Here is a 115,343-nt window from a genome sequence, read left to right as displayed (position 1 = left end):
AAGATGCCATATAATTTTCCTTTCAAAAAAAGCTGAACTAAAATAGTTCAACTTTTTATATTTATAATATTAGATTATCGATTATGGTTGCATTCTGTTGATCAATCTTGGGAATGGAATAGCTTCACGAATGTGATCTAACTTACAAATCCAAGCGATTGTACGTTCAAATCCCATACCAAATCCAGAATGAGGAACACCACCGAATCTACGCAAGTCAAGGTACCATTGGTAATCTTCTAAATTAAGACCTGCTTCTTCAATTTGTTGTTTCAAAATTTCGTAGTTACCTTCACGTTCAGAACCACCAAAAATTTCACCATATCCTTCAGGTGCAATTACATCAGCACATAAGTATTCTTTAGGATTATCAGGATTCTTCTTCATGTAGAAAGGCTTAATTGTAGTTGGGTAGTTAACGATGAAGACTGGACGATCAAATTGTTCTGAAATATATCCTTCGTCAGGTGCACCAAAGTCGTCACCCCATTTAATATCACGACCGGCTTCTTGAAGCATTTTAATAGCATCATCGTATGAAAGACGAGTAAAGTTACCTTCAGTAGTTGGACGTAATTTTTCAGGATCTCTACCTAAGATCTTTAATTCATATTCATTATTTTCAAGGACTTGTTTAACCATGTAAGACAAGTATCTTTCTTGGATATCTAAAGATTCGTCTTGGTGCATCCATGCCATTTCTGGTTCCATCATCCAGAACTCTGTCATATGACGACGGCCCTTAGATTCTTCTGCTCTAAATGTTGGTCCAAAAGTAAAGATTTTTCCGTAAGCCATCGCACCAGCTTCACCATACAATTGACCAGATTGTGACAAGTAAGCATCATTGTTGAAGTATTCAACGTGGAATAATTGAGTAGTGCCTTCTGGAGCAGAGTGCATAAAGATAGGAGCATCAAACTTAATGAATCCTTCTTTTTCGAAGAAATCAATAGTTGCTTTAAACATAGTATTTCTAATTTGCATAATAGCAAATGGACGCTTAGATCTTAACCATAAATGACGATTATCAAGTAAGAAATCAACACCATGTTCCTTATTACCAATTGGGTAACCTTCGTTGTTAGAAACAATTTCTAAATCTGAAATTTGAATTTCATAGCCAAAGTGTGAGCGCTTATCTTCGTGAACAGTACCAGTGATGTAAAAACTAGCTTCTTGACGCAAAGATTTAGCTGCTTCAAAAACTTCTTCAGAAACATCATTCTTACGAATAACCCCTTGGAAAAATGCTGTTCCATCACGTAATTGTAAGAAGATAATCTTACCACTTGATCGTTTATCAGTTAACCAAACATGCATTTTAACTTCTTGGTCTACATGTTTAGAAGAATCTTTAATTGAGATTAATTCTGTCATTACTTACCAACCTTTTTAATTAAATTTAACTTTATTATACTAAAAAATCACTCTTTAGTTTAACAAATTTATAAATTGTCCGCATAGACTACTTCTTTTCCATTTCTAAAATCATAAAGAACATAGCCATAATTACCATTTTTCTTTTTATATGTTACTTCCCAAACTGGCATCCCCTTATACCAACCTAGCTGGCATTTAGGATTATTGTGTTCAGGATGTTCATCATTAAAAGTCTTTAAAATCTGCTCTTCACTTTTACCTTTATTTGCTTGATAAAGGTAAGCTTTTTTACTTTTTGGAAGATAAATGAAGTAATACTTTTTACCCTTCTTACTCATTCCTTCTAAACTATTACTCTCAACGCTACGACTTAAATGGTAGTTCTTGGTAACTGTAGTAATTGGGGTCTTTTCAAGGGCAACCTTATTAGTTTCTTTAACTGTATCACTTGCTGGCTTAGTTGCAATATAAAACACAATACAAAGACATAGATAAATTGCTGCCAAAACCCCAACCACAATTCCAGTGATTTTAAGTCCTTTTTTTACATATTTATTCATTCTGCTTACTATTCCTTAAAACATTTAGTAGTTGTTGCTTGCTAACTTTTTTAGCACTCACAGGTAGTCCTGATAAAAAATGTTCGCCATAAGATTTATTCCAAACTCGTTGATCTAAAACTACAAAGACTCCATGATCACGCTCATTTCTGATCAGGCGACCACATCCCTGCCTAAATCTTAAAATTGCTCGTGGTAGTGTATCAACTTCAAAAATTTTATCAGCTCCAACCTGCTTTTTTAAACATTCTGTTCGTAATTTTACTTCGGGTTGATCTGGTGACTCAAAAGGTAAACGAGTAACAATCGCAAGATCTACCCCATTATGTTTAAAGTCAATTCCTTCCCAAAAACTATTTGCTCCAAGTAAAATGGCTTTTTCAGCAATTCCGAAACGTTTAGCAATTTTTTCATTAGAACCAGTTAAGCCTTGAGCTAAAATTTCGTAGTCCTTTAAAGCATTACTGTTTTCACTTAGTCTACTAAAAACATCGCGGATAACATCTAAATTAGTAAATAAAACTAACACATGCTTATAGTCTTTAATTTGAGTAAGTAAAGTACTAATAAATGTTTCATATTCCGGACTGTTTGGATCCTCCGGCGCATTATTATCTGAAAGTGCATATACTTTTAAATGCTTTTCAACTTTGAAAGAAGGTTTTGCTCGATAAGTGAGTGTCTTTTTAGGATCTAAATATAGTTTTTTAATAGTGTATGAGAAGTCGTCTTGTTCTGCTAAAGTAGCTGAAATAAATAGTTTTTTATCAAAGTAATGATATAACTGTTTAACTTCTTCTTCAGGATCAAGTGTTAACCAAGTTAAATTAGTTGATAGTGGGTCATCTTCATTGCTTATTTCTAAAACAAATCCTTCATGATCTAACTTTTTAGGGTCGCTTAATTGATCAAGTAAAAGATAGTTTTGTTCTGAGTAATAATCTAACTGATCTATTTCTTCTTGAAGATCTCTTATTAAAACATCGTCGCTCGTTAAAAGATTTTTTTGTTGATGATATAGCAAAAATAGAAGTTGATTAGTCTCTTGGCGCACAATTTCAATATTGTCTTGCATAAGATTTAACAAATGCTTGAAATGCTTAATACTGTTAAACAAATCTTGTCCCTGAAATCCGAGACTAATAGCATTTTGGCGCTTCTCTTCCCAACTGGTAGCAAATTTTCGATTATCGTAAAGAGCTTCTTGAATCTTATTAATAGAATGGATTAAATCATTCGTATCTTTTTCAAGTTTATCTAGGATTAATTTGAATTCTAAATTATTACCAAAACGTGCCTTAGCACTATCTTCTGCATAAAAAAGCAGGTTACGCAAATGACTACACATTCCCCAGAAACTTTCAAATTGGAGTGAATCGTTTCGTGAACTTGCTACATTTTCAACAAAACGATGCGCCTCATCAACAACTAGGAAAGGATTCTGGCCCCAAATTGAGTCCATATAGTGATTAGCTAAATAGGCATGATTAGTAATTAAAATATCAGCTTGTTCTTGTCTACTACGTGCTAAATTCCAGAAATCATACTCGGCAAAAGCTGTTCCAATTCTCGCATCTCCGGGATGTTCAATTGCCGCAAAAAGAGGAGCCTGATAGTTAGTTAACTGGAGCTCATCTAAATCACCTGTTTCTGTTTCAGTAAGCCAGATCAAAATCCCCATTTGTAAAATTAAAGTTTGCTGAATCGGATTATCAGTCTGATAAAGAGAATTATAAAATCCATCTAAATCTAAATAATGGCTGCTTGACTTAACAATTTGGGCATCTAAATCTAAATGAGTAACTCGCAAAAGTTGCGGAATTTCCTGCTTTAGAATTTGCTCCTGTAAAACCTTAGTGGGTGTTGCTACGACTAATTTTCTACCTGAATATAGCTCGTATGCATAAGCCATTAAGTAACTAAAGGTTTTTCCGCTTCCATTTGGTGCTTCAACAACTAATGAGTTATCTGAGTCACTATAAACAAAGTCGTGTAGTCTATTAATTAGACTAACTTGTCCCCGTCTAAAGCGGAGATTCTTTTTAAATAATTCTTTCTTTTCTTCATCGCTTTGAGGAAATGAGCCAGGACTTGCTACATCATTACGACGTGAAGCTACATTTTGCTTTTTCAGGATTAAATGTTTTACCTGAATCAAATCTTTAGGCAATGGTCTCTTAGTCTGCCGAGCAACTTGACCAATTTCATAAAAAATATAGTCAGTATCGCGTAGCAATCCTTTTGATAAGGAAGTCAAAGTATTGAGAGTTGCCTGAGGAAGATTTTCCAGTTTCTTAATTGCTTTTAGTAGTAATTTTGCTGTTACTAGTGCATCTGAATCAGCTCGGTGCGGATTTAAGTGTTTAATTCTCAAACGAGCTGTTAAATCTCGTAATTTATAAGATGGAAAAGTTGGAAAAGCAATTTGTGCTAATTCCACCGTATCAACTGCTTTTCCAGTTAGTGGCTCTAAGCCCGCATTTACAAGCTCATAGTTTAAAAACGGAAGATCAAAATTTACATTATGTGCAACAAAAATTGTATTTTCTAAGATTTTTCGTATCTTTGATGCATAGTAACTAAAATCATGAGCCTTAGCAACGTCTTCATTACTAATATGAGTTAAATTTTCAACAGCTTGAGGGATTTCACGATGAGGATTGATTAAGAATGAATATGTTTTTACTACCTTACGCTTTTTGATGATTGCACAACCAAATTGAATAATATGATCGCCTTGATTGCGCTGGGTGCCTGTAGTTTCAAGATCGACGACCGCAAAAACATCATCTGTAAAGGCTTTTTTCATAATAATCTCCCTTCTATTCTGTTTCTAGTCTACTGGGACCACTTTCCTTGCGTCAAGCAAAATTAAATATTTTCCAATTACCTTTTTATTTCCCGATATTTCATTTAATGCTTGTTCATATAAACGTAGTTGCCCAGTATATTTTTGCTTAATTTCGTCTATAGCTTGTTCTTCATGAGTTTTGTCAACAAAATCAGTTTTATAGTCAAATAAAATTAAACCTTCGTCTGTTTCAAAATATCCATCAATTGTTCCGTGAACTAAAATTTTGGCTGCTGAGTCAGAAAAATCGTTAAACAGTTCACTAGCATTCACTAAGCTTGAAAATTGACTTTCTCTATGTAATTTTTCTGGTTTTTGCCAAAATTCTGACGCAAATTCACTCATCACAAACCAATTTAAGGCCTCTATTGATAAATGTGGCACCATCAATGGGTTTAATTTACCTAATTCTACAAGTTCTTCAATTTCTTGTTCTAAATTTAACTCAGTTTTATCACTCTGATAATCATAATATTGTAAAACTAAGTGCATGGCTGTTCCGATCTCTGCTCCAGTAAATTTCTGTTTTTCTAAAAATACGGGAGTTTCATCAATCGGTTGTAGATATCGATTGCTTGAAGAAATAAGACGTGAATTTTCAAGTTCAGTATCCATAGGATCATTAAATACTTTTTTTATCTCAGAAACAGACTGATAGGCTGTAGTCTTAGTGGCATCCGAAAATGGATATTCAAAATTATAAAGGCTTTTGACTACATCATTCATTTTAGAACTTAATTTTTGAGTGTTTTCTTTTTGTTCAATATTTTCTTCTGAAATTGACTGCACAGCAAACTTTAAGTAATAGATCTTATCTTGCTCTTCTAAAGCTAAGGTCATGTCTTCAATTGTTTGATCAAATTCATGCTTTTGTTCTAACTTAGGTCCTAAGAAATCTAGTGGAGATTGGGCGTTGATTTTTCTTATTAAGGGAAGAATATTCGTTTTTTGATCAATTTCACTCTCCCACTTTTTCTGCTTAGTCTCCATATCGCTTACACTAGCCACTAAGATAAGCTTTTGTTGAGCACGTGTTAAACCAACATATAAAATTCTAGCTTCTTCTTCAAGCATTTGTTGTCTTTTTTCAACATCGGCTAAAGATTTAACTAGAGAATCAATTCGATAATCTTTTTCTTTAATTGTTAATCCAAGTCCGTCTTTACTAATTGTAAAATTACCACTTAAGTCACGTGTCTGATACTTGTGGCCTAGCCCCATGACAAACACTACTGGAAATTCCAAACCTTTAGAAGCATGGATAGTCATTAGTTTTACAGCATTATCAGCCTTATCACTTAAAAGTGGTTGTGCTAAATCCTTTTGATTTTTCCGCATGCGTTCGATAAAACTAATAAATTGATATAGACCTTTAAAGCCGGCACTTTCATAAGAAGTGGCTCTCTCATATAGAGATTCTAGGTTTACTCTACGCTGTTGGCCATTAGGCAAGCCAGTCACAATTTCTAACAGATGAGTTCTTTCATAAATGCTCCAAATCAACTCAGAAATTCGATGAGTTGCCGCAAATGATCGTAAAGATTCTAATTGTTGAAGGAAGTTTTTACATTTTTGACCAAGATCTGAATTGACTGAAGCAAAACTAGTTAAAGCATTATAAAAATTACCAGACCTGGTTTTGACCCTAATTTGTGCTAGTTCAGGTTCTTTAAAGTTAAAAAGCGGTGAACGCAAAACTGCTACTAAAGGTATGTCCTGTTGTGGATTATCAATTAATCTCAAGTAATTCATAATCATTACTAATTCAAATGTTTGAAAATAGTTCTGAGCATCAGTTACAAATAAAGGTAAATCTGCCTTTGCAAATTCTTGCATTACCTGTAAGTTGTCACTTCTAGTACGCGTAATAATCGCAATATCAGAATATTCTAGCGGGCGTTTAAGCTGTGTTTTCCGGTCCCAAACTTGAAAATTCTCTTCTTTAAGTTGCTTAATTCTAGCAATAACCATTTGAATTTCACTGAAGTCCATTTCGTCTCCAAAATTTTCTTCAAGCGAAGCTTGCGTTTGTTTTTTATCCGTGAAAATATATTCATTTGCAGTAGGCAAGTCAGTAGGATAATAACTTGCGCCAAATTGTAATTGTCCTTCTTTTTTGTAATCAATTCCACCAAAATTTGCAGTTAAAATTGGATTGAATAAAGAGTTTACTGTCTTAGTAACTCTTTTGGTTGACCTAAAATTATCTGATAAGATAATTTTTTCACTGTCATCATTCTGCCCATAAGCATGATATTTGCTTAAAAACAAGTCAGGACGTGCTTGTCTAAAACCATAAATAGATTGTTTTATATCTCCAACCATGAATAGGTTATTTTGCCCCTTCTTTTTGATGGCTGCAATGATATTTTCCTGCAAAGCGTTAACATCTTGGTACTCATCAATTAGGATTTCATTGAATTTTTCTTGATAGTATTCTTGGGCAATATGAGCATTCGAAGTATCGGTTGTAAGAATGCTGAAAGCAAATTGTTCCATATCACTATAGTCAATTAAATTCTGTTCTCGTTTTAATTGACCAAATCTCTTAATTAGCTTTTTCTCAGCATCAACAATGGTTTTAACTAATTTTTCTGATTTTTTGAGAATGCTTACCTGTTCTTTTTCTTCTACTACAAAAAAGTTAGCAAAGATCTTCTTAAGTTGATCATTTAAATCAGATTTTAGCTTTTGACTTTCTTGGTAAGTTTCAAGACTTTCCTCTGACCACTTTTTAGACTTACGAATGTTCTTTTCAAACTTACAATTCATTAGACTAGCTCGAATTTCATTATAAGAATGATCATCTTCCAAAGTATTTAAGAATTGCTCTAAACGACTGGTAAAGATATCATAGTTTTCTTTAACCTTCACTAAATCTGGATTTTCCATTTGAGGATTTTCAAAGAGCTGTCTTATTTCAGTTTGTAGATCCTTTATCTCTTTTACTAAAAGTGGCTTAATATGACTCTGCCACAAATCAGATCCAATTAAATCATCTTGAATTTGATAAGAATTAGGCAGATTATTGAGAAATTTTTCATAATTAGGCTCAGTAACTGCAGTATTGTACAACTGCAATAAAAGATTTCGCGCTCCTTCAGCATCCCTATCACCAGAAAAATTATCATAGAAATCCTGAAATCTTTGATCATTGTTTTCAAGATACTCAATTTCTATTTCATGTAGGGCACGCTCTTTTAATAGTTCAGCTTGAGTTTCATCAGTTAAAACACTAAATTGTGGATCAAGATCAATTACATAATAAAAACGCCTAATTATATCTAAACAAAAAGAATCGATTGTAGATATATTTGCAGTATCAACATCTAATAATTGGCTACGAAGAAATTGGTTATTAGGCTCTTTCTCAATTTGATCGCTTATTTTTTGCTTGATTCGTTCCTTCATTTCACGAGCAGCAGCTTTAGTAAAAGTGATAATCAAAAGGGATGAAACTGGTGTACCAGATAAAATACGTTTCAAAACACGTTCAACTAGTACTGTAGTCTTTCCTGAACCAGCGGATGCTGAAACTAGGATATCTTTCCCATAATCGTTAATTGCTTGATTTTGTTCCTTAGTAAATTGCGTCAACTATTCTTCACCATCCAAGTCTAATTTTTCTTTTATTAGGTTCAAAAGCGTCTTTTTATCAATGGATTTAATCTTATGATAGTTATTTTCTTTAAGCATTGCATCAAAGAAGAAGATGTCTTTAAAGTCAGAATAAGTAAGGGATGTTTGTTGACCATAAGAGTAAGGATCTAGCTCAATCTTTCCTGATAAAATCTCATTACCAGCATTTTTTATCAAATATGAGTTATAAGCTAATAACAAGTCTAGTTGATCCGGTGTAAAACTCTGATTTTGTGGCCAACTAATATCGCCGTTTACCTTTCGCTTAACACTAGTATATAGATCAGAGACAGCACGATCTTTTTCCATTCCAGGTTCTATTAGATCAAGCATTTCTTCATCTGCAATTAAGATTCCGTTATACATTAACTTCTTAGTACTTTCTTTAGCTAAATCTTTAATTTGATAATTGCTTAAGATCATTTTTTCACTGCTCAAACGTTCAAGACTACTAGTAATATTTTGGTAAAATGCGCCTAAAACATCTAAATCCTTACCTTGAGCAAAAAACTTATTATTATTTTTCAAAACTTCTAAGTAGGAAATCATCTGCATTGAAATTCCGTTTGCAAATAAACCTAGGTCAAATTTTTTTGCGGATGACTTATAATCAATCACTTCACCTAAAATTCGATCGTTTACTTGGGCTAAATCAACTCTATCCATCTTTCCACGAAGATCTACAATCTTCTTTTTATTATTATCATCTTTCCAGCTATATGAGAGACCACTCACCTTTTGATTTTTACCAAAACTTAATTCAGAATATTGTGGTCTGAACGTAGTCTTATTTACATTGCTATGCCAATAATGAGCCACATTAGCTGTAGTTTGGTCTAACTTATGGAATAGGTATTTATTGAATGGATCATTTAAAAGCTGACGGTATCTGCCCTTTTCTTTTAATTCTTCTCTTACTTCAATTAAAAGCTCGCCTAACTTCTCCTCTGTTAAATCAGCAAAATTTAACTTCTTTTCTTTAATCCTTTTAACTAGATAATCAAAAGTTTCATGGTAGTAGTTTCCTGCTTGAATTACATCAAGTTCATTTTCAAAGCGTTTCTTCAAATGTAAGCCGTAATTTAGGAAGTATTCAAAAGAATTTTGATAATACGTTTCTAGTTGTGAAACAGAAGTTTCAATTCGATCGCCATATAGCTGTTGTGCTAGCTCAGGCGGAAGATCTTGAGGTATATTCTTAAAGCCGCTCCCTTCAAGCACATTTTGCGCTATGTCACCAATTTTTTCTTCCGTCATATCTAGCAGAGAGTCTACATCAGTAGCTGCTTTATTCTTTAAGTAAGTTAGGTAACCTAGACTCGCTTCTGGATTAGTTATAAAAGTTAAAACATCTCCATTATTCTGAGGTAAATCATGTTGTGAAAATTCATCAGCATGGGTTAACTTTAATAACTGCTTATAAAAAATTGAAGGTTCTAATTGTTCATTTGCAGTATTAATTACTGGATAAGAAATATAAATCTTATCACTAGCTAAACTTAAAGCATTTCCAAATTGATAATTTTGATCTAAGTTATTGATCTTTTGCTGATCTTCCAAGTATCCACTAGATTCATTTCCTTCATTTAATTGCTCTAAGTTTTCAGAGCTAAAGAAACCTGGTATTTTTTCAATTTGGGGTAAATTACTGCTAGTCGCACCAATAATGAAAACTTGTTTATATCCTTGGCCTTGTACCATACCGAATTCAGAAATGTTAACTGCATCAAGAGTAGACGGAATTTGCGAGAAATTAGCCTCGCTAAAGCCGCTGATTAACAAATCAAAAAATTGATCTAAAGAAAATTTATTTGCTACTAGTAAGTAGTCCTTTAATAAGTCAGTTAAAGTTGACCAAACTTGTTCTGGTTGCTGAGCTAACTGTAAATCACCTGCATCATTAGCTTCTTTGCGCCAACTTTCTAAACGTTTCGCAATGTGATTTTTAATTAAAAAATTCCAAAAAACTGTTACTCCAGCTTGCGGATCCTCTTCTTTATCAAGTTGTTCAAAGAAGTTAGTTAAAGCATCAATAAAGTGCTTTCGTAGTCGATCAAGATCTTCTACTTCTTTCTCAGATTTATCTAAAGCAATTACCTCTGCATCTACAAAATTCTTTAGTGACTTAGTCCATAGTTTTCCTTTGATACCATGGGCTAAGACAAAATTTTCAAGTAGGTCAACATCATTTTGATAGTGTGCAGAATTTTTGTACCAGCCAGGGATGAATAACTGCGTCTTCATTAAAGCAACTACATTATCCGTTTGAAAACCACGCTTAAAAATTTGCTGCAAATTTTCAACAGCAACTACTAGGGGATGGTATTTCATTTCTTTTTGTAAATCATTGAAGAAAGGGATCTGGTTTTGCCTTAAAATTGGGGTTAAATATGTTTCATACTCACTTAGATTTGGTGCTAAAACTAGAAAATCCTGGTAGCGATAGTTATTTAAGGCTACTTGCTGATAAATTGTACGCGCAACAAAATAGGCTTCTGCATACCGCGAGTCTGCCTTGACTGGCTGCAAAAACTTACTTAAACGTTCATCAAATCCACTTGTTTTTGTCCAAACCCCATTTAGTAAAGAACTAGGATTAGTTTGAGTAAGTGGATATTCTTGAGTTTGATAGTCTAATTGTTGGTTTTGCCAAAAATGCTCTAATTGGCCAATTGTACGTTGCACTACGTAGTCATAGTCACCTGGTTCAGCATTATTATCAATTTTGCCAATTTTTGTCTTAAAAGCTAAAGTTGTATTTTTTGCCTTTTTTGAAATTAAACGGACTGATGTTAATTCTTGTAAAGAAAAATGTGAAAAATCAGAAAAATAAAATTCCATCGTACTCAAGTTATTGCTTTTTGCTAAGAACTCATTGAGCAATAATTGCATTTCATCTTTGGTAGCAAATTTCTCTGACAAACGTTCAATAAACTCATCATAAATAATTCTTAAGTCATGAATTTTATAGCTGGTCTCTTCATTCAATTTCTTTTCATCAATATTGTCTAACTCAATATTGCCGGCTCGTACAGATAAAATTGCTTCATACATTTGCCTTAAGGCACCGGATGTAACTTGAGTTTGATTCTGAAATAGTTTTAATTCATCTTGATGATCCTTAACAATTTGCTCTAGTAGCATGACACTAGCGGCATCATCTAGAATTTGTGGTAGTTTAATTGCCTCATCTCTCAAAAAGTACCAAGCTAGTCGTGAAAAAGAAAGAATGTGCAATTTATTTACTGCAACTTGTTTTTTATTTGTTAAAACAGAGAGCTTGCTAAGTGCGCGTACTTCTGTGGTAAACTTAATATGGTTTGGCACGATAATAAAAATATCGTGTCTTTTATCTTGGTAGTATGCCTTAACAGCTTGATCAATTATTTCATTTTGCAAGTTGTCTACTTGTCTACCAGTAATTACATTAATCATAAGTCTCTAGTCTCCTTAGCAAATATTTTAGCATATGAGACAAGGCAATTAGACTTAATGAAATTTATAATATAGGAAAGATAATTGTGAATAAAAAAATAGAAGTCAAAGCACATGGAAAAGTGATTCTTATTGGTGAGCATTCTGTAGTTTATGGCTATGACGCCCTCGCTCTTCCAATCCAGGCCTTAAATATCATCACAACTGTGGAAGAAACTGATGGTCCTACTTGGATGGATACAACTCAGTATCATGGTGCTTTTTTTGATGCGCCTGATGAATATGGTGGTATTAAATATATTGTAAAAAACTTACTTGAAAGAGTAAAAAACGCTCCTAATCTTAAAATTACTTATACTGGTGAAATTCCTATGGAACGTGGTTTTGGATCAAGTGCTGTTGTAGCTTTAGGGACTACCAAAGCTGTCTCACAATTTTTAGGATTGACTCTCTCTGAAGATGAAATTATGGAAATTACCAATCATGCAGAAATGATTAATCATGGAAAAGCTTCCGGCCTTGACGCTGCTACCGTAAATTCCGATTACTTAGTTTTCTTCAATAAACAAGACGGACCAAAACAACTTTCTCAAAAATTAGGTGCTACCTTATTAATTATGGATACGGGTGAACTTGGAAATACCAAGGTCGCAGTTCAATCAGTTAAAAAGCAAATGGATGAAAGTGATCTTAAAAAGGAACAAATTGCACGCCTTGGAGAATTAGCTACCGCAACACGACAAAATTGGTTTAATCAAAATACAGAAGAGATCGGAAAGATTTTTAATGAAGCCGAAGACATCCTTGCCTCCTTTAAGCTGTCAACTGAAAGAATCGATAATATTTGTAAAATTGCCAATGAAAATGGTGCCTTAGGAGCTAAATTATCTGGTGGTGGCTTAGGGGGCATTGTAATTGCACTATGTCCTAATCAAGAAGTTGCTCAAAAGATTGCTGAAAAAGCAAATGCTAATTTTGATAATTATTGGATTGAGGAAATTTAATGAAGAAAACTGCTCGTGCCCACACTAATATCGCCTTAATTAAATATTGGGGAAAAGCTGATCAAGCTTTAAAGACACCGTTAATGTCTAGTCTTTCAATGACACTCGATGCCTTTTATACTGACACTACACTTGAACATGATCCTTCATTAACTGAAGATACCTTTATTTTAAATGATCAAAAACAATCATTAGAAAACAGCAAGCGAGTTTTTAGTTATATTCATTTATTGCAAGAAAAATTTGGCGTTACTGATCATTTTACAATTCGGTCTACTAACTATGTTCCTACTTCTGCTGGTCTTGCTTCCTCAGCATCAGCTTTTGCAGCTCTTGCAACAAGCTTTGCTGCCAGTTATGGATTAGATCTTTCTAAAAAGGAGCTTTCAAGACTTGCACGACTTGGGTCAGGCTCAGCTACTAGATCAGTTTATGGCGGCTTTGTTGAATGGCAAAAGGGATTTGACGATGAGAGTTCTTATGCAGTACCAATTGATGAAAATCCTGATCTTGATCTTTCTCTACTAGCAATCGAAGTTAATACAAAGCAGAAAAAAATTTCTTCAACAAAAGGAATGCAGTTAGCTCAAACCTCTCCTTTTTATCAGCCTTGGTTAGCGAGAAATAAACAAGAAATTGCTGAAATTAAGCAAGCTATCCAAAATAATGACTTTACTAGAATTGGTGAACTTAGTGAACTAAGTGCCAACGAAATGCATGCTTGTAATTTAACCGCTAAAGAACCATTTACTTATTTTGAACCGGAAACAATTAAAATTATTAAATTAGTTGAAAATTTAAGAAAAAATGGCATCGAATGCTACTATACAATCGATGCTGGTCCAAACGTAAAAATTCTCTGCACCTTAAGAAATAGAAAAGATATTATTTCAGCTGTTCAGAAAACCTTGACTAATGTTAAAATAGTCGTTGCGAGTTTCGGCCCAGGCGTTACTCTGCTTTAGGAATTTGAAAATAAAAAGATTAGAGGAATATTCGTTGATTACAGAACAAGCACCAGGAAAGTTGTATATTGCGGGAGAGTATGCAGTTCTTGAGCAAAACTGCCCTGCCATTTTAGTTGCAGTAAATGAATTTGTACGTGTTTCAATTGCAAAAAGTACAGGTACAAGTGGGTTAATTCATTCTAAACAGTATTCTCAAGATTCAATTCACTGGATCCGTAAAGGTAACCAAATGGTTATTGATAATCGTGATAATCCGTTTGAATACATTTTATCTGCTATTAACTTTACAGAACGTTTTTGTCTTGAACAAAAAGTTCCAATGTCTTTATATGATCTACATGTTAATTCAGATCTTGATTCAGCCGATGGTAAGAAATACGGTCTTGGCTCTTCAGCTGCTGTAACAGTTGCTACAGTGAAGGCTATCCTTAATTTCTATGGATTACACTGTACAAAAGATCTTATTTTTAAACTTTCTGCTATTTCCCACTACAGCGTTCAAGGTAATGGATCTGCTGGTGATATTGCAGCAAGTGTTTATGGTGGTTGGCTGGCTTATCAAACTTTTGATAAAGCATGGCTCAAGAAAGAATTAGCTACTAAATCTCTTAGCGAAGTTTTAAACGAAGCTTGGCCTGGCCTTAAGATTCAATTATTAACTCCTCCCGAAGGACTAAACTTGGTAATCGGCTGGAGTCAAAAACCTGCCTCAACCTCTCAATTAGTTGATAAGACTAATGCAAAGAAAAAGTTTATTAAGACTCAATATGATACTTTTTTAGATGAATCACGGAAATGTGTTCTTGATATGATTAGAGGATTTAATGAAAAAAATATTTCTTTAATTCAAAAACAAATTCGTTTAAATCGGCAGTTATTAAAAGATTTTGCTTCTCTTAACCATATTGCTATCGAAATTCCACGCTTAACTAAATTAATCAACATTGCCGAACAATTTAATGGTGCTGCTAAAACTTCTGGTGCAGGAAACGGCGATTGTGGTATTGTGATTGCAGATGAAAAAACTGATATCGAAGAAATGAAAAATAATTGGCGTAAAAATGGAATTATGCCATTGAACTTTCTAGTTCACTCAATTGCTTAGTGGGAAAAATTATGTCACAAAGATCTCAAAGAAAAGAAGAACATCTAGCATTAGCTAAGATGTTTTTTAATAGTAATAAAGATAATGATTTTAATCATGTTCATTTAATCCGCCCTGCTCTTCCAGAAAGCGGAGTAAATACAGATAGTATTTTAACTGAAATGTTTGGTCATACTATCAGTGCCCCATTTTTTATTAATGCAATGACTGGCGGCTCGGATACTTCCTATACCATCAATCAACGTTTAGCTAAGGCGGCTGCTGCAGAAAATATTCCAATGGCTTTAGGATCCGCCAGCATTCTTGAAAAAGAAATTGATCAAATAAAGAGCTTTGAAGTTGCACGTCAAGAAAATCCTGATGGATTAATTTTTGCAAATGTTAATCCAACTACTGATCCAAAAGTAGCTCAAAAGATTGTTGACGCTTTAGATGCAAATGCATTACAGATTCACCTTAATAGTGTTCAAGAAGCTGTAATGCCTGAAGGCGATCGAGATTTTCATTGGATAGATAATCTAAAAGAAATTAGAGATACAGTTGATGTGCCAATTATTATTAAAGAAGTTGGAATGGGAATTGATCCTGAATCTCTTCGTACCCTTTTAATCAATGATTTTTCAATTATCGATTTAGGTGGAAGCGGCGGAACTAATTTTGCCCAAATTGAAAATGAAAGACGAAAGACTCAAAAATTAAATTTTTTAGAAGATATAGGTCTTTCTACTGTCAAAACGCTACTTGCAGCACGTACTATCCCCGTCAATAAGACTATTATTGCGGCTGGTGGTATTACAAATGCACTTGATATTTTTAAGTCTTTAGTTTTAGGAGCACAGTATGTTGGTATAGCAAACTATTTCTTGCAGTTTGCTAGTCAAGATTCTGAGACTTTAATTGCTGCTATTCAAAACTTAAAATATGAATTAAAACTTTTAACTGCTCTATTTGGTTTAGATCATATTTCTAAAGTCGATGAAGTTAAATATTATTTGGATACTGATCTTTACAATTTCACTCGACAACTCTATAATTAGTGCTATTTCTTTGGATGGCTGCTTACAGCAGCCATCCTTTTTATTTTTTATGATACTAATGTTAAAGTAACAATTTTATTAATTTAAATATAAAAGTTAAAAAGTTCATTAAATCAAATTTTGATCTATACCAAAAGTCAATTTAATGAACTTCATTCCCCTAAATATCAAAAGTCAATTGATATTGGTTTTATTCTTTTATCAAATGAATTTCGCGGTCAAATAATTCATGCATTTCTTCAGTAAAATTATGGGCAATAAATACAATTGTCGCTTTACTTTTTAATAATTTGTCTAAAATTTCCACTTTGATCAATCGCACTCGTCCCCTCATCGATTAAAATAATATCACTCTCATGAACTTGAGCCCTTGCTAAAACAATTTTCTGCCTCTGTCCTCCAGAGATGTTTAATTTATCAAGATCCAGTTTTTTATTAATGCCCTCATCAAATTTTTGCAGATCAGAAGATAAATCTACTTCTTCTACTGACCTTTCAACTTTATTATCGAGCTTATTGTTAAACATAGTAATATTTTCTTTAATGGAGGCTGGGAATATAACCGGATCTTGCGGTAAGTATCCAATTGTTTTCAAATCTGGATTAATTTCATTTCCATCCTTATCTTCAAAAATAATCTTTCCAGCACTAGGTGCTAATTCTCCCAATATCAATTTAAATAGAGTTGATTTACCAGTACCAGAATCTCCTGTTAAGAGAATCTTTTCACCCTGATTAATCTGAATATCCGGATAACTTAGTTTTTCGCCATTTGGAAAATCGAGTCTTAATGATTCTGTTTTAATTACAGTAGGCTTATTTGTTTTTTGCTTATCTGAAACTTGAACTTTTTCCGCTGCTTCATTTACTTCTACAATTAGACTCTTTACTCCCTTCATTTCTCCCCTAGCCTGAGAGATTTCATTAATTGCTTGATTTAAATAAAATCTGAAATTTCCCACTATTAATAGAGTACTCATTTGTACTAAGCCATTTTTGACTAAAAATCCAGTCAAAACAAATATGATCAACCCAAACAATGCAGAAGCTATCCCGTTAATCGCATTAAGTAATTTAGTATAAGTAGTTTGCTTAACAGTTGCGTCTTCAAGTTTTTTACTAGCATTTTGAGTGACAGAAAATAGCTTTGCACCAGCTGCAAATTGTCTTAATTGATCTAAACCGCGTAGCCAGTCGTTTAAAGTATCTAAATATATTTCATTGCTAGTCGAAATAAGTTTATTAGCTTTTTGGAGTGGTTTTTCAATCAATTTTGGCAAAGCTAGAGAAATGGCTACAATTATACAAATTGTAATTAAGAGAACCCAACTTAACATAATTAAATATATGATAATTGCAATAAGTTGAACAACTCCAAAAATTAGATTTAGAAGAGAGCCATAGTAATTATCATTAATTAATTCTAAATCATTAGTTAATCTATTTTGAATTTTTGAAACCGGATGATCTCTATCATCATGGAAATAATGATCTACTATCTTTTCTCTTACACTATTATTTAAATCTTGTGTTTGAGCAAGAAGTAGATATTGGGTCAAACTAAATAATGCATAAAACATTATACACACAGTTAAACTAATAGCTGAAATTATCAAAAAATTTGGTAAATTTCTTGAAAGAATAATATTCGTCTCTATTTGAACTAAGGCCGTCATCGTAATTGTTAAAAGAGGAGAAAGAATAGCTAAAATTGAAAATAGAAAAAAACGTGCCCTATTAATTCGAATAAAATTTCTTAAATTCATTATTCCTCTTCCCCTTTCTTAGCTAACTTTATTTCTTGATCAAACTTAGCTCTTAATTCTGGTGTAAAATTATGGGCAATCATTAAAATTGTCTGATCAGTTTTTAGCAACGCAGTAATAATCTCTTCAGTAGCTTTTTGATCAATTGCACTAGTTACTTCATCCATCAATACAAATGGCTGATTATAAATTTCACTTCTAGCTAATACAATTTTCTGACGTTGTCCTCCTGATAAATTATTTTTCTTTAGATTAACTACTGTATCAATTCCAGAAGGCATTTTATCTAAATCACTTTTTAATTCGACATTCTTAACAACATTCATTAATTGTTTTTCTGTTCTTTTAACAAACATCGTTATATTATCTTTAATTGAAATCGGAAAAACTATTGGATCTTGCGGTAAATAACCCAGGCTAGCATTGGTTATGGGTTGACTTTCCTTATCAAAATAAGTAATCTTACCACATTTAGTCTCAATTTTTCCCAATAATGCTTTAAATAAGGTGGACTTACCTGTTCCCGAATCTCCAATTAAAAGTACTTTTTCACCAGGTTTAATAGTGAAATTTGGATAAGTGATAGTTTCTCCTTCGTTGTATGTCACTTTCAAATTTTCAACCGATACACCATAAGCAGCTGTCTTTACAGCCCGCTTTTCTTTTTTGCGTAAAGTTAAAATTTCCTCTCTTAATGTTTTAGTTGATTTAACTAAAGTAATTGAATGGGTAATTTCCCAAACTGCTGAAAAGATAGCTGATCCAAATGCACCCGCTACAGCGAATTCTCCAAAAGAAATCACATGATTTAAGAATAAAATTCCTGCAAAAAATGATATTCCTATTTGGGCTAAGGCATTTCCGAAACCATTGAATAAGTAAGAAGTAGTTTGGTACCGATAGTTTTTCTTATTTGCTTTCGTATAATCTTCACTCGCCTTATGTAGCTGTCTTCTCAATCTCTCATATGCACTAAAGCGTCTTAACTCTTGCAGTCCACCAAACCAATGTTCAATCGTATTTAGCAACTTTTCATTTTTATAATTTACGTTCTTAGTTGCCTGAGCTGTTTTCTTTTCCATAATTTTAGGTAGAAGAAAATTAATTCCTAGTAATATCGCACTAACTAAAATTAAGCTCCAGTTCATAGTAAATAACAAAATAACTGCGATTAAAATTTCAAGAGTTCCACTCAAAATTGATACCCATGGAGTAGCAAAGTTGGTAGTTAATAGTTTAAGAGTTGCTGTTAATTGATTTTGCATTTTGGAAGTTTTTTCAACTTCTGAAGAAGCATAGTAATATTCGATAATTTCTTCTCTAATTTTATGAACATAGTCTTGGGTTTGTCTTGTGAAAGCAATTGTAGCAATTGGTAATAAAACTGCCGTTCCTATTTCCATCCCAGCCTGAACAAAAGTCCAAAAAAGATATCCATTTAAGTTACCTTTAAGAATATTGTTTAATGAATCTTTAAAAAGATATTCTCCCATTGAACCCGCAACTGCATATAAAATATACGAACAAAAAACCAATATTGAACGGGGAAGATTAATTTTAACCAACTCTTTAAACGTCATTATTTGCCCCTCCTATTTTTATTTTTTATTAATTATACTAATGTTTTTTTAATTTACAATCATATTTTTATAAGCGGACAAATTTATGACCTAAGTGGCATACTTTCGGACTTAACGAGTATGCTATACTTATTTTATCTATGATAAATCGAGGTGATTACTAAGTGTCTATTCTAAATAACTTAGGATTAAGCTTAAAACTGAATTATTTTCTTTCAGTTATTAAGCTATATTTAATAAATATCCCCAAATTTGATGAAAGTTTGGGGTTTGTTAACTAAAATCTAGCTATCTTTTCCCTAAACTTTCATGTACTCAATAAATTTAAGTATTAAAAAGGAACGGGAAAATGACTAACAAAAATAACTATAATATTATAAACCTCTTAATTGGCCGGATCGGAACAAATGTTGCTGACTCACTTTTCTATATGGCAATATTGTGGTACTTTAAAACCCATCTTAATTCACCAATGCTTCTTTCAGTGATATTCATAGCTGAATCTAGCATTGATATGTTTTCGTTTACTTTAGGACCTATAATTGATCGTATAGACATCAAAAAAGCATTAAAATTAGTGACAATTATTCAAGCAATGCTTGAGTATAATCATTATTCCGCTATTTAATAATCAAAAATTACACTTTTTAGGAATTACATTTTTGATAGTAGTTTATGTTTTGTCAACTATTGGATCAACACTAATCTATCCTGCGGAAGACAAAATACTGCCCAATATAGTAGAAAAGAAAGAATTACCTAAAGTTAATGAGATCTTTCAAATGTCTTATCAAACTTTAGACTTATTCCTCAATGCTGGAGCAACCATTCTAATTACCTTTTTATCTATAAAAAATACAATTATTATTTCAGCATTAGTATTTGCATTTGCACTTTTGTTCTACATGCGTTTACACTTTAAACTTCCAAATGCCTCTTTACCTGAAGGTAATACTACCTATTTCAAAGATTTAGTGAGTGGTTGGCAAGCATTACGTACTAATAAAAATATTTTAATTTTAATCTTGCCTTTTGCTCTAACCAACTTATTTTATGGAATATCATCTGTTGGTTTGCCCTACTTTGCAACCAAATACTTAAATAATAGTGCAATTAGCTATGGAAGTTTAGAACTTGCTTCTTCAATTGAAGGATTGCTAGGTAGCCTTATCGTACAGCGGCTTTACGTGAAAGACAGTCAACTAAGACTATTAATTGTCACTTGCTTAATGCTTTCTGGATTAGCAATTGTTTTAGAAGTAATAACTGCCCCAATATGGCCTATTTTAATTCTAATATTTGCCCTATGTAGTACTTTCTGGATTAGCATTATGAACATTAATTTTAAGGTTCTAGTTCAAGAAAGTTTTTCTTCTAATTTATTAGGACGAATTATCACGATTAACAGCAGCATTGTTAATTGCATGATTCCGATTGGATCATTTTTAGGAGGATTTATTGTTAAAAACTATGGTGCTCGGCCAGCCATTATTCTTGAAGGGCTGGCTCAGCTAGCGACAGCTGTCTTCTATCTAATAATGTTTTTAAAAAGAAAAAGAGCATAAATGCTCTAATTTTAGGAGTTTTCTAATGAGTAATAAAAAAGTAAAAATTAATAATGCTGAAATAAAAACAAGAGTAGTTTTCTATCGTCCAAGTCAATGATTAATTTTAATTTAGAAAAGAGATTTTTATGGCGCAAGATTTGATTACTACAGTTACAACAAAAAATGATTTCAAACAGGCATTTAACAGTGCTCATCTTAATGCCTCCGACACAGTTATTGTCCACACATCATTAAGCAAGTTCTACTATGTTCCCGGTGGTCCTGAAACCGTCATTCTGGCACTTAAGGAGACAATAAGTAAAGGAACAATTATGATGCCTTCAGAAGTTTCGACAAATTGTGATCCAGCAACGTGGGAGTACCCTCCAGTTCGTTCTGATCTAATTCAAACGATTAGAGATAATATGCCACCCTATGATCCAATAACTTCAGCTACTGAGGGACTCGGAATAACACCTGAATATTTTAGAACTTTGACCGATGTAGTGAGAAGCACTCATCCTTATTTACCCATTGCAATTTGGGGTAAAAATAAAGTTCAAATAGCTCAAACACAACCATTAAATCTTCCATACGGCATTAATAGTCCCTTAGATTATCTCTATAAAAATAATGGTAAAATAGTTTTTCTAGGAACAGACTATGAAACTTGTACTGCTCTTCACTATGCCGAATCAACAATTAATCGTCCAACTGAAACCTGGTCAGCTGCTATTGGTCTTGATGACCAAGGTAAAACTACTTGGACTGAATATCAAAACGTTGATCTAGATTCTTATGACGATTTTAATGAGCTCGGATTAGCTTTCGAAAAGAAATATCCGGAGCACTTTAACCAGGTCAGCTTGAACAACAGTTTTATCAAGGTAATTGAAATGAGACCTTTAGTTGACTTTGCTAAAGACTGGTTTAAAAAGAAAGATAATAATAGATAACAAAAAAGTAGGAATAAATCCTACTTTTTTCTATATATTCGTTATACCATAACTGTCATTGTAGCCGCTCCGATAATGATAGCTAAACCAATTAAGGTAACTACCATTTCTTTCTTAGTCTTCCTTTCATGCAAGAACCAGATTCCAGTTAGAGTTGCTAATACTACAGATGTTTGTGACAAAATAAATCCAGTTGCTAAACCATTCATATTTGGTTGAGCTGAAATTAAATATGTCAATGCAGCAAATGCAAAGAAAAATCCAGATATAATTTGTTTGTAAGAAACACCTTGAGCTAAAGCGCTTCTTTGACTTGGTTCTTTAACTTTTAAGTAAACTGCATAACAAATAGCAACTAAGCACATTCCAATAGCTTGTGGTAAAAATGCTTTGGATCCATCAATTTTAGCAGCTTGAGGTGCTGCAGAATATGCCCAATATCCAATTTCACCAATTAATAAAATGATTACTGCTTTTCTCAACTTAGCACTATTCTCATCAGTTTTGTGTTCGCTCCAGGTTGTCATCCAAGCACCTAAAATGATCAGAGCTAATGCAAGAAAACCTACTAACTTATCACTCGTACTTGGCCAATCCCCTAAAGCAAATACTCCCCATAAAGAAGTACCTAACAACTGAAAGGCAGTTGTAATGGGCATTGCGCGTGAGGATCCAACCAAAGTAAAAGAATGAAAAGTAAGAATCTGAGCACTAGCCCAGCCTATTCCAGAGATAATTGACCAGATTAAGGCAGCACCGCTAGGTAACGCTATCCCTTGAACCAAACTATAGATTAAAGCAAAGATAAAGGTACCAAAGGTAGTACCAATAATTTGATTTACTGGCTTACCGCCAATTTTTGAAGCAATTGTCGGAAATAAACCCCAGCCAAGTAAAGGCCCCAATCCAATTAATAAAGCTATTCCATTCATACACTAAACTTTCCTTAAAATATAAAAACAATTGTAGTTTACAGATGCAATTATTTTTTCAGCTAAATATTTACTTTAAAAAACTACTCCACTTTCCAAAATCACATTAGAGTATGGAGTTTCTTCACCAGTTCTAATAAATGCTTTAGAAGACTTTAAATCCTTCTTTAATTCTAAATGTGGAATAAATTCAATCTTGACATTTGGAACTGCCTTTTTAAGAGCTTCTAATTGCTTCGGATTTTCAGTTTTAATTTCTTCGGCAACATACATCTTTTGAACTTCTAACTCTTTCAAGACTTCTTCTAAAACATCAATAAATGATGGCAATCCTGGACGCACAGACAAGTCAATCTTTTCAGTTTCAGCCGGAACTGGAGTGCCAGCATCTCCAACTCCTAACCAATCCATGTGACCCATGTCAGCAATTACCCTTGAAATATTAGAATTCATTACACCAGTTTTTTTCATAGTCATTAATCCTTTTCTTAAAACACATTTACTACCATTCTAATATATCTTTTTAAGATTAGAACTTTTAAAGCGGCTAATATATTAAATTTGATTTTGAAATATAAACAGCAAAAAGAAAAAAGAGAAGATAGTTTCAGATAGTAATGAGGTTAACCCTCCCGGTTGGATTTATGGCCAACTCTGGGGGGGAATTTCAGTTAATTATCAGCTTTTTTTGTTATTTGGTCCTTATTTTAACTCTGATATCATCTTTACCAACCTGATTCCTATTATACCGAATTATCTATTTCCTTCTAAGTCCATCTAGAAAAATGTTATTATGGTAGTTGTTAATTTTAATTGCTGTATTGAAACAATATGCTATTGATTTATTACAGAAACTTTTGAATACGAATTCCCTGCTTTAAAGTAGTATTTTTTCTGAAAGGGGCGCTTTTATTAGTGACAAATATTATTAATGGACGTCAAATTGCCAAACAACTTAATCAAGAAACCAAAACCAGAGTTGATAAATTAAAAGAAGAAGGGATAATTCCAGGAATTGCGGTTATTCTTGTAGGAGATAATCCGGCTAGTGTAATTTATACGCGTAATAAACAGAGAACTGCCGAAAAGTTGGGAATGAAATCTATCTTGAAAAAATTTCCAAAAGATGTCAGTCAAGCTGAAGTTTTACAAGCAATTCATCACTACAATGACGATCCAACTATTCATGCAATTTTAATTCAGCTTCCTTTACCTAAGCATCTCAATCAAACCGAACTAATTGAAGCAATTTCTCCTGAAAAAGATGTTGACGGTTTTGATTCAAAAAATGTTGGTAAACTTTATAACAATGAGGATGGACACTATCCTGTTTCTTGTACCGCGCGCGGAATTATGACTTTGCTTCATTCTTATTTAGATAGAATTGAAGGAAAAAACGTAACAATCATTGGACGCAGCATTTTAGTAAGTCGTCCTCTGCAATCGCTTCTCATCAATGAAAATGCGACAGTAACAATGGTAAGCTTACATACATATGATATCGATTATTACACTAAACATGCTGATATTTTAGTTGTGGCTGCTGGCAAAGCTAATTTGATTAAAAAAGATCAGGTTAAACCAGGTGCAACTGTGATTGATGTAGGAATTAATCGGATGGCAAATCATCACTTAGTCGGGGATGTCGATTTTAATAGTGTCAAAGAAGTAGCTGAAAATATTACCCCAGTTCCTGGTGGAGTAGGTCCAATGACTATCGCAACTTTAATGCAGCAAACCGTAGATTTAGCTGAATGGAATAAATAGAAAAAGGTATTAAGTAATATCAAAATAACTACTTAATACCTTTTTCTATTACTTTCTCTACCTTTTCAAAAACTTTCCATATAATTGCTCTAAGAATATCCTAGCTGATTATTTTTTGAGATAGGGACAATAATTAGAATGATCTATTCGGTAATCTTTATTTTCAATTGTCCACTCATGCAAACATGCATCCCCAGTCCCAAATTTAATCTTTGCATCTATTGGTAACTTTAATAATGCATGATATAGTTGGGTAATTGTTCCACCATGAGTAACAATTACAATGGTATTATCTGATAAATTTTGACTTAATATCTCTGATAAAACACTCTCTACTCGCATTCTAAATTCGAGTTTACTTTCTTGCTTGTACAATGCTTTGTGGATAGGAACTTCAACCGCAGGATATTTTTGATAGGCTTCCTCATATGGTAAGCCAGCCCGGAGACCATTATTGAATTCTTTCAAATTATCCCTTCCAATAGCTGAAAGGCCAGTTAATTCTTCAAGATAATGTGCAGTTTCACGAGCTCTTTTTAATGTACTAGTGTAAATTTTATCTATATTATAGTGATCAACAATCCATTTACCAGTTTTTAAAGCTTGCTTATTTCCACGTTCAGTTAAACTGAAATCAGCCCATCCTTCACATACTTTTAAAATATCTGCTTTACTTTCACCATGTCTAACAATTAGTAATTTCATTATTCTACCTTTTCAAAAACTTCACATACCATTGGTGCCTGAGGATAAAACGCTTTACCTGCTTCTCGATATTCCCAATCAAAAAAATCATCATGGGCTCGACGCCAATATTCATAACTTCGATCACCCTCACCTTCATGGTAGGCGTGTTCTTTAGAAATTAAATCATAAGGTATAATTTCCACTACCTTATCTTGAATAACACAAACAGGTTCTTCTTTACTATTCAAAACAATACTCCACTCATCTACTTGAGGTATTTTTTCATTTTTATCATAAAGTTCATAGGCAGATGTAGTAGCAGTTTTTATGCCTCGATTTACCAACTCAGCCAATTCGTCTGCATCTTCAGCAGTTGCTCCAAAAGCCCATGCTTCTACCGGAGTATCACATTCTAAGTTATGGCTTTGACAAAAATCTTGCCAAAATTGTTTCAATTGTTTATTCATCTTTACCTAATTTCGTTAAAACTTTAGATCCAATCTCTAGCCCCGCACTGTGAGATTCATACCCCCAGTCACGTTCATCATAGTTTTCTATATCAGCCAATGTATCAGCAGTAAATAAAATTTGAGCGAAATACACTTTTCTGAATTGCGCACAAGCTGCTAAAGATGCACATTCCATTTCAACAGTTGCTGCACCTAACTGACGAAAATGTGCAACTTTCTTGGGCGTTTCTCTGAAGAAGCCATCAGTTGTCCAAGTAGTAATTTCATCATACTTAAGATTTAAAGTAGCTAAGGCATCTTCTACCTGCTTTAAGAAATTCTGATTCAAATCGATAAATTGACCTGGCTCCATATAATGAAAAGATGTTCCTTCATCACGAATTGCACGTTTGACTAGTAACATCTCATTTTCTGGTAAATCAGTTAACGCGCCCGCATTACCAACAGTTAAAACTTGGTTCACGCCATAACTAATCAACCAATCAAGTAATTGGACAGAAGCAGGTCCTCCAAGCGGTGCTTGACATAAAGTAAAGTATTTACCATTTAATTCAACTTCATAAATCTTTGGACTAAAAGAAACTGACTCAAATTCACCTATAGTGCGGTGAAGATGCTGATCTAAAAATGCATCAATTTCATTCTTAGGAACAAAGGCATAAAGCAAGCGTGAGTGAAAATGAAATGGTTCTTGATCATGATCTGGTTCAATTACCGCATGATGATTTGGATCAAAATCTAAAATAAATGGTTGTTCTTTCATAAGCTTCTCCTACTCCTTTAAAGTCTTACAGATTGAATTTCTATTTAAAATTGTTCAATTTACTTAACACTTGACTACCCACTTCTAATCCAATTCCATATGACTTACGTCCCCAACCACGACGGTCGTAGTTTTCCATTTTTGCTAATGAATCTCCAGTAAACAAAATTTGAGCAAAATCTACTTTTCTAAATTGCGCACATGCTGCTAAAGCCGCACACTCCATTTCGACAGTATCGGCTCCTAATTGACGAAATTGAGCAACTTTCTTTGGCGTTTCTCTGAAGAAACCATCTGTCGTCCAGGTGATGATTTCATTGTATTTATAGCCTAATTCTGAAATTGCTCTTTCAACTTGAGACAAGTATGCAGGTTCTAGTTCTACAAACTGACTAGGTTTTAAGTAATAAAATGAAGTTCCCTCTCCTCGAATTGCTTTTGTAGGTACAAGCATTGTATTTTCGGGCAAATCATTTAATGCACCAGCATTTCCAACCGCTAAAATTTGTTTAACTCCATAGTTAATTAACCAATCAAGTAACTTTGTGGCCGCAGGCGCTCCTAATGGAGCTTGGCATAAAGTGAAATATTCGTTTTCAATTTTGACCTCATAAATTTTAGGTCTAAACGAAATAGTGCGGAAACTTCCTAGAGTGCGATGAGGATGTCGATCTAAAAAAGAATCAATTTCTTCTTTAGGAACAAAGGCGTAAAGTAACTTCGGATGAAAGTGAAATGGTAAGTCTTCAAAATCTGGTTCAAGCACGGCATGATGATTCCCATCAAAATCTAGAATAAATGGTTGTCCTGTCTCTTCTTTCATACCTACTCCTCCTACAATTTTTGTAATATCTCAAAGCAAATTTCTAATCCACGCCGATGTGAATCGGTTCCACCATCCCGTGGATCATAGTCCTCTTCATTAGCTAAAGTATCAGCTGTAAATAAAATTTGCGCAAATTCAACTTTTCTAAATTGTGCACATGCTGCTAGTGCTGAACACTCCATCTCTACTACAGATGCCCCTAACTCACGGAATTGCCTTACTTTTTTCGATGTTTCTCTGAAAAAGGCATCTGTTGTCCATGTCGTCACTTGCTCGTATTGATAGTCTAGATCAGTTATTGCCTTTTTTACCTGACTTAAAAATTCGGTGTTCAAGTCGACTGTTAAACTATCTTCTAAATAATGGAAAGAAGTTCCTTCATCTCTAATTGCCTTAATCGGAATAAACATTTCATTTTCTGGTAAATCTACAAGCGTACCAGCATTTCCAAATGCTAAAACTTTTTTGACACCATATGCAATTAACCAATCGAGTAATTGTGTGGCTGCTGGTGCTCCTAAAGGAGCTTGACATAAAGTAAAGTATTCTCCATTACTTTCAATTTCATAAATATCTGGTTGAAAGGAAATTGTATCATATGAACCTAACACTTTATGGGGAACTTGTTCTAAAAAATTATCAATATCTTCTTTAGGGACAAATGCAAATAATAATTTAGAATGAAATTTAAACGGTTGTTTTTCATAATCGGGTTCAATAACGGCTTCTGGATCTTTATCTATTTGTAAAATACATCGCTCTTCTTTCATACATACTCCTATTCAAAAAATGGATAATCTCGTTTATAGTAATGCTCAATAAAATTTAAGTGCTGCTTATTAAAAATATCCGGCAAATTATCTGTCGAAAAATATTTCAACTCTAATGTTTCTAAATCTGGTTTCTTATTCATTTTGCCTACTAGCTCTACCAAGAATTCAATTACGACAGCTTGGGCTACATCCCCATTAGGATAATGCTGGATAAAATCTGTCGAAATTCCTAGCAAAGATTTAACTTTCACTTTCAATCCTGTTTCTTCTAAAAATTCACGCACACATGTCTCTTGAGCAGATTCTCCAAATTCCATTGCTCCTCCTGGCAGACCCCATGACTTAAAATCCGACCTTTTCTGCAACAAAATTTCATCTTGATCGTTGACTAAAACTCCACCAGCAAAATTTAAAATTAGTGGTTCGTGGCCTACCTTTTTACGCAAGTTTTTAATGTAATCTTGTTCCATCTATTTCTTCTCAATCGTGTCTAACATTGTCTCTCCAATATGTCTGAAAGCCAGATCCTCAATTTTTTCAGTATAGTTAAAAATGCCCACTGCAGTAGTAAAAATCAAATATTGTTTTGTTAAGTCAGATAAGTGATAATTAGGATTCTTACTTGAATATCCCGCCAGAAATGATTGAATCAATTCTTCATTCAAATCAAAATCTTGGTAAAACAATTTTATAAAATCTTGATATACTGGCCCTAAACGTGCTTTTTCAAAGTCAATAAGTGCTAGCTTACTATCAACATATTTATAGTTTCTGATGCCCACATCACCATGCAAGACAAATTTTGAATGTTGAGATAATTCAAACTTAATTTTATTTTCATAAGGTAGAAATTTACTAGTAAGTTTCTTCAATCTTCTTTTGTATGAACTTTCTTTAAAAGAATCTATTTCAGCTACGTAATCATCAAACTGTCCATTAACAAGCTTAATTCTTATAAATGGTTTCACCTTTAAATGATATTCTCCTAATACTTGTCCCATCTCAAAAACTAGATTCGAATCAATCTTTTCTCCTATATCTTTTGGTGAGCAATCTTTTAACACTAAAACAAACGTATTATTAAGCAAAAAACCGCCTAAAACTCGATCATTTAACTGATTTGTAACCATCTTTTCAGTGTAATAACCTTGCTCTTTTGCAAATTGTTTTACAAAAATCGATTGCCGATATAAATTACTATAGCCAACAAAAGTGCTGTTAAGTGATTCATGATTAATTTCGTGCAAGTCAGATTTCAACCGCCTATTTAATTGATTAATGATTGTTGACATAGCCAATATCCTTCATAATCGTTTCAATTTCTGCCTTAAAGTTGTTTGGCTAGAAAACTTAGTTTCAGAAATAAAATTGATATAATCTTTTTCTTTCCACCACGAACGCATTTGCTTTTCTCCAAAAGAACTAATATGACGCTGCTTATGGCGTATTAGGGTTTCCTCAAAAGAAATATCAAAATAATATGCAAAAATTTCCTTACCAAATAGCTCCTCTGCTTGTCTAAACAAAGGAAGATACCACTCTGCATTCAAAATGCCTTCAAGGATCACATAATCACAATTTTGACAACCATAATGAAGTAAATCCTCAAATAATGGTAACCCTAACGTGTTTTTTCCATCTTTAACGCGGAGCATATCTCGTCTAACTATATCTTGTGAAATCAGTAAAGTATTACGCGGCAACCATTGATGACTTTCTTTTGCCAGAGTGGTCTTACCACTACCGGAATTACCTCTAATGATAATTAATTTAGACATTCTTATCTCACCTCTTTCATTTGTTGTCAATTTAAGCATTGTGTAATACAATGGTATTACATGAAAGGAGATGTTTTTATGGATAATATGGTTACTCGTAATAGCACTGCTTCAACTCGTGTTTCTAAAAATGTAAAAGAAAAAGCAATAAGAAATTTAGCAAAACGAGGAATTACTCTTTCTGAATTTTTAAGATTTGCTGTTGGAAAAGCAGCAGATGATGATATAGAACTCATTAATTTTCTAGATTCACCTGAAGCTTTAAAAGCAAAAAAAGAAGTAGAAACTGGAAATATTGAAAAAATTGGCACTTTAGACGATCTAGATAATTGGATGGATCGTTTATGAAAAATATTAGAATTTATATATCTCCGACCTATAAAAAAGAATTAAAGAAATTAAAGAGAAAAAATTATCCAGTTGAATTAATTAGTATCTGCCTAAAGGCTATTTTAGAAAATGACACCTCAAAGTTAAGGAAAATGAAGCACCATCAACTAAAGGGAAAATGGAAAGGTTATAACGAATTTCATCCTTCTCGCATTGGTAACTTTAACAATTCTACCTATGACCAATGGATTGTTGTATATTCGTTAAATCATAATGAATTAATTTTAACTTTGGTTACAACAGGAGATCATAAAATTTTAGATAAACATGCTCCATCCAAAATTTAAATATACATATTAAGAGACAACGATCACTCGATTATGCCTGATCGTCTTTTTTTATTTTGCACTTAACTCTTTCTTCTGCTTTATCAACGGAATTATTAATAAAACAATGCTAAAGTAAGCTGCTGATACAAAAAACATTACTTTTAAATTCCCAGCCAACTTCATAATTGCGTTACTTACAAATAGAGAAAGACTGACTAAAATTTCAGCAATAAATGAAACTGTCGAAAGCATAGTAGATTTGTTGCTTTCTCCATAAATTGCTTCATTACTAGTAGCAGAAATCTGTCCTGACATCATCCCAATTAGTAATTCAATTAATAGAAAAAGTGTCAACAACAAATATTTATTTTCTATAATTCCACTCAGAACAAACACCAAAATCATGCACACTGTATTTAATATCGTAATACTTCTTGAACTAGCAAATGTTGATATCCTATTAAATATAAGCGACCCTAAAATAAGTGCACACATAAATAAGGTATAGACAAGAGATAAGTTAAAGCCTAATTTTTCAACGTAGATAATCGACCAATATATTAGAATAAACTGCGTCCCACAATCATATCCAACATTCAGCAACAACAATATCCAGAAATTTCTTTTTTTAAAGAAATTAGCGATATTTTTAATACTATTATTTTTCCGCTTATGTGATGCCTTATTATCCGAAAAAGATAAAAACTGTATCATGAAAAAAATAAACGCAGGATATAATCCTAAGCCAATCAATGCAAACCAAACTGGTGCAGTATCTGTAATTGCAAAGAGCCCGGTGCCAATATTTCCACCTATTAAGGTGGCTAAATTTAGGATGATAACTTGCATCCCCATTAATTTGCTATTCGGAGAAAGATGATTTTGCTCTTGCAAGTCAGTTATATAGGCAATGAGTGTCCCAGAATTAAATGCAAGTCCAATTCCATATAAGAGTTCTGCTAAAGAAAAGAATAAAAAGTTTCTAAACAGAATTAGGATTAAAAAACTACTCGCAATAACTATTGAAGATAAAGATAGAACTTTTAGCCTTCCAATTCTATCTGCTAAATATCCAGCTGGTAGCAACCCCAGCATGATACCAATATTTTGAAAGGATTTTATTGAACTAATATTAGCATTCGGGATACCATTTTTAGCATAGAATAATGAAAATATTCCTGACATTGATGATCGGAATAGTGTAAACACTGCCGTAAAAGTTAAAAATAAAACTGCAATTTTAAAGCTTATACTTTTTGATTTCATAATCATCAACCCCTTTATTTTTTACTGCTACATAAACTTCCTTCTACTCAAAATTTGCTTGCCAATATGGATCATGATATGCCTTAAAGCACATTTCTACCTGTTCACGTGATCCCTTATCTTCACTCAACTCGGGTAAATCATCCAACGCAAAATAACCACTTGCAATAGTTTCATCGTTCTCTTTAAAGCTTCCACCAGCTGGCTTACATAAGAAAAATACTGTACTAATTCCATAAGGATACATTCCTTTATAGTGCTTATTGCTATCGTGAATCGCAATTAATCTTTCAACTGTAATATCAATGCCAGCCTCTTCTTTGATTTCTTTAATCACATTTTCCTTAACTGATAGATTTACCTCACACCAGCCACCGGGAATTGACCATAGGCCATCGCTTTCTTGAACTAGCAGCATTTTATCATCTTTAAAAATAGCGGCCCGAGTTGCAATCTTAGGAGTTTGATAACCTACTTCATTACAAAATAGATTTTTTACCTTCTCAATTGGCAAACCTGCCTTCTCAGTCATCATTTCAGCCGAAATATCGCGGATTTCTTGATACCTCTCAAGATCAAAACTATCTTTTCCATATGTTAATCCAGCTTGCGCTAAACTTTGAAGACGAATAGCCCAATCAACAAGTTTATCTGTCATTATTTTCACCACCTAAATCGAGTACTAACACAATTTCTTCCTCATCTTTTTCTCCGTTCGGAACAAACCCAGCTTCTTTGTATAATTTCTCCGCCCATTCGTTTCCAGGTACATAGGACAAATATATTTTTTTAGCTTCGCCTAGAGGCTTTGCTCTTATATAATCAATAAGTTTATTTAGTGCTTTTTTGCCCAATCCTTTTCCTTGATATCTTTGGTCAATCATAAATCGCCAGATACAATAATTATTACGAGCTACTTTTGGTGCTCCGTCCCAATTGAATACATTAAAGTTAATCATAATAAAACCAACTAATATATCTTTTTCATACACAGCAAAAGTTTCAACTCGTTCATTTTCATTCTGGGTAGCATAAGCTTCTAATAAACTAACTGTATTAGTCGCAACATATGTCTTTTGATTTGCTTTAACTTGAAGATTGACAACATCCCATAAATTTTTGTTTGTTATCTTCTTAAATTCCATACCTGTTCCTCCTGATTTTACTCGTTCTTTAATACAAAGACTTTATGATCATTTTTATCATCTTTCACATACTGAAATCCTGCACGCTGGGCCACATGTTGACTAGCTAAATTATCTTGAGCCGTTCGTAAAATTAAAAATTCTAAATTCAGCTGTTTAAAAGCATACTCTACTAAAAACTCAACCGATTTAGTCATAATTCCTAAATGCTGCGCATCCCCAGAAAGCCAATAACCTACTTCACCTGATCTTTGATTCAATTCGTGCAAATCAATCATTCCACTAGGGACACCATCAACTAAGATAACTAAATTGAATGCTCCCCCAGCAACCATCTTTTCTTGAAACATTTTAATTGATGCAGCTTCATCTTTAGCAGACTTAATTTTTTCAGCCCACTTTAAATATTTAGAAAATTCAACAAAATTCTTTTGAAGTTGATCAAACAGAGAAGCGGCTTGCCAGACTTCTGGTAAAACTAATTCAATTTTCTTATTTCCAGTTGAAAAATTATGTAAAACAAATGCAATATGTTTCATATCCGCAGCTCCTCTTCTCTTAACGGTTAAACTACATTAAATTTTACTTAAATTCATTTAATATTTCAAGAGTAAAATCATAATAATTATTCATAAAAAAAATAAGCAGAGATCCACTAACTAATCTCTGCTTATCGTAATAATATACTTTTATTTTATTAAAAACTCACTAACTAATTTTAATACTTCAGGTCTATTTTTTCCGTTAAACATGTGACCCTCATCTGGAATTAAATGGAGCTCACTTTTAGGCAAAAGTGTATGGAATTTTCTTGAGGCATTAGGTGACACAACTTTATCTGCTAAGCCATGAATCAATAAAACTTCCCTATTATAATGTTCTGCTGTTTGATAAATCGGTAATAATTGAGCAGTTCTAAAGTAAGCTCCGCCCACTTCAAAACCACCAACATTGACAGTTTCAGGGATATGCATTGGATCATAAGTACTGTCCTGACAAACTCCATCTAAAGCATCAGATTTAAGAGTTGCTGCAGGAGCGAGTAAAGCCAATTTTTCAATAACATCTCGATAATATCCAGCCAGCATTGACGCTACTACTCCACCTTGCGAGTGTCCCACTAAATAGATATGTTTTGCCTTAACAGTATTACGAACATAATCCAATATTTTTATTCCATCTAGGATTTCGCTGTAGACAGTCATATCTTCAAATTTACCATCACTTTTTCCGCACCCATCAAAGTCAAACCGAATTGTTGGAAGGCCTTGATCATTTAAGTAGTGAGAGAGAGCATACAAAATCTTACTGTCATCATAACCCAAATCACCTTTAAAACCATGCATTAAAATAGCAATCGTATCATTTTCAATCTTATCGGTTCCTTCAAGTAAACCATGTAAGTTTAGACCATCACGTTTAATTGTAATCTCCATTTTCTTCACCTCAAGTTAATTATAGTTTATAACTTAGGTTCAGCGTAATTACTAGCGATTAAATAGACGAGAAATAAAACCTTTTTTCTTATTTTCTTGCTCTTTTTGCTCAGTTAACTTTTCAACTATTATCTTATTCTGTTCAACTTGAGCTTTAAGTAAAGCAGTCATATTATCTTGCTGCTTTTCATCTTTATGCATTCGTTCATAGTGCTTTCTAATTAATGGCTCACCAATGAACTTATCAAACTTGTCAATATCAAGACGCATTCCATTACCGTATTGCTCAATTGCAATACCGCCTTCTCGTGGGAACATATTAAAGTAATTATCTAGAGTTTGATTAATATTCTCATATCCATTAGCTTTAAAATCATTAAAAATAGCTTTTGAAACATGGAAATACTTATCATCTCCATCAGTAAACGCAATATGTTCATAATGATCATCAAGAATTAACATTTTCCATGTAATACGGTTGCGATCAATTTTATAATCGTAGTTAGCTCCTAAAATATTCTTTAGGCGATCATAATAGCCATATTTCTTCAACAGATTTCCTAAGATTTCTTTCGTTAAGCTCAAATAATCTTCGATTAGATTTGCCTCTTCTTCACCTGTAAGATGTACTAAACGCTTATTGAGTTCGGAAACTACATAGCGATAAATATGGTCATTATTATCATTAATTAACATATTATAGTTAATTTCTTGTTGATTTGATGGAAGCCATGGAGCTTCAAAGGATAAGTAATATACACGCTTGGTAATTTCTTCAAGATTGTTAATTTCTTTACTACCCGCATTATGATTCATGGCAAAGATATTAATATTATGAATTCCTTTAATAGTATTAGACCATTGTTTAATTGCATTAAGAGCCACTTTACTATGTAAAAAATTACTATTTAATTCATCGACAATCATCGGAGAAATAAAACGTTGAGAATGCAAATAATTGTCTAAAAATCTAACTGCTTTATCGGTTCTAGCACCATTACCATCATTAATTTCAGTGTATTGTAAACTATGGGACTTGTCTCCAGTAAACTTTTTAAAATAATCTCGTACCAATAAAGTCTTCCCAGTAGTGCCTCTTCCAATTAATACCATCGAAAGAGGAATCTGATCAGCACTTTTTGAAAAATTAGATTTACGATAAATTTCACGAATTTTCCAAATCATTGGAGCAGTCATCAGATAAATAAATGCAGAGAGTGCCTGGTGACTTTCATCTTTTACCTTATTCAATTTAAAGCTTTCAATAATTCTAACAAAAGTACGAACATCATCCTCACTAACTATGTCCGAATTAACTTCAAGCGAATGAAATAAATTAGTGTTTGTATCTTCAACAATAATATTATTATCTTTATAAGCCCAAACTGGTTTAGGATATAGAGTGCTAGCTTTTATTACACGGTTTTGAGATGCATCACTAAAGTCTTGATAGACAATTTTTTTAACTTCTTCACGGACCTTTTCTTCATTTCTTCGTTTATTACCCTTTTCCGTAAAAAGTTGCTTAGCTACTTTTTGAACAGTCTCAGGATGGAGCTCATAAGTTTCTTCTTTTCTAGCCACATCCTTAGTAAGCTTTACAATATCCTTCGGATTTACTTCAACAATATTTTGTTGAACTTTATCTACTACTTCATCTGCAATAATTGCAGTAATTTGCTTTTTAGTTTTACCATATAGATTATTGATAATTTTTCTATCTAAGTATTCAACACTATCTTCTTCGAAATTCTTCTTAAAAAGCTTTTGATGCTCTTCATAGATTTTTAAATCCTGTAAATCATTCTTTTTACCTTCATACATCCAAAGCATTTCATGATTTTGCTTTAAAGCTTTTTTAGTAAGATTCATTGAACCATTGAAGATAATAAAATCAGTTTCATTTTCAATAATGAAATATTTACTATGAAAAAGTTTATCCTTAGTGAATCTTAAATTTAAAGTTTGATTTTCAATTCGATCTAAAAAGTCCGAATCTCGGCTTAAAGACAATAGCTGCTTTACTTTATTAGAGACATTTAATAATTGATCTAAATTCTTACCAATTTTCTGATCTTCCATCCCTAAAATTAGATCAATCTGTTTAAAGCGTGGCAAAAGTTCTTTCTCTATTATTTTAAAACTTCCAACAAAACTAACTCCTTTAAAAGAGTCATATCCTTCGACCAACTTAAAGAAATCTGGTTGTTTAAGCATTACATTGTTCTTTAAATCATAAAGTGTTAGCATATTTATCCCCTTTCTTTTTATTTTTTCGTACATATGTTCGCATTATTTACATAGAAATTATATCATAGTTTTTAAGATGAAAAAATAAACTAAGAATACCTTTTCTTAGTTTATTTTTATCTTTAATTTGTTTTTCCAAAAATTAATAAAAAATAGCCACTGTAGTTACAACACCGATTATCATAATTAATCCAAAAGTAGTTAATTTACTGAATTTTCTTGTTAATAAAAAGTAAGCTAATATTATTTGAACCAGCTCTGCACTAATCTGAATTATATTAAGATGGACTCGTATACTAAATATCCAACAAATAGTCACGATCGCAACTATTGCGATACCATACCATTTTAAAGCGATATTTTGAAACCAATCTTGAAAAACAAAATATACGGTGGCCAATAAATAAGGGACAAGCATATGCACTCCTAATTCCATTCCTCTTCCTCCTTTTGTAAGGTCGCTTCTGTCTAATGACTGTTAAGTTAAAAACTATGATCGAAAATCATATATTACTTTATAAAAATGTTTTTCTAAAACTTACTTTTCCTCTAAATAAAGCTCACGTAAACGATCTCTTAATCCAAGTGTCACATCCAACACATTTTTCACATATGCATCCATGTTTAGATACTGCTCGTCGATTGTAAGTAATACCGTATCAAAAAAGGAATCAGAAGCAGAACTCAAGATTCGCATATTACTCCTAAAGGTAAGGTTTTCACCTGCATTTTCAAACTTTTTATCACGTTCTGCTCGATAAGAAGAAAGAATGGAATTAGACGCTAAGTAATCTTGACGAATTACTTCTAACTCAACACCTAAAATATATAAAACGAATAAAACTACAAAACCAGTACGATCTTTTCCTTCGGTACAATGAAAAATAGTTGCTCCATCCTCTTTTTCGGCTAGAATAGTTAAAACTTGGCGAACTGTATTTTGATCATGCGCTTTAACAACATGGCTGCTATAATGATCACACATCATTTTAAAAGCAGCATGGGGATCATGATGATATAGATCATATTCTCGTGATAAATCTTGAATCCCGCCTAAAGTACCTTCTTCTTCAGAAAGAGGCAAGGAAATATTTTTAACACCTTCAATTTGCGGATCGGGATGGTCTTTACTTTCACTCTTTGATCGCAAATCAATGATTGTTGTTAAACCGTAATTTTTTAAAAACTGAATATCCTCATCAGACATACGGGTAAGTGCTCCCGTTCTAATTAGCCGGTGTGTTTTTATCTTTCTTCCATCTAATCCCACTATTCCACCCAAATCTCGGGAATTAAGAATACTATTAACCGGCAATAAGGTTGTTGTCATGAATTATCCTCATTAATTACCTTCTCTATTTCTGGAGCGATTAAACTTTGCTGAACTTTCATATCTACTGCATAATAGGTTGAATCAATACATTCATCCCAATACTCAATATGTTTCTTATCTATATAACTTTCTGATTCTTCAACCTTCTGACCATTCTCGCCTTGGACAGAATACCAGTAAAAATATGTATAACCATCTTCATTCTTTTCACTAAAGACAGTCTCAACATACATTTTTTCAGCAGCCATTGTTTTAACTGTATCGACGTGATGCTCATTTAAGAAATTCATCCACTCCTGAGCTTTTTCCTCTTTACCTTTCTTAATCCGAAAGCGAGTTAATTCAATTTGTGTCATTTTCTATCCTTCAATCTTTTTTCCATCAATATATTTTCGCCTTTTATTAATTTCCATCTTTTTAAGAATATCTTCGCCAAGATCGCTTCCTACCATTTCGGAAATTCCTAAAAGAAAAATTGCAACATCTGCCAATTCTTCATTGATGTTCTCCGGATCATCCTTTAGCCATGCCTGAAAAAGTTCATTTACTTCTCCGTATAATGAAAGAAGTTCAAACTTAATATCAGTAGTATTAAAATTATGGTTTTTCTTATTTTCAAGGATAGCTTTTTGTAATTTTTTAGTGTCAATAAGCATTTTTAATCCTTCTTGCTAAAATGTTCTTCAATATAGTCCTTAACGCTTACATTTAATAAAGATAAGCTATTTAATTTTACGTAGACATTTTCTAAAAGAGACTTTACATTATTAAATCGATAAAATTCTATCAGATCTGGTGCATAAGGATTAAAATCAAAACTTTTTATCCAACTAATAAAATCCTCATTAGAAATTTTTTGATTTTTAAAAGCTTCTATAAAAACATCTGATAATCGATACTCTTCTCCATCAATAAAGCGTCTATCTACCCTATTTAACATTTTGTAAGTTGATGATAGAAAGAGATGTGCTATTTCAGAATCAAAGTTATCGCTCTTCATTCCATCCGCAATTGCATCAGAACAATGAGCAACTGCATGAAACCAACCATACTTTTTAGAGAATCCCTTAAAATCAGATTCTTTAGACAAATAAACTAGTAAGTTTTTGAACAATTCTTTCTCTTCAGAATCGGTTAAAATTTTGAAGTATTCTGATTCTGAGTCATTAGTGACTTTAATGATTAAATCCCAAAATAAACAAGTAAAGGATCTGGTCAGTGTAGGAATTCCTGTTTCATCAATTTTATAAAATAAAGTATTCTTTGTTTTGATTTTCTCTATCATAAAATGTGCTTGATCTAATGAAAAATTTTCTTCTAAAAATCCTTTTCCAAGACTATTGCACACTAGAGAATCCCTAATTAAACTGTCCGGATCCCCAATATGATTAAGCATCCAGTTTATTTCTTCATTTGTGTATATAGGCGTAGACTCAGGTAACTTATCTTTCAGTTCTTGTATCTTCATAAGCCTTCTCTGTATTATTATCGATCTATTTTATCTAATTCAATCTTCAACTTTTGCTTTAGTTCTTCAAGCTCTTTATCATTCAATACATTCTCTGCACTATACATTTTTTCTCGTGGATACCACCATACTGGTCCCTTGCCATGGTAGCCGTATTCTCCTAAATCTCCGCTTACTCTTGGAAACAAATGCCAATGCAAATGAGAATCACCGTTTCCCAGCAATTCATAATTCATTTTTTCACATTCAAAAGCTTTTGAGACTGCTTCACCGACTAACGACATTTCTTCTAAGAAAGCTTGCCTTTCAGTCAAATCTAACTCATATAGTTCATTTTTATGTTTTTTATAAAGAAAAAGCGTGTAGCCCTTAAAATGTTGATTATCACCCAATACCACATAACCTGTTTTTAACTCTTTCACAAAGAATTTATTCTCATTATTTTTAATCATTTCAATTCGTTCACAAATTAGACACATAGATTTTTCCCATTCCTTGTTTTTAAACTTCTTCAAAAGTCGTAATTTTTAAAAATACGCAGAGCTTGTAATGCTAACTTTAATCGAGGAATGTAGCCCTGCCAACTATAGTCATTTCTTCCTTGATTATATTTATACTCAAAAATTAAAAATGAAACAGAAACATACTTTAGTTCAATATTTTGTTGGTTACATATCAACGGCCATTCTACGTCCGTTAGTATTTCTTTTGAATTTTGAATAATAGTTTTTCCAATTTTACTATTGAATACACAACATCCAGCTAAAATATCAAGATGACTAATTTTCAAAATATCGGCTGCTACTTTATTAGTAATCTGTTCCGTTTCTGTCCAAGTATCTGGATATGTTAAAAAAGTAGCACAATCTCGACCAATTATTTGATATTCATTTTCTACTTCCAAGTTGTCAATAAAAGTGATGAATTCATCTCTTCTATTTAAAATAGCAGTAATTATTTTATCAAAATCACAATACAGATAGGTACAGTCTTCTTTTTTATGAGCTAATGCAAAAGCTAATACTTTTCTTCTTGCATCAGCTGCTCCATGAGCTGGTATAGTTATAAAATTAATGTTATTTTCTTTAAAACTATCTCGGATATTTTCTGAAGTAACTGTACTTACACTTAAATAAATATTATCAAAGCATTTTTTTAGATGATTGATTACATTAATAAGTTCACTATTCATAATATTTGGATGATGAACAGTAGATATCAAAATTTTTCGCATAATATTTATCTCAATTCCATCGTATCTTGTGAAAAAACGACAGGAAATTCATCTGACCACTTTTCAGTAATGGTATTTACTCTTTCAAAACCAAATTTCCTGTATAAAGCTTTTGCTCGTTCATTATCAGTAAATACTTCTAATCTAACGGGTCTCTCTAACTCAGTTAAGACTTTTTCAATTAACTCAGTCGCAATTCCCTTATTTTGGTGAGTTGGGTCAACATAAATAAAATTCAAATTACCTGGCCGAAAACCAATAAATCCAGCTAATACACCGTCCTCAAACGCTACATAAATTTTACAAGACAAAAAATAATCTAAATATGGTGCATCCCGTAATGGTAGAAAAACCTCCTCCAAATCTTCACTCTGAAGTTCTTGTTTTCTTGCTCTATCCATTACTAAGCACAACTCATTAAAATATTTTTGTTCATAAGATTTGATCTCTAGACTCATTTTTAACCTAATTCTATTTACATTAATTATTTTTTTATTTATTATTAATCTACCATAATTTTATATTTTTACAATAGTAAACTGGAGCTGATTAAATGAAAAATAAAATAAAGTACATCCTTGCAGCCATTATTTCAATAGTCGGTATTGGCATATTAATTTTTGTCTCATATTTACAGATACAAGATCACGCTTCTACTAGATCTATTATCTGGTCCATAATCGAAATTATCCTTTTGCTCAGTGCTGCTTTTTATTACTTTAGAAGTGCAATTAAAAATACCAGCGATGATAAACATAATGAAGAAGATTCTAAGTTAAAAATAATTGAAACAAATTCAAAAGCAAAAGCAAAATCACTAGACTTTATCAGCAATCTAAGTTTTTGGTGTGGTATGCTATTAATGATTTATGCCTCACATCAATTAAAAGATGCCCCTCAATTTTCGTATATACTTTTTGCTATTTCAGGCACTTTAACAATAATTTGGCTAATTACCTTAGTAACTCAACTTTTTTATATTGTTAAATACGGGAGAAAATTAGATGACACAGAAAAATAAATTATTAACTTTATCTTCCTTAAAGGATTTGATTATCGAGTTGGGCAAAATAGTAATAATCTTTCTGGAGGTCAAATTCAGAGAATTGAGATTGCTCGAGCTATTTTAGCTAAAAGACCAATTTTACTTGCTGATGAAGCAACCAGTGCGTTAGATAATAAACTTTCATTGCCAATTCATAAAACACTTCTAACTAATCCTAACTTTGCAGTAATTGAAGTAGCCCATAAAATTTCTGATCAAGAAAAGAAACTTTTCGATAAAATTATTGATCTAAGTAAATAAAATATAGTAAAAAGGTACAGCCACTATATATAGCATCACTGTACCTTTTTAGCATATTTTCACTTATTTTCTAACCACTTTATAACGATTGCCTCTATCTTCTACTTGTTCTTTATCAGCGGGATAACCAATTGGCACGAGTACAGTAGTTTCATAACCTTCATCCATTCCCAATTCTTTTTGGAGTTCAGGAAACTTATTTAGTGCAAATACTCCACCCATTACATAAACTGATCCTAAACCTAAATCTGCTGCTTCTACCATTATATTCTCAGCAGCTACAGAAGCATCCCTTTCACCAAAATGGCTGTCCTTTTTAGTATTAATCATAAATATTAACGGTGCATTATAACAAGAATTGTTTGTACTATTTTCTATCTTTTTAAGTAGTTCTGGTTTTGTAATGACGCTAAGTTCCATGACGTCTGTTTGGTGCATAGCACAAGGTGAAGCTTGAAAAGCATCAATTAGCCTTTGAATTTTTTCTTCTTCTACTTTTTCATCAGTATATTTTCGAATTGCTTTTCTTTCAAAAATTGCGTTCATGATGTTCTCCTTTCAAGGTGAAACTATTTACCATCTATATAAGTTTATTTTACTCTCTCATAGAGAAATTGTAATAAAAGATCATTAATTGAATCTTTTGATAGTTATTTTTTCTTCTTCTACCTATCTTTGTTAGAATGACGGTGAAAGCAATATTTTCAAAGAAAGGACGATAGTTATGGATATTGAAAAAGAGGTATCTAAACCAATCTTTAAAGCTACTTTATTAGCAATTTCTCTCTTCATTATGATGCCCTCTGTTATTTCTCCTGCCCTTCCCTTAATGGAAAAAGCCTTTCCTAATATTCCTCGTGTTATAGTGGAATTACTGACCACTATTCCTAATTTTGGAGAAATATTTGGTCTTTTAATAAATCCCTTTCTAGTTAAAAAAATTGGCAGAAAAAAGGTAATTTTAATTGGATTAGCTCTAGTTGGAATCTGCGGAACTTTACCAGTAATTGTTAATAGTTTTTGGCTAATATTTATTCTCCGGATCTTGCTTGGATTTGGTATCGGGATTTATAACTCCTTAGCCGTAAGTTTAATTATGATGATTTATGAAAATCATAAAACTGACCTCAATCGCCTATTAGGTTTCCAAAACATTATGAACGATGTTGGCTACATCGCTTCTGCCTTTATTATTTGTTATCTAGTAACATTATCTTGGCACGCAGTTTTCTGGGTATACATTCTTGCCATTCCCGTATTTTTTATGTTTGAACACTTTATTAAAGTTCCTAAGAAAACTAAGCATTCTTCTGGAAAACATTTTTCCCTTTCTAATATAAAGCAAACTTTTAATTCAAACATTCTTTATCTCAGTATCCTTACACTTTTGATTTATATTTTCTACATGGCTCTTGCTTACAAACTTCCTAGTTTTATCGTAGATTTTCATTTAGGAAATGAAAGTATGGCTTCGTTAATGCTAGCAGTAATTGCTATTACTGGTATTCCACGTGGCATCGCATTTAATTGGCTTTATACTAAACTGCACCAGTGGGTATGGGTTTTATGTATGGTTTTAAATGCGCTTGGATTTTATTTAATCAGTAGTGCAAGAAATACCTATGTGCTAGTAGTGGGATGTATTGTACTTGGAGCAGGTTTTGGAATTGTGATGCCATACATCTTTAAGGCTATCTCCTTAAGTGTTCCTGACCAATTAAGTAATCTTGCTACTACGTTATGCTTAATTATGATGGACATTGGTGCTGTAATTTCTCCATTTGTTATTTCAATCATTGCTAAGAATTCAGATAAAGCTCTACTTTCTTCAGCTATCTTCTTTGGAATCATAACCTTAATTGAAGTTACTAGAAATATGTACGCCAATCTAAAGCATAAGCATTAAATACTTTAATATTAATCTAAAAAATGCTGCTAAATCTTAGGAAAATATATCCTGTTTTAACAGCATTTTCTTTTGTTGTATTACTATTGAATTATATTAATTTATCGCATCGATAAGTTTTGTCTCGGCATTAAACTCATACTTATATCCACTAATTTTTACAAGCGGAAAGCCAGATCCTCTTTGTCCCATTATTAGTCCAGATGCAGCAGCTAGCATGTCGCAAATAGTTTCCACATTATTCTTTTTTCTAAATGTTGTCCTCCGTAATCCATTAATTCCATACAAGCCAACCGCTACTTGAGTAGCCCCAACTTTATCAATTCGTCCATCACTATCCGTAATAATTATCGCTACTTTGGCGCCAAGCTGCTGCTGTATTCTTACACCAATATTTCGTGCTATTTTATCACAGTTATGTGGTAATGATAGAACAATATCATCTTTGTACTTATCAACTCCACCACTAGTTAAAAATAAGCCATTTGGCAAGAAAGCTCCAATAAAATTATTCTCTATTCGTAGTTTTTTACCAGTTGGATCTTGTGTTTGATCAATAATTACCTGAATTAATCGAGGATCTTTTCTAGGCAACTTTTTATGAATATTTTTAGCTAAATTAGAAGGTATTATTGTATTTAAATTTATAAAATTACCTTCTGCTTTCGAAAGAAGCTTAGACGCAATACAAAGAATGTCTCCATCTTTAATTGAAAATTTTTCGTTTTTGATTGTATCAACTATTATTTGCGAAATATCACATTTTGATGTAATTTTTGGAAAATTACTTAATTGTTCAATTGTTATCATTAGCTATCTTCTCATAAAAATATTTAATAAATCTAAATTTTGTGCTATATTTAGCCTAATACTTCTTTTATTTTAGTAAAGGATTAAGAATAAAATGACCAGTAAAATCTTAAAAATTAATTCAAACACTTATCAACTATTTGAAAATAACAAGAATGTTGGCACAATCTCTACTTATACCAATGATTATCATAATCAAAATTGCTATCTCAAATTTAATCTTTTTGTATATCCAACATACTCTCCCTTTTCTTTAATCATGCAAGATAAAAAGAAGCCACTACAAGTTATGCTTGATTCAACTGAAAAGTCTTTAATCAATTTTTTAACTAAAAATGGCTTTCAATTAAAAAGACGGTGTTTTTCATTAACTGTTAAAAAAGATAATATGAAATTGCTTCCTGAAGAAAAAATAACTATTCAAAAATTCGATATGCACAATAATAAATATTTAGACTGTTGTGATTTTCTATACCAATATTATAAAAATAGTCATAAAGTTGTGTCACCACTAACTACCTCAAAAGATCAGTTTATTAAAGAAGTTCCTACTAAAACAGGATATTATCATCTTAATGAAAATTTTCAAATTGAAAATATTATTTTTACTGAAAATAATGAGATTGCTTATATTTGTTCTACGAATCCAAAAACATGTCCTAAGTTCATTCAAAGCGTGCTATTAGATATGTTCAGTTCTTTCGAAAGCATATTTTTTGAAGCAGACGATACTGATTGGGCAGCAATGGACTTACTTCATCAATTTGATGTAGATGTAACTCAAAGTTACAATACATATATTTTGAACATATGATACCAAGCTTTCTCTATTTTTTATTACTTCACTATATTGTCTCCAGTGACTGCCTCTAAAATTAAAAGGCTCCCGTCTCTTTCACTCCCAACCTCACCATTATTTTTATCTTGCCCAAAAAGCTTGTTTTTTCCTAATGTAGTGCTCAACTCACAACGATCAACTTGTGCACCTTGAACTAAGTTATCTCCGGTGGAAGTTTTAACTTCTAAAGATTGAATAATGTGACCATCTTTCATCTTGAAGTCTCCAGCAGCTAATTTTATTTTTCCTTTCCCTAATCCTACTCCTTTCAAAGTAAGGTCGCCGGCTTGTAGATTTGCCTTAAAATTATCAATTCTTTCTTCTTTCACTGTCAAGTCCCCACTAATAAATGTCGCATTAACATTATTGGTAGTTACTTGACTTATTTTTCCATCTCCAGCTACTAAATTAACTTGCAGCGCTTCTAAACTTTTATCCTTGGGGACGATCACAACTACTTCATTCATATCCTCATTACTGATTACAAGCTTGACATGTTCTTTTTTTAAAATATGGATATGATGATCATTATCTTCCTTCTCTATTTGTTTAATTTTTAAAGTTCCTTTTTCAAAACTTAAATTTGGCTTTTCATCTTCATAACCTTTAAATCTAACTTCAAACTTAGATCCCGATTCCAACCTAAAATTCAGTGTTGTAAAATCAACTATTACTGAATTAAATTCTTTTTGACTTAATACTTCGTCAATCTTTTTTGCACTTTCTTCTCTTTTTGTAAAAAACATATCTATTCCTCTATTCTTTAACTAAATGAATTTCACGATCAAATAACTCACGCATCTCTTGATTAAAATTATGTGCTATAAAAATAATTGTCTCTTTTCCCTTAACTAAATTCTTTAAAATATTCATGGTTGCCTTTTGATCTATCGCACTAGTTCCTTCATCAATCAAAATTATGTCACTTCCATATACTTTAGCCCGGGCTAGAACAATTTTTTGTCTCTGACCGCCCGAAATATTTAGTTTATCTAGATTTAATTGATGCTCTAATCCTTCCTTGAATTTAGAAATATCATTAGCGAAATTAACTTCTTTGATTATAGGCTCTACTTGAGAATTTAATTTTGAATTAAACATAGTAATGTTTTCTTCAATCGTTCCAGGAAATAGATTTGGATCTTGTGGAATATAGCCAATCTTCGACATATCAGGATCAATTTCTTTTCCATCTTTATCTTTAAAAATAATTGATCCTTGTGTCGGTTTTATTGAACCTAAGATCAATTTAAACAAGGTAGATTTCCCAGCTCCGGAATCTCCAGTTAACAAAATTTTTTCTCCAGATTTTATTTGAATATCAGGAAAACTTAACTTCTCACCATTTGGAAAAGCTAAAGCTAAATTCTCAGTAGAAATTAGAGCTGGCTTTTTCTTCTGAATATTTGAATTATTCTGTAGTGGTGCAGAATCACTGCTAATTTGGTCCATTAGTTCTTCAGAAGATTTCATAAAACTCAATGCTTGGATCATTTGTTGCAAGCCAATGGAAATATTAGCTGCAAAATTTTGTACTGACATGATTGCACCAAAGAGTACTTGTCCTTGAGTGATCATATATCCAGTCAGAGAAAGAAGGATCAATTGTCCTATTGAGTTACATAATCCATTTATTACAATTAGTTCTTGCTGGGTACCAGTTTGATGAACATGCGCTTTTTCAATCTTATTAGCTGCGTGACTCTGAACTTGAAATAGCTTTGCACCGGCAAAATATCTACGTAATTCTTCAACTCCAGAAAACCATTTTTCCAACACATCTAAATAATGTTTATTTTGAACAGAAACATTGGTTGTCGCCTTTTCCATCTTTTTCTGAACAAGTTTAGGAATATAGTAAGATGCAATATCAATCAAAATACTTACAACAAAAATTTGCCAATGAATTGTGAGTAAGGCAACTAAAGCACCAACAAACATTGTTCCATAAAAAGGAACGATAATGTACCAATCAAAATAATTTTCTCTTACCATCTCAAGATCGTTAGTCATTCGATTTTGAGCCGCAGCTATTTTGTGATACTTATTGTCCTTAAAGTAATGACTAGCAAGATTATTACGAATTTTTTTATTATATTCCTCTTCTTGAATGCGAGTAACAAACTGAATGTAATAAATTAAGCCTTGGGCTGCTAAATATAAGACTCCGATAGCAAGACTTGTCCATAACACTCCCATCCAGTTTTTATTCTTGATGAAAGTTAACCAATACATTTGGACATATCCTGCACCAATTGCGCCCAATCCAGAAATAATGGATAAAAAATTGATATAAATAAATCTAAGGTAGTTTGTCTTGATAAATCCCTTAAAGCTCATCCCTAATCACCTCCATTTTTCAAGCTGATTTTCCGATCAAACAGGTTCTCTAGCTCATTATTAAAATTATGGGCAATCATGATAATAGTAGTTTCCTGATTAAGTAAATTTTCCAAAATTTTCTTTGTTGCCTTACTGTCAATTGCACTTGTTCCCTCATCAATAAAGAGCCATTTTGATCCGGCTAAAATTGCTCTTGCCAAAACGATTTTTTGCTTCTGTCCTCCTGATAGATTTCCTTCATCCAAATTAATTTCATGCTTTAAACCAGCTGGGATTTTTTTAAGATCATTTTCAAACTCAACTTGTTTAACTACTCTTTTTACTTTCTCATCAAGCTTTGAATTGAACATTGTCATATTATTTTCAATAGTATCAGGAAAAAGAGTATTATCTTGTGCTACATATCCAAGTTCATCCCGATTGAGTTTAATTTCTTTACCATTCTTATCTTCAAAAATCACTTTGCCACTAGTTGGTGATAATTTACCTAAGATCAGCTTAAATAAAGTCGATTTTCCACTACCACTATCGCCTATTACTAAAACTTTTTCACCACTTTTAATAGTTAAATCTGGATAAGAAATAAGTTCACCATTCTTAAATTGATGCTGTAGCCCCTTTATCTGTAATTTAGCTACGTTTTCATCTTGATGCTCATTTTGTAAAGGTGTGCTCGCGCCTTCTAAGGAGGTTATCTCTTCATTTAACTTCTTTGATGATTTAATTAAGTTCCATTGCGCAGTCCCATTCATAACTGTTGAACAAAATTGAATTGTTGTAATAACGGCACCAAAGACTATTTGCCCATTAAAGTATAAATATGCAGCCAGAATCATCAAGATTATCTGTCCACCTATATTAACAATAGAGGTAGCTAAGTCGGCAATAGCAATAGTTGCACCTTGGTGAATAGCCGCCTTTTTATAAGCATCAGCTGCTTGATTCATGGAGTCAGAATAAATTCTAAAACTACTATATCTTCTTAATTCATCTAAGCCATTAATCCAGTTTGAAATCGCTTTTAAAAGTTTTTCATTTCTTTTAATGACTTCAATCGTGGCATTTGAACTCATATTTTCAAATGCCTTTGGCAACAAAAGTGAAACTAAAGTTAGGATAAGCGTTAATAAAACTAAGCTCCAATTGTAAGAAAATAACACTACTATTGAAAAAATAACCATTAACCCATATAAGAAGGCAGCTTTAATTGGCTTTAAATAGTTTCTAGTTAATTGATCCAAGTTAGCAGCTAAATTATTTTGAACTGATGCTGTATCATCAATTTGCTTCTTAAACAAATATAAGCTAATCTTTTTTCTTATTTGATGTAAGTAACCTTGACTCTGTTTACTGTACAAGTAGTCCGAACCCGAACCCAATAATAACCGGCAAATATCACAGAGCCTTGATAAAGCAATAAAGATTACAAAGCCTAAAAAATTCAAATTCTTTAAATTATTAAATGCCGGTGTCATCAAATATTGAGAAAGGGTATCTATTACAGCAGCAAATATTATCATTAAAAAAATTAGAATAAAGCGACTTTTATTTATTCTAAATATTCCGCTTAGCTTCATCCTTAACCTCTCCCTTTAATTTTTTATTTATATTTTAATATTACTGCGCAGATTTTAATTTACAAGCTATTTTTATTAAGTGGTCAAAAAGATAAACTAAGATGCAAAATTATACAAGTTAAGCGGCATAGATCGCCAAGTACGTGCATTTTTACTGAAAAAAACTATAGTAGTATTTTTTATATTTACATAAAGTTATTGCTTAAAAGTTACTATCGATACAACAAAAATGATTAAATAATCTTTCATTTTTACTTAAAGTATTAGATAATATCATTAAATTCAATTAATGGAGGCTATAGGGATGACGTATGTTTTTATAGGAGTAATTTTTTTACTAATTATTATCTATTTTTTATGTGGTTTGCGAATCGTACCGCAAAATTATGTCGGTTTAGTCGAAACGTTAGGTAAATACTCTAGGACGGTTAAAGCGGGTTTAGTTTTTATTTGGCCAATTTTTCAAAGCTTGAGAAAGGTAAGCTTAGCTTTGCAGCCTTTAGAAATTTCTAAATATCGTATTATCACTAAGGATAATGCTGAAATCACAACCAGCCTAACCTTAAACTATCTTGTCACTGATGCATACAAGTATTTTTACAACAATACTGACTCCGTTGAATCGATGGTGCAATTAATTCGTGGTCATTTACGTGATATTATCGGACGAATGGAATTGAATGAAGCATTGGGTTCAACTAGTGAAATCAATGCCCAACTATCAAAAGCAATTGGCGATTTAACTGATATTTATGGAATTCAAGTAGTTCGTGTTAATGTGGATGAATTGCTTCCTAGCCCAGAAATTCAAAAGGCCATGGATAAGCAGTTAACTGCTGACCGTGAAAAAACTGCCGCTATTGCTCGTGCGGAAGGTGAAGCTAGAAATATTGAATTAACTACTAAAGCTAAGAATGATGCATTGGTTGCCACTGCTAAAGCAAATGCCGAAGCTGTAAAAACTCAAGCAGATGCAGATGCTTATCGAATTGATAAATTACAACAAGCTCTTGATAAAGCCGGCGATGGTTATTTCAGAAATCAAAGCCTAGATAGTTTTAACCAACTAGCACAAGGACCTAACAATTTAGTTGTATTAGATAAAGATGAAATCACTGATTTAGGTAAAATCCCAGCTGCTAAAAAGATTTGGGATCAAAGTGAAAATTAATACGAACACTAAAAAACTTCTACCATTAAAAAGTAGAAGTTTTTTTGCTCTATTCTAAATTGCTGTCCATTTTTTGTGAAAGAACTGCTACTGAACGGCTATTAGATCTAACAATATAAACTATTTCATCATCATTAACTTGGTCTAAGTATTTCGTTAGATTTGCTCTAAAATCACTTTGAGTTAATACCAATGTCATGAATTTTCCTCCTTAGTATGCATATTATAGCTAATTCATCAGCAATATCGGGTCTACAACCTTTAAAAATTAAGTAAACGAACTATATTTTCTGTAGTTCTAGCCACATTACTTGGTCCATTTTTCAAAGCAGTTGAAAGATCACACGCTCCGGGAATAATTCCAAAAATTGCAGTGAAGCCTTCACTATATAAACTATCAATTCCTTCCCCTAGATAGCCTGCTAATGAGATAACTGGCTTATGATACTTTTTACCTAATTTAGCAACTCCATATGGTGTTTTTCCAAATTTGGTTTGAAAATCTGTGCCACCTTCTCCGGTAAAGACATAGTCAGCATCACTAATTTTTTCTTCTAGTTTGGTTACTTCAATTGCAAGATCTACTCCTCGCCTCATTTCACAAGTAGTGAAAGCCATTAAACCAGCTCCTAAACCACCTGCCGCTCCAGCGCCTGACACTGAGGCAACATCTTTATTCAAATCACGCTTAACAATTTTAGCGTAGTGCTGTAAATTATTTTCAAGTTTTTCAACCATTTCTGGTGTGGCACCTTTTTGCAGTCCAAAAACTCTTGATGCACCCTCTTTACCAATTAATGGATTAGTAACATCACTTGCTAAAATTATTTTTACATCTTGCAATCTTGAATCTAAGTTAGAAATATCAATTTTGTCTAGTTTATCTAAATTTCCGCCACCAAAAGGAATTTGATGATTGTTTTGATCAAGTAGTTTTGCTCCTAAAGTTTGAGCCATGCCGCTACCGCCATCATTAGTGCTGCTGCCGCCTAATCCAATAATAATTTCTTTAACGTTGTGATCTAAGGCATCCCTAATCAATTCACCAGTACCAAAAGTAGTGGTTATCATTGGATTACGCTTCTTCTTTTCTACTATTTCTAAGCCACTCGCCTTAGCCATTTCAATTACAGCAGTTGTCCCATTACCTAGAATTCCATAATATGCACTTATCTTATTTCCAAGCGGACCTGTAACTTCAACTATAACTCTTTGACCCTGTGTCGCATCTACTAAAGAATCAACTGTTCCTTCTCCACCATCTGCCATAGGTACTTTGATTACTTCGGCGTCTTTATCAACAATTTTTATTCCCTTTTCCATCGCATCACAGACCTCTTTAGCTGTCATGCTTTCCTTAAATGAATCAGGAGCTACTACATATTTTGTCATTATTAAGTCCTCTATTTTTATTCTCTATGTTCATTCTATTATTTTTCACTGTATAATACACTTAAAGAATAATACATTATGTTTTAACTATAAGCGTAAAAAAATGAAAATCGGACTTATTCAAGGAACCTCACAAAAAGAAAAAACAAGATATTGGAGCATTACATCAAACAAGCCATCTCACCTGACGATGAATTAATCAATTTTGGAATTTATCAAGACAGGACTACTACTTTATCTTATGTACAAATTTCACTAGCAATTGCTTTATTGATTAATAGTAGAGCGCTTGATTTTGTTGTTACTGGTTGTAGTTCAGGACAAGGAATGATGCTTGCATGTAATACATTTTCAAATATTCAATGCGGCTACATCCCTACCCCACAAGACGCCTATCTATTTAGTCATATTAATGACGGTAATGTTGTTTCTTTTCCTCTAGGCCTAAACTGGGGCTGGAGCGGTGAAATTAATTTTTCAGAAACTATGAAGACCCTTTTTACTAAACCTTGGGGTAAAGGATATCCTACTGGGGAAGCAAAACATAAAATAAAAAATACTAAAGAAGTAAAAGACCCTAACCAGCTAACTAAAAAAGCTATGCTTTCTTTTCTTCCTGATTTAAATCCTGAACTCCTTATTCCAGTTCTTAATTATGATCCTGTTTTTGATTTTATTGTAAAAAATGGAACAGATCACGAATTAATTGATACACTTAGAAAAATCAAAGTTGAACGTAATAAATAAGACTTCTGCCCTAGACAAAGGCGGAAGTCTTATTTTCATACGGATAAACATGCCTAGAATCTGATTGAAACTCTTTCACAGAAATTATCTTATTTGCTTCATCAAATTTAATAATTGATACACCATCAAACTCACTAATTCTACTCTTATAATTACATTTAAAATACCATTCAACAAAAGCTATCTCATTATCAATCCAAATATTCTTAATTGGCCATTCCAACACTTGTCCATTCTTATTCCAATCTTTATACCAAGCTATAATTTCAGCTTTATTCCTATAAATTGGACCATAACATTCACTATAGCTAGCATTTTTACTAAAAGTATCCTCAAAATCTTTAAAGTTTGGAACAATCCACGAGTTAAAATATCTTTTTATTACTTGCTCTTTACTCTTCACTGTCATGCCCTTCTATTTTTCAAAGGATTATAGAAAAAGGCAGAAATAAATTTCCACCTTTAAAATCGAAGTATTATCTTTATTCGAATTTCAAAACTTCGTCAACTGGATATCTAACTGACTTCAGTTCTTCTACATTTTTATCTGGTTTTCCAATAGCAATCCCCATTACTGGAACATACTGCTCTGGATCAAGTCCCATTACACTTGCAGCTTTCTTTGCATCATAACCAGCCATTGCATTTGTTTCATATCCATGTGCTCTAGCAATTAGCATCAACTGCATTGCAGCAAGTGAAGAATCAACCATTGCATCAGCCGTAAGCATTGTTTTATCGGCATGCTCATATAATGGTAAAAATGTATTATAAACTTTATCTAGTTCTTCTTTTGAGATTCTCTTTTCTGCATACATTTGATCCCATAATGCACGGTACTTCTTAAAGGCTAAAGTGTTACCAAAAATCTGAATAACTGCACTTGAGGTGTCAATTTGTGGATTATTAAATGGCATGTAAAATTCATGTAATTTCTTCTTACCTTCATCAGTATCCACTACTACAAATTGCCATGCTTGTAAATTACATGCAGAAGGCGCAGTAGTTGCTTCTTTAACTATTTCTCTCAATTCAGCCCGCGAAATTTTCACGCCTTTATCAAAATGCCGCACCGAATGACGATTAAGTAATACATCTCCAAAATCATTGTTTTTAAATTGTGCCATATAGTTTATCCTCCTATGTTTATTAGCGCTTACATTGAGTATTATAGTATAAAATTTATGGCATAGAAAAACAGAGAGATTATAATTTATAACCTCTCTGTTTTGTATTACCAAATAGTAATTCTATCTTCAGGATCTAGCCACATTCCATCTTCTGGAGTTACATTATAAGCTTTGTAAAACTCATCTTGATTTTGAACAGGAATATTAACTCTTGTTGGTTGCGGTGCATGTACGTCTGATTGAACTTCTGCTGTAATTGATTCTGGACGTTGTTTTTGCATCCAGCTCTTCGCATAAGTTTCAAAGAGATCTCTCATCTCCCCGCCTTCTGCTTTATTAGCAGCAATTGCACAAGAAAGACCACTTAAATCGGCAATGTTTTCAGAAACAACTTGCTTACCATTTAACTTAGCTGGTCCATACTGTAAGCCATCGAAAATATCGGCAACGGCCTTAGTACGTTTATTAAACTCAGCAAAGTCTTCTTTAGTCCACCAGTTCTTCATATTACCCTTTTCATCAAATTGGGCCCCATTATTATCAAAAGCATGAGAAACTTCGTGACCAATAGTTGCTCCAATTCCACCATAGTTAGCTGCACGAGATTGTTTTGCATCATAAAATGGCGCTTGCAAAATTCCAGCTGGGAAAGTTAAATCATTCTTTTGTGGGTCATAGCAAGCATTGTTTAGATTACCGGGCATTGCCCAAACGCTTCGATCAGGAACTTGATTTAGCTTTTGCAAGTTGTCTTTAATCTTTTCTTGATTAATAAGAGCTTGATTCTCATATAGACTCTTATTTAGATCAACTACTAGTCGGTCAAAAACGGCCTGATTCTTTTCTGGATAACCAATTTTGAGTTTTAAGGCTTGCAATTTAACAATAGCTTGTTTCTTAGTTGATTCGGAAAGCCAGTCATTATCTTGAATTCTTTGTTCGTATACTTTTAGCATATTCTTAATCATGCTAATTACATCATTTTTAGCATCATCGCCAAAATAAGCTTTACCGTAATAAATCCCAACAACTTCATCAAAAGCCGCATTTGCTAAACGATATGCATGCTTATCTTGTGCTGGCATTTCAGGCACCCCATAAACAGCTTGTCTAAATGGAAAAGCTGCTTCTCTAAAGTCTTGAGATAAGTAATTAGCTCCCCCATTAATAAACTTAACAATCATCCAGCTCTTGATTTCGTCAAATTCACTATTATTTAAAAATTCATTGATATGATCAAAATAACGTGGCTCTGCTTCAATTACTTGATCAGGTAATTCAGGTAAAAGCTGTTTTAAGAAAGCATTGATGTCGAAATTTTCAAATTTAGCTTCAAAATCTGCCAATTTAACTGGATTATAGACAGCTGCATAGTCAGCCCATTCTTCAGTCGACTTTAAAACTTTGGCAAGTTTTTTATCAAATTCAATACCCTTACTTGCCCAAGTCTTTGCTTGTTCTTCCTCTACTCCAGCCATTACAAGTAACTTAACTGTTTGCTTTTCCAAAGTAGAAAGCAATTTTTCAGCATCATCACTTTGATATGCAGTAGTATCTGGCAAAAATGTACCTGGTCCTTCTGCATATAAGGCATTATGATCAGTATCCTTCATATCTTCCATTACAAAAATATTGAATGGTAAGTCATATCCTTTTGCAAACAAGTCAGCAGCTTGTTTATTAAATTCTTCAAAGCTATTTAATGATGTTAATTTTTCTAAATCAGCTTTGATTGGCTCTGCCTGTTCTTTATTTCTTTTATCAAAATCAATTGCTAATTTATAAAGATTAATTGCTTTTGCAAAATTTGGTATAGTAGGAATCTCCTTTTTCCCGTCAGCAAATTTGGCAAAATCCTTCATCAATTGATCTTCGATTCGCATATCTAAAATCAAGTTAATTCCGGTTGAAGTTCTGTCAGCTGGAATTTTTGCTTTTGAAAGCCATTCTGAGTTAACTGCCAAGTAAAGATTATCTTGTGGTCTAGTATTAATATCAGGCTTAGTTAAATCACCTGCACCACCGCGAACGCTAAAGTATTTTCTCATTTAATTACCTTCCATTTAATCGTAATATTAATTAAATGATATCATGATTAAATTAAATTTAAAATATCGTCCTAAATAAAACCGTACGTATCTCTCCGTACGGTTTATTTTTTAATCTACTGATTTCAATGCTTCTAGCATATTAACTTCTTTAATCTTACGATTTACGAAAATTGCCATAATACCTGTAATGACTAAGGGAATTAAAGCTGACAATAAATAATTACTAAACAAAATTCCAGGTCTAAACATTGCATTTAGGGGAGCTAAATTGTCAATAATAAAGCCGTGTAGCCAATTACCAATTAAAAATCCAATTAAAATACCAAAAATTGATAAAATAATCGTCTCTCGATAAATATATAAGCTGGCCTCATTATTGTAAAAACCTAATACTTTTAAGGTTGCAATTTCTCTCATTCGCTCTTCTAAATTGGTTGTCGTTAAAGTAAAAATCACCACCACTGCTAATAGTGCAGCTAGCCCAATCAATAGAAATATTACTTTATTCATACTTTGGATCAAACTATCGATAATTTGTTGATTATTAGTATTTAAATTAATTGCACTAACTGCTCCAGTTTTCATCAAAGAATTCGCAAAGGAATTAGTTTGTTTTTTATTATTTAACTCAATTAATTGGGCATTTGAATTTACTTTTTTATTAAAGTACTTTTGATAAACATTCGAATTCATTAGGACATAGTGTCCCATATACATTTCACAGATATTACTAATAGGTAATTTTACTTTTTTGCCATTAGTAGTTACTAAACTTAACTCATCCCCAATACTTAAATTCAGTAACTTAGCCAATTTTTCTGAAATAACTATTCCCCGACTATTTAAGTTGATTTTTTGACCAGAGGATCTATTTCTCAAACTAATATATTTGCTAATCTGACTACTTTTTTCTGGAACAATTATCGAAAGATCCTGATTAGTACCGGCAATTTTTTTCGAGACATTTTCAAAATATACCGGCAAATATTTATTTACCTGACTAGAGGAAAGCTTTTGATTTAATTTAGTGCTTTGTTCGCTAGACAGAGAATTTTTATCAATCGCAATTAGATCATACTTAATAATCTCACTATATTGTTTTTGTCCAATACCCGCTAGTGAATCACGAATCCCAAATCCCATCATTAATAAGCCAGTGCATCCCGCAATACCTAGAATAGTCATAATCATTTTTACTTTATAGCGAAAAATATTTCTCAAAGTAACTTTATAATTAAAACTTAAATGTTGCCAAAAAGGTTTAATTTTTTCTAGTAAAATCTGCGAACCATTTTTCGGCAGCTTAGGTAACAATAATTCACTTGTCTTGGCCCACAAAACAATAAACAATTGAATTACCGCAGCCCCCGTAGTACAGAGAATAGAAATTAAGAAGGTTAAGAATAAGTATTTCCATGAAAAACCGCTCTGAAAATTCGTTAATGTCAGGTTTGCTGTATAGGCATTAAAAATTATTCGTGGCAGAATCCAGTACCCACCTATTGCTCCAATGAATACACCTGTTAAAGCAGCAGTTAAGCTGTAGATAACAAATTTTAGACTTGTATCTAATTTACTGTAACCCAAGGCTCTTAAGACACCAATATTTTGTCGTTCTTCATCAATAAAACGAGTCATCGTTGAAAAACTCACTAAAGCTGCTACTGCAAATAGAAAGACTGGAAATATATTAGTGATTAATTCAATTTTTTCTGAATTAGACTGATAAGTATCGTATCCTGAATCATTTTTACGATCATTAACATAATATGAAATGCTGCCTAACTGCTTAATTTCTTGCTCCTGTTCATTCAGTTTCTTTTGCTGCTTTTCTAGCCTTGCTTTTTCACGGCTCATATCTAAGCCGTTATTTTCAGCTAACTGAATCTGCTCTTTAGCCTGCCTAATTTGTTTCTGGGCGTCCTTAAAATTATTATCAACTTCTGTTTTTTTCAACTTACTATTCTGCGCCAAAGAATTAGTAAGTCTTTCTTTTTTATTATCGATAAATTTTTGATAAGTACTAGAATACGGATCTAGCTCTTTAGTTTTATTGAATCGAATTCGGGCAATACTATAACTTTGAGCCTTAAAAGCACTTTTCTTAACTATAGCAACTCCGGAAAGTTGACCAGTTCCAACATTAGTCTGCCCAAGATTACTTTTATCGGTATATTCACTTGGCCGTATAAAGCCAACAATCTTAAACCTACTATTTTTTAGATTAGAATGTTCATTTAAAGTAATCCATTCCCCGATATGATATTTATCTCTAAGCAAATAGCTAATGGCAATTTGATTATCTTTCTTCGGAAGGTTCCCACTAATTAATTGACTAGTAGAAATATTTTTACTCTCTGATAAAACACGCAGACTAGTCTTTGAATTATTGATAGTTGTATCCTGTAAATATCCAAAATCAAGAGTAGCTTTTTTTGCCTGTTTCTTAATAGTTTGTGTATCGTTTTTGTCCAGTCCATAATTTGAGCTAACTGTTAAATCTGCTAAATTTACATCTTGATAATAAGTCTGAGCAGTATTTCTCATATCTGGACCAGCCATTTTTAGTCCAATAAAAGCAAAAGCACTAACTGCCATTAGCAGTAGAATTCCGATGAAGCGGCCCCATGAATGATTAAGCGAGCTGAGAGCATCCTTCCATAAAATTCTTCTGTTCATCTCACTCACCTACCATTCAATTTGGGCAATATCTTGCGGAGAAGAATTATTTTCAATTTGCTTTACTTTTCCATCTTGAATTCTAATTATTTTATCAGCAATTGGGGCTAAAGCTGCATTATGAGTAACAATAACCACAGTAGAATTTTTCTTTAAACTTCGATCTTGTAAAATCTTCAGTACTTTTTTACCGGTCTGATAGTCTAAAGCCCCCGTTGGTTCATCGCAAAGTAATAGCGATGGATTTTTAGCAATGGCACGGGCTATTGCTACTCTTTGCTGCTCACCACCAGATAACTGTGACGGAAAATTGTTAATCCGCTTTTCAAGTCCCACTTCTTTCAAAGCAACTTCGGCATCAATTGGATTAGTAACCAATTCATTTGCAAGTTCAACATTTTCTTTCGCTGTTAAGTTAGGAATTAAGTTATAAAATTGAAAGACAAATCCAATTTCATTTCTACGATACTTAGTTAATTCCTTAGCCGAATATTTAGCAATGTTATTACCATTAATAATAACTTCACCTTCAGTAACGTTTTCCATGCCGCCTAAGATATTTAATAATGTTGATTTCCCTGCTCCTGAAGAACCTAAAATAATTACTAGCTCACCTTGCTTAATATCAAAACTAATATTCTTATTTGCCCAGACGACTGTACTACCTGAACCATATTTTTTCGAGCAATTCTTCAATTCAATAAAAGCCATTTTTTCATCCCCTATGTTTAATCTCTTCTAAGTATATTTTATGAAAAATTGACTATTTATATTAATAAAAAGCTCCTTCTTCAATGAAAAAAAGGTGCTTTTAATGCCGAAAAACTACTACAAATATTTGCCACCCTCTTTAATCGAAAGAGGTGCCATTTTAGAACTATGGTCTTTAATAAATTTTCTTACCCACTCAGGATTAGTTTTAGAATAATCACGTAATGCCCAACCAATTGCCTTATTAATAAAAAATTCCGAACTATTTAGGTTATTTTCTAGAATTTTTTCTAATAATTCAATATTCATCTTATCTTTACGTAAAAGTTGGTGCTCTATTGCTACCCTTCTTACCCAAAAATCATTATCTTTTGACCAGGCAAGCATTAGCTCATTCACTCTTTCATCTCTTAAGCCAATTTTACCAATTGGTTTTATCAAACTATCAATTGTATCCCACCATCGCTTTGACTTTACATAATAAAAAATATGGTCAATATCTTCAAAAGTTAAATACTTTTCTAGTGAAATTAAATAGTCACAAACAAAATATTGGGCTTCTCGATGCGAATCAGACCAAGCTTGATCAAGAAACTTCCAATCAATTTTTTTATTTTTCTTCTCTGCTTTGATTAGATCATGGTAACTCTTACGTCTTTCGGGTGACTTTAAACCATAAAATTTAAATTTATTTCGTAAATACTTTTCCATTTGTTTTGCTAAATCTGGATTACTGTTTTCAATTAAATTTTGTTTTAATTCTTGATACTTATCTATTTCTTTCACTTCAGTTTCCTTACTTGTTAAAATACATGTAGTAATTACTAGAGGGAGAATAATCATGAAAATTTTAATTGTTATCGATGATTATTTCAATAAAAGCAATGGCATGTCAATCTCAACGCAGCGCTTTGTTCGCGAATTTAAAAAAATGGATCAAGATGTTCGTATCCTTTCTTCCATTGCAGGCGGAGAACCAGATTATCCTCTTCCAATAATGACCATCCCAGTTTTTAAAAATATTATTGCCAAAGAAGGATTTCATTTTGCTAAACCTAAAAAAGAAATAATTAAAGAGGCTATTAGATGGGCAGATTTAGTCCACTTGAAAGATCCTTTTCCTGTTTGCTGGAGCGCCCAAACAGATGAGAAAGCCAATTACAGGTACTTTTCATCTTTATCCTGAAAATCTGACTGCTTCAGTACCGATTTTAGACCATGGTAGCATCAATTCTGCTTTTATGAGATTATTTCGTGATACTACTTTTAATTACTGTAGCTATTTACAATGTCCCACTACTAAGGTCGAACAACGTTTAAAAAAATATAACTTCAAATCCAAGTTAATAGTTATTTCTAATGGCATTAGTGACTATTATTTACAGAGTAATCAACGAACAACAACGACTGATCCCTTTACAATCCTTTCAATCGGTCGTTTTTTAAATGAAAAAGATCAAAAGACCTTAATTAAAGCTATCGGACGTAGTAAATACAAAGATAGAATCAAATTAATTTTAGCTGGCAAAGGACCCTTAAAGAATGAATATATCTCCCTTTGCCAAAGACTAAAGATTAATGCTCAGCTTGGCTTTTATTCTAGAAATGACTTAAAACAGATCATGGATCAATCCAATATTGTTGTTCATTGTGCTAACGTGGAAGTTGAAGGGATGGCTTGCATGGAAGCTTTTGCGACTGGTTATGTACCCATAATTGCCCAAAGTCCTCTCTCTTCTACCAGTTCATATGCTTTAAGTCCTAACAATCTTTTTCCAGCTGGTAGCAGCGAAATTTTAGCTCAAAGAATTGATTATTGGATTAATCATCCTAAAGATTTAAAAATGATGAGTGCAAATTACCAAAATTATGCTAAATCTCTTACAGTTCAATTTTCTGCTAAAAAGCTCCTAACAATGATGAAAAACGCTCAAAAAAATTATCTTTCAAACTAATATTCAAACATAAAAATATGTGTTATTCTTATGTTAAATCTTTCACAAAAAGGAGGAAACTTTTTTAATGTCCATCAAGAAGTTAGAAAATAGCAGCGATCATGCAATGGTAGCTGAAGAAGTTAAAATTTTGACCAACTTACTTAACGAAAGTACACGTCAATTAAGTGGGGATGTGATTTTTAATAAAATTCAAGATTTAATTAAGATCTCTGCCCAAAAAGACTACGATGCTCTTGAAAAGCAAATTGCTAGCCTTACTAATCAAGAAATGATTGTCGTTGCACGTTATTTTGCAACTTTACCTTTATTAGTTAATATTTCTGAAGATGTAGAGTTAGCTAGTGAAGTTAACTTACTCAATAATACGGATCAAGACTATCTTGGTAAACTTGAAGATACGATTGACTTAGTTTCTCAAAAAGAAAATGCCAGTGAAATTCTTAAGCATGTTAATGTAGTTCCAGTTTTAACTGCTCACCCTACTCAAGTTCAAAGAAAAACTGTCCTTGAATTAACCGATCAAATCCATGGTCTATTACGTAGTTACCGTGAAGTTAAAAACGGAACTATTAACCAAGCTGAATGGACTGAAAAACTCCGCGCTTACATTGAGATTTTAATGCAAACCGATATTATTCGTAGCCATAAACTACAGGTTTCTAATGAAATTACAAACGTTTTAGCATACTATCCTAAGGCTTTGATTCCGGCTATTACTAAATTTACAGCTCGCTATCAAGAATTAGCTAAAAAACATAATTTAAATCTAGCTGGTGCCACCCCAATTACCATGGGAATGTGGATCGGAGGCGATCGTGATGGGAATCCATACGTTACTGCCGAAACATTAAAGTTGAGTGCCACTTTACAAAGCCAGGTAATTTTTGAATATTATATTAAACAGCTAAACAAGCTCTACCGCACGATTTCAATGTCTACTTCTTATATGAAGCCTTCATCCGCTGTTGAAAAATTATCAGCGCTCTCAAATGATGATTCACCGTTTAGAACTAATGAACCATATCGTCGTGCTTTCTATTATATTGAGAGCCGTTTACTTCATACTGAATATACTCTTTTAGGCACAGCTGATAAAAATAGTTTTGTTAAAAAACGCGATTTGGAAAACTTAGACAAAATTCCTGTTTACAAGAATCCACAAGATTTTAAAGCTGATTTAATTACAATTAAAGAATCGCTTGAAGAAGATCATGACCAAGCTGTAGTTAGAAGTTTCTTTACTGAGCTATTAGAAGCAATTGATATCTTTGGTTTCCATTTGGCAACAATTGATATGCGTCAAGATTCTAGTGTAAACGAAGCTTGTGTTGCTGAATTGCTAAAGAGTGCCGGAATTTGTGATGATTATAGTGACTTACCAGAAAAAGATAAGGTTAAAGTTTTACTTAATGAGTTAAACAATGATCCACGTAATCTTCACGCTAACAATAAGCCAAAATCTGAATTGCTCCAAAAGGAATTAAAGATCTACAAGACTGCTCGTCAACTCAAGGATTGTATTGGTGAAGATGTAATTAAACAACACATTATTTCTCATACTGAAAGTGTCTCTGATCTTCTTGAACAAGCAATCATGCTTAAAGAATACGATCTTTTAAATAATCAAGGTGCTCGCATTCAAGTTGTGCCATTATTTGAAACAGTTGAAGATTTGGAAAACTCTCGTGAAATTATGAAAGAATTTCTAAATCTCGACATTGTTAAAAAGTGGCTTTCTTCTCAAAATAATTACCAAGAAATTATGCTAGGTTACTCTGACTCAAATAAAGATGGTGGTTACTTAGCTTCTTGCTGGAATCTCTATAAAGCTCAGAAAGACTTAACTGCAATGGGCAAGAAATTGGGTGTTAACATTACCTTCATGCACGGCCGTGGTGGAACTGTTGGACGTGGTGGTGGTCCTTCTTATGAAGCTATTACTGCTCAACCTTTTGGCTCAATTAATGACCGTATTCGAATGACTGAACAAGGTGAGATCATTCAAAACAAGTATGGTAATCAAGATACTGCTTACTACAATTTGGAAATGCTGGCCTCAGCTACTATCGATCGTATTGTTTCTAAACAAATTGTAAGTGAAGATGATATTGGCGGATTCCGTTCCTCAATGGATGAAATTGTTTTAGACAGTAATAAAGTTTACCGTAAGCTTGTTTTTGAAACACCAGCTTTTCTTGACTACTTCTTGCAAGCTACACCAATTAAGCAAATTTCCAACTTAAATATTGGTTCTCGTCCAGCGGCAAGAAAGAAGATTACTGATTTTTCAGGCTTAAGAGCTATTCCTTGGGTATTTTCATGGTCACAAAGTCGAATTATGTTCCCTGGTTGGTATGGTGTTGGTTCTGCCTTCAAGCACTTCATTGATGCCAATCCTAATAACCTCCACACCTTACAAAAGATGTATCAAGGTTGGCCTTTCTTCCACTCCCTTCTCTCCAATGTTGATATGGTTCTTTCCAAATCTAACATGGATATTGCCAAACAATATGCGGACCTATGTGAAGATGAAGATACTAAAAAAGTCTTTGATACTATCTATCAAGAATGGAAACTTACTAAAGAAGTAATCCTTCAAATTGAAGGTAACAAAGAATTACTTGCAGATAACCCAAGTTTAAAGATGAGCTTAAATTACCGGATGCCATACTTCAATATTCTTAACTACATTCAAATTGAAATGATTAAACGAGACCGCGTCGATGAGATTGCCGGCGTTTATGAAAGTATTTTACCGATTACCATTAATGGGGTAACCTCTGGCTTACGTAATTCGGGATAGTTTTAATTTTTAAGGACAAAATATGAAAAAAGCACTATTAATTATTGACTACACTAATGATTTCATTGCAGACAATGGTTCTCTTACCTGTGGAAAGCCAGCTCAAGCCTTAGAAGATTATTTAATCGAATTAGCAAATAAATTTTATGATAATGGAGACTATGTAATTTTTCCAACTGATGGACATACCGGTGATACATTTAGTCCGGAATATAAGCTCTTCCCACCACATAATATTGTTGGTACACCAGGACAAGAGTTATACGGTAAGTTAAAAGATTGGTATGAAGCTCACAAGTCTAGTGACCGAGTATATAAATTTAACAAAAATCGCTATTCTTCTTTCCAAAATACTAATCTTGATAACTACTTACGCGAACGTAAAATTAACGACCTATGGTTAACGGGAGTATGTACAGACATTTGTGTTCTTCATACGGCTATGACTGCCTATAATTTAAACTATGATTTAACTATTCCAAGTAAAGGTGTTACTACCTTTACTGAACATGGTCAAGAATGGGCCTTAGATCATTTTAAAAATGCCTTAGGCGCAAAAGTAATAGAATAATAGAGCAAAAAAAACTGTATCATCTGATTTTTCAGAATGATACAGTTTTTTTCTACTTTAATTTAATTAACTCGATACTATCAATACCATCGATTTCTTTAACATTAACTGCTACTTGTTCGCTCAAGGCTGTTGGAATGTTCTTTCCAACAAAATCTGCCTTAATTGGTAACTCTCGATGTCCTCGGTCCACCAAAACTGCAACTGCAATTGACTTTGGACGTCCAGTTGCAATCAAAGCATCCATCGCAGCCCGAATAGTTCTTCCGGTATAAAGGACATCGTCTACTAATACAACATGTTTATTAGTAATATTCAAATTTTCTGGTTCTAAATTTGAAATCTTTTCTTGATTAATATCAACTCTACGATCATCTCGATAAGAGGTTATATCTAGTTCGCCTACTGGAATAATCTTCTTTTCAATTTCTTCAAGTCGATCCCCAATTCTACGTGCCAGATAAACCCCACGAGTTTTGATTCCAACTAAAACCAGCTCATCTACGCCCTTATACCTTTCAATAATTTCATATGTAATCCTCACAATAGCTCGCTGCATTGCAGGCTTATCCCAAATTTCTTTTACCATTGTCTCTTTTCCTCAATCAGGGAGCATTACTATTTTAAAGCGTCTGTTGCAAATGATCTATTTTCAAGAGATGTTAAAAGTGCGTCAGCTGTGTCCAGTGCTGTCAATAATGGAACATTCTGTTGAATAGCCATTTGTCTGATAATAAAGCCGTCAGAATTCTTCTCAATATCATGCCCCATCGTATTAATCACTAAGTCAATTCTTCCCTCTCTTAATTCATTTAAGATATTGTCATCTGCATTTTCGTTTTCATGAACTTTAGTTACAAGATCAACATGTAACCCATTATTCTTTAAAAAGTCCGCTGTACCCTTAGTAGCAAAAATCCGATAACCAATTCTTGTAAATCTCTTTGCAATTGGAAGAATCTTTTCTTTATCCTTGTCTTCAATTGTTAACAAAACATTTCCATTTTCAGGTAACTGCATTTTAGCTCCAGCAAAAGCCTTATAAAGAGCTTTCGCAAAAGTATGGTCGCTTCCCATTACTTCACCTGTTGATTTCATTTCTGGCCCAAGATATGAGTCTACATCAGCTAACTTGCTAAAACTAAAAACGGGAGCCTTAACACTAATTATTTCTGGTTCAGGTGCTAGACCATCACTGTAGCCCTGCTGCGCTAGGCTTTCGCCCATAATTACCCGGGTGGCAACTTGTGCCATTTCAATTCCAGTTATCTTACTTAAAAATGGAACTGTTCTACTTGCACGAGGATTTACTTCAATTACATAAACTTCACCATTTCTCACAATAAATTGAATGTTCATAATTCCCACACAATTCAAAGTAAGAGCAAGCTTACGCGTAACATCCATAATCTTATCTTTAACTTCATCCGTAAAGTTCTGTGGTGGGTAAACCGCCATTGAATCTCCAGAGTGAACACCAGCATGTTCAATGTGTTCCATAATTCCGGGTAGTAAAACATCCTGTCCATCACAAATTGCATCGACATCACACTCACGACCGTCTAAATAGTCATCTACTAAAATTGGATGATCAGCTGCAATGTCTACGTGATCATGCAAGTATTCTTCAAGCTCGCCCTTGTTATATACAATTTCCATTGCCTTTCCACCCAGCACATAACTTGGACGAACTAAAACCGGATACCCTAACTCTTCAGCTGCTTTAATAACTCCTTCATGTGTTGTTGCAGTTAAGCCCTTTGGTTGATTTAATTTAAGTTTCTTAATTATCTGATCGAATAGTTCACGATCTTCTGCACGGTTAAGATCTTTAACACTGGTTCCCAAGATTTTAATCCCATGATCTTGTAATCCAGCAGCTAAATTAATTGAAGTTTGTCCTCCAAACTGGACAATTACACCTTCGGGCTTTTCCAAATCACAAACATTCAATACATCTTCTAAGGTTAATGGTTCAAAATATAATTTATCAGAAATTGAAAAGTCCGTTGAAACAGTTTCTGGGTTCGAATTAATAACGATTGCTTCATAGCCCATCTTTTGAAGTGCTTTTACACAGTGAACAGTTGCATAATCAAACTCGACACCCTGTCCAATTCTAATTGGACCAGAACCAATAACAATTACTGATTTTTTACCAGACTTATGTGATTCATTTTCACCATCATAAGTTGAGTAAAAGTATGGCGTCTTTGATTCAAACTCTGCTGCGCAAGTATCAACCATCTTGTAGACTGGAATGATCCCATTATTTTTCCGCAAGTCTCTAATCTGATCAATACTTTCATTCCATAAAGTAGCAATGGTTGCATCACTAAAACCATATTTCTTAGCTAAACGTAAAGTTTCAAGATTATCTTTATTTTCTTGGATATTTTTCTCCATCTCTACCATGTGACTAACAATATCTAAGAAATAAAAGTTGATCTTGGTTAATTCATGAACATCTTCAAGACTATAACCTCTGCGAAAGGCTTCTGCCAAATAAAAGAGTCGATCATCTTGTGCTTTAACTAGCTTTTGTTCTATCTCTTCATCACTTGCATGATGAGCTGCTTTAGAATAGAGATCTTTTTCGTCAATTTCAAGAGACCTTACCGCTTTTTGCATTGCCTCTTCAGCTGTTCGGCCAATTGCCATTACTTCACCAGTAGCCTTCATTTGGGTACTTAAAGTGCGGTCGGCCTTAGAAAACTTATCAAATGGCCAGCGAGGAATTTTGCAGACGACATAATCTAAAGCTGGTTCAAATTCAGCATACGTTGTTCCAGTTACCGGATTTTTAATCTCATCTAATGTCATACCAATTGCAATTTTTGCAGCCATTTTTGCAATAGGATAACCGGTTGCTTTTGAAGCCAATGCACTGGATCGTGAAACTCGAGGATTCACCTCAATGACATCATAATCAAAGCTATTAGGATCTAAGGCTAGCTGAACATTACAACCTCCCTCAATTTTAAGAGCCCTAATTAAACGTAAAGAGCAATCACGAAGCATTTGGTATTCTTTATCACTCAAGGTCTGACTAGGTGAAAAAACAATCGAATCCCCAGTGTGAATTCCAACTGGATCAAAATTCTCCATGCAACACACAATCATTGCATTATCATCATGATCACGCATTACTTCAAATTCAATTTCTTTATAGCCCGCAATCGATTTCTCAATTAAACATTCAGTAACAGGTGACAGTTCTAATCCGTTCTTGGCAATTTTTGCTAACTCTTCATGATTATTACAAATACCACCACCAGTTCCGCCCATAGTAAAGGCTGGACGAACGATAATTGGATAGCCAATTCTATCGCCAAACTCTAAAGCTTCTTCAACTGTATTAACAGTTGTTGATGGTGGAACGGGCTCACCCAATTCTTTACATAACTCTTTAAATTTCTCTCTATCTTCTGCTTGTTCAATCGAAGAAAGTCTTGTTCCTAATAATTCAATATTTAACTCATCTAAAATTCCTGTTTTAGCTAATGAAAGAGCCATATTTAATCCAACTTGCCCACCAAGCGTTGGTAAAATTGCATTAGGATACTCTTGTCTAATGATTCTTGAGATTGATTCCACAGTTAGGGGTTCAATATAAACTTTGTCTGCAATGGTAGTGTCAGTCATGATTGTAGCTGGGTTTGAATTAACTAATACTACCTCATAGCCCTCTTCGCGAAGAGCTAAGCAAGCCTGAGTTCCTGAATAATCAAATTCTGCAGCTTGGCCAATAATAATTGGACCAGAACCAATTACCATAATCTTATGAATATCTGTTCTCTTAGGCATGACGCTCTTCTTCCTTTCTTTGGTCAATCATTGACATAAAATCATCAAACAATGAGTCTTCATCATGAGGGCCTGGAGTTGCATCAGGGTGAAATTGGACTGAAAAGGCAGGATATTTTTTATGACGTAATCCTTCAACTGTGCCATCATTTACTTCAACATGAGTAATCATCAAATTTTCTTTATCAATAGATTTCGGATCTACCGCATAACCGTGATTTTGTGAAGTAAAACCAATATTGCCAGTGGCAATTTCTCTTACAGGATGATTAAAGCCGCGATGTCCAAACTTCATTTTGTAAGTACTAGCCCCATTTGCTAGAGCAAAGACTTGGTGTCCCATACAAATTCCAAATAGCGGAACATGTTTTTCAACTTCTTGGACCATTTTTGCAACCATAAGCATTTCTTCTGGATTTCCAGGCCCATTTGATAAAAGCACTCCGTCTGGATTAAGATTTAAAATTTCTTCGGCTGTTGCAGTATAAGGTAAGACAATACAGTTACAGTCTCTCTCCGCTAATTCTCGTAAAATACTGTGCTTAATACCAAAGTCAATAACAACTATATTTCTTTTCGAGCCAGGAACTGGATAAGAATTTTTCGTTGAAACACGGCTGATTACACCTTGGGTAATGTTTCTTTGCTTTAATTCTTGAGCAATACTTGCTGCATTTTCTTTTGAATCAGTAATTCTTCCTTTTAGAGTACCGTGAATTCTTAATTTCTTAACTAATTCACGAGTATCAATTTCCTGCAAGCCAGGTATATTTAATTGTTTTAAAAACTTTGGCAAGGTTGTTTGCATACGCCAATTGTCTGGGTAACGCGCTACTTGATGACAAATCACACCCTTAATTTGAGGTTCAAGTGATTCATAATCTGCCAAAGTAATTCCATAGTTTCCAATTAACGGATTAGTAAAAACCAAAATCTGATCAGCATAGCTTTGGTCAGTAATTGCTTCTTGATAGCCCGTCATCCCTGTTGTAAAAACAACCTCACCGCTACTTTCACAATCAGCTCCAAAGCCTTCGCCTTCATAAATGCTACCATCTTCTAAAATTAAATAGCGTTTCATTTTGTTCCCCTTTGATATACAACTTTACCATCAACAAATGTCATCATTGTCTCGCCATATACCTTATGACCAGTAAATGGTGTATTTACTCCTTTAGACTTAAAATCTTCTTCTTTAATTTCTTTTTGATGCTCAATATCAAAAATCGCAATATCTGCATTCTCACCAGGTGCAAGAAGACCTGCGCTTTTTATCCCAAATACTGTAGCCGGCTTATCAGTAAGAAGAGATAGTAATTGTTCAAGCGTGAAAACTTTCTCTTCCTTTACAAATTTAGTATAAAGAGTGCTAAATGCTGTCTCACTTCCTGTAATTCCAAAAGCGGCTTCTCGCATACTACCTTGTTTTTCCGCTTTAGCATGGGGAGCATGATCAGTAGCAATTAAATCAATTGTTCCATCTAGCATCCCAACTAAAAGAGCTGCTTGATCTTCTTTACTTCTTAGTGGTGGATTCATTTTAAAGTAAGGATCGTCTTCTGGAATATCGCTATCTGTCAATAAAATATGGTGCGGTGCAACCTCACACGTTACCTTAATTCCTCGTGCTTTTGCTAAACGAACTAATTCTACACCGGTTTTTGTAGAAACATGACAAATATGGTAATGGACTCCTGTTTTTTGTGCTAAAAGGAGATCACGAGCAATTTGCGTAGTCTCAGCAAGTTCTGTAACTGGTGGTAAGTCTAATTTTTCAGCTGCTACTCCTTCATTAACAATTCCTTTATTAAAAAGTGAATCATCTTGGGCATGGGCTGCAATAATTAAGTTGTTTTCTTTAGCCTTTTGCATGGCTAGATACATTGTCTGCGCACTTTGAACTCCATGTCCGTCATTACTTAATGCAAATGCGCCTGCTTTCTTAAGTTCCGCATAGTCAGGAATAATATCAGTTGTTTCATCATTAGTAATAGGGCCATACTGGAGAATATGGACTACTCCCTTTTTTTGATTTTCTCTAACCATTTTCTCCATTAATTCAGCTGTATTAGGAACCGGAGTGACATTAGGCATGGCACCAACGGTTGTAAAACCCCCACGTGCTGCCGCTTGGCTACCAGTTTTGATGTCTTCTTTATAAGTTTGACCGGGATCACGATAATGAACATGAACATCCACTAAACCAGGGCTAACTATCATCCCGCTAGCATCAATTGTTTCTTCCCCTTCTAGGTCAGTTCCAATAGCCTTAATTTTTTGACTATCGATTAAAACATCAGCTTTGATTAGGTGGCCGTTTTGATACACAGTTCCATTTTTAATTACAGTAGTCATTACTTGAGTCCTCCTAATTTTCTTCCTCGTAAGACTGCTTCAATCATTGCCATTCTCATAAACACACCATTTTGCATTTGACGAGTAAACATACACTTGTCGCTTTCCACCAAATCTGCACTTAATTCAACATCGTGGTTAATTGGGCCTGGGTGCATAATAATTGCATTCGGCTTTAATGCTTGATAGCGCCCCTTATTAATTCCGTATTTTTCATGATATGCTTTTGCATCAAAATTCTTTTCATTAGGATCATCACTGTGTCTTTCATGTTGAACTCTTAAGAGCATCATCACATCCATCTCGGGAATTAGCTTATCTAGTTCTTCATATTTTCCATACTTATCAAATTCCTTCGAGTACCAATATTCAGGTCCTGAAAAGTAAACTTCAGCTCCTAACTGGTGGAGTAATTCCATATTACTTTTAGCAACTCGTGAATTAGTAATATCGCCAACAATAGCTACTTTTAGACCTTTAAATTGCTTAAAATGTTCATGAATTGTCATCATGTCTAACAAACATTGACTTGGATGTTGTCCACTGCCATCTCCGGCATTAATTATTCCAATATCTAAATGTTGATGATTTTGAGGGCGGATTAAATTTTGATAGTATTCATTTTGTGAGTGACGAATTACTTCAATATTCACTCCCACAGCTTCCATAATCAGGGATGTATCATATAATGTTTCTCCCTTATTAACTGAAGAATGAGCAGGATCAAATGGGATTACGGTTAAACCTAATTTCCTTTCAGCCATTTCAAAACTAGTATGCGTTCTACTTGAATCTTCAAAAAACATATTAGTAATACAGATGGGCTCTGTTAGATTAGGCGTCGCTCCGCCATTTTTAAAATATTCTGCTCGATTAATTAAAGCTTCAACTTCTTCAACACTCAGATTTTCTACACTAACAAAATGTGGTAAACTAACAAGATTTAAATTTTCCATTTTTTATTCTTTCTAAAGCAAAAAGGCCTGAAGCATTTAATTACTCCAGGCCTATTTTTCATATTCTTGTATACGAAAAATATAGCAACCCTTCTGGCCCTCTCTGGAGTCAATTAAATGGTTGACTATTAAATTAATATTTCTCAATTATTTTGATAGAGATTTCAGTTCAACTGAATCCTTACCATCTTTTTCTACCATGTTAACAGCAACTTGTTCGTTAGCTGCAGTTGGGATGTTCTTACCAACAAAGTCAGCTCTAATTGGTAATTCGCGGTGACCACGATCTACCAAAACTGCAACTTTAATTGAACTAGGGCGTCCATCATCCATCAAAGCATCCATTGCTGCTCTAATTGTTCGACCAGTATAAATTACATCGTCAATCAAAATTACTTTCTTATCGGTAATATCAACATCAATTTGGTTAAAGTTGACTATTGGATCTTGTTTTAATGAAGCATCATGACGATCATCACGATAAAGCGTAATATCTAACTCATCGATTGGCACATCAACATTTTCCAATTTTTGAATTCGGTCATGAATTCTCTTAGCTAAGTAAACTCCTCTTGTCTTGATTCCAATTAAAACAAGATTATCAGTACCCTTATTTTGCTCAATAATTTCATAAGTAATTCGAGTTAATGCGCGCTTCATTGCGAGTGCATCCCAAATTTTCTTTGCCATATTTTTCCTCCTGATTTTGCCCATAAAAAAGCTCCTAGTTCTTGAGACTAGGAGCTTATAGTAAAGTCATACTTATTTAAGCCTGCCTTGCTAGCCTCACGGGACTAATTTTAAAGGACATTTATTGTTTTAAAATTACTGTACTTCATGATTTTTGTCAAGTCATTTAATTAAAATTGACTTTATTCACCAATTGATTAATATCTGTAATTTCTAGCTTTTCTAATTCCTTTGGTAAGTCATCAGCAATATGCTTTGAAGCAAGACTATCCTTAAAATGAGCCGTTCCAACAGCAACTGCATTAGCACCAGCTAAGATAAATTCAATTACATCTTTAGCAGAACTGATTCCACCCATCCCAATAATCGGTAAAGTTGTACTTTCTCGAACTTGGTGAACCATTCTAATAGCAATTGGTTTTACGGCTTCTCCCGAAAGACCACCAATATTGTGACCTAAAACAGGCTTTCTAGTTTCAACATCAATCTCCATTCCCAAAAGAGTATTGATTAAGGATAATCCATCTGCGCCACCATTTTCAGCTGCTTTCGCAATCTGCGTAATATCAGTGACATTAGGGGTTAATTTTACATAAATTGGAATTTTTACGACTGACTTAATTTTTTTAGTCAATTCTTCCACTACATCAGGATGAATGCCAAAGCTCATTCCGCCCTGATTCACATTCGGACAAGAAACATTAATCTCTAAGGCATTTACTAGTCCAGAATCAGATAGCTTCTTAGCTACTTCAAGATATCCTGCTTCATCTTCTCCACCAACGCTAGCCATAATTGGCAAGTCAGGATATTCATTACGCAACGGAGTTAATTTATTTTTGATCACCGCATCAACGCCAGGATTAGTTAATCCAACTGAATTCAAAACTCCCGTATTTAAAACATCTATTTGGGGTTGCGGATTACCTGTTGTACTATGAGGAGTAGTCGTCTTTATTACCATTGCTCCCAAATCATTTAAATCAAATTTCTTGGCTGCCGGTACATCCCCAAAACCAAAGGTACCACTTGCTGGCATAATTGGATTTTTTAAATCTAATCCTGGTAATTTTACGTGTGTATTAATCATATTTTCCTCCAAAATGAATGCTCTCTGTCATTCAATTATTTTTCAAGAATTGATTGTACACGCTTTTTTATTTTTTTCAAAGTCAAAAATTTTATTTGTAATTCTTTCTCGAAGATGCTAAACTTCATTTTGATTAAACTTTAAACGGTACAGAGAGACCGCAAGTTAGAATTATTGGCTTAAATTATCTGGGAAAGTCTATACCTAGTGTCTCTCTGCGCTCGGTATAGACTTTTTTTATGGAGGAAAAATGAGTAGACCTGTTATCGTTGCCTTAGATTTAGACAATGAAAAGAAATTAAATGAACTATTACCGAAACTAGGTAAACCTGAAAATGTTTTTATTAAGATCGGGATGGAACTCTTCTTTAACGAAGGCCCTAAAATCGTAAAACAATTATCAGAACAGGGTTATCAAATCTTTTTAGACTTAAAAATGAACGATATTCCTAATACAGTCTATAACGGTGCAAAGGCATTAGCTCGTTTGGGTATTACCTACACCACGGTTCACGCACTTGGTGGCAGTCAAATGATTAAGGCAGCAAAAGATGGGTTAATTGCGGGAACTCCGATTGATAAAAATGTTCCTAAATTACTAGCTGTAACTGAATTAACTTCTATTTCAGACGAAATTCTACATTATGAGCAAAATTGCAATTTATCGATGAATAATCAAGTATTAAGCTTAGCTACAACAGCTAAAAAAGCAGGTGCAGACGGTGTAATTTGTTCTCCACTCGAAGTTAAAAATTTACGTCAAAAAGTTGGAGAAGACTTTTTGTACGTAACTCCTGGAATTAGACCAGCTGGTAATGCTAAAGATGATCAATCACGCGTAGCTACTCCACTTCAAGCAAAAGAATGGGGTTCAACAGCGATTGTTGTTGGTCGGCCAATTACTTTAGCTACTGATCCGGAAGCCGCATATGAAGCAATTAAAAAGGAGTTCAACTAACATGCATAAAGATCAAATTATTAGTCAATTAATCAAAGAAAAAATTATTACTATTTCTCCTGACAAACCTTTCACTTATGCAAGTGGAATGCTTTCACCAATCTATACCGATCTTCGGTTAACTGTTTCTTACCCAGACCTGCGTGATATGATTGCTAGTGATCTATCCAACCTAATTGCGGCAGAATTTCCTCAAGCAACTATTATTGGCGGAGTTGCAACTGCTGGTATTCCTCATGCTGCTTTAGTTGCCGAAAAATTACATTTACCAATGATTTATGTTCGTCCAAAACCTAAAGATCACGGTAAAGGCCGTCAAATTGAAGGTCGTTTTTCAGAAAATGATCAAATTGTCTTAATTGACGATCTAATTACCACTGGTGGATCAGTTTTAAACTCAGTTAAAGCTACTGAAAAAGATGGCGGAAAAGTAGCTGGGGTTGCTTCAATCTTCACTTATTATTTGCCAGATGCAAAAGAAAACTTTAAAGAGGCAAATGTAAAATATACTCCCCTTCTTTCTTATCCTGAATTACTTAAAAAAGAAAATGAATCCGGTCATATTACCAGTGACCAATATGATATTTTAAAAACCTGGCATGAAGATCCATGGGCTTGGGGTAAAAAATTTAACAGTTAAATCTAAATAAGATTATCATCATATAGTTAATTTAAAAAGAGTTAATTTAAAAAGAGACTGATTTTTTATTTTCAGTCTCTTTATTTATTTCCAGCTATTTTATTAATAAAATTTTCTTTAATTTCAAACTGGCTACAAATATTTATCAATACTGCAAGTTACTTAATCGCCTTATTTACCATGTGGTAGACTTAAGGAGAGTAAGTGATTTTCTTTTTTATTAGCAATTCGTTAATAAAAAATACAACATTTATCTATATAATGAAATTACAATTGGCAGAAAGGATGGATGAAATATGGATACAAATAATATTTTGTCTTACATAAAATGGCGTGGCGATATTTCCCTTTCTGTACGACCATTTGACGAAGTTGATGCATTAGTAATTGCCACGTTTTCTTATATTCATCTTGATGGAATTGTCCCTGATTCTAATAAAGAAATTTCAATAAAAGAAGCCGCTGAGAAATATTTTAATTCTTCAAATCAACATCTCGACCATTATAAGTATCAAGATCTACTAAAATTAATGGCGAATTCTGTTCGTTTTGGGGATGCAAAATTATCTTACTTTGTGGATGTTCTTACTGATCGGATACAATTTTCTGCAATCAAAATTAGTCTTGATAATGATACTAATTTTATTTCCTTTCGAGGAACAGATGACAGCTTAGTTGGCTGGAAAGAAGATTTTGAAATTAGTTTTAGAACAACCGGTGCACAAAAATATGCCCTAAAGTATCTGACAAATATTTTAAAGACTACCAAGCAAGTCTACAGTTTAGCTGGTCACTCCAAAGGCGGTAATCTTGCTGAATATGCAGCAGTTAACCTACCTGATGACTTAAAAAATCAGATCAAGACTATTTACACTTTTGATAGTCCGGGGCTTAGTACTCAAGTTGATGGGGTAACTGATAAACTAAAACGTTATGTGCCTGAATTTAGTATCATTGGCCGGCTTTTTGAACCAGAAAACATTACCCCAACAATTTTAGTTAGTGATCGGCCAAAACTAGCTCAACATGATCCAATGAGCTGGGAAGTATCGGGTTCTCACTTTATTACTAGAGCTCATCGCAATCCAACTTCTAAAATATATAATCAAATCATAAATCAATGGATTGGTGAAGCAAATCTTCAAGAACGTGAAGCCCTAACAAATGATCTATTTAATGCTTTTGCAGCTAGTGGAGCAACCAAAATTACAGAACTTAATAAAAATGGTTTTGGTGGTTTTGGCGCTATTCTTTTCTCTCTTACTAATTCATCTAGAAGAACGCGATTTGTTCTCGGAAGTTTATGGGAAACCATCTGGCGCAGTATGAAAGCAACTCATCTAGAGAAATTATTTATAAATCCCAATTCAATTATTGGATGGGTATTAATTATTCTTGGTATTGTAAACCTGATGATTCCTGATTATGCCTATCGAGCATTTGGAGGAATAGTTGGCGTCTTTTGTATTGGATGGAGTGGTTATCATATTGTTACAGCTGCTAACTCCCATTTATTGCCCAAGTCAAAGCAATTCTTTATTATTACTTATCTCATTGTTTTTGGCTTAGCTGTTGCAATTATTTCTAATAACCGTTTATTGGCTTTCTTAGCTCACTATGTTCTAGGGATCTTCTTGATCGGTTTTGCATATGTCAGATTACGTAATGTAATCGTTAAAAATAAGAAAAATGGAATTTTCAAAAATATCATTGATGTGGTTGAAAGTTTAATTGCTTTCGCAGCTGGCGTTATCGTAATTGTAAATCCTAATTACTTCAGTCGCCAAGCAGTCATTATTTTAGGAATTTTACTGATCATTTATGGCCTCTTCCAGCTAATAATGGAGTTATTTAAACAAAGAAAATCAAAAATTCCGCCTAAACATCGTTAACAAATTAAATAAGGCTTTTGGAACTTAATCCAAAAGCCTTATTATTTGCTTATAAAATTTTTTCAATTGCCTCGGCTACACCATCATGATCACAATCACTTGTTACTCTTTGAGCTGCTTCTTTCACAGCAGGCACTGCATTACCCATTGCTATACCAACACCTGCGAATTTAATCATGCTTAGATCATTTTCTTCGTCTCCAATAGCCATCAAATTCTCACTACTTAAATTCAATTTGTGACAAAGAAATTTTAAAGCATTTCCTTTAGAAACACATTTAGGATTTGCTTCATAATAAAATGGTGCTGTTTTAGTAAAAGTAATTTTATCATCTAGATGGGCAAAAGGCTTATGATCAGCAATTTTTTGATCTAACAAATCTTTCTCATCTACATACATGCACTTAATAATTGGAATATCCTTCATTTCAGCTGGTGTACGATACGAAATACCTAAATTAACTAAGTTCGCCTCATATAAAGTATAGTCGCCAATATCTCGATCTGCGGTATAAATTCTATCTGGTGCTGATACATGGAAGTGTAAACCTAATTTTAAGGAAATTGTCTCTAAATCTAGATAATTGTCATAGGTTAATTTTTTCTCAAATAAGACATTTCCCGCAGTTGCTTCTACTACTCCGCCTCCAAAACAAACGACGTATTGATCTTCTTGATCATTTAAACCTAACTCAGTCAGAATCTTTTCTACTCCGCTCAATGGTCGACCTGTAGCAATAACAATTTTTATCCCTGCACTTTTTGCTTTTAAAATTGCATTTCTTACTTTTGGAGTCAGTTCTTTTTTAGAATTTAATAATGTACCATCAACATCAATTGCGATTATTTTTATATTTTTCATCTTATAATTTGCCTCAATATTGCTAATCCTACAGCTCCTAATCCAATGCATCCCACAACGCTTAATTGCAAGCGCCAAGTAATCGTTAAGTAGGCAATAAATTCACGTACAAAGGCATTTAAGGTAAAGTACCACTTTGTTTTTGCACCATAGCCAATACACTGTAGACCTAATCTTTTTGCTAAAACTAGGGCACGATATACATGGTAAGAATTAGTTACAATGGCAAAACGAGAATCTGGCTTCATCAATCTATGTGAAAAAATCAAATTTTCTCTGGTTGTCTTTGACTTATCTTCAACAATAATATCTTGCTTCGAAATACCTTTTTCTTCGGCATATTTTGCCATTGCCGCTGCTTCAGGAATTTCTTCACCTGGTCCTTGTCCACCTGACATAATGATTTTTGAGCCAGGATTACGACGATATACCTCTATTCCGCGATTGATTCTTGCAGCAAGAAGTGGTGTTACCTTTTTTCCCATTAAACCTGCTCCAAGTACAACCACGTAGTCCAACTTCTTAGTCTTAATATTCACTAGATTAATCCAAGAAGTTAAAGTATACATCATCATAATAAAAATTAGATAAATTATTACGAGGTTAATAAACAAATATATGTAAGTTCCAAAATTATTATGGGTTAATTTTCCGACTAATGGAAAGAGAAATAAGTAAGCAATAATTCCGATACCCATTGCTAACGATAAGAAATTAGTCCAGCGATTACCTTCGCGAATTAAAATCTTAATCCCATCGTAAATAAACATAATGATCAAAGTCGCAATAAAGGCCACAACGGAAAACATTATTGCCATTAATATTAGCACAAAAATAAGCAAAATAACTTGATGGGTAACAGGAAAAACTTCAGCAGCAATTAATAAACTAACTGCCGTAAATAAGCCAAAAGTAATTATTGTCCATACTAAAGTCATTCCTGACCATAAACTTCGCCTCTCGTGGGTTAAAACCCAGAGAAATGTTCCTAATGCTAGTAAAAATAAAACTAACACAATTGAAAACGATAAGACCACTTATCATTTCACCACCTTAATCTATTGCACACATTCCTTGTGTTTCGTCTTTTCTTAATTATACAAAAATAATTGTCTTCATGTTTTTGATTCAGTATAATTAAGAAAATATTTTTAGGAGGACAAAAAAATGGCAGAACAAATTTTAGTAACAACCACTGAAAATATTCCAGGCAGAAAATATGAAATTATCGGTGAAGTTTTTGGTGTTACAACTCAATCAAAAAATGCAATTCGAGATTTTGGTGCTGGCTTAAAAAGTATTGTCGGTGGTGAAATTAAGGCTTATACATCAATGTTAACTGACTCAAGAGATCAATCAATTGATCGTCTTCGACAAAATGCTTCCAAAATGGGTGCTGATGCCGTAGTTATGATGCGTTTTGATTCAGGCTCAATTGCTGGCGATATGCAATCTGTCGTTGCTTACGGAACCGCCGTTAAATTTATTGATTAATCTAAAAAAACTGGCTTCTCAGCCAGTTTTTTATTTTCTTAAACCTTTTGGATAGAAGTTCTTTAAAACTTGATCATTTCCAATTTTTCCGAAACTGAAGATATGGTCTTGATAAGCAACCAAAACAAAGCCGCGCAAATTGCTATCTACCTTAATCGTCTCTCCATGTATATATCGCTCATACTCTGCCTTATCTTCAAAATTAATAAGTTGTTTTTGTCCTTTTTGTCCCAATACCTCAGCTAGTTGATGGCTTGGTTCAAAACGCTTTTTCTTAAGTAACCCTAATTCAACACCATTATTTAGAACATGTAGTTCAGTTAGCAGGTCGGGGGCAAGAGCTGGGACAAAGACGTGACCATTACTTTGCAAAACCTCATTTTGCCAATTTTCTAAACTAGATGGTAGAGCAAAATTATCTAATACTTTTGCAACCACACTAATCTCATCTTTATTTAAACGCGTAATTGTGCTCTTTTTCTGGCGTTTGTTCTTTCTCTTTTTAGCCTTAGTTGAAATCTCTTGATTCTCTTCAATATTTTTCAGATGAGCAACAAACTGGCCTTCTCCCACCCCATTTTGAAACCAAAGTCTAACCGTTTCTTTTAATTCTGGCAAATTAGATTTTGACCATTCTGGTCTACCAGCCGACATTCCGGAATAGAGCTTAAGAGGTTTGATTTCTAACGGATAATTCTCAACTAGCCACGCTACTATTTCTTCATCTTCTTCTGGAGAATATGTACAAGTAGAATAGACGATCTGTCCGCCCGGCTTTAACATCTTCATTGCTTCACTCAGAATTTCTTTTTGTCTAGCTTGGCATGTTAATACATAGTCAGGAGACCAATATTGTGTCGCAGCAGGATCTTTTCTAAACATACCTTCTCCAGAACACGGTGCATCAACTAAAATCTTATCAAAAAAGTGGGGTAATTTTTTCGATAAGCGATCTGGACTTTCGTTAGTGACTACAACATTTGTAGCTCCCCATCTTTCGAGATTTTCTCTTAAATCCTTTGCCCTACTTTTCGAAATTTCATTTGCTACTAAGAGGCCACTATTATCTAGTGAACTCGCTAATGCAGTGGATTTTCCCCCTGGAGCAGCACACAAATCAAGTACCTTGTCGCCAGGTTTTACATTAAGGGAAACTGCTGGATACATTGCGGATGGATCTTGAGAGTAGACATAGCCGCCTGTCCACTCACTATCACGTCCTGAAATTTCTCCATAATATCCATCTTTAGTAAATTCAATTGGTTCTTTAAGACTATATTGAACATCTTGATAATTATTCTTTAGTGGGTTTAAGCGAAATCCCTTTTTACTTGGACTATCAATTGCAGTAAAAAATTTACTACTTTCTTCTTCTCCCAATAAGTTCTTATATTTCTCAACAAATTCAATTGGCAATGACATTATTTTTCCTTCTTAATTTTTATTAAAAGCAGCATTAATACATAAGTAATAATCTGCATTGCAAAAACGATTAAAAATAGGACATATAACTGACTGTGATTAGAGTAAAAACTCCACGTTTGTAAACCCAAACTAGTCAAAATAACAATTATTCCATTGGCTAAAAAGAAACGTAAACCAGAATCAGCCAATAAGTGCGCCCAGATTTTACTAGAAACATATTTTAAGTTTACCGGATTTTCAGCTAGGACCGCTGCAATTGCTGCAACTATCAGTGCAATTACAACACAGAAAATTGCGCCGATTAATTTCTTAGTTGGACTGATCCCGTGCTGCTTATTGTAGGTTTTACTAAAGTCCTTAATCTGCATACTTCCTCGGAGATAATGTTGTAAAGTATTCGCCTCGTTTTTATTCAACCCATCTACTACTATCTTATAGTTGGTAATTGATTCTTTTGCAGTTGGTTGGTTAATTCCAGTTGAAAGATAATAAACAGCCTGGCCGTTTTGACTTTCATTGTTTTTCTTTAACTCACCAATAATTGTGACATAATCATTATTTTCTTTTAAATAATGATTATTTTGTAAGGTTACAACTCTATGTTTAGTATCAGATGAAATAACTGCAAAAGGAATTGTTCCATCAAAGTCATTTTTACTAAAGTACCTAGAACTTCCCTTAGCAAGCGGTTGACTTTTCAAATTATAGTTAGCCCAAATTAAAACGCGGTCTGGAATATAGTCCGATTTAAAGTGAATCTGCACCTTATCGTGAGAGAAATTTTTATTAACATAGGTTAGGAACTGTTTAATATTATGCTTTTTCTTGGGATTAAAAACATAATATGTGCTTGATAAACCATTATTACTTAAAACTTGATCAGCTCTCTGAGACTGCTGCCGTGACAAAATTAAGCCAAGTCCTAAGAAAGCTAAAAAAGAAATTATTAAAAGAATAAGTCGTTTTATTTTCATTATTTTATCTCATACACCTTTTCATCAATGAAATCAAAACTTCGAAAACTACGATTAACCTTTTTATTAGTCGTAGTTTTTGCCTCTTGCCAAAAAGTAGTAGAATTTGTTGCTCCAAATTTTTCACCAATAAATAATAAAACTGGCTGATAATCAAGCTGACGATAAAGATTGAGGATATTTATGTCATCTTCCCCAAAATTGGGCGCCCAAGAGCAAATAATTAGGTCAACTTCGGGATGCTTCTTAATCGCACTTAGGGCATCCAAATTTTCTGTTTCAAAAATCGGAGATTCACCTGTTGTTGAACTTTTCGCCCAAGCAAAAGAATCACTAGCTATCGCTTTTATGCCGACCTCACTTAAAGCTTTTGACCAGTATGCATTTCCCGCCATAATTTCTAAACTTGATTTAACATTGTATTCTTGTTTGATTAACTTAGCAGTTTCCAAATTTGGCAAAGACCAGATTCCGTATTCTCTTGAGAGAAAGCTACGAAAATTATTCAGTAAATTATTTGTTTCTTGCGCCTTATCGCTGCTTGCCGTATTCTCTATCATTATATCTAAGCTATCAGGTAAAAAGCCAAGTGAATTGGGTGATTTTTGTAAAATTTTGCCTTTTTTTAGGTTAGTAATTATATTATTAATGTCAACAACTTGCTCATGAAGGGGTAAATAATTAAGTTCTTCGTCTAATTTGTTGAGTTTCTTTTGGTATTTCTTCATTTTCTATCTTCCTTATGCAATGATTTTACCATTCAAAAGAAATAAAAACAGGTATAATAAAAGTGATGCAAAAATTAAGGAGCAAAAATATGGTAAAACATAAAACCGAATCAGCTGAATCTTTTGGTCACTGGCTCCTCCAAGTATTTATTTTAGCAATCATAATTATTGGATTATATTTAGTTGTATTTCGATTTTTACTTGCTAATGAAACTATCAGTGGACCATCGATGCAGCCAACTTTTGAAAATAATGACCGAGTTATTGCAGTACGGCATTCTAAACTTTCTCGGGGTGATATTGTAATATTAAAAGCACCAGATGAACCAGGTGCCTTATATATTAAAAGGATTATTGGAGTGCCTGGAGACAGCATTAAATCAAAAAATGATGTAATGTATATTAATGGGAAGCCAATTAAAGAACCATATTTGACTGAGTACAAGAAAAAGCTTTCCAAAGGTCAGCTTTACACTAACAATTTTAGTCTAGAACAACTTTATCATGTAAAACGCGTTCCTAAGAATTGTTACTTTGTAATGGGTGATCACCGGAATATCTCTAAAGATTCACGAATGATTGGCTTTATCAAGAGACAAGATATTATTGGTGAAGTAAAATTACGGTATTTCCCATTTAATCAAATAAATTGGTACTAATAATATATTTTAGAAAGTGTGAACAAGAGAATGAGTCCTGAAGAATTATCCGATGCAATTATTGAATTTGAAGTTAAGAATAATGTCAATGACACTGCTCTTGCTTTTTCAAGTCATCTTTCCGTTGAAAAACTTCATGCAATGAAAACTGGAGAAGCTAAATATACTGTAGAAGAAGCTGAACAAGTCTTAGATTATATTCACGCTAACTCTTAATTTAATTATTCAATAATAGACAAAAGGAATAAGGTTTTGGTAAAAATGATATGAACCCCGAAATTCGGACAAGAATTTCGAGGTTTTTATTATGTCTAAATTATCTAAGCAAGACAAAATTGACATCTACAATAATTGGAAGCATTATCATAAGTCACTATCTCAACTAGGTAGAGAATATGGAGTAAGACCTGACAATTTATATTATTTAATCCGTCTAATAGACCTTCACGGCTTAGAAATTTTGAATAAATCATATTCTTCTTATTCAGTAGAATTTAAGAAAACTGCCATTAAAAGAATATTGATTAACGATGAACCAGCGAATTAAGTTTCATTAGACTTAGGATTGCCAAGCTCAGGTATGATCTATAATTGGCTTCGCAAATATAAAGAGGATGGGTATAATGTCATTAATCATAAGAAAGGCAGACCACATCATGAAAAGCAAAGACCAACAAATCAAAGAACTACAAAAACAAGTAAAAGACTTAAAACAAGAGAATCTCAAACTTACTGTCGAAAACGAATTTGTAAAAAAATTGAGCGCCTTAGTTTCCAAAAGAAAAAACCAAAAGCACCAGAAATAGCTCAGGTGGTTACTGAACTAAGGCAAGAACTTCATGTAACCGTCAGTTTCATATTAAATGTAATCAATTCTAATCCTGATTTACCTCACTTATCTAAAAGTAATTATTACTATGTTCTAAAACAAAATGATAAAGATTCAAAAAATCATCAGATCATGAAACGTATCAAAGAAATATTTGAGGAACATAAACATCGCTACGGCTATAGAAGAATTACAGCTCAATTGCACATTGAAGGAATTAAAATCAATCATAAGAAAGTAAAGCGTCTGATGAAAAAGATGCATTTATTTGGTATTGCCATTAGACGTAGAAAAAGATATTCAAGTTATCGAGGAACTGTAGGTGAAATCAAACCTAATTTGATCTGTCGCAATTTTTTAGCCATTTTACCAGATAGAAAGTGGTATTCAGATATAACTGAGTTTCATTTAAACGGCGAAAAATTATATTTATCACCAATTATGGATGGGTGTACCCATGAGATAATTTCTTATACATTAAGTCGCCGTCCAGTTTTAGAACAAGTAATGACCATGCTTGACCTAGCTTATAAAGCTCATCCTTCTCTAAATGGTCTTATTTTTCACACTGATCAAGGATGGCAATATCAACATTCTACCTTTCAAAAATAGCTTACAGATCATGGTATTGAGCAATCAATGTCTAGAAAAGGTAATTCATTAGATGATGGATTAATGGAAGGATTTTTTGGTATCTTAAAGCGAGAAATGTGGTATGGCTTTGAAAAAAATTTTAAGAATTTAGATGAACTAGAAGATGCAATCAAAGAGTATATTTATTACTATAATAATTTTAGAATTAAGAGCTCAATAAAAAACCATACTCCGATTCAATATCGAAATATGGTTTTAAATCAAACAGTTTAATAATATGTCCTAATTTTTGGGTTCATATCAAAATCAAAATCTTATTCCTTTTTCTTATATCCGCGCTTCATGATACTTATTCAATAGAATAATATTCACTAAAACTAAAATTATATCTACACCTAGAACTATAGATAAAGTTAAGTAATTACTCGTTAGGTCTGATCTTACATCAATGGCATCCTTACTTAAAGTAGTTAGAAAAAATTCCATTTTGTAAAAAGCCAGTTAGTGAGGTCAAAATAAAATCGTAAGTATTAATCAAAAATATTAATCCAATACAACCTAATAAAACCACGACTAAGAAATAAACTAACTTACTTATTCTTTCAGGAAGAAAATCACTAACTATTTTTCCTGTAAAGTTAATTAGACTCACAGCAAGATAAATGAATATACCAATTAGAACTATCAAAGCAATGCTAGATAACAAATCTATTACGTGCATCTCTTGCCATAGCTTTCCTTCACCGATTGAACCAAAGTTTTTAAAAGTAATCTTCCAAAATTCATTTGTTCCCATTACAGGTATTCCTGAAGCGAGAATCATACCTATTTGCAAAACTACTAAATAAATACCATTAACAATAGCTGATAAAAGATTTGCAAATAGTAAAGAACTTTCTTTAATTGGAGCTAGTCGCCAAGTTTGAGAAGAGTATACTTCCTCATTTTTTCGACTTGAAAGAGCTAAGTAGGCTATATCAAACAATGGCGTGATCATCAGAAAAGCTACTAAGAAATAAGCCTTACTCTCACCCGCAAAAGCTGAATTAAAGAGTGCCCAAAAACCTAAAATAATTCCAACAACTACTTGTAAAATTGCTAATCGGCGCACCAGGCGTACTTTACTTTTAGTCAATTCTTTAAATATTGATGAAAAAGTTGCCATATACTCTTACTTCCCTTCGTGGAAGTTCTTCAAAAGCCAAACATTAATTGAACCTAAAATAATATCAATAAGTCCCATTACAATATTACTTCTTATAAATCCAATCAGACTATTAGTAGTGTCACCCCAACGAACTTGATTTAATAAACTTCCTAGATTATTTGTCAAAACAATAAAGATAAAGATCAAAATAATCATAATGACAAAACGAATTAACTTACTATGTTTATCTGGAAGAAAGTCAGTAATGGTTCTACTTGATAGATTGAGCAAAGTCACAATGCTATAAACCAAAATTGCAAATAATAAAAAGGCTAAAAATGCACTTAGCATTTCTCCAATTGGAAATGAATCAGAAAATTTTTGCCAAAAGTCGCCCGCATGAGTTTCTTTAGCAAGGGCCCGGTTAATTTTCCAAATATTAGTTCTAACATCTTTACTTAAGAAGGCTGGTAAAAACGTAACAATTCCCATTCCAATTTGAATTAATACCAAATAAAGCCCATTAACAATAGCAGAAGAAATATTTGCTAAGTAAAATTTACTTGAGGGAATTGGAACTAAACGCCAAGTCTGAGAGCTATACTCTTTTTCGTTTTGCCAAGCAGAGAGAACTACATAGGCCATATCAGCTAATGGAGCAAAAGTACATACCATGACAAACCAAGCAACCGGTTTATCTGAATTTGAAAATCCACCATTAGAAAAAAGTCCCCAGAGTGCAAAAATAGATGCAGCTACTAATTGCAACAGAGCTAATAAATAAACACTCCGACGCTTCTTTTTACCCATTTGATTAAATAGTGCTTTAAAAGTAGTCATCCTTATTCAGCTCCTTCATCTGCGTATAAGCTTTCATAATACTCTTCAATACTTTTTCCGTGTGCTCTTATATCATCTGCTGAAAGATGACTAGCAATTTTTTTATCTTTTACAATTACTACTTCATCTAAAATTGTTGTAATTTCATTTACAAAATGGTCAGAAATAATAATTGTACTGTCTGGATTCTTCCAAAGTAAGATTGAATTGATGATTCTCCTTCGAGCCATTGGATCAATACCAGAAAATGGTTCATCCAGTAAATACAACTTAGATTCTCTACTTAAAGTAACAGCAATTTCAAGTTTTTCACGCATTCCTCGTGATAAGTGCCCTAACTTCATCTCATTGTTAAGTTTCATGAAGGAACGTAATTGTTCGAATTTACTGCTGTCAAAATCTGAAAATAATTTTTGATAGAATTCTTCTACTTCCCCAATTTTAGTGGAATCACTCAATCCCTTTAAATTATCAGTCATGGCAATATTAGCTTTACGGTAAACTTCACTACCATCCCCATTAAGCAGTACGTCACCCTGATAATGCTTAGCAATACCCACAATTACTCTCATTAAAGTTGTCTTACCAGCACCATTTTCACCCAGCAAGGCAATAATCTTACCTGAATCAACATCTAAGTTCACATTATCAAGAATAGTTTTTAAATTTTTTCGATATGTTAATTCTTTTACTTCAAGTAGTTTATTCATTTTAATCTCCCTTCTTCTCCTCAATAAACTTTTTAAGCTCTTCCAGCGTCTTTTCTGGAGTTAGACCTAATTGTACAGTACTTTCTAAAAATTCACTCATTGTATCCTTAATTAGCTCTCTACGCTTTTGTAAAATTAACTCTGTATCGGTTGTTACAAACGAACCAAGTCCGCGCCTAACCTCTAAAATTCCCTCGGTATTCATTTGATTCAAAGCACGTTGAACCGTATTGACATTTACCGTTAGCTCAACAGCTAATTGGCGAACTGATGGAACTTTTTCCCCTGGCTTAATTTTCCCTAAAGCGATTTGTCGATAAAGATACTTTTCAATTTGAACATAAATTGGAATATTATCTTGAAATTGCAATCTTTACACCTCTTTACTAGTGTATGGTTTATCTATTACACTATTATAATACCAAGATACCTTTTCAAATACAAGCTATAATTTTGTTTCACGACTTAGAAAATATACTTTTTAATAAAAAAATAGTAGATAAAAATGCTATTATTTCAAGCATTTCATCTACTATTTATCAGATCAATAGTATCAGTGTAAAACTATTTTTAATTTTTAATTAATTTAAGATCATTGATAAATAAGTATTTTTAATCATTCAAGAAATCACATAAAATAGAAAATTTAATCAAAATCACTCAAAAATTGTTTCACTTATTTACTTCTTATTTCTCTCAACGTTTAATTGATTAATCTTACGCAAGACGTCTACTGCTTTCCACATACTCTCGAGTACAGTGTATTCGTAGCGTCCATGCATATTTTCTTCACCAGCAAAAAGATTTGGACAAGGTAGACCCATATAAGTTAATTGAGAACCATCTGTTCCCCCACGAACTGGATCTTCATTAACAGTAAGCCCTTCAGCCTTGTAAGCATCCCTAGCTAAATCAACAATCTCCATGTGCTTTTCTAATTCATCAGCCATGTTGTAATATTGATCCCACATTTTCAGCTTAATTCTTTCAGTACCAAACTCGTCATTCATCTTCTTAACGATGTCTTTAACTAGATTCTTTCTCTTTTCAAGACCATCACGTTCAAAGTCACGAATGATGTAGTCCATATGTGCTGAATCAACTGTTCCATCAAAATTCATCAAGTGGAAGAACCCTTCACGACCTTCAGTATGTTCTGGACGATCATGTTCAGGCAATTGATTATGGAAATCAATCCCCACTTGAATAGCATTAATCATTTGGCCCTTAGCAACCGCTGGGTGTACATTAACACCTTGAATATCTAAGCCAAATTGCGCTGCTGAAAAAGTACCCCAGTCGAGTTTTCCTGGTGCTTCACCATCAACAGTATAAGCAAAATCTGCACCAAATTCTTCAACATCAAAGTGCTCTGCACCAGTACCAATTTCTTCATCGGGAGTAAATGCCAACTTAATTTCGCCGTGCTTTTCTTCGGGATGCTCCATCAAGTATTCTGCAAAAGTCATTAATTCAGAAATACCACACTTATCGTCTCCACCAAGTAAAGTATCACCAGAAGCAGAAATAATAGTTTGGCCCTTATAGTTCTTTAAATGAGGGAAAACTTCTGGGTCTAAATAAAATTCTGTATCTCCCAATTGAATCTTAGATTCACCATCATAGTTTTCAGTAATTTGCGGTTTAACATCAACCGAATTAAAGTCTGCTGTATCACAGTGAGCTAACAAACCAAAAGTAGGTACTTCATAATCAATATTTGAAGGAATAGTCGCAATTACACATCCACTTTTTTGATTATAGTGAACATCTTTAAGACCTAGTTCTTCTAAGTCTTTCATGATTACATTTTTTTGAAAGTTTTCTTCTCTTTCAGTTGATGGGAAACGATCTGAATGTTCGTCAGAGCGTGAATTCACCTTAACGTATTTTAAAAATCTAGGTAGTAAATTTGGATATTCTGCCATTTTTAATCCTCCTAAAATAAATCTTGAAATGGGTTAGTTGATACCTCTGAAATTACTACAGGTACATTCCAATTATAATCCTGATTCCACTTTTCAAGTCGGTCCCCAACCTTATATTTAAAAAGTTTTTCAGTGTAGTGTCCTGGATCGACTACTGTTAATCCGGAAGAGATCATATCGTGACCAACATGATAGTATACATCTCCAGTTATAAATGCATCGACTCCATCAATTAGAGCTTGACGCCAGAACTTACCACCATCTCCGCAAATAAAGGCTACAGTTGAGATTAACCTATCATTATCAGCAGTAATCAGTCTTGCCATTGGAATTTGCATCTTGTCTTTAACATAATAGGCAAATTCCTTAGCTGTCATTTTCTTAGGTAGTTTACCCTTTCTACCAATGGCAATTCCATCAGTATCTAAGGCAAAAGGCTCAACCTCTTCTAAGCCTAATTCTTCAGCTTGCCAATCTGCTGAGCCGTTTTGAGCCTTGTCAGAATTGGTATGAATTGAATATACCGTAATTCCATTAGCGATTAACTTACCGTACATTGCATTTTGAGGATCAGCAAAATCAAGATTCTTAGCTGGTCTAAACATCACTGGATGGTGGCTAATTATGAGGTCAACACCCTTTTCAATTGCTTCATCTACTACTTGTGGCCGAACGTCTAAGGTAGTCATTACCTTGGTAACATCTGCATCCATTGATCCGATTTGCATCCCAACTGGATCACCTTCAGAAGCAATTTCTTCAGGAAAGTCTTTTTTTAAGCGAGCTACAATATCTGCTACTTTTGTCATTTTAGTACTTCCTCAATCATTTCAATCAAATCATCTATCTGACTAATTTTAGCCTCATCTTTATTTTTAGCCTTATTTAAATTAGCTTTTAGATTTTCATAGTAATTAAGTTGCTTAGTCCATTTTTTAATAAAAACTGGATTTTTTTCTTTTAATAAAAATGGACCAAATTCTAATTCTTGATCAGATAAATTATGTTTAGCCTCAGTTAACTTAGCCTTGATTATTTCATAAATGTGGCCAGCTACTTCGATAATCTTTTCTTCTACTATCTCATACTGATGATCAACGAGCCATTTTCTGACTAAAGGCTCACCTATATTAGCTTCTAAAATTAAAGTAGGATAGATCTTTCCCTCTTGATGAGCAGTTTCTAACAAATTAGTCATGAGCTTTCCACCCATTCCAGCGATTACGACTGTATCAATTTGGTCACTGCTCTTTAAAGTTTCTAATCCAGAGCCTAATCTTGTCTCAATCTTATCTTCTAGGCCTGCTTGTTCAATATCTTGTTTTGCATTATCTAATGGGCCAGCTGCAACGTCACTTGCAATTGCAAAATCTATTTTTCCTTCTTCTACTAATGCAATTGGTAAATATGCGTGATCAGTTCCAATATCTGCTACGCGACTTTGTGGATCAACCATTTTACCAATTTGAGCTAGTCTTTCTTCTAACACACTCTCACCTCTTATTAAAAATTTTAGCATAGATAATCCCAAACTTACTTGAAAAAATTTTTAATCATAAAAAAAGCAATAAAGGCTAAATTAATCCTTTATTGCTAAAAATTCAATTATATTTACTTGTTAATAATGATATCTGATGGCTTAATATCATCACCAAAGTAAGGCTTTAATTCTTGGTTGTAGTCATTAACAAAGAAGCCATCCTTGTTAAGCTTATTAATGTGCTTATTGGTCCAGTCAAGAAGTGACTTATTCCCCTTCTTAACAGCAGGAGCAATGTATGAATTTGGTCCTAAGTGCTTGATACCAACAGTATACTTAGGATTGTTCTTTACCCAAGTATATAAGTAAGAGTTGTCATCAGCTAAGGCTGCGGCACGACCATTCTTCATTGCGTTAAATTGATGAGTCTTAGAATCAAATTTCAAAAGATCAACATCTAGTGGCTTACTGGTGAAGTAATTTTCAGCAGTAGTACCCTTAGTTATAATAACTTTCTTACCCTTCAACTGGTTCACATTAGTAATTGGCTTAGACTTAGGTGAAACAACACCAACTGATACTTTCATGTATGGCTTAGCAAAATCTACAACTTGCTTTCTTTCTGAAGTAACAGTGAAGTTAGCTAAAACAATATCAGCTTTGTTTGCATTCAAAGTATCAACACGGTTATTAGCGTTTACTTGAACAAACTTAACTTTAACGCCCATTTCTTTAACTAATGCACGAGCTAAGCGAACATCGTATCCAACGCGCTTACCATCTTTATTAACCCAACTATATGGTGGTAAATCGTCAAATATGGCAACTTTCAAAGCGCCACGTTTCTTAATTGCAGCAACTGAACTAGGATTATTGCTTGATGAATTACTGCTTGAATTATTTGAGCAAGCAGTTAAAGTCACAGCTCCAACAGCTAAGATCCAACAGCAGCAATTAACTTTTTAATAAATTTATGTTTCTTCATTTTTACTCTCCTTAAAATTCCATACTCTCTAAAAATTCTTCTACTCTCTTTGTTTTGGGATGCTCAAAGAATTCTTTTCCTGGTGTGTCTTCTACAATGGTTCCATTTTCTAAGAATAAGACTTGATCTGCAATCTGCTTGGCCAAGCTCATCTCGTGAGTAATGATGATCATGGTCATATAATCTTCATCAGATAACTGCTTGATTAATTTTAGTACTCCTCTAACCATTTCTGGATCAAGAGAAGCAGTAACTTCATCAAATAGCATTAAATCAGAATGAAGAGCTAATGCACGAACAATTGCAATTCTCTGTTTTTGACCACCAGATAATTGTCGTGGATATGAATTTGCATACTGCCCTAAATGCACTCTTTTTAATAGAGCTTTTGCTTCTTTTTCAACCTCAGCCTTAGGTCTCTTTTGAACCTTAACTGGACCAAGCAAGATATTTTCTAAGACCGTCATATTTGGGAAAAGATCATAACTCTGAAAAACCATCCCAATTTTTTGGCGAAGTTGTTGCCAATTTTTGGCAGTTGGAATTACTTTCTTTCCTTCAAAAATAATCGTACCGCTCTTAAATTCTTCTAAACCATTTAAACAGCGAAGTAAGTACTTTTACCCGATACAGAAGGTCCAAGTAATGTTAATACCTCTCCCTTATTTAGAGAAAAAGAAATATCATGTAATACTTGCTTATTCCATAAAACTTGTTTAAATCTTCAACTTCTAACATTTTTTCAGCCATCCCTTACGCCTCGTTTCTCTTACTCAATCGTTTTGCCCAAAGTGATAAAGGATAATCAACAATGAAGTATAAGAAGAAAATCAATCCATATACCCAAAAAACACTGTTAGGATTAGTTTGATTATTTGCTTCAACAATTTATTGTCCAACATTGATAACATCCATCACACTGATCATCATCAATAAAGAGGTTGTTTTAATTATTCTTGTAGCTAAATTAATTGTTGCAGGTAATTCTAATTGAAAACCTTTGACAAATTGTGGCACACTTTGCTGAATAATTGCCCAACTCATATTTTCCCTTCTTTCCAAAAATAAGTAACTGCTAATATTATAGACTTACTTTAAATCAGTTACGATATATAAGTATATTACTTTCTTATATACTAGTATTCATTTTTGTTATAGTAAAAAACCTTGCGGCAATATTGCTATTACCACAAGGTTTTTACTGTTAACTCTTATCCTAATCTAAGAAGTCTTTTAATTGATTTGAACGACTTGGGTGACGTAACTTACGCAAAGCCTTAGCTTCAATCTGTCTGATACGTTCACGAGTTACTCCAAATACTTTACCAACTTCTTCTAGAGTACGAGTACGTCCATCATTAAGACCAAAACGTAAACGTAAAACATTCTCTTCACGATCAGTTAAAGTATCAAGTACTTCTTCAAGTTGTTCTTTTAACAATTCATATGAAGCATGTTGTTCAGGACTAGTTGCATCCTTATCTTCGATAAAGTCACCTAGATGAGAATCATCTTCTTCACCAATTGGTGTTTCAAGAGAAACTGGTTCTTGTGCAATCTTCAAGATTTCACGAACTTTATCAGTTGGCATATCCATTTCGGCACCAATTTCTTCTGGAGTTGGTTCTCTTCCCAAATCTTGCAAAAGTTGTCTTTGAATTCTGATCAACTTATTAATTGTTTCAACCATGTGAACTGGAATACGAATTGTTCTCGCTTGGTCAGCAATTGCACGAGTAATTGCTTGTCTAATCCACCAAGTTGCATAAGTTGAAAACTTAAATCCTAAACGATAGTCAAATTTGTCAACGGCCTTCATCAAACCCATGTTACCTTCTTGAATTAAGTCTAAGAAGGACATACCACGACCAACATAACGTTTAGCAATAGAAACTACCAAACGTAAGTTAGCTTCAGCCAATTCTTGCTTAGCTTCTTCATCGCCTGATTCAATTCTCTTAGCCAAGGCAATTTCTTGATCAGCATTTAACAGTGAAACACGTCCGATTTCCTTCAAATACATCCGAACTGGATCATTCATTCTTACGCTTGAAGGTGCTGACATATCTTTCAATTCAGCCTTCTCAACGTCTTTTTGCTTCTTTAAAGCTAATTTTGAAGGTTCACCATTTTCATCAACAATACTAATTCCATTGTCTTCAAATTCTTGAACTAGTTGATCTACCGCTTTTCCTTGAAGATCATATGGCTTAATTAGTTGAGCAGTAAATTTGTTTTCAGTAATTTGTTTATCTTTTTTAACTTCCTTAACAACTTCCTTGACCTTTTTATCAAGTGTCATTGTTGTTTCTTTGGTAGTCTTACTCTCTGCCATGTAAAAAAGCCCCCTCTAAAACTTCTTTCTTCTTAACGCAATTACTTTTTGCGCTATTTCAAGCTCTAAACTATTGTCTTGTTTTCTTTGAGCATCCTTCAATTGATTAAGCAAATCATTTAATTGCTGATCAATCTTACTTTTTTCCAATGCCCGCAATTGATCATCTAATTCGCGCTTAGAATAATCTGGAGGCATTGAAATCATCTCCATATTAATAATTATACCTTGAAGTTCTTCAGGAATAAAATCAATGAAGCCAGTAACCTCTGCCCCTTCATGAGTCTGATGGTATTTTAACCAAAATTCTGCTAACTTTGCATAACGTTCATCTGGAAACAAAAATTGCTGACTCAATAAATAATCCCTTGCTTCATCACTGTGTATGAATAGGTAAAGCAAGCGATCAAGAGCCGGATTCCTAATCTCAAGATCAGTACCTGCTTGCTCTTCTTTCGGCTCACTAGGCTGATCTATTGGAAGTGATTTAGGAGCTTGATAAGCTTGCTGATGATTCTTTGCACGCTGTAATTTACGTCTTTCACGCACAAAAGTTACTTTTAATGATTCACGAGTAACTCCAGTTTGACGTGCTAATTTATCAAGATACAAATCTGCCGCAACTGGATCATTCAGGCCAGCAATCATTTGTACACTAGCCGTAATATATCCTAGCTTCTCTCGATCATTATGTAAATTATATTGATTAGCCAATCTTTCAAGTAGAAAATCCATTGAGCTAAGTGCACCAGCAACCTCTGCTTGATATTTCTCTACTCCATATTTCTTTACGTACTCATCTGGATCGAGATTTTCGGGTAAAACAATTATTCCTAAATTGAATCCCTGTACTTGCCCAAATAACTTCGTTGCTCTTTCAGCAGCATGAATGCCAGGCGGATCTCCATCATAGTTAATTAAGATATTGGGAGTGATTCGTCTCAGCATATATACTTGTTCCGTGGTTAAGCTGGTTCCCATCGAAGCAACACCAGACTGAATACCGGCCTTATAAGCAGCAATTACATCCATATATCCTTCGTAAAGAACCAGATGTTTCTCGCTTCTTGCCGCTTTTTTTGCTTCAGCAAAGTGAAATAGTAACTTAGATTTATTAAAAATCTTGGTTTCTGGGCTATTCATATATTTAGCAATAGTTTTATCATTACTAATTCGTCGCCCAGAAAATCCTACTGTATAGCCCGATTCATCCCCTAAAGGAAACATTAATCGATCACGAAAACGATCAAATAATTGTCCATCTTGTGACTCTACAAATAAACCACTTTCTCGCAGTTCAGCATCTGTATAACCTTCTTGGCGAAGATAAGTTAACAAAATTGTATCGTTATCAGGCGCATAGCCCACCTTAAAATGCTCTAATAGATCATTAGTTAATTCACGTTTTTGAGCATATTCAAGTGCTCTTTCACCAACTTTAGTTGTGAGCAAAATATGCTGGTAAAATTCTGTTGCCTGTCGATACATCTTCTTTAACGGGCTAATTGGCTTTACTGCTTCACCATAGCCATCTGGCATATGAAGATGAGCTAATTCAGCAACTTTTCTTACACTTTCAGGAAAAGTCAGATGATCCTGATACATTAAGAATTTAAATACGTTTCCACCTTTACCACATCCAAAGCATTTAAAAAACTGCTTTCCTTCATTAACAGTAAACGAAGGCGTTTTTTCTTGATGGAAAGGGCAAAGTCCTAAATAATCTTTACCTTTTTTTTCTAAAGAGACATATTGACTTATTACATCCACAATATCGATCGAGTTTCTAACTTCATCGATAAATTGTTCAGGAATACGTCCTGCCATCAATGGATCATCCCAATCAATTATTATTTAATTACTAATTTACTTAAGTCACCCATTCGATCAGCTAAATTATTAACCTTTAATAATTGAGCCAAACGATTATTCTTTACCTTTTCATCCTTATCCAGAATCATATTACTTTCAAAGTAATTATTAATTACAGGTTGTAATTCTACAAAACCTTTATAAAGATCGGCAATACTCAAATTATTATTTTCTTCTAATGCATTTACGCCAGCATATAATTCTCCTTCACTAACATCTTGGAAAAGACTTTCATCAATGTTATTAGCATTTCTATATTTTGCTTTCTTCAAAATATTAGTAATTCTAGTCAAACTTTCTACTACTGGCTTAAAGTCATCATCATCATGATGCATTTGCAAGGTCTTAGCAGCAGCCAAAATTTGAATTGGATCTTGTTGACTAGATGCAAGCACAGCATCAATTACATCATAGTCATATTTTTCAACTTGTAATTGTTGCTTTACACGATCACGAATAAAGTCGGCAATTTCATTTTCAGCTTCGGCATCCTTAGGTAGCTTAGCTGCGGTCTTACCTGATAGTAATTGAATTAATTCTGGTAAAACATCTTTAATAGGAAGTGACCAACCTTCGTTTAATAAGATTCTTACAATTCCGTATGCATTTCTTCTTAATGCATATGGATCATTAGATGAGGATGGGATCATACCTGCACCGAAGAAGGAAATGATTGCATCAAGTTTATCTGCAATTGAAAGTAAAGAACCTACAGTAGTAGTTGGTAATTCACCTTCAGCACTAGTTGGCATATAACTTTCTTTAATTGCTACACTAACATTTTCATCTTCACCAATTAAGCGGGCATAGTGCATTCCCATGACACCTTGTAATTCAGCGAATTCACCAACCATTGAAGTAACAAGGTCAAATTTGTAGATATCACTAACTCGGTCAAAGTCTTTCATTTCAGTATCTGAAACATTAAACTTCTTACCAAGGTAATCACCAATAATTTGAACACGTGCCATATGTTCAGCTACTGAACCAATCTTATCATGGAAAGAAACATTCTTAAGCTTATCAACGAAGTGAGCTAATGGGTACTTCTTATCTTCATCATAGAAGAATTGAGCATCATCTAAACGAGCAACAAGAACTTTTTCATTACCAGCGATGACATTGTCTAAGTATTCACTATTTCCATTTCTAACTGAAATGAAGTGATTAATTAATTTGCCGTTTTCATCATAGACTTCAAAATATCTTTGATTATCCTTCATTGAAGTAATTAATACTTCATCAGGGATGTTCAAATATTTTTCATCAAAAGAACCAGCAAATACGGTTGGATATTCAACCAAATTAGTAACTTCTTCAAGTAAACCCTTGTCAATATTAACTTTCCAGTTATGTTGAGCAACGAGTTCTTGAATTTGGTTAAGAATCATACCCTTACGTTCATCAGCATTAGCAATTACGTATTGGCTCTTTAATGCTTCTTCATAATCATCAGCGTTAGCTAATACTACACTGTCGCCTAAGAAACGATGACCTTGAGTTTTACGACCAGCTACTACATCTAGTAACTTAACTGGCACTACTTCACTACCAAGTAAAGAAACCATCCAATGAATTGGACGAACAAATTCGAAGTCGTAGCTACCCCAGCGCATCTTAGTTGGGAAGGTCATTGCTTTAACAATATCACTCATTCCCATTAAGATATCGGAAGCTTTTTTACCTTCTTTTTGAACATGAACATAAGCATATTCAGTGCCCTTAAGCTCTTCAAAGTAAATGTCATCAGTAGTCATTCCTTGACCACGGACAAACCCTTGAGCAGCTTTTGTCCAATTGCCATCTTTATCTTGCGCAATCTTCTTAGCTGGGCCCTTTTTCACTTCATCAATATCTTCTTGTTTTTCAGCTAAATCTTCAACTAAAATCGTTAAACGACGTGGAGTTGAATAAGTCTTAATATCTTTAAAGGATAAACCATTTTCCTTTAAATACTTTTTAGTACGATCAGCTAATTGCTTAACACTTTTAGAAACAACGTGAGCTGGCATTTCTTCAGTGCCAATTTCAAATAAATAATCTTTAGTCATTGTTTTGCCCCGCTTTCTTAGTTTCTTCTTGGTGCTTTAATAATGGGAAGCCACGTTTTTCACGCTCTTCAACAAATCCCTTAGCAGCAAGATGAGCTAAGTTTCTAATTCTTGATAAGTACCCAGCTCTTTCAGTAACTGAAACTGCACCACGTGCATCAAGCAAGTTAAAGGTATGACTACATTTTAAGATGTAATCGTAAGCTGGATGAATTAGATTTTGACTCAACAAACGCTTAGCAGTAGCTTCGTAAATATCAAAGAACTTAAGTAATTGTTCTTGATTACTTTCTTCAAAAGCATACTTAGAATGTTCATATTCTGGTTGCTTGAAGATATCACGATACTTAACTCCATCACCCCATTCAAGATCAAAGACTGAGTTTACATCTTGAATGTAAGAAGCAAGACGTTCTACACCATAAGTAATTTCACTCATAGTTGGTTTAACATCAAGTTCTCCAACTACTTGGAAGTAAGTAAATTGAGAAACTTCCATTCCATCAAGCCATACTTCCCAACCAACACCGGCACAACCCATAGATGGGTTTGCCCAGTTATCTTCAACAAATCGAATATCGTGTTCAAGAGGTTCAATACCTAATACTCTTAAACTATCTAAATAGTATTGTTGAATGTCCTTTGGTGCAGGCTTAATAACTACTTGGAATTGGTGGTGTTGGTATAAACGATTAGGGTTATCACCATATCGACCATCGGCAGGTCTTCTTGAAGGTTCAACATAACAAGCTGCCCAAGGTTCTGGTCCAACAGCACGTAAAAATGTATATGGACTCATTGTCCCGGCACCTTTTTGTTCATCATATGAAGGCATAATCATACAACCTTTAGAGGCCCAGAACTGTTCCAATTTAAAAATCATATCCTGGATATTCAGTTTTTCTGACATCTATCTCTCTCCTCACAACATAGGCATAAAAAAAGCCTATGCAAAAATTGCATAGGGACGATTTACTTCGCGGTTCCACCCTAATTCAGGAAAATATTCTTCCTGCCCTTAATTAACAACTTTGACTAAAAGGTGCCTTTTCCCAAATGCACTTCCACCATTCTGCACTCGCTGTATTGGTACTTTTCTATTCCTTTATAGTTGTCAAAATACGTATCTATTTTATCATCTTTTATAAAAAAAGACTAGTAAGAAAACCTCACTAGTCTTTAAACGAATATAAAAAGTCAACAGCTAAAAAAGCGCCAATTCATCAAGAAATTTTTTAGTTTTTAAATTAAGATCCAGATAGTTAACGTACATCCGATCGATCACCTTGCCAGAGTACTTTTTTAATTGTGGATTAATTTTTATTTTCCCTAAACGATCAATATCAACTAAAGCTAGAGTACGAATCAAGGCTACTACTTTAGGATCTAGATGCATCCTTTGACTGACACTATTAAAGTGATCACTACAAATAATTCTACCTAATTCCATCGAGTAGTCAAACACACCTTGTACTTTACCACAAATTAGACAACGATCTAATTGTGGCGCTACTCCATATGCATTAAGCAACTTCAGTTGTACCATCTGGGTAATAATTGCCGCATCTTCTCCTGAATTTATCTTCAGCAACGCTTTCATAATCAAATCATAAAAACTTCCAATATCTTTATACTCAACAAAAGCATGGTCAAGCAAGTCTAAAACATAACTCGAATACGCATTCTTAGTTAAATCTAAATATAACTGGTCCAGCTGCTTTACATCCTTGAAAGTCCGCAGCGTACTGATTCCCTTCCAATTTGTATTTACAATATACTTTCCATAAGAGAAGTTAAGGGTTGCAGCTCCTAATCTGGACTTTGGTCTCAGTGCTCCTCTTACATCAATTGTAAAAATACCATGATCTTTAGTCATGATCTTGGTTAGAACATCTGCTTCTTTATATTTTTTTCTTTTAAAAATTAATCCTTGAACTTCACAAAGTTCACGTGCCATCTATCTTAATTCCTTAGCGTTGTAGCCAATAGATTTAAGAAAGGCAGGATCAGAACGCCAATTCTTTTGAACCTTAACCCATAGGCGTAAATTAACCTTTTCACCTAATAAAGCTTCAATTTCCTGACGTGCAGCAATTCCAATCTGCTTCAACATTTGACCTTTCTTGCCGATAATAATGCCCTTTTGACCGGGACGCTCAACATAAATTGTAGCCTCAACTTGAAGCTTGCCACCTTCATGATCCCGCATTCGGTCAACTACCACGGCCGTAGCATGCGGAACTTCTTCATGAGTGAGCTTCAAAACCTGCTCGCGAATTAATTCAGCTACAATAAAATATTCTGGACGGTCAGTCAATTGGTCTGCATCATAAAATTGCGGACCTTCGGGCAAATATTTAGCAATTGTTTTAATCAACTCGGAAACATTATTTCCTTGTGAAGCAGAAATTGGAACAATTTCAGCAAAATCGCCTAGATTCTTATATGAATCTATAATAGATAATAACTCATCTGGGTGGACTTTATCAATCTTATTTATCACTAAAAATACAGGCTTTTTAATTTTCTTAAGAAGTTCAGCAATATATTGGTCTCCCTTACCTGCTGGTTCAGGTTCAACCATAAATAAAACCACATCTACTTCGTCTAGAGCAGAGTAACTTGACTTATCCATAAAGTCATCTAATTTATTTTTTGGCTTATGAATCCCAGGAGTATCAATAAAAACTATTTGCTCCTGATCATCAGTATAAATACCTGAAATTTTATTTCTAGTGGTTTGTGGTTGTGGTGACATAATTGCCACTTTTTGCCCCACTAAATAATTCAAGAGAGTTGATTTACCAACATTAGGTCTACCAATTAAAGCTACAAAACCTGATTTAAAGTCTTTTTTTTCATCCATCATTGTTACATCCTTTTTATTTAAGTTTTAGTGAATTTGCTTTCCATGATTTTCTTGATCAGGATGAAGCGGAAGTCCATATTCACGTAAAACTTTACCTTGGATACCAAACATAATCTTGGCTTCATCATCTTCGATATGATCATAACCATTTAAGTGAAGGTATCCATGAACTAGTGTATAACCAAACTCCCGATTAAATCCAGTTTCATACTCTACACTATGTCTTTTGATAACTTCAGGGCAAAGAAATAAATCCCCAATATCTTCTACAAAATCAGGATCGTCACTAAAAGCACTCATAAAGTCTTCATCTAATCCATCTTCAATTGCAAAAGAGATTACATCAGTTGGACGATCTTTGCCGCGGTATTTCTTATTAATTTCATGGATTTTTTTGGAAGAAACAAAGTTAATACTCATTTCTTGAGCATTCTCTTTATGAATCTCTTTTTTTGCTGATAATAATAAGTTGCTAATCCATGGAATCCAATCTTTATCGCTATCTTTTAAGAAATTAACTTCATCATTAAAAGAAATATCTAAATTATTCAACTCTTAGTGTCCCTCTTCTTCATATGCTCTAACAATTTTGGCCACAACGGGATGACGAACAACATCATTAAAAGTAAAGTTAATAAATTTTACTTGCTCAATATTCTGTAAAATATGTTCAGCTTGTAATAATCCACTCTTTGCTTTTCCTGGCAAGTCAATTTGGGTCTGGTCCCCATTGACAACCATTTTAGAATTAAATCCTAATCTTGTTAAAAACATCTTCATTTGTGCCTGTGTTGTATTTTGTGCTTCGTCTAGAATTACAAAAGCATCATCCAAAGTTCTACCACGCATATATGCTAGAGGAGCTACTTCAATAACCCCACGTTCCATTAAACGGTTGGTTGGCTCTACACCTAAAATAGCATATAAAGAATCATAGATTGGTCTTAAATATGGATCAACTTTTTCTTTTAAATCACCTGGAAGAAATCCTAATGATTCGCCTGCTTCTACCGCTGGTCTAGTCAAAATAATCCGGGACACTTCTCCTTTTTTAAAGGCCGCAATCGCCATAACTACGGCTAGAAAAGTCTTTCCTGTACCAGCTGGTCCAATTCCAAAAACGACATCATATTTTTGAATAGCTTCAATATAGCGTTTTTGTCCCATATTCTTAACGCGAACTGGACGACCTTTAGCATCCCTAATTAGAATTTTATTATATAATTCTCCAAAAAATTCTAAAGTTCCCTTATCTGCCATCTTAATTGCGCTAACAACATCAGTTGCAGTAATAGTAACTCCACGGGTAACAACCTTATCCAAAGCAGTAAAAATTTGCATAATTTTCTTAACAATGCTTTCTTCTCCGGTTATTTCGATTTCACTACCAGTATCAGTTACCTGCACATCATAAGATTCTTCAATTAAACGCAAATTTGCATCGTTAATTCCAACTAAATTCATGATTGTTTCTGGTTTAGTTGGTGTAAATGTTGCTTCTATAGTAGTTTGTCCCACTTAAAATCCTCCGTTTAATAAAAGCTATTAGTTAAGCTTTTTACCAACAATTGAAGAAGCTGCTTTACCATCAGCCTTACCCTTAATTTTTGGCATTAAAGCTTGCATAACTTTACCAAAGTCTTTTTTAGAACTTGCTCCAACTTCTTTAATTGTTTCTTCAACAGTTTCTTCAAGTTCTTCCTTAGACATTTGCTTTGGCATGTATTTTTCAATTAATTTCATTTCATTCTTTGTTTGATTAATTAAATCATCTCTGCCAGCCTTAGTAAATTCTTCTAAAGATTCTTTGCGTTGTTTAAGAGCGCTAGACAAAACTGTTAATTCATCATCACTAGTTAGATCATGTCCCACTTTAATTTTATAATTCATTACTGCCGCCTTAAGCGAGCGAATTGTAGTTAAGGCTTCCTTATCTTTGGCTTTCATAGCTGTTTTCATATCTTGCATTAAAGTATCATTTAGTGACATTGTATTTAATTCTCCTCTTTAATCAAAACTTACACAGTCTATTTTAAACTTTTTATATAAAAAAAGCTCTTGATAGAAGAATTTTCTACCAGGAGCTTTTTCTATATTAATAATGTCTACGCTTACGAGCAGCTTCGGATTTTAACTTTCTCTTAACGCTTGGTTTTTCGTAGAATTCACGCTTGCGGTATTCTTGCAAGGTACCACTTCTAGAAACGGAACGTTTGAAACGACGAAGAGCATCATCAATAGACTCGTTTTCGTGAACGATTGTCTTAGCCATGTGAGATCCCTCCTTCCATTTCTTGGCACACAAATATGTGCCACAACAATATAGTTAAATTATAGCTAAACGAGAAAAAACGGTCAATAGTCGATTAACATTTTTCTTACTTATTTTGGTATAATTTAGATAATTAATGAGGTGAAATATATGACTGAAGAAAAAAAAGAAAATCAAAAAATTGTTAATTTAATTATTATCTCGGACTCTGTAGGTGATACAGCTTTCAATATGGTCCAAGCTGGTGCGGTGCAATATCCAAACATTAAATTTAACTACCGCCGCTATCCTTTTATTACAAATCGAGAAAAGCTAGAAAAAGTTTTTAGTGAAATCACAGAATTTGAAAACGTATTAATTGCCTTTACCTTGATTCACGAAGATGAACAATTGACTGTAATTAAATTTGCACGTGAACATAATATGAAATACGTCGACTTACTTTCTGGCGTAATTGATAACATTCATGCTTTAACTGGCGAAGAACCTAAACATGAAATTGGTGCTGTCCACCACATGGGTCAAAATTACTTTGATAGAATTTCTGCAATGGAATTTGCTGTTATGTATGATGACGGAAAAGATCCAAAAGGTTTCTTAGAAGCTGACGTTGTTTTACTTGGTGTTTCTCGAACTTCTAAGACTCCACTTTCTTTATTCTTAGCTAACAAAAATCTTAAGGTCGCTAATTTACCACTTGTACCTCAAACCCATATTCCCGATGAAATCTATAAGATTAATCCTAAGAAAATCATTGGTTTAACAAATGATCCGTCCGTTTTGAACGAGATCAGGCGACAAAGAATGATAGCCTATGGTTTGAACCCAGATACTACTTACTCTAATATGGATTCTATCAATGCAGAACTTGAAGCAGCTGATAAACTTTATAAAAAACTTGGTTGCTATGTAATTAACGTTGCTCATCGTTCAATTGAAGAAACAGCAGCACTAATTTTAGAACACCTCGGTATTGATGACTACGCTAAGTAACAAATAAAATTAAATATTTTAAAAAGATCTTTCATTAAATTTTGAAAGATCTTTTTTTGCTTCTATTATCTTTTATCATATCCAAAATGTTTTTTAGCCTGATCACTCATTTTCTCAGGACTCCAAACTGGGTACCAAACGAACTCAACATCAACATTTTTGACTTCAGGAACCTTCATAACCGCAGCATTAACTAATTCAATTAATACTTCTGTTAAAGGACAAGCTGGAGTGGTTAAAGTCATATTAATTAGACAAATTCCATCTTCATCTAAGTCAAGCTTGTAAACTAGTCCTAGATTAACAATATCTACCCCTAACTCCGGGTCTATGACAGTTGCTAGTTGATTAATAATATTTTGTTTAATTTCTTCACTAGTGCGCATTTTAAACATCTTTTCCAAAAATTCTAGCCTTAATAGCCTGTCCTGTTGGAGTGCCTGCTAATCCTCCAATACCAGTTTCTCTTAATGCTACTGGCATTTGATGGCCTACTTTTTTCATTGCTTCAATACATTCATCAGCCGGGATAACACTAGTACATCCAGCTAATGCCATATCAGCTGCAATTAGAGCGTTTCCAGCTCCAATTGCATTTCTTTTTACGCAGGGTACTTCTACTAGTCCCGCAATTGGATCACATACTAGTCCCAATAAATTAGACATCGCAATCGCTAAAGCTTGGGAGCTTTGCGCGGGCGTACCACCAGCTATTTCTACAGCCGCTGCTGCGCCCATTGCGGATGCTGAACCGACTTCTGCTTGGCATCCGCCGGTTGCCCCAGCAATTTCCGCATTATTTCCAATAACTAATCCCATTCCTCCTGCAGTAAAGAGAAAGCGAATCATTTGTTCTTCATTTAAGTCGAGCTTTTTTTCAAGCATAAATAAAATACCTGGAAGTGTGCCAGAAGAGCCAGCTGTTGGGGTTGCACAAATGACGCCCATCGCAGCATTTACTTCATTTGTTGCTACTGCATTTTGCACAGCTTCCATTATGAAATCACCAGAAAGAGTATGACCTTTTTCACGATATTTTTTTATTTTAATCGCTTCACCACCTGTTAAGCCAGTATGAGAAAATACTCCTTTACCAGTACTTCCCTCACTAACCGCAGCACGCATGGTTTCAAGATTATATTTCATTTTATTCCATACTTTTTCTCGTGATAATCCTGATAATTTGCATTCTTGTTCAATTATCAATTCTGAAATAGGTTTTTCTTGTTTTTCAGCGTCTGCAACAATTTCTTTAACGTGATTGTACATTAGTTTCTCATTTCATAAACAAACAATGTTTTTATATTTTTTCTTGAGTTCTCCAATTAAAGAAAGCTTGAAATAGTTTTGAATATCATATTCATAGATGTAGTATTCAGGGCTTTTATAAATTCTGCTTTCATTAAAAGGTGCCTTTTGTTGTAAAAAGGAAGTTAAGGATCTTTGATTTTTTATTTTTCTTTCTGGGTCAATCAATAAAACAATTGGTAACGTACCGCTTGGCTCAACCACAATATCATGGATTACTAGGCGTCGAATTTCGATTGCCCCACCACCAATGGAACAGCCTGCTAATTGAACTTTTTTATGACCGTCAGTCATATCTAAAATCGCCGTATTTGGGTGATGAATCGGGCTTTCTCCCTTTTCCTCTACAAACCTAATATCAATGCCGCGCTTACGGGCAATCTCCGGGGCTTTTGGTACTCGTAAGTCAGAAGTAGTAAAGCCCAAAATTCCTGCTGCAATTGCATAATCAGTACCATGTCCACGATGAGTTTGAGCAAAAGAGCCATAATAATGAACAGTAACCTTTTTAGGAACTCCTCCAAAAAGTTTGTTTCCTTCTCTGCCAATTGCTACTGCACCAGCTGTATGTGAACTAGACGGTCCAATCATAACTGGACCAATGATATCAAAAACACTTTTAAAACGATTTTCCATGTTAGATTTCCCTATATAAAAATATTTTCAAAGAAAAACGATCATTCCCTTTGTTATATAAAGTGAAATAATCGTTTTCTAGTAACATCTAAACTGGCGTCTGTTCTTTGAATCTTCCATATACCTTCGAAACTTCGCTTAAACTCATGAAGGCATACGGATCATTATTTAAGACAATATTATAAATGTCATACATATCATATTTATCAATTACCATTAATAAAACTGTCTTTTCAGTATGACTATATGCACCCTCTGCATCATGCAAAATCGTAATCCCACGATGCATTTTAGCCTGAATTCCATCAATAATATGTTTAGGATGTTCTGTTACGATTAAGACCTGCATCTTTTGATGTTGATTATAGACAGCATCTATTACCTTACCATTGACAAAGATGTTCAAAGCCGTATATAGAGCTCGAGTCCATCCAAATACAAAACCGGCACAGATTACGATAATTAGGTTAAAAAAGATATTTATTTGACCAAAACTTTTACCAGTTTTCTTTCGTAAGATAATTCCTAAGACGTCTAAGCCACCGGTAGAGATACCTGATTTTAAAGCTATCCCAGTACCAACACCATTAATTACTCCACCAAAAATTGCACAAATAATTGGATCATAGCTCATCTTAATTGGAGCAATAATTTTCATCATGATAGATGCCAATAAAACTGCAATTAAAGTAAAAATCGTAAAACGGTGGCCAATTTTAAACCATCCTAAAATAAATAATGGGATATTTAGTACAAAATACATTACTGATGTAGCTAATGTAAATGGCAAATATCGTTCTGATACCGACTGCAAAATTTGGGCAAAACCAGTAATTCCAGAAGCATAAATTTTACCAGGTTGCCAGAAAAAGTTTAAGGCGATAGCAACGGCTAAAGCATAAAACAAAGCTGCTGATAACTTTGAAATTAAAATATGGCGTCGCGAAAGCCTTTCTAATGTACTCATAATTTTCCTCTTTTACTATGTTTATAACGTATCTAGTGTAAAGATATTTATAGTTAAAAACAAGTCTATTTTTTCCAATGTTTTTTGATAAATTGTTCTCTCCCTCCGGCCTCTTCTAAAGCATACCGAGCTGGATCTTTTTTATAAAAATCTTGATGGTAATCTTCAGCCAAATAGAAAGGCTTTGCTGGTTCAATACGGGTTACAATTGGATCTGAAAACTTATTTGAATCTGCTAAAGATTTACGTGATTGTTCAGCAATTTCTTTTTGTTCAAGTGAATTATAGTAAATAACTGGTTGATATTGACTGCCGCGATCTTGAAACTGTCCCATAGCATCAGTTGGATCAGTAACTTGCCAATAAATATTAACCAAATCCTCATAAGATAGTTTATTTGGATCATAAGTAATGCGAACCGCCTCAGTATGCCCAGTTAATCCCGTACAAACTTGTTCGTAAGTAGGGTTAGGCACGACTCCACCGGTATAACCTGATTCGACCTTTATGACACCAGGATATGTATCGAAAGGAGCAACCATGCACCAGAAACAACCGCCAGCAAAGATAGCTGTGTCATACTGCGTTTTTTCATTGTTATCAAGGGATTTAACGTCTTTCATACTTTTCACTAACTTTCTAAAAAAATCAATATTTATCAAAATTGTGGTACTTTTTAGGTTCCTATTTCTTTTAATTCATTCATATATATTATTAATGGAAATTACCCTTAAAGCAAAAAAGTCACTCTAGAACATCAGATCTAAAATAACTTTCTTTTTATATTTACTTGCTTTCCTTTAACTTTGCTTTTCTTTCCTCTATATAACTTTCTATGGCTTTTAAATCTTCTTCAGTCGCCAACTTAAGAATAAAGTTCTTTGCAGTGGATCGTTTAACTATGTAATTCTTTCTAGCTTTATTATTTTCATCCCATTTTTTATTAGCTTTTTTTCTAGCTTCTGTTAGTTTAATCATTAAATATCATCTTTCTAATCAAATATAAAACAACTCTAAGTGATATTGTATATTGCTATGATAACAGATTTATAGTTTCTTTCTTAGTCATAATATTTAGCTTTATAGCCTACAAGGCTGTTAAGTGCATCGATTAGCCGGCGTTTATATTAAATCTATTTTCAAAACAACACTTTACATAATTATTTTAACGTAATAAATATAAATTTATTTTATCTGCAAAAGAAAAAAATCCATCTCTTGATTATATAAAATCAAAAGATGGATTTTAAATAAAACTAATTTTCATAAATATCATTAAGCGCTTTTTCAAATTCAGGAAGCCAGCTCATTTTATATCCAGCACGAGTGGGATGAATATCATCAACCATATATAGTTGACGCTCTTTTTCACTATAGTTAAAGTTCTTATCATCCCACATATTAAGAAACTTAAACTTCCATTTCTTTTGTAATTCTTTTGTAGCTTCTACTAATTCACCGTATTTTTCAGAATCAAAAGATGGATTAGAATAAATCAAAACGGGACAATTCCAAGTCTTTTTAACATACTCTAAAATGAATTCAATTGCTCCAATACTAGTTGTAATATCATATTTGTCACTTTCACTAATTTTACCTAAAGGAATATCAGCTTTAGCATCATTAGTTGAAAGCTGCAAAACAAACGCACTTATATTTTCTAAAATTGGGAGTTTCTCTAAGCGTGCCACATAAGAATTATCACCATTTTCAGCTAAGGTTGTTCCTGAAACAGCTTCTTTAAATGGATAAATCCCATCTTTTTTCCTTAAATAATCTACGAATGATTCACTTAAGGCACCTGCACCATAAGTAACAGAACTTCCTAAAAAGGCAATCTGCTTATCTTGAAGCTTACTATTGGTAGCCTGACTCGCACTTACACTGTATTCAACCTGATTACCAGAGGCTTTAACTATCTTTGTCAAAAAGTCTTCATGTTGACCAGCAAACTCTAATAATTCAGGAATATTTTCTTCTGGAACCTTCAAATTATCAAAAACTTGTATTAAATTCATGATCCTATTCCTCAAATATTTTTTTATATTGATTATAGCCTTCCTCTTCTAGCTTATCATATGGAATGAATTTTAAGGAAGCAGAATTAATACAATACCGTAAGCCTCCCTGATCAACTGGTCCATCAGTAAAAACATGACCTAAGTGGGAATCAGCAATGGGGCTTTTCACTTCTGTTCGCTCCATTCCATGAGATTGATCCCGTTTATAACTTAATTTTTTTATTGGCTTCGTAAAACTCGGCCAACCACAGCCTGCATCATATTTATCTTGACTTGAAAAAAGTGGTTCACCAGAAACTACATCGACATAAATTCCTTTTTGGTTGAAATCGTTATATTTTCCACTAAAAGGCATTTCAGTTGCTGCATGTTGTGTAACTTCATATTGTTCATAATTTAATTTTTTAAGAGCTTCTTTTTTATCAAACATTTTTTCACCTTCTAAAATTAAAGATATCAAATTTTAACATAAAAATGTTGTCTCATGATTTTTGTTTCTATACAATAATCTATAATATTAGAGGGGGATTTTTATGCCAAAATTAGCAAATGATTTATCACTTACAAAAAATACACGATTAAATTCTTTAGGACCTTCAAAAATTAGAGCTTTTGATGAAAAAGCTTCTCAAATCCCAGGAATTATTAAATTAACGATTGGAGAACCGGATTTAAATACACCAGATCATGTTAAAGATGCGGCTATTGCCGATATTAAAGCAAACGACTCGCATTATGCACCACAAGCAGGTAAGCCTGAGTTATTAGAGGCTATCAGCAACTATCTCGATCGCAGCCTTGATGTTAAATACGATCCAAAAACTGAAATTTGTGTTACAGTTGGAGCTACTGGAGCTTTAAATGATGTATTCATGTCAATTTTAAATCCAGGTGATAAGATTTTAGTTCCTACGCCAGTATGGGCACTCTACTTTCAACTAATTAAATTAACCGGAGCTATCCCAGTTCAAATTGATACTTCAAAAGATGATTTTATCCTGACTCCTGAACATCTTGAAACAGTACTAGAAAATGAAGGAAAAGGCGCCAAAGCAATCATTTTAACTGATCCATCTAATCCAACAGGTCGTGTTTATCCAGCAGCCACTTTAAAGGCACTTTCAGAGATTATTACCAAGTACCATCTCTTCTCGGTTACGGACGAAATATATGGTGAATTGGTTTACGATAATAATGTTCATCATTCTTTATCTCAATATATTCCTGAGCGCAATATTCTAATTTCAGGACTTTCAAAAGCATACGCAATGACTGGGTGGCGTTTAGGATATATTGCAGCTCCTGCAGATATTATGAAAACTATTCAAAAAGTAAATGCTTTTCTTGTTACCTCCGTAACCGATAATGTTCAGGCTGCTGCAATTGAAGCACTAAATAATGGACAAGCAGATCCTCTTGAAGCACGCAAAATTTACGAAGACAGATTGGAATTTATGAAAACTGGTTTAGAAAAATTAGGCTTTGAAATGTCTACACCTCAAGGAGCCTTCTATATTTTTGCTAAGATTCCTGATACTTTTGGTACCGACGACGAAGCCTTCGCTAATGAATTAGCCACTAAAGCAAAAGTTGGTGTGACTCCAGGTCGCTATTTCGGTAAGGGCGGTCAAGGATATGTTAGAATGTCTTACGCTTCTTCGACCGAACAATTACAAGAAGCCTTAAAACGAATTGCAAAATTTGTTGAAAATATTTAAATAAATAAAAAAATTGCATTACTTACTTTAATAGTTAGGTAATGCAATTTTTTGTTACTCAAATTTTTAACTAAGATTATTCATCCCAAGTTGAGTTCTTATCAGCATCTTCTTGAGCTTCTTTTTCAAGGCGTTGTTCTGTTTCCTTAACGCTGTCTTCATATTGCTTTTCAACTTCAATACCAATATCTGTTAATTGTTTATCAGCAACTGGAGCTGGAGCATGCATCATTGGCTCAGAAGCAGAAGCAGTCTTTGGAAAGGCAGTAACGTCACGAATGTTGTCCTTACCTGCTAACATCATAGCTAATCGATCAAGACCAATAGCAAGACCAGCATGTGGTGGGAATCCCATATCTAAAGCGTCCATTAAGTAACCAAATTGTTCATAAGCACGCTTCTTAGTGAAACCTAAAGCCTTAAACATCTTTTCTTGAATTGAGCGTTTGTGGATACGGATTGATCCACCACCCATTTCATCTCCGTTCATAACAATATCGTATGAACGTGCATGAGCTTTATGAGGATCAGTATCTAACAACTTAATACCTTCGTCATCTGGCATAGTGAATGGGTGGTGAGCAGCAATCCAGCGACCTAAACCTTCATCATACTCAAACAATGGCCAGTCAACTACCCATACAAAGTCAAAGACACCTTCTGGAATAATACCAGTTTCATGAGCAAATTCACGACGTAGGTGATCAAGTGAATCGGTAACAACCTTCCACTTGTCAGCAACAATAACGATTAATTCGCCGCCTTCAAGATCAAATTCTTTCTTCAAAGCTTCTTTGTTTTCATCAGTTAAGAAACGAGCAATAGGTCCTGAAAATTCGCCATCTTCATATTTAACCCAAGCTAAACCTTTAGCATTGTAGCGCTTGATGTAGTCTTGTTTTTCTTCAATCTTCTTACGTGAATATTCTTTAGCACCATTCTTAACAGCAATACCTTTAACTACACCACCATCAGCAATTGCACCAGAGAATACCTTAAAGTCACTATCTTTGAAGATTGGGCTTAAATCATGAAGGTACATTTCATAACGAGTATCAGGCTTGTCAGAACCATACTTGTTCATTGCTTCGTCCCAGGTAATGCGCTTGATTGGAGTCTTTAAATCGATGTTCATAACATCTTTCATAATCTTCTTTAAAAGACCTTCAGTATAGTCTTGAACACCTTGTTCATCTAAGAAAGAAGTTTCCATATCGATTTGAGTAAATTCCGGTTGACGGTCACCACGTAAGTCTTCGTCACGGAAACAACGAGCTAATTGATAGTATTTATCAAAGCCAGCACCCATTAATAATTGTTTAAATAATTGTGGTGATTGTGGCAAAGCATAAAAACTACCTGGGTAAATTCTTGAAGGAACTAAGTAGTCACGAGCACCTTCAGGAGATGATTTACCTAAAATTGGAGTTTCAATATCAATAAAGCCTTGTTCATCGAAGTATTCGTGAACTGCCTTCAAAATCTTTGAACGTAAAATAATTGCTCTTTGAAGAGTTGGACGACGTAAATCAAGGTAGCGGTACTTCAAACGAGTTTGTTCTGCCGCATTAATATCATCTTTGATCTCAAATGGTGGTACTTTTGATTTGTTTAGTACGTCAATTTCAGTAGCATCTACTTCAACTTCACCAGTCTTCATTTCTGGGTTTACACTTGAACGCTTAACTACTTTTCCCTTTACTTCAATTACATCTTCATTATTCAATGAATCAGCAATTTCCATTAACTTTTCACCGGAATCTTTGTTAACAACAACTTGTACGATTCCTTCACGGTCACGAAGGTCAATGAAAACTAAGTTTCCTAAATTACGAACACGTTGAACCCAACCATAAAGGGTTACTTCTTGTCCTTCATATTTGCTAGTAATATTACCAGCGTAATCAGTTCTTTTGTCCATATGTTCCATGTTAATCCTCCAATTTATTTATAACATCTTGCATATTATTTATATCTTCTAAGCTAAGATCGATAGTTTTACCATCACTTAAACGCTTAATATTTAAAACGCCATTTTCTAATTCTTTAGCTCCCAAGGTAATTACAAATGTTGCATGAACGCGATCAGCTTTTCTAAACTGTTGTTTAAGCTTCTTTTGGTCAACATCATATTGTGCACTAAAGCCTTGTTCACGTAAACTACGTGCAACTTCAACAGCTTTAAACTCAGTTCCTGCACCAATATTAGTAATAAAGAAATCTATTCCTTCTTCTTGGAAAAGGTCTGGATTTTGCTCTTTCAATACAAGCATTAATCTTTCTTCCCCAATACCAAAACCAACTGCAGGTGTTTCTGGTCCATCAAACTCTTCAACTAAGTGGTTGTAGCGTCCTCCACCTAAAATTGTCGTTGCTGATTCCCATAGATTCTTATCTTCAACCATGAACTCAAAAATAATTCCAGTGTAGTAATCAAGACCACGAACTAAATCATCATCCATTACATAGTTAATGCCCAATTGCTCTAACATATCAGTAATTGTTTTAAAGTTTTCCCGAGATTCATCATCTAAGTAATCAACAATCTTAGGAGCATTAGGTAAAAACTTCTTATCTCGTTCATCTTTTGAATCCAAGATTCTTAATGGATTTTGACTTAAGCGACGTTGTGAATCTTCAGAAAGTTGATCTTTAACTGGTGTAAAGTAATTTACCAAAGCATCATGATATGCTTCACGAACTTGAGCATTACCTAAACTGTTAATGTGTAATTCATAATTTTTAACACCTAATTCAGCGAGTAAATCATGTGCCATCATTAAAGTTTCTACATCTGCTAATGGACTGTCAGAGCCAAAACTTTCAACACCAATCTGGTGGAATTCACGTTGACGACCGGCTTGTGGTCTTTCATATCTAAAAGTATTGTCAATGTAGTAAACGCTAAATGGCTTTACAACATCTGGTCCATAAAGCTTATTTTCTACATAAGCACGAACTACACCAGCAGTTCCTTCAGGACGCAATGCAATGTGACGACCACCCTTATCGTTAAAGTCGTACATTTCTTTTGAAACAACGTCTGAAGTTTCACCACTAGAACGTGAAAAAACTTCATAATTTTCAAAACTAGGTGTTCTTATCTCACGGTAATTAGCTCTTTTAAAAAAGTTCCTAGCGATAGATTCTACTTTTTCCCATGAACCAGATTCTCCTGGCAAAATATCGACTGTACCTTTTGGTCTTTGAACTTTCATTTAATCATCCTTTAATATATTAATAAAAAAGCGCCCTTGAACTGAGTCAAGGGCGCAATAAATTAGCACGGTACCACCTTTTGCTTGCTGCGATTAACGCTCGCGAAACGATCCATTATCTGCTAAAGGTGTCACAGATCGCAACCTATCCGCTATTCTCACCAAACAAGCGGTCTCTGAGATAGATCATGCTAATCTACATTCTTCGTCATCGATAATTCCTTTTTAGCTTATATTTTTCAGTCAACAAAGTCAACCTTTGTAAGCCTTTACTTAAATATTTTAAATGTCTAATACAATTGTAAAGGGACCATCATTTTCTAAACTAACCTGCATGTCAGCACCAAATTCACCTGTCTCAACATGGAAGCCTTTATCCTCTAGTTCATGATTAAAGTCTTCCCATAATTGTTTTGACTTAGGTGGACGCATAGCTTCTACAAAACTTGGTCGATTTCCTTTTTTAGTATTTGCTAGCAAGGTAAACTGACTAACGCTTAGAATTTCACCATTAACATCTTTCAAAGATAAATTAGTTTTACCCTCTTTATCTTCAAAAATACGCATTTTAGCAATTTTATCAGCTGCTTTTTTAACTTGTTCTAATTCATCGCCATTCCGTAAGCCCACTAATAAAAGAAAACCACGCTTAATTTTACCTACGACTTCATTATCAATAGCAACTTGTGCCTTATTTACTCTTTGAATAACAACACGCATTAATTAATTGACCTCTTTGCTTCATAAACATTTGGCACATCCCTCATTCGACTTAAAATATCTTCCAAATGAGCTGCATCTCTAACTGAGACAGTTGCATAAATATGAGCCATGTTATTACTATCTACTTTTCCAGAAATATTGACAATATTCTTAGTTTTAGAATTTAGGGCATTGATTACATCACTTAAGAGACGGGAACGATTAAAACCATAAATTTCAATGTCAGCATTATAGTTCTCTTTATTCTTATCTTTAGCGATATTTTCCCAAGCAACATCAATCAGTCGACCCTGCTTTTTAGCTTCTTCGGTTATATTCGGACAATCTGCACGGTGAATAGTTACCCCGCGTCCTTTAGTTACATAACCAATAATTGGATCACCAGGAACAGGATTACAACATTTAGCTAAATGCAGCATTAAGTCAGATACACCCTGGACCATAACCCCATTATTATGCTTAACACGCATAATATCTGCTGGAGCATCTGAATCGTTATCTTCTTCAGTACTTTGCTGACCAGCGTTCATGATTTTCTCTTCAAGTTGACGTTGCTTTTCATCTTCAGCTTTTTTACGTAAATCTTCAGTTAAACGATTTGCGACTGTTGCCGCAGAAACTTCACCATACCCAACTGCAGCAAACAACTCTTCATCGTTGTGATAGTTGAAATGATCAATAACTCGCTGAACATCAGCTTTAGTCA

Annotated in this window: 105 protein-coding genes and 11 pseudogenes (2 of these 116 only partly in view); 27 read left to right on the top strand and 89 right to left on the bottom strand. The window is 33.6% G+C overall.

Going from position 1 to position 115,343, the window contains the following annotated elements:
- The 6 genes from GTO82_RS04640 to GTO82_RS04615 all read right to left on the bottom strand — a co-directional run.
- A protein-coding gene (locus tag GTO82_RS04640; RefSeq protein WP_180874024.1) for a DnaD domain protein crosses the window boundary here: on the bottom strand, positions 1–10 show its start. Its footprint begins 635 nt before the window's first position; the window shows 10 of its 645 coding nt (coding positions 1–10); it begins with the start codon at positions 8–10; its stop codon lies off the left edge, out of view.
- A 71-nt stretch (positions 11–81) separates the two neighbouring features.
- A complete protein-coding gene (asnS, locus tag GTO82_RS04635; RefSeq protein WP_180874022.1) occupies positions 82–1,380 on the bottom strand; it encodes an asparagine--tRNA ligase in 1,299 nt (432 codons plus the stop codon).
- Positions 1,381–1,448: 68 nt separating this feature from the next.
- Positions 1,449–1,943: a hypothetical protein gene (locus GTO82_RS04630; protein WP_180874020.1), complete on the bottom strand. Its 495-nt coding sequence runs from the start codon at positions 1,941–1,943 to the stop codon at positions 1,449–1,451.
- Positions 1,936–4,752, bottom strand: a complete 2,817-nt coding sequence (locus tag GTO82_RS04625; RefSeq protein WP_180874018.1) for a helicase C-terminal domain-containing protein — start codon at positions 4,750–4,752, stop codon at positions 1,936–1,938. The genes GTO82_RS04630 and GTO82_RS04625 overlap by 8 nt, the downstream gene beginning before the upstream one ends.
- Before the next feature lie 24 nt (positions 4,753–4,776).
- A complete protein-coding gene (gene addA, locus GTO82_RS04620; RefSeq protein ID WP_180874016.1) occupies positions 4,777–8,391 on the bottom strand; it encodes a helicase-exonuclease AddAB subunit AddA in 3,615 nt (1,204 codons plus the stop codon).
- Positions 8,392–11,868, bottom strand: coding sequence for a PD-(D/E)XK nuclease family protein (locus GTO82_RS04615; RefSeq protein ID WP_180874015.1), 3,477 nt, complete (start codon positions 11,866–11,868; stop codon positions 8,392–8,394).
- Positions 11,869–11,954: 86 nt separating this feature from the next.
- Between GTO82_RS04615 and mvk the strand changes: the two genes are divergently transcribed.
- The 4 genes from mvk to fni are packed head-to-tail and all read left to right on the top strand — an operon-like array spanning position 11,955 to position 15,982.
- The gene (mvk, locus tag GTO82_RS04610; protein WP_180874013.1) at positions 11,955–12,872 is read left to right on the top strand and encodes a mevalonate kinase; all 918 of its coding nucleotides are present in this window, start codon (positions 11,955–11,957) and stop codon (positions 12,870–12,872) included.
- On the top strand, positions 12,872–13,837 hold the full coding sequence (mvaD, locus tag GTO82_RS04605) for a diphosphomevalonate decarboxylase (protein WP_180874011.1): 966 nt from the start codon (positions 12,872–12,874) through the stop codon (positions 13,835–13,837). The genes mvk and mvaD overlap by 1 nt, the downstream gene beginning before the upstream one ends.
- Positions 13,838–13,871: 34 nt before the next feature.
- On the top strand, positions 13,872–14,945 hold the full coding sequence (locus GTO82_RS04600; RefSeq protein ID WP_180874009.1) for a phosphomevalonate kinase: 1,074 nt from the start codon (positions 13,872–13,874) through the stop codon (positions 14,943–14,945).
- Positions 14,946–14,956: 11 nt separating this feature from the next.
- Positions 14,957–15,982 (top strand): type 2 isopentenyl-diphosphate Delta-isomerase, encoded by a 1,026-nt coding sequence (gene fni, locus GTO82_RS04595; RefSeq protein ID WP_180874008.1) that lies wholly within the window; start codon positions 14,957–14,959, stop codon positions 15,980–15,982.
- A 190-nt stretch (positions 15,983–16,172) separates the two neighbouring features.
- Here the strand turns inward: fni and GTO82_RS04590 are convergent.
- Both GTO82_RS04590 and GTO82_RS04585 read right to left on the bottom strand, forming a co-directional pair.
- Positions 16,173–17,748: pseudogene (locus GTO82_RS04590) on the bottom strand (ATP-binding cassette domain-containing protein).
- Entirely contained in the window at positions 17,748–19,328 is a 1,581-nt protein-coding gene (locus GTO82_RS04585) for an ATP-binding cassette domain-containing protein (protein ID WP_180874006.1), read from the bottom strand. Before GTO82_RS04585 ends, GTO82_RS04590 begins: the two are co-directional and overlap by 1 nt.
- A gap of 349 nt (positions 19,329–19,677) precedes the next feature.
- Here GTO82_RS04585 and GTO82_RS04580 point away from each other — a divergent pair.
- Both GTO82_RS04580 and GTO82_RS04575 read left to right on the top strand, forming a co-directional pair.
- A pseudogene (locus GTO82_RS04580) lies at positions 19,678–20,893 on the top strand (MFS transporter).
- Between the two features lie 128 nt (positions 20,894–21,021).
- Positions 21,022–21,831 carry an aminoglycoside N(3)-acetyltransferase gene (locus GTO82_RS04575; protein ID WP_180874004.1) on the top strand — a complete coding sequence of 270 codons (810 nt, stop codon included), beginning with the start codon at positions 21,022–21,024 and terminating at the stop codon, positions 21,829–21,831.
- A gap of 41 nt (positions 21,832–21,872) precedes the next feature.
- Here GTO82_RS04575 and rbsU read toward each other — a convergent pair whose 3' ends face one another.
- Complete coding sequence (gene rbsU / locus GTO82_RS04570; RefSeq protein WP_180874002.1) at positions 21,873–22,763, bottom strand: ribose/proton symporter RbsU; 891 nt, start codon at positions 22,761–22,763, stop codon at positions 21,873–21,875.
- Between the two features lie 75 nt (positions 22,764–22,838).
- The gene (gene rbsD / locus GTO82_RS04565) at positions 22,839–23,234 is read right to left on the bottom strand and encodes a D-ribose pyranase (RefSeq protein ID WP_180874000.1); all 396 of its coding nucleotides are present in this window, start codon (positions 23,232–23,234) and stop codon (positions 22,839–22,841) included.
- A gap of 444 nt (positions 23,235–23,678) precedes the next feature.
- Here rbsD and GTO82_RS04560 point away from each other — a divergent pair, with 444 nt between their 5' ends.
- Positions 23,679–24,530: a bifunctional methylenetetrahydrofolate dehydrogenase/methenyltetrahydrofolate cyclohydrolase gene (locus tag GTO82_RS04560; RefSeq protein ID WP_180873998.1), complete on the top strand. Its 852-nt coding sequence runs from the start codon at positions 23,679–23,681 to the stop codon at positions 24,528–24,530.
- Positions 24,531–24,638: 108 nt separating this feature from the next.
- Here GTO82_RS04560 and GTO82_RS04555 read toward each other — a convergent pair whose 3' ends face one another.
- The 8 genes and pseudogenes from GTO82_RS04555 to GTO82_RS04520 all read right to left on the bottom strand — a co-directional run bounded on the left by GTO82_RS04555 (position 24,639) and on the right by GTO82_RS04520 (position 29,827).
- Entirely contained in the window at positions 24,639–25,235 is a 597-nt protein-coding gene (locus GTO82_RS04555; protein ID WP_180873997.1) for a histidine phosphatase family protein, read from the bottom strand.
- A complete protein-coding gene (locus tag GTO82_RS04550) occupies positions 25,235–25,684 on the bottom strand; it encodes an ASCH domain-containing protein (protein ID WP_180873995.1) in 450 nt (149 codons plus the stop codon). Before GTO82_RS04550 ends, GTO82_RS04555 begins: the two co-directional genes overlap by 1 nt.
- Entirely contained in the window at positions 25,677–26,450 is a 774-nt protein-coding gene (locus GTO82_RS04545) for a nucleoside phosphorylase (protein ID WP_180873993.1), read from the bottom strand. The genes GTO82_RS04550 and GTO82_RS04545 overlap by 8 nt, the downstream gene beginning before the upstream one ends.
- Positions 26,451–26,490: 40 nt before the next feature.
- Positions 26,491–27,273: a nucleoside phosphorylase gene (locus tag GTO82_RS04540; RefSeq protein ID WP_180873991.1), complete on the bottom strand. Its 783-nt coding sequence runs from the start codon at positions 27,271–27,273 to the stop codon at positions 26,491–26,493.
- 11 nt (positions 27,274–27,284) lie between these two features.
- On the bottom strand, positions 27,285–28,046 hold the full coding sequence (locus GTO82_RS04535; protein WP_180873989.1) for a nucleoside phosphorylase: 762 nt from the start codon (positions 28,044–28,046) through the stop codon (positions 27,285–27,287).
- An 8-nt stretch (positions 28,047–28,054) separates the two neighbouring features.
- Positions 28,055–28,519, bottom strand: a complete 465-nt coding sequence (locus GTO82_RS04530) for an NUDIX hydrolase (RefSeq protein WP_180873988.1) — start codon at positions 28,517–28,519, stop codon at positions 28,055–28,057.
- Positions 28,520–29,341 (bottom strand): phosphotransferase, encoded by an 822-nt coding sequence (locus GTO82_RS04525; protein WP_180873986.1) that lies wholly within the window; start codon positions 29,339–29,341, stop codon positions 28,520–28,522.
- Positions 29,325–29,827 (bottom strand): annotated as a pseudogene (locus GTO82_RS04520) (kinase). Before GTO82_RS04520 ends, GTO82_RS04525 begins: the two are co-directional and overlap by 17 nt.
- A gap of 78 nt (positions 29,828–29,905) precedes the next feature.
- On the opposite strand from GTO82_RS04520, the gene GTO82_RS04515 reads away from it, so the two are divergent.
- Entirely contained in the window at positions 29,906–30,175 is a 270-nt protein-coding gene (locus GTO82_RS04515) for a RelB (RefSeq protein WP_180873983.1), read from the top strand.
- Complete coding sequence (locus GTO82_RS04510; protein ID WP_260983189.1) at positions 30,172–30,504, top strand: type II toxin-antitoxin system YafQ family toxin; 333 nt, start codon at positions 30,172–30,174, stop codon at positions 30,502–30,504. Before GTO82_RS04515 ends, GTO82_RS04510 begins: the two co-directional genes overlap by 4 nt.
- 51 nt (positions 30,505–30,555) lie before the next feature.
- On the opposite strand, the gene GTO82_RS04505 is transcribed toward GTO82_RS04510, so the two are convergent.
- The 14 genes from GTO82_RS04505 to GTO82_RS04440 form a co-directional block, all read right to left on the bottom strand.
- Positions 30,556–31,752 (bottom strand): MFS transporter, encoded by a 1,197-nt coding sequence (locus GTO82_RS04505; RefSeq protein ID WP_260983188.1) that lies wholly within the window; start codon positions 31,750–31,752, stop codon positions 30,556–30,558.
- A 43-nt stretch (positions 31,753–31,795) separates the two neighbouring features.
- A complete protein-coding gene (locus tag GTO82_RS04500) occupies positions 31,796–32,410 on the bottom strand; it encodes an NUDIX hydrolase N-terminal domain-containing protein (protein ID WP_180873979.1) in 615 nt (204 codons plus the stop codon).
- Positions 32,400–32,897 carry a GNAT family N-acetyltransferase gene (locus tag GTO82_RS04495; RefSeq protein WP_180873977.1) on the bottom strand — a complete coding sequence of 166 codons (498 nt, stop codon included), beginning with the start codon at positions 32,895–32,897 and terminating at the stop codon, positions 32,400–32,402. Before GTO82_RS04495 ends, GTO82_RS04500 begins: the two co-directional genes overlap by 11 nt.
- Before the next feature lie 17 nt (positions 32,898–32,914).
- The gene (locus tag GTO82_RS04490; protein ID WP_180873975.1) at positions 32,915–33,436 is read right to left on the bottom strand and encodes a GNAT family N-acetyltransferase; all 522 of its coding nucleotides are present in this window, start codon (positions 33,434–33,436) and stop codon (positions 32,915–32,917) included.
- 150 nt (positions 33,437–33,586) lie between these two features.
- Positions 33,587–34,333, bottom strand: a complete 747-nt coding sequence (locus GTO82_RS04485) for an alpha/beta hydrolase family protein (protein ID WP_180873973.1) — start codon at positions 34,331–34,333, stop codon at positions 33,587–33,589.
- A gap of 51 nt (positions 34,334–34,384) precedes the next feature.
- The gene (locus tag GTO82_RS04480; protein ID WP_180873972.1) at positions 34,385–36,583 is read right to left on the bottom strand and encodes a phospholipase D family protein; all 2,199 of its coding nucleotides are present in this window, start codon (positions 36,581–36,583) and stop codon (positions 34,385–34,387) included.
- A 142-nt stretch (positions 36,584–36,725) separates the two neighbouring features.
- The gene (locus GTO82_RS04475; protein ID WP_180873970.1) at positions 36,726–37,019 is read right to left on the bottom strand and encodes a hypothetical protein; all 294 of its coding nucleotides are present in this window, start codon (positions 37,017–37,019) and stop codon (positions 36,726–36,728) included.
- Positions 37,020–37,121: 102 nt separating this feature from the next.
- A complete protein-coding gene (locus GTO82_RS04470; protein WP_180873968.1) occupies positions 37,122–37,913 on the bottom strand; it encodes a tyrosine-protein phosphatase in 792 nt (263 codons plus the stop codon).
- Positions 37,910–38,272, bottom strand: coding sequence for a DUF6176 family protein (locus tag GTO82_RS04465; protein WP_180873966.1), 363 nt, complete (start codon positions 38,270–38,272; stop codon positions 37,910–37,912). The genes GTO82_RS04470 and GTO82_RS04465 overlap by 4 nt, the downstream gene beginning before the upstream one ends.
- Positions 38,273–38,275: 3 nt before the next feature.
- A complete protein-coding gene (locus GTO82_RS04460; protein WP_180873964.1) occupies positions 38,276–38,572 on the bottom strand; it encodes a MazG-like family protein in 297 nt (98 codons plus the stop codon).
- A gap of 2 nt (positions 38,573–38,574) precedes the next feature.
- On the bottom strand, positions 38,575–39,384 hold the full coding sequence (locus GTO82_RS04455; protein ID WP_180873962.1) for a DUF2785 domain-containing protein: 810 nt from the start codon (positions 39,382–39,384) through the stop codon (positions 38,575–38,577).
- Positions 39,385–39,401: 17 nt separating this feature from the next.
- Positions 39,402–39,863 carry an HIT family protein gene (locus tag GTO82_RS04450; RefSeq protein ID WP_180873960.1) on the bottom strand — a complete coding sequence of 154 codons (462 nt, stop codon included), beginning with the start codon at positions 39,861–39,863 and terminating at the stop codon, positions 39,402–39,404.
- A gap of 32 nt (positions 39,864–39,895) precedes the next feature.
- Positions 39,896–40,618, bottom strand: coding sequence for a hypothetical protein (locus tag GTO82_RS04445; protein WP_180873958.1), 723 nt, complete (start codon positions 40,616–40,618; stop codon positions 39,896–39,898).
- A 5-nt stretch (positions 40,619–40,623) separates the two neighbouring features.
- The gene (locus GTO82_RS04440) at positions 40,624–41,076 is read right to left on the bottom strand and encodes a GNAT family N-acetyltransferase (RefSeq protein WP_260983187.1); all 453 of its coding nucleotides are present in this window, start codon (positions 41,074–41,076) and stop codon (positions 40,624–40,626) included.
- Between the two features lie 95 nt (positions 41,077–41,171).
- Between GTO82_RS04440 and GTO82_RS04435 the strand changes: the two genes are divergently transcribed.
- Complete coding sequence (locus GTO82_RS04435; protein WP_180873956.1) at positions 41,172–41,639, top strand: hypothetical protein; 468 nt, start codon at positions 41,172–41,174, stop codon at positions 41,637–41,639.
- 21 nt (positions 41,640–41,660) lie between these two features.
- A pseudogene (locus GTO82_RS09835) lies at positions 41,661–41,924 on the top strand (ATP-binding cassette domain-containing protein); the annotation flags it as partial.
- 63 nt (positions 41,925–41,987) lie between these two features.
- On the opposite strand, the gene GTO82_RS04425 reads toward GTO82_RS09835, so the two are convergent.
- Entirely contained in the window at positions 41,988–42,470 is a 483-nt protein-coding gene (locus GTO82_RS04425) for a nitroreductase family protein (RefSeq protein ID WP_180873954.1), read from the bottom strand.
- A gap of 178 nt (positions 42,471–42,648) precedes the next feature.
- On the opposite strand from GTO82_RS04425, the gene GTO82_RS04420 reads away from it, so the two are divergent.
- The gene (locus tag GTO82_RS04420) at positions 42,649–43,830 is read left to right on the top strand and encodes an MFS transporter (RefSeq protein ID WP_180873953.1); all 1,182 of its coding nucleotides are present in this window, start codon (positions 42,649–42,651) and stop codon (positions 43,828–43,830) included.
- Between the two features lie 96 nt (positions 43,831–43,926).
- On the opposite strand, the gene GTO82_RS04415 is transcribed toward GTO82_RS04420, so the two are convergent.
- On the bottom strand, positions 43,927–44,640 hold the full coding sequence (locus tag GTO82_RS04415) for a coenzyme F420-0:L-glutamate ligase (RefSeq protein WP_135960390.1): 714 nt from the start codon (positions 44,638–44,640) through the stop codon (positions 43,927–43,929).
- 94 nt (positions 44,641–44,734) lie between these two features.
- Between GTO82_RS04415 and GTO82_RS04410 the strand changes: the two genes are divergently transcribed.
- A complete protein-coding gene (locus tag GTO82_RS04410) occupies positions 44,735–45,454 on the top strand; it encodes a GNAT family acetyltransferase (RefSeq protein ID WP_260983186.1) in 720 nt (239 codons plus the stop codon).
- A 23-nt stretch (positions 45,455–45,477) separates the two neighbouring features.
- Here GTO82_RS04410 and GTO82_RS04405 read toward each other — a convergent pair whose 3' ends face one another.
- Genes GTO82_RS04405 through GTO82_RS04395 form a run of 3 tightly spaced genes read right to left on the bottom strand, consistent with a single transcriptional unit; the run spans position 45,478 to position 49,398 of the window.
- On the bottom strand, positions 45,478–46,224 hold the full coding sequence (locus GTO82_RS04405) for a DUF4097 family beta strand repeat-containing protein (protein ID WP_180873951.1): 747 nt from the start codon (positions 46,222–46,224) through the stop codon (positions 45,478–45,480).
- 10 nt (positions 46,225–46,234) lie between these two features.
- On the bottom strand, positions 46,235–47,818 hold the full coding sequence (locus GTO82_RS04400) for an ATP-binding cassette domain-containing protein (RefSeq protein ID WP_180873949.1): 1,584 nt from the start codon (positions 47,816–47,818) through the stop codon (positions 46,235–46,237).
- 2 nt (positions 47,819–47,820) lie between these two features.
- On the bottom strand, positions 47,821–49,398 hold the full coding sequence (locus GTO82_RS04395) for an ATP-binding cassette domain-containing protein (protein ID WP_180873948.1): 1,578 nt from the start codon (positions 49,396–49,398) through the stop codon (positions 47,821–47,823).
- Positions 49,399–49,702: 304 nt separating this feature from the next.
- Here GTO82_RS04395 and GTO82_RS04390 point away from each other — a divergent pair, with 304 nt between their 5' ends.
- Entirely contained in the window at positions 49,703–50,569 is an 867-nt protein-coding gene (locus tag GTO82_RS04390; protein ID WP_180873946.1) for an SPFH domain-containing protein, read from the top strand.
- A gap of 64 nt (positions 50,570–50,633) precedes the next feature.
- Here GTO82_RS04390 and GTO82_RS04385 read toward each other — a convergent pair.
- Positions 50,634–50,768, bottom strand: a pseudogene (locus GTO82_RS04385) (type II toxin-antitoxin system prevent-host-death family antitoxin); the annotation flags it as partial.
- 62 nt (positions 50,769–50,830) lie between these two features.
- Entirely contained in the window at positions 50,831–51,961 is a 1,131-nt protein-coding gene (locus GTO82_RS04380; protein WP_180873944.1) for a glycerate kinase family protein, read from the bottom strand.
- Between the two features lie 153 nt (positions 51,962–52,114).
- Here GTO82_RS04380 and GTO82_RS04375 point away from each other — a divergent pair, with 153 nt between their 5' ends.
- Positions 52,115–52,708 carry an RpiB/LacA/LacB family sugar-phosphate isomerase gene (locus GTO82_RS04375; protein WP_260983185.1) on the top strand — a complete coding sequence of 198 codons (594 nt, stop codon included), beginning with the start codon at positions 52,115–52,117 and terminating at the stop codon, positions 52,706–52,708.
- A gap of 10 nt (positions 52,709–52,718) precedes the next feature.
- Here the strand turns inward: GTO82_RS04375 and GTO82_RS04370 are convergent, their stop codons facing one another.
- The 6 genes from GTO82_RS04370 to GTO82_RS04345 form a co-directional block, all read right to left on the bottom strand.
- Positions 52,719–53,117, bottom strand: a complete 399-nt coding sequence (locus GTO82_RS04370) for a nuclear transport factor 2 family protein (RefSeq protein WP_180873942.1) — start codon at positions 53,115–53,117, stop codon at positions 52,719–52,721.
- A gap of 73 nt (positions 53,118–53,190) precedes the next feature.
- Positions 53,191–53,835, bottom strand: coding sequence for a nitroreductase family protein (locus GTO82_RS04365; RefSeq protein WP_004897242.1), 645 nt, complete (start codon positions 53,833–53,835; stop codon positions 53,191–53,193).
- Between the two features lie 107 nt (positions 53,836–53,942).
- Complete coding sequence (locus tag GTO82_RS04360) at positions 53,943–55,886, bottom strand: M13 family metallopeptidase (RefSeq protein ID WP_014567430.1); 1,944 nt, start codon at positions 55,884–55,886, stop codon at positions 53,943–53,945.
- 111 nt (positions 55,887–55,997) lie between these two features.
- Complete coding sequence (locus GTO82_RS04355; RefSeq protein ID WP_180873940.1) at positions 55,998–58,568, bottom strand: FtsX-like permease family protein; 2,571 nt, start codon at positions 58,566–58,568, stop codon at positions 55,998–56,000.
- 9 nt (positions 58,569–58,577) lie between these two features.
- Positions 58,578–59,279, bottom strand: a complete 702-nt coding sequence (locus tag GTO82_RS04350) for an ABC transporter ATP-binding protein (protein WP_180873938.1) — start codon at positions 59,277–59,279, stop codon at positions 58,578–58,580.
- 117 nt (positions 59,280–59,396) lie between these two features.
- A complete protein-coding gene (locus tag GTO82_RS04345) occupies positions 59,397–60,065 on the bottom strand; it encodes a DNA alkylation repair protein (protein ID WP_180873937.1) in 669 nt (222 codons plus the stop codon).
- A gap of 55 nt (positions 60,066–60,120) precedes the next feature.
- Between GTO82_RS04345 and GTO82_RS04340 the strand changes: the two are divergent.
- The 3 genes and pseudogenes from GTO82_RS04340 (at position 60,121) to GTO82_RS04330 (ending at position 64,611) form a co-directional block, all read left to right on the top strand.
- Positions 60,121–61,234: pseudogene (locus GTO82_RS04340) on the top strand (glycosyltransferase).
- Positions 61,235–61,301: 67 nt separating this feature from the next.
- Entirely contained in the window at positions 61,302–64,040 is a 2,739-nt protein-coding gene (gene ppc, locus GTO82_RS04335; RefSeq protein ID WP_180873935.1) for a phosphoenolpyruvate carboxylase, read from the top strand.
- A gap of 22 nt (positions 64,041–64,062) precedes the next feature.
- Positions 64,063–64,611 (top strand): isochorismatase family cysteine hydrolase, encoded by a 549-nt coding sequence (locus GTO82_RS04330; RefSeq protein WP_053107645.1) that lies wholly within the window; start codon positions 64,063–64,065, stop codon positions 64,609–64,611.
- Positions 64,612–64,663: 52 nt separating this feature from the next.
- Here the strand turns inward: GTO82_RS04330 and pyrR (GTO82_RS04325) are convergent, their stop codons facing one another.
- The 7 genes from pyrR (GTO82_RS04325) to GTO82_RS04295 all read right to left on the bottom strand — a co-directional run bounded on the left by pyrR (GTO82_RS04325) (position 64,664) and on the right by GTO82_RS04295 (position 73,509).
- On the bottom strand, positions 64,664–65,200 hold the full coding sequence (pyrR, locus tag GTO82_RS04325) for a bifunctional pyr operon transcriptional regulator/uracil phosphoribosyltransferase PyrR (protein ID WP_011162102.1): 537 nt from the start codon (positions 65,198–65,200) through the stop codon (positions 64,664–64,666).
- Between the two features lie 29 nt (positions 65,201–65,229).
- Positions 65,230–68,418 (bottom strand): carbamoyl-phosphate synthase large subunit, encoded by a 3,189-nt coding sequence (gene carB / locus GTO82_RS04320; RefSeq protein ID WP_180873934.1) that lies wholly within the window; start codon positions 68,416–68,418, stop codon positions 65,230–65,232.
- Positions 68,411–69,499, bottom strand: coding sequence for a carbamoyl phosphate synthase small subunit (locus GTO82_RS04315; RefSeq protein WP_180873932.1), 1,089 nt, complete (start codon positions 69,497–69,499; stop codon positions 68,411–68,413). The genes carB and GTO82_RS04315 overlap by 8 nt, the downstream gene beginning before the upstream one ends.
- Positions 69,496–70,773 carry a dihydroorotase gene (locus GTO82_RS04310; RefSeq protein ID WP_180873930.1) on the bottom strand — a complete coding sequence of 426 codons (1,278 nt, stop codon included), beginning with the start codon at positions 70,771–70,773 and terminating at the stop codon, positions 69,496–69,498. Before GTO82_RS04310 ends, GTO82_RS04315 begins: the two co-directional genes overlap by 4 nt.
- Positions 70,773–71,729: an aspartate carbamoyltransferase catalytic subunit gene (locus tag GTO82_RS04305; protein ID WP_061399840.1), complete on the bottom strand. Its 957-nt coding sequence runs from the start codon at positions 71,727–71,729 to the stop codon at positions 70,773–70,775. The genes GTO82_RS04310 and GTO82_RS04305 overlap by 1 nt, the downstream gene beginning before the upstream one ends.
- Before the next feature lie 147 nt (positions 71,730–71,876).
- Positions 71,877–72,419: a bifunctional pyr operon transcriptional regulator/uracil phosphoribosyltransferase PyrR gene (gene pyrR / locus GTO82_RS04300; RefSeq protein ID WP_180873928.1), complete on the bottom strand. Its 543-nt coding sequence runs from the start codon at positions 72,417–72,419 to the stop codon at positions 71,877–71,879.
- A 166-nt stretch (positions 72,420–72,585) separates the two neighbouring features.
- Complete coding sequence (locus GTO82_RS04295) at positions 72,586–73,509, bottom strand: dihydroorotate dehydrogenase (protein ID WP_180873926.1); 924 nt, start codon at positions 73,507–73,509, stop codon at positions 72,586–72,588.
- Positions 73,510–73,759: 250 nt separating this feature from the next.
- Between GTO82_RS04295 and pyrF the strand changes: the two genes are divergently transcribed.
- The 3 genes from pyrF to GTO82_RS04280 all read left to right on the top strand — a co-directional run bounded on the left by pyrF (position 73,760) and on the right by GTO82_RS04280 (position 76,999).
- Positions 73,760–74,467 carry an orotidine-5'-phosphate decarboxylase gene (gene pyrF / locus GTO82_RS04290; RefSeq protein ID WP_094498071.1) on the top strand — a complete coding sequence of 236 codons (708 nt, stop codon included), beginning with the start codon at positions 73,760–73,762 and terminating at the stop codon, positions 74,465–74,467.
- Between the two features lies 1 nt (position 74,468).
- Complete coding sequence (gene pyrE / locus GTO82_RS04285) at positions 74,469–75,107, top strand: orotate phosphoribosyltransferase (protein ID WP_180873925.1); 639 nt, start codon at positions 74,469–74,471, stop codon at positions 75,105–75,107.
- 296 nt (positions 75,108–75,403) lie between these two features.
- The gene (locus tag GTO82_RS04280) at positions 75,404–76,999 is read left to right on the top strand and encodes an Mbeg1-like protein (protein WP_180873923.1); all 1,596 of its coding nucleotides are present in this window, start codon (positions 75,404–75,406) and stop codon (positions 76,997–76,999) included.
- 49 nt (positions 77,000–77,048) lie between these two features.
- Here GTO82_RS04280 and GTO82_RS04275 read toward each other — a convergent pair whose 3' ends face one another.
- Together GTO82_RS04275 and GTO82_RS04270 are read right to left on the bottom strand one after the other, a co-directional pair.
- Positions 77,049–77,861, bottom strand: a complete 813-nt coding sequence (locus GTO82_RS04275) for a Cof-type HAD-IIB family hydrolase (protein WP_180873922.1) — start codon at positions 77,859–77,861, stop codon at positions 77,049–77,051.
- Positions 77,858–78,898 (bottom strand): YdcF family protein, encoded by a 1,041-nt coding sequence (locus tag GTO82_RS04270; RefSeq protein ID WP_180873920.1) that lies wholly within the window; start codon positions 78,896–78,898, stop codon positions 77,858–77,860. The genes GTO82_RS04275 and GTO82_RS04270 overlap by 4 nt, the downstream gene beginning before the upstream one ends.
- Positions 78,899–79,028: 130 nt before the next feature.
- On the opposite strand from GTO82_RS04270, the gene GTO82_RS04265 reads away from it, so the two are divergent.
- Positions 79,029–79,355, top strand: coding sequence for a heavy metal-binding domain-containing protein (locus tag GTO82_RS04265; protein WP_180873919.1), 327 nt, complete (start codon positions 79,029–79,031; stop codon positions 79,353–79,355).
- Between the two features lie 30 nt (positions 79,356–79,385).
- Here the strand turns inward: GTO82_RS04265 and GTO82_RS04260 are convergent, their stop codons facing one another.
- The 3 genes from GTO82_RS04260 to GTO82_RS04250 are packed head-to-tail and all read right to left on the bottom strand — an operon-like array spanning position 79,386 to position 82,482.
- Entirely contained in the window at positions 79,386–80,777 is a 1,392-nt protein-coding gene (locus tag GTO82_RS04260; protein ID WP_180873917.1) for an RsmB/NOP family class I SAM-dependent RNA methyltransferase, read from the bottom strand.
- On the bottom strand, positions 80,777–81,754 hold the full coding sequence (locus GTO82_RS04255) for a hypothetical protein (RefSeq protein ID WP_180873915.1): 978 nt from the start codon (positions 81,752–81,754) through the stop codon (positions 80,777–80,779). Before GTO82_RS04255 ends, GTO82_RS04260 begins: the two co-directional genes overlap by 1 nt.
- A complete protein-coding gene (locus tag GTO82_RS04250) occupies positions 81,754–82,482 on the bottom strand; it encodes an SAM-dependent methyltransferase (protein WP_180873913.1) in 729 nt (242 codons plus the stop codon). The genes GTO82_RS04255 and GTO82_RS04250 overlap by 1 nt, the downstream gene beginning before the upstream one ends.
- 89 nt (positions 82,483–82,571) lie before the next feature.
- Between GTO82_RS04250 and lepB the strand changes: the two genes are divergently transcribed.
- From lepB to GTO82_RS04235, 3 genes and pseudogenes are all read left to right on the top strand, one after another.
- On the top strand, positions 82,572–83,141 hold the full coding sequence (lepB, locus tag GTO82_RS04245; protein ID WP_155692412.1) for a signal peptidase I: 570 nt from the start codon (positions 82,572–82,574) through the stop codon (positions 83,139–83,141).
- A 30-nt stretch (positions 83,142–83,171) separates the two neighbouring features.
- Complete coding sequence (locus GTO82_RS04240; RefSeq protein WP_094498062.1) at positions 83,172–83,357, top strand: LBP_cg2779 family protein; 186 nt, start codon at positions 83,172–83,174, stop codon at positions 83,355–83,357.
- Between the two features lie 91 nt (positions 83,358–83,448).
- A pseudogene (locus tag GTO82_RS04235) lies at positions 83,449–84,837 on the top strand (IS3 family transposase).
- Between the two features lie 54 nt (positions 84,838–84,891).
- Here the strand turns inward: GTO82_RS04235 and GTO82_RS04230 are convergent.
- The 20 genes and pseudogenes from GTO82_RS04230 to rpsU all read right to left on the bottom strand — a co-directional run bounded on the left by GTO82_RS04230 (position 84,892) and on the right by rpsU (position 103,053).
- Positions 84,892–85,729 (bottom strand): annotated as a pseudogene (locus GTO82_RS04230) (ABC transporter permease).
- 6 nt (positions 85,730–85,735) lie between these two features.
- Positions 85,736–86,551: an ABC transporter permease gene (locus GTO82_RS04225; protein ID WP_180873911.1), complete on the bottom strand. Its 816-nt coding sequence runs from the start codon at positions 86,549–86,551 to the stop codon at positions 85,736–85,738.
- 2 nt (positions 86,552–86,553) lie between these two features.
- On the bottom strand, positions 86,554–87,261 hold the full coding sequence (locus GTO82_RS04220) for an ATP-binding cassette domain-containing protein (RefSeq protein ID WP_180873910.1): 708 nt from the start codon (positions 87,259–87,261) through the stop codon (positions 86,554–86,556).
- Position 87,262: 1 nt separating this feature from the next.
- Positions 87,263–87,631, bottom strand: a complete 369-nt coding sequence (locus GTO82_RS04215; protein ID WP_180873908.1) for a GntR family transcriptional regulator — start codon at positions 87,629–87,631, stop codon at positions 87,263–87,265.
- A gap of 310 nt (positions 87,632–87,941) precedes the next feature.
- Positions 87,942–89,189 (bottom strand): peptidase T, encoded by a 1,248-nt coding sequence (pepT, locus tag GTO82_RS04210; protein ID WP_011162128.1) that lies wholly within the window; start codon positions 89,187–89,189, stop codon positions 87,942–87,944.
- Between the two features lie 11 nt (positions 89,190–89,200).
- Positions 89,201–89,998 (bottom strand): Nif3-like dinuclear metal center hexameric protein, encoded by a 798-nt coding sequence (locus tag GTO82_RS04205; protein WP_180873906.1) that lies wholly within the window; start codon positions 89,996–89,998, stop codon positions 89,201–89,203.
- Complete coding sequence (locus GTO82_RS04200) at positions 89,995–90,708, bottom strand: tRNA (adenine(22)-N(1))-methyltransferase (RefSeq protein WP_011162130.1); 714 nt, start codon at positions 90,706–90,708, stop codon at positions 89,995–89,997. Before GTO82_RS04200 ends, GTO82_RS04205 begins: the two co-directional genes overlap by 4 nt.
- Before the next feature lie 92 nt (positions 90,709–90,800).
- Positions 90,801–91,654, bottom strand: a pseudogene (locus GTO82_RS04195) (transporter substrate-binding domain-containing protein).
- An 11-nt stretch (positions 91,655–91,665) separates the two neighbouring features.
- Positions 91,666–92,404: pseudogene (locus tag GTO82_RS04190) on the bottom strand (amino acid ABC transporter ATP-binding protein).
- 3 nt (positions 92,405–92,407) lie between these two features.
- Positions 92,408–92,656, bottom strand: a pseudogene (locus GTO82_RS04185) (amino acid ABC transporter permease); the annotation flags it as partial.
- Between the two features lie 214 nt (positions 92,657–92,870).
- The gene (gene rpoD, locus GTO82_RS04180) at positions 92,871–93,989 is read right to left on the bottom strand and encodes an RNA polymerase sigma factor RpoD (protein WP_180873904.1); all 1,119 of its coding nucleotides are present in this window, start codon (positions 93,987–93,989) and stop codon (positions 92,871–92,873) included.
- A 15-nt stretch (positions 93,990–94,004) separates the two neighbouring features.
- Positions 94,005–95,816, bottom strand: coding sequence for a DNA primase (dnaG, locus tag GTO82_RS04175; protein ID WP_180873902.1), 1,812 nt, complete (start codon positions 95,814–95,816; stop codon positions 94,005–94,007).
- Positions 95,817–95,839: 23 nt separating this feature from the next.
- Positions 95,840–97,912, bottom strand: coding sequence for a glycine--tRNA ligase subunit beta (gene glyS, locus GTO82_RS04170; RefSeq protein WP_180873900.1), 2,073 nt, complete (start codon positions 97,910–97,912; stop codon positions 95,840–95,842).
- Entirely contained in the window at positions 97,905–98,822 is a 918-nt protein-coding gene (gene glyQ, locus GTO82_RS04165) for a glycine--tRNA ligase subunit alpha (protein ID WP_180873898.1), read from the bottom strand. Before glyQ ends, glyS begins: the two co-directional genes overlap by 8 nt.
- A gap of 294 nt (positions 98,823–99,116) precedes the next feature.
- Complete coding sequence (recO, locus tag GTO82_RS04160; protein ID WP_180873896.1) at positions 99,117–99,869, bottom strand: DNA repair protein RecO; 753 nt, start codon at positions 99,867–99,869, stop codon at positions 99,117–99,119.
- The gene (gene era / locus GTO82_RS04155) at positions 99,870–100,781 is read right to left on the bottom strand and encodes a GTPase Era (RefSeq protein ID WP_004897196.1); all 912 of its coding nucleotides are present in this window, start codon (positions 100,779–100,781) and stop codon (positions 99,870–99,872) included.
- Between the two features lie 24 nt (positions 100,782–100,805).
- The gene (gene ybeY, locus GTO82_RS04150) at positions 100,806–101,333 is read right to left on the bottom strand and encodes an rRNA maturation RNase YbeY (RefSeq protein ID WP_061399924.1); all 528 of its coding nucleotides are present in this window, start codon (positions 101,331–101,333) and stop codon (positions 100,806–100,808) included.
- A 3-nt stretch (positions 101,334–101,336) separates the two neighbouring features.
- Positions 101,337–102,245 (bottom strand): PhoH family protein, encoded by a 909-nt coding sequence (locus GTO82_RS04145; protein WP_180874079.1) that lies wholly within the window; start codon positions 102,243–102,245, stop codon positions 101,337–101,339.
- An 81-nt stretch (positions 102,246–102,326) separates the two neighbouring features.
- On the bottom strand, positions 102,327–102,770 hold the full coding sequence (locus GTO82_RS04140; RefSeq protein WP_004895110.1) for a GatB/YqeY domain-containing protein: 444 nt from the start codon (positions 102,768–102,770) through the stop codon (positions 102,327–102,329).
- A gap of 106 nt (positions 102,771–102,876) precedes the next feature.
- Entirely contained in the window at positions 102,877–103,053 is a 177-nt protein-coding gene (gene rpsU / locus GTO82_RS04135) for a 30S ribosomal protein S21 (RefSeq protein ID WP_003647180.1), read from the bottom strand.
- 150 nt (positions 103,054–103,203) lie between these two features.
- Here rpsU and GTO82_RS04130 point away from each other — a divergent pair, with 150 nt between their 5' ends.
- A complete protein-coding gene (locus GTO82_RS04130) occupies positions 103,204–104,046 on the top strand; it encodes a pyruvate, water dikinase regulatory protein (protein ID WP_180873894.1) in 843 nt (280 codons plus the stop codon).
- A gap of 65 nt (positions 104,047–104,111) precedes the next feature.
- Here the strand turns inward: GTO82_RS04130 and GTO82_RS04125 are convergent, their stop codons facing one another.
- The 8 genes from GTO82_RS04125 to msrB all read right to left on the bottom strand — a co-directional run bounded on the left by GTO82_RS04125 (position 104,112) and on the right by msrB (position 109,408).
- Positions 104,112–104,432 (bottom strand): metal-sulfur cluster assembly factor, encoded by a 321-nt coding sequence (locus tag GTO82_RS04125; RefSeq protein ID WP_180874078.1) that lies wholly within the window; start codon positions 104,430–104,432, stop codon positions 104,112–104,114.
- Between the two features lies 1 nt (position 104,433).
- Positions 104,434–105,315, bottom strand: coding sequence for an L-serine ammonia-lyase, iron-sulfur-dependent, subunit alpha (gene sdaAA / locus GTO82_RS04120; RefSeq protein ID WP_180873892.1), 882 nt, complete (start codon positions 105,313–105,315; stop codon positions 104,434–104,436).
- 12 nt (positions 105,316–105,327) lie between these two features.
- On the bottom strand, positions 105,328–105,990 hold the full coding sequence (locus GTO82_RS04115) for a serine dehydratase beta chain (RefSeq protein WP_180873890.1): 663 nt from the start codon (positions 105,988–105,990) through the stop codon (positions 105,328–105,330).
- 88 nt (positions 105,991–106,078) lie between these two features.
- The gene (locus tag GTO82_RS04110) at positions 106,079–106,957 is read right to left on the bottom strand and encodes a YitT family protein (protein WP_011162146.1); all 879 of its coding nucleotides are present in this window, start codon (positions 106,955–106,957) and stop codon (positions 106,079–106,081) included.
- Between the two features lie 65 nt (positions 106,958–107,022).
- The gene (msrA, locus tag GTO82_RS04105) at positions 107,023–107,580 is read right to left on the bottom strand and encodes a peptide-methionine (S)-S-oxide reductase MsrA (protein WP_180873889.1); all 558 of its coding nucleotides are present in this window, start codon (positions 107,578–107,580) and stop codon (positions 107,023–107,025) included.
- 163 nt (positions 107,581–107,743) lie between these two features.
- On the bottom strand, positions 107,744–107,935 hold the full coding sequence (locus tag GTO82_RS04100; protein ID WP_180873887.1) for a hypothetical protein: 192 nt from the start codon (positions 107,933–107,935) through the stop codon (positions 107,744–107,746).
- A gap of 278 nt (positions 107,936–108,213) precedes the next feature.
- Entirely contained in the window at positions 108,214–108,975 is a 762-nt protein-coding gene (locus tag GTO82_RS04095; protein ID WP_180873886.1) for an SGNH/GDSL hydrolase family protein, read from the bottom strand.
- 4 nt (positions 108,976–108,979) lie between these two features.
- Positions 108,980–109,408, bottom strand: coding sequence for a peptide-methionine (R)-S-oxide reductase MsrB (gene msrB / locus GTO82_RS04090; protein WP_014567394.1), 429 nt, complete (start codon positions 109,406–109,408; stop codon positions 108,980–108,982).
- Between the two features lie 103 nt (positions 109,409–109,511).
- On the opposite strand from msrB, the gene GTO82_RS04085 reads away from it, so the two are divergent.
- Positions 109,512–110,696 carry an aminotransferase class I/II-fold pyridoxal phosphate-dependent enzyme gene (locus tag GTO82_RS04085; RefSeq protein ID WP_180873884.1) on the top strand — a complete coding sequence of 395 codons (1,185 nt, stop codon included), beginning with the start codon at positions 109,512–109,514 and terminating at the stop codon, positions 110,694–110,696.
- A 76-nt stretch (positions 110,697–110,772) separates the two neighbouring features.
- Here GTO82_RS04085 and aspS read toward each other — a convergent pair whose 3' ends face one another.
- The 4 genes from aspS to GTO82_RS04065 all read right to left on the bottom strand — a co-directional run.
- The gene (gene aspS, locus GTO82_RS04080) at positions 110,773–112,626 is read right to left on the bottom strand and encodes an aspartate--tRNA ligase (protein WP_180873882.1); all 1,854 of its coding nucleotides are present in this window, start codon (positions 112,624–112,626) and stop codon (positions 110,773–110,775) included.
- Position 112,627: 1 nt separating this feature from the next.
- Positions 112,628–113,914: a histidine--tRNA ligase gene (gene hisS, locus GTO82_RS04075; RefSeq protein ID WP_004897182.1), complete on the bottom strand. Its 1,287-nt coding sequence runs from the start codon at positions 113,912–113,914 to the stop codon at positions 112,628–112,630.
- A 282-nt stretch (positions 113,915–114,196) separates the two neighbouring features.
- A complete protein-coding gene (dtd, locus tag GTO82_RS04070) occupies positions 114,197–114,634 on the bottom strand; it encodes a D-aminoacyl-tRNA deacylase (RefSeq protein ID WP_086874948.1) in 438 nt (145 codons plus the stop codon).
- Positions 114,634–115,343, bottom strand: the end of a protein-coding gene (locus tag GTO82_RS04065; protein WP_011162153.1) for a RelA/SpoT family protein. Its footprint extends 1,540 nt past the window's final position; only the last 710 of its 2,250 coding nucleotides appear in the window; its start codon lies off the right edge, out of view; it ends in the stop codon at positions 114,634–114,636. The genes dtd and GTO82_RS04065 overlap by 1 nt, the downstream gene beginning before the upstream one ends.

Origin of the sequence: Lactobacillus johnsonii, from assembly GCF_013487865.1 — a bacterium.
Lineage (GTDB): Bacteria > Bacillota > Bacilli > Lactobacillales > Lactobacillaceae > Lactobacillus > Lactobacillus johnsonii_A.
Note: the sequence above shows the minus strand (reverse complement) of the source record. Positions and strands in the feature narration are given on the sequence as shown.

Coding starts and splice junctions, on each gene's coding strand:
- asnS (WP_180874022.1), bottom strand. CDS start 1,380: ATGACAGAATTAATCTCAATTAAAGATTCTTCTAAACATGTAGACCAA.
- GTO82_RS04630 (WP_180874020.1), bottom strand. CDS start 1,943: ATGAATAAATATGTAAAAAAAGGACTTAAAATCACTGGAATTGTGGTT.
- GTO82_RS04625 (WP_180874018.1), bottom strand. CDS start 4,752: ATGAAAAAAGCCTTTACAGATGATGTTTTTGCGGTCGTCGATCTTGAA.
- GTO82_RS04615 (WP_180874015.1), bottom strand. CDS start 11,868: ATGATTAATGTAATTACTGGTAGACAAGTAGACAACTTGCAAAATGAA.
- mvaD (WP_180874011.1), top strand. CDS start 12,872: ATGAAGAAAACTGCTCGTGCCCACACTAATATCGCCTTAATTAAATAT.
- fni (WP_180874008.1), top strand. CDS start 14,957: ATGTCACAAAGATCTCAAAGAAAAGAAGAACATCTAGCATTAGCTAAG.
- GTO82_RS04585 (WP_180874006.1), bottom strand. CDS start 19,328: ATGACGTTTAAAGAGTTGGTTAAAATTAATCTTCCCCGTTCAATATTG.
- GTO82_RS04575 (WP_180874004.1), top strand. CDS start 21,022: ATGGCGCAAGATTTGATTACTACAGTTACAACAAAAAATGATTTCAAA.
- rbsU (WP_180874002.1), bottom strand. CDS start 22,763: ATGAATGGAATAGCTTTATTAATTGGATTGGGGCCTTTACTTGGCTGG.
- rbsD (WP_180874000.1), bottom strand. CDS start 23,234: ATGAAAAAAACTGGTGTAATGAATTCTAATATTTCAAGGGTAATTGCT.
- GTO82_RS04555 (WP_180873997.1), bottom strand. CDS start 25,235: ATGAAATTACTAATTGTTAGACATGGTGAAAGTAAAGCAGATATTTTA.
- GTO82_RS04550 (WP_180873995.1), bottom strand. CDS start 25,684: ATGAATAAACAATTGAAACAATTTTGGCAAGATTTTTGTCAAAGCCAT.
- GTO82_RS04545 (WP_180873993.1), bottom strand. CDS start 26,450: ATGAAAGAACAACCATTTATTTTAGATTTTGATCCAAATCATCATGCG.
- GTO82_RS04540 (WP_180873991.1), bottom strand. CDS start 27,273: ATGAAAGAAGAGACAGGACAACCATTTATTCTAGATTTTGATGGGAAT.
- GTO82_RS04535 (WP_180873989.1), bottom strand. CDS start 28,046: ATGAAAGAAGAGCGATGTATTTTACAAATAGATAAAGATCCAGAAGCC.
- GTO82_RS04530 (WP_180873988.1), bottom strand. CDS start 28,519: ATGGAACAAGATTACATTAAAAACTTGCGTAAAAAGGTAGGCCACGAA.
- GTO82_RS04525 (WP_180873986.1), bottom strand. CDS start 29,341: ATGTCAACAATCATTAATCAATTAAATAGGCGGTTGAAATCTGACTTG.
- GTO82_RS04515 (WP_180873983.1), top strand. CDS start 29,906: ATGGATAATATGGTTACTCGTAATAGCACTGCTTCAACTCGTGTTTCT.
- GTO82_RS04510 (WP_260983189.1), top strand. CDS start 30,172: ATGAAAAATATTAGAATTTATATATCTCCGACCTATAAAAAAGAATTA.
- GTO82_RS04505 (WP_260983188.1), bottom strand. CDS start 31,752: ATGAAATCAAAAAGTATAAGCTTTAAAATTGCAGTTTTATTTTTAACT.
- GTO82_RS04500 (WP_180873979.1), bottom strand. CDS start 32,410: ATGACAGATAAACTTGTTGATTGGGCTATTCGTCTTCAAAGTTTAGCG.
- GTO82_RS04495 (WP_180873977.1), bottom strand. CDS start 32,897: ATGGAATTTAAGAAGATAACAAACAAAAATTTATGGGATGTTGTCAAT.
- GTO82_RS04490 (WP_180873975.1), bottom strand. CDS start 33,436: ATGAAACATATTGCATTTGTTTTACATAATTTTTCAACTGGAAATAAG.
- GTO82_RS04485 (WP_180873973.1), bottom strand. CDS start 34,333: ATGGAGATTACAATTAAACGTGATGGTCTAAACTTACATGGTTTACTT.
- GTO82_RS04480 (WP_180873972.1), bottom strand. CDS start 36,583: ATGCTAACACTTTATGATTTAAAGAACAATGTAATGCTTAAACAACCA.
- GTO82_RS04475 (WP_180873970.1), bottom strand. CDS start 37,019: ATGGAATTAGGAGTGCATATGCTTGTCCCTTATTTATTGGCCACCGTA.
- GTO82_RS04470 (WP_180873968.1), bottom strand. CDS start 37,913: ATGACAACAACCTTATTGCCGGTTAATAGTATTCTTAATTCCCGAGAT.
- GTO82_RS04465 (WP_180873966.1), bottom strand. CDS start 38,272: ATGACACAAATTGAATTAACTCGCTTTCGGATTAAGAAAGGTAAAGAG.
- GTO82_RS04460 (WP_180873964.1), bottom strand. CDS start 38,572: ATGCTTATTGACACTAAAAAATTACAAAAAGCTATCCTTGAAAATAAG.
- GTO82_RS04455 (WP_180873962.1), bottom strand. CDS start 39,384: ATGAAGATACAAGAACTGAAAGATAAGTTACCTGAGTCTACGCCTATA.
- GTO82_RS04450 (WP_180873960.1), bottom strand. CDS start 39,863: ATGTGTCTAATTTGTGAACGAATTGAAATGATTAAAAATAATGAGAAT.
- GTO82_RS04445 (WP_180873958.1), bottom strand. CDS start 40,618: ATGCGAAAAATTTTGATATCTACTGTTCATCATCCAAATATTATGAAT.
- GTO82_RS04440 (WP_260983187.1), bottom strand. CDS start 41,076: ATGAGTCTAGAGATCAAATCTTATGAACAAAAATATTTTAATGAGTTG.
- GTO82_RS04435 (WP_180873956.1), top strand. CDS start 41,172: ATGAAAAATAAAATAAAGTACATCCTTGCAGCCATTATTTCAATAGTC.
- GTO82_RS04425 (WP_180873954.1), bottom strand. CDS start 42,470: ATGAACGCAATTTTTGAAAGAAAAGCAATTCGAAAATATACTGATGAA.
- GTO82_RS04420 (WP_180873953.1), top strand. CDS start 42,649: ATGGATATTGAAAAAGAGGTATCTAAACCAATCTTTAAAGCTACTTTA.
- GTO82_RS04415 (WP_135960390.1), bottom strand. CDS start 44,640: ATGATAACAATTGAACAATTAAGTAATTTTCCAAAAATTACATCAAAA.
- GTO82_RS04410 (WP_260983186.1), top strand. CDS start 44,735: ATGACCAGTAAAATCTTAAAAATTAATTCAAACACTTATCAACTATTT.
- GTO82_RS04405 (WP_180873951.1), bottom strand. CDS start 46,224: ATGTTTTTTACAAAAAGAGAAGAAAGTGCAAAAAAGATTGACGAAGTA.
- GTO82_RS04400 (WP_180873949.1), bottom strand. CDS start 47,818: ATGAGCTTTAAGGGATTTATCAAGACAAACTACCTTAGATTTATTTAT.
- GTO82_RS04395 (WP_180873948.1), bottom strand. CDS start 49,398: ATGAAGCTAAGCGGAATATTTAGAATAAATAAAAGTCGCTTTATTCTA.
- GTO82_RS04390 (WP_180873946.1), top strand. CDS start 49,703: ATGACGTATGTTTTTATAGGAGTAATTTTTTTACTAATTATTATCTAT.
- GTO82_RS04380 (WP_180873944.1), bottom strand. CDS start 51,961: ATGACAAAATATGTAGTAGCTCCTGATTCATTTAAGGAAAGCATGACA.
- GTO82_RS04370 (WP_180873942.1), bottom strand. CDS start 53,117: ATGACAGTGAAGAGTAAAGAGCAAGTAATAAAAAGATATTTTAACTCG.
- GTO82_RS04365 (WP_004897242.1), bottom strand. CDS start 53,835: ATGGCACAATTTAAAAACAATGATTTTGGAGATGTATTACTTAATCGT.
- GTO82_RS04360 (WP_014567430.1), bottom strand. CDS start 55,886: ATGAGAAAATACTTTAGCGTTCGCGGTGGTGCAGGTGATTTAACTAAG.
- GTO82_RS04355 (WP_180873940.1), bottom strand. CDS start 58,568: ATGAACAGAAGAATTTTATGGAAGGATGCTCTCAGCTCGCTTAATCAT.
- GTO82_RS04350 (WP_180873938.1), bottom strand. CDS start 59,279: ATGGCTTTTATTGAATTGAAGAATTGCTCGAAAAAATATGGTTCAGGT.
- ppc (WP_180873935.1), top strand. CDS start 61,302: ATGTCCATCAAGAAGTTAGAAAATAGCAGCGATCATGCAATGGTAGCT.
- GTO82_RS04330 (WP_053107645.1), top strand. CDS start 64,063: ATGAAAAAAGCACTATTAATTATTGACTACACTAATGATTTCATTGCA.
- pyrR (WP_011162102.1), bottom strand. CDS start 65,200: ATGGTAAAAGAAATTTGGGATAAGCCTGCAATGCAGCGAGCTATTGTG.
- carB (WP_180873934.1), bottom strand. CDS start 68,418: ATGCCTAAGAGAACAGATATTCATAAGATTATGGTAATTGGTTCTGGT.
- GTO82_RS04315 (WP_180873932.1), bottom strand. CDS start 69,499: ATGAAACGCTATTTAATTTTAGAAGATGGTAGCATTTATGAAGGCGAA.
- GTO82_RS04310 (WP_180873930.1), bottom strand. CDS start 70,773: ATGACTACTGTAATTAAAAATGGAACTGTGTATCAAAACGGCCACCTA.
- GTO82_RS04305 (WP_061399840.1), bottom strand. CDS start 71,729: ATGGAAAATTTAAATCTTGTTAGTTTACCACATTTTGTTAGTGTAGAA.
- pyrR (WP_180873928.1), bottom strand. CDS start 72,419: ATGGCAAAGAAAATTTGGGATGCACTCGCAATGAAGCGCGCATTAACT.
- GTO82_RS04295 (WP_180873926.1), bottom strand. CDS start 73,509: ATGATTAATACACACGTAAAATTACCAGGATTAGATTTAAAAAATCCA.
- pyrF (WP_094498071.1), top strand. CDS start 73,760: ATGAGTAGACCTGTTATCGTTGCCTTAGATTTAGACAATGAAAAGAAA.
- pyrE (WP_180873925.1), top strand. CDS start 74,469: ATGCATAAAGATCAAATTATTAGTCAATTAATCAAAGAAAAAATTATT.
- GTO82_RS04280 (WP_180873923.1), top strand. CDS start 75,404: ATGGATACAAATAATATTTTGTCTTACATAAAATGGCGTGGCGATATT.
- GTO82_RS04275 (WP_180873922.1), bottom strand. CDS start 77,861: ATGAAAAATATAAAAATAATCGCAATTGATGTTGATGGTACATTATTA.
- GTO82_RS04265 (WP_180873919.1), top strand. CDS start 79,029: ATGGCAGAACAAATTTTAGTAACAACCACTGAAAATATTCCAGGCAGA.
- GTO82_RS04260 (WP_180873917.1), bottom strand. CDS start 80,777: ATGTCATTGCCAATTGAATTTGTTGAGAAATATAAGAACTTATTGGGA.
- GTO82_RS04255 (WP_180873915.1), bottom strand. CDS start 81,754: ATGAAAATAAAACGACTTATTCTTTTAATAATTTCTTTTTTAGCTTTC.
- GTO82_RS04250 (WP_180873913.1), bottom strand. CDS start 82,482: ATGAAGAAATACCAAAAGAAACTCAACAAATTAGACGAAGAACTTAAT.
- lepB (WP_155692412.1), top strand. CDS start 82,572: ATGGTAAAACATAAAACCGAATCAGCTGAATCTTTTGGTCACTGGCTC.
- GTO82_RS04240 (WP_094498062.1), top strand. CDS start 83,172: ATGAGTCCTGAAGAATTATCCGATGCAATTATTGAATTTGAAGTTAAG.
- GTO82_RS04225 (WP_180873911.1), bottom strand. CDS start 86,551: ATGACTACTTTTAAAGCACTATTTAATCAAATGGGTAAAAAGAAGCGT.
- GTO82_RS04220 (WP_180873910.1), bottom strand. CDS start 87,261: ATGAATAAACTACTTGAAGTAAAAGAATTAACATATCGAAAAAATTTA.
- pepT (WP_011162128.1), bottom strand. CDS start 89,189: ATGGCAGAATATCCAAATTTACTACCTAGATTTTTAAAATACGTTAAG.
- GTO82_RS04205 (WP_180873906.1), bottom strand. CDS start 89,998: ATGACAAAAGTAGCAGATATTGTAGCTCGCTTAAAAAAAGACTTTCCT.
- GTO82_RS04200 (WP_011162130.1), bottom strand. CDS start 90,708: ATGCTAAAATTTTTAATAAGAGGTGAGAGTGTGTTAGAAGAAAGACTA.
- rpoD (WP_180873904.1), bottom strand. CDS start 93,989: ATGGCAGAGAGTAAGACTACCAAAGAAACAACAATGACACTTGATAAA.
- dnaG (WP_180873902.1), bottom strand. CDS start 95,816: ATGGCAGGACGTATTCCTGAACAATTTATCGATGAAGTTAGAAACTCG.
- glyS (WP_180873900.1), bottom strand. CDS start 97,912: ATGACTAAAGATTATTTATTTGAAATTGGCACTGAAGAAATGCCAGCT.
- glyQ (WP_180873898.1), bottom strand. CDS start 98,822: ATGTCAGAAAAACTGAATATCCAGGATATGATTTTTAAATTGGAACAG.
- recO (WP_180873896.1), bottom strand. CDS start 99,869: ATGGCACGTGAACTTTGTGAAGTTCAAGGATTAATTTTTAAAAGAAAA.
- era (WP_004897196.1), bottom strand. CDS start 100,781: ATGATGGATGAAAAAAAAGACTTTAAATCAGGTTTTGTAGCTTTAATT.
- GTO82_RS04145 (WP_180874079.1), bottom strand. CDS start 102,245: ATGAATTTAGTTGGAATTAACGATGCAAATTTGCGTTTAATTGAAGAA.
- GTO82_RS04140 (WP_004895110.1), bottom strand. CDS start 102,770: ATGTCACTAAATGATACTTTAATGCAAGATATGAAAACAGCTATGAAA.
- rpsU (WP_003647180.1), bottom strand. CDS start 103,053: ATGGCTAAGACAATCGTTCACGAAAACGAGTCTATTGATGATGCTCTT.
- GTO82_RS04130 (WP_180873894.1), top strand. CDS start 103,204: ATGACTGAAGAAAAAAAAGAAAATCAAAAAATTGTTAATTTAATTATT.
- GTO82_RS04125 (WP_180874078.1), bottom strand. CDS start 104,432: ATGCGCACTAGTGAAGAAATTAAACAAAATATTATTAATCAACTAGCA.
- sdaAA (WP_180873892.1), bottom strand. CDS start 105,315: ATGTACAATCACGTTAAAGAAATTGTTGCAGACGCTGAAAAACAAGAA.
- GTO82_RS04115 (WP_180873890.1), bottom strand. CDS start 105,990: ATGGAAAATCGTTTTAAAAGTGTTTTTGATATCATTGGTCCAGTTATG.
- GTO82_RS04110 (WP_011162146.1), bottom strand. CDS start 106,957: ATGAGTACATTAGAAAGGCTTTCGCGACGCCATATTTTAATTTCAAAG.
- msrA (WP_180873889.1), bottom strand. CDS start 107,580: ATGAAAGACGTTAAATCCCTTGATAACAATGAAAAAACGCAGTATGAC.
- GTO82_RS04100 (WP_180873887.1), bottom strand. CDS start 107,935: ATGATTAAACTAACAGAAGCTAGAAAAAAAGCTAATAAAAAATGGGAT.
- GTO82_RS04095 (WP_180873886.1), bottom strand. CDS start 108,975: ATGAATTTAATACAAGTTTTTGATAATTTGAAGGTTCCAGAAGAAAAT.
- msrB (WP_014567394.1), bottom strand. CDS start 109,408: ATGTTTGATAAAAAAGAAGCTCTTAAAAAATTAAATTATGAACAATAT.
- GTO82_RS04085 (WP_180873884.1), top strand. CDS start 109,512: ATGCCAAAATTAGCAAATGATTTATCACTTACAAAAAATACACGATTA.
- aspS (WP_180873882.1), bottom strand. CDS start 112,626: ATGGAACATATGGACAAAAGAACTGATTACGCTGGTAATATTACTAGC.
- hisS (WP_004897182.1), bottom strand. CDS start 113,914: ATGAAAGTTCAAAGACCAAAAGGTACAGTCGATATTTTGCCAGGAGAA.
- dtd (WP_086874948.1), bottom strand. CDS start 114,634: ATGCGTGTTGTTATTCAAAGAGTAAATAAGGCACAAGTTGCTATTGAT.